This window comes from Roseivirga sp. BDSF3-8 (genome assembly GCF_041449215.1).
Lineage (GTDB): Bacteria > Bacteroidota > Bacteroidia > Cytophagales > Cyclobacteriaceae > JBGNFV01.
The window spans coordinates 2,633,801-2,740,000 of the sequence record NZ_JBGNFV010000001.1 but is presented as its reverse complement, the minus strand read 5'-3'; the positions used below and the strand labels follow the sequence as shown (position 1 = coordinate 2,740,000).

61 protein-coding genes, 2 tRNA genes, 1 other RNA gene and 2 pseudogenes (1 of these 66 running past the window's edge) are annotated in these 106,200 nt (G+C 46.1%); 16 read left to right on the top strand and 50 right to left on the bottom strand.

The genetic code is table 11. The features are described 5' to 3' along the window. Nucleotides 1–25: 25 nt before the first annotated feature. The 5 genes from tsaB to rpmH are packed head-to-tail and all read right to left on the bottom strand — an operon-like array spanning nucleotide 26 to nucleotide 3,812. Nucleotides 26–721 (bottom strand): tRNA (adenosine(37)-N6)-threonylcarbamoyltransferase complex dimerization subunit type 1 TsaB, encoded by a 696-nt coding sequence (gene tsaB, locus AB9P05_RS11250; protein WP_371908924.1) that lies wholly within the window; start codon nucleotides 719–721, stop codon nucleotides 26–28. Beyond that, entirely contained in the window at nucleotides 714–1,532 is an 819-nt protein-coding gene (locus AB9P05_RS11245) for a sulfite exporter TauE/SafE family protein (protein WP_371908923.1), read from the bottom strand. The genes tsaB and AB9P05_RS11245 overlap by 8 nt, the downstream gene beginning before the upstream one ends. A gap of 9 nt (nucleotides 1,533–1,541) precedes the next feature. Then, nucleotides 1,542–3,200 (bottom strand): S41 family peptidase, encoded by a 1,659-nt coding sequence (locus tag AB9P05_RS11240; RefSeq protein ID WP_371908922.1) that lies wholly within the window; start codon nucleotides 3,198–3,200, stop codon nucleotides 1,542–1,544. Beyond that, nucleotides 3,190–3,615 carry a ribonuclease P protein component gene (locus AB9P05_RS11235; protein WP_371908921.1) on the bottom strand — a complete coding sequence of 142 codons (426 nt, stop codon included), beginning with the start codon at nucleotides 3,613–3,615 and terminating at the stop codon, nucleotides 3,190–3,192. Before AB9P05_RS11235 ends, AB9P05_RS11240 begins: the two co-directional genes overlap by 11 nt. 38 nt (nucleotides 3,616–3,653) lie before the next feature. Continuing rightward, nucleotides 3,654–3,812: a 50S ribosomal protein L34 gene (gene rpmH, locus AB9P05_RS11230; RefSeq protein WP_371908920.1), complete on the bottom strand. Its 159-nt coding sequence runs from the start codon at nucleotides 3,810–3,812 to the stop codon at nucleotides 3,654–3,656. Nucleotides 3,813–3,922: 110 nt separating this feature from the next. On the opposite strand from rpmH, the gene AB9P05_RS11225 reads away from it, so the two are divergent. Continuing rightward, a complete protein-coding gene (locus AB9P05_RS11225; protein WP_371908919.1) occupies nucleotides 3,923–5,644 on the top strand; it encodes a M61 family metallopeptidase in 1,722 nt (573 codons plus the stop codon). 53 nt (nucleotides 5,645–5,697) lie between these two features. On the opposite strand, the gene AB9P05_RS11220 is transcribed toward AB9P05_RS11225, so the two are convergent. The 6 genes from AB9P05_RS11220 to AB9P05_RS11195 all read right to left on the bottom strand — a co-directional run bounded on the left by AB9P05_RS11220 (nucleotide 5,698) and on the right by AB9P05_RS11195 (nucleotide 13,123). Then, nucleotides 5,698–7,788, bottom strand: a complete 2,091-nt coding sequence (locus AB9P05_RS11220) for an insulinase family protein (RefSeq protein WP_371908918.1) — start codon at nucleotides 7,786–7,788, stop codon at nucleotides 5,698–5,700. A 12-nt stretch (nucleotides 7,789–7,800) separates the two neighbouring features. Then, a complete protein-coding gene (locus tag AB9P05_RS11215; protein ID WP_371908917.1) occupies nucleotides 7,801–9,141 on the bottom strand; it encodes a M16 family metallopeptidase in 1,341 nt (446 codons plus the stop codon). Nucleotides 9,142–9,315: 174 nt separating this feature from the next. Continuing rightward, complete coding sequence (locus tag AB9P05_RS11210) at nucleotides 9,316–10,317, bottom strand: adenosine kinase (protein ID WP_371908916.1); 1,002 nt, start codon at nucleotides 10,315–10,317, stop codon at nucleotides 9,316–9,318. A 19-nt stretch (nucleotides 10,318–10,336) separates the two neighbouring features. Continuing rightward, the gene (locus AB9P05_RS11205; protein WP_371908915.1) at nucleotides 10,337–11,509 is read right to left on the bottom strand and encodes a hypothetical protein; all 1,173 of its coding nucleotides are present in this window, start codon (nucleotides 11,507–11,509) and stop codon (nucleotides 10,337–10,339) included. A 53-nt stretch (nucleotides 11,510–11,562) separates the two neighbouring features. Continuing rightward, the gene (locus tag AB9P05_RS11200; protein WP_371908914.1) at nucleotides 11,563–12,495 is read right to left on the bottom strand and encodes a glycerophosphodiester phosphodiesterase family protein; all 933 of its coding nucleotides are present in this window, start codon (nucleotides 12,493–12,495) and stop codon (nucleotides 11,563–11,565) included. A gap of 190 nt (nucleotides 12,496–12,685) precedes the next feature. Continuing rightward, entirely contained in the window at nucleotides 12,686–13,123 is a 438-nt protein-coding gene (locus tag AB9P05_RS11195; RefSeq protein ID WP_371908913.1) for a hypothetical protein, read from the bottom strand. Between the two features lie 524 nt (nucleotides 13,124–13,647). Here AB9P05_RS11195 and map point away from each other — a divergent pair. Continuing rightward, a pseudogene (gene map, locus AB9P05_RS11190) lies at nucleotides 13,648–14,427 on the top strand (type I methionyl aminopeptidase). Nucleotides 14,428–14,966: 539 nt separating this feature from the next. Here the strand turns inward: map and AB9P05_RS11185 are convergent. After that, a tRNA-Val gene (locus tag AB9P05_RS11185) sits at nucleotides 14,967–15,041 on the bottom strand. 50 nt (nucleotides 15,042–15,091) lie between these two features. Next, nucleotides 15,092–15,166, bottom strand: a tRNA-Val gene (locus AB9P05_RS11180). Between the two features lie 284 nt (nucleotides 15,167–15,450). On the opposite strand from AB9P05_RS11180, the gene AB9P05_RS11175 reads away from it, so the two are divergent. The 3 genes from AB9P05_RS11175 to AB9P05_RS11165 all read left to right on the top strand — a co-directional run bounded on the left by AB9P05_RS11175 (nucleotide 15,451) and on the right by AB9P05_RS11165 (nucleotide 19,185). After that, nucleotides 15,451–17,085 (top strand): hypothetical protein, encoded by a 1,635-nt coding sequence (locus AB9P05_RS11175; RefSeq protein WP_371908912.1) that lies wholly within the window; start codon nucleotides 15,451–15,453, stop codon nucleotides 17,083–17,085. A gap of 223 nt (nucleotides 17,086–17,308) precedes the next feature. Next, nucleotides 17,309–17,518: a pinensin family lanthipeptide gene (locus tag AB9P05_RS11170; protein ID WP_371908911.1), complete on the top strand. Its 210-nt coding sequence runs from the start codon at nucleotides 17,309–17,311 to the stop codon at nucleotides 17,516–17,518. Between the two features lie 59 nt (nucleotides 17,519–17,577). Continuing rightward, nucleotides 17,578–19,185: a nucleotidyltransferase domain-containing protein gene (locus tag AB9P05_RS11165; RefSeq protein WP_371908910.1), complete on the top strand. Its 1,608-nt coding sequence runs from the start codon at nucleotides 17,578–17,580 to the stop codon at nucleotides 19,183–19,185. On the opposite strand, the gene rlmB is transcribed toward AB9P05_RS11165, so the two are convergent. Together rlmB and AB9P05_RS11155 are read right to left on the bottom strand one after the other, a co-directional pair. Next, the gene (gene rlmB, locus AB9P05_RS11160) at nucleotides 19,176–19,982 is read right to left on the bottom strand and encodes a 23S rRNA (guanosine(2251)-2'-O)-methyltransferase RlmB (RefSeq protein WP_371908909.1); all 807 of its coding nucleotides are present in this window, start codon (nucleotides 19,980–19,982) and stop codon (nucleotides 19,176–19,178) included. The two genes, AB9P05_RS11165 and rlmB, sit on opposite strands and share 10 nt — an antisense overlap. Further along, a complete protein-coding gene (locus AB9P05_RS11155; protein ID WP_371908908.1) occupies nucleotides 19,955–21,163 on the bottom strand; it encodes a GWxTD domain-containing protein in 1,209 nt (402 codons plus the stop codon). The genes rlmB and AB9P05_RS11155 overlap by 28 nt, the downstream gene beginning before the upstream one ends. Nucleotides 21,164–21,274: 111 nt before the next feature. Here AB9P05_RS11155 and AB9P05_RS11150 point away from each other — a divergent pair, with 111 nt between their 5' ends. Continuing rightward, nucleotides 21,275–22,051, top strand: coding sequence for a class I SAM-dependent methyltransferase (locus AB9P05_RS11150; protein ID WP_371908907.1), 777 nt, complete (start codon nucleotides 21,275–21,277; stop codon nucleotides 22,049–22,051). A gap of 105 nt (nucleotides 22,052–22,156) precedes the next feature. On the opposite strand, the gene AB9P05_RS11145 is transcribed toward AB9P05_RS11150, so the two are convergent. Together AB9P05_RS11145 and AB9P05_RS11140 are read right to left on the bottom strand one after the other, a co-directional pair. Continuing rightward, nucleotides 22,157–25,120, bottom strand: coding sequence for a protein O-mannosyl-transferase family (locus tag AB9P05_RS11145; protein ID WP_371908906.1), 2,964 nt, complete (start codon nucleotides 25,118–25,120; stop codon nucleotides 22,157–22,159). Between the two features lie 148 nt (nucleotides 25,121–25,268). Next, the gene (locus AB9P05_RS11140) at nucleotides 25,269–26,075 is read right to left on the bottom strand and encodes a DUF481 domain-containing protein (protein ID WP_371908905.1); all 807 of its coding nucleotides are present in this window, start codon (nucleotides 26,073–26,075) and stop codon (nucleotides 25,269–25,271) included. A 98-nt stretch (nucleotides 26,076–26,173) separates the two neighbouring features. Between AB9P05_RS11140 and ssrA the strand changes: the two genes are divergently transcribed. Next, nucleotides 26,174–26,580, top strand: a transfer-messenger RNA (tmRNA) gene (gene ssrA, locus AB9P05_RS11135). A 1,028-nt stretch (nucleotides 26,581–27,608) separates the two neighbouring features. Here the strand turns inward: ssrA and AB9P05_RS11130 are convergent. Genes AB9P05_RS11130 through AB9P05_RS11085 form a run of 10 tightly spaced genes read right to left on the bottom strand, consistent with a single transcriptional unit; the run spans nucleotide 27,609 to nucleotide 72,387 of the window. Further along, on the bottom strand, nucleotides 27,609–31,730 hold the full coding sequence (locus AB9P05_RS11130) for a cyclic peptide export ABC transporter (RefSeq protein WP_371908904.1): 4,122 nt from the start codon (nucleotides 31,728–31,730) through the stop codon (nucleotides 27,609–27,611). A gap of 29 nt (nucleotides 31,731–31,759) precedes the next feature. Further along, the gene (gene sbnB, locus AB9P05_RS11125) at nucleotides 31,760–32,731 is read right to left on the bottom strand and encodes a 2,3-diaminopropionate biosynthesis protein SbnB (protein WP_371908903.1); all 972 of its coding nucleotides are present in this window, start codon (nucleotides 32,729–32,731) and stop codon (nucleotides 31,760–31,762) included. A 29-nt stretch (nucleotides 32,732–32,760) separates the two neighbouring features. Further along, nucleotides 32,761–33,726 carry a pyridoxal-phosphate dependent enzyme gene (locus AB9P05_RS11120; RefSeq protein WP_371908902.1) on the bottom strand — a complete coding sequence of 322 codons (966 nt, stop codon included), beginning with the start codon at nucleotides 33,724–33,726 and terminating at the stop codon, nucleotides 32,761–32,763. Between the two features lie 10 nt (nucleotides 33,727–33,736). Continuing rightward, nucleotides 33,737–34,606, bottom strand: coding sequence for a sulfotransferase family 2 domain-containing protein (locus AB9P05_RS11115; RefSeq protein WP_371908901.1), 870 nt, complete (start codon nucleotides 34,604–34,606; stop codon nucleotides 33,737–33,739). A gap of 11 nt (nucleotides 34,607–34,617) precedes the next feature. Further along, nucleotides 34,618–38,604: an amino acid adenylation domain-containing protein gene (locus tag AB9P05_RS11110; protein WP_371908900.1), complete on the bottom strand. Its 3,987-nt coding sequence runs from the start codon at nucleotides 38,602–38,604 to the stop codon at nucleotides 34,618–34,620. Between the two features lie 20 nt (nucleotides 38,605–38,624). Next, entirely contained in the window at nucleotides 38,625–41,549 is a 2,925-nt protein-coding gene (locus AB9P05_RS11105; RefSeq protein WP_371908899.1) for an amino acid adenylation domain-containing protein, read from the bottom strand. A gap of 2 nt (nucleotides 41,550–41,551) precedes the next feature. Then, nucleotides 41,552–50,173 (bottom strand): amino acid adenylation domain-containing protein, encoded by an 8,622-nt coding sequence (locus AB9P05_RS11100; RefSeq protein ID WP_371908898.1) that lies wholly within the window; start codon nucleotides 50,171–50,173, stop codon nucleotides 41,552–41,554. A gap of 34 nt (nucleotides 50,174–50,207) precedes the next feature. Next, on the bottom strand, nucleotides 50,208–52,070 hold the full coding sequence (locus AB9P05_RS11095) for a class II aldolase/adducin family protein (RefSeq protein WP_371908897.1): 1,863 nt from the start codon (nucleotides 52,068–52,070) through the stop codon (nucleotides 50,208–50,210). Nucleotides 52,071–52,077: 7 nt separating this feature from the next. Then, the gene (locus AB9P05_RS11090; RefSeq protein ID WP_371908896.1) at nucleotides 52,078–62,970 is read right to left on the bottom strand and encodes an amino acid adenylation domain-containing protein; all 10,893 of its coding nucleotides are present in this window, start codon (nucleotides 62,968–62,970) and stop codon (nucleotides 52,078–52,080) included. A gap of 12 nt (nucleotides 62,971–62,982) precedes the next feature. After that, the gene (locus AB9P05_RS11085; RefSeq protein WP_371908895.1) at nucleotides 62,983–72,387 is read right to left on the bottom strand and encodes an amino acid adenylation domain-containing protein; all 9,405 of its coding nucleotides are present in this window, start codon (nucleotides 72,385–72,387) and stop codon (nucleotides 62,983–62,985) included. Nucleotides 72,388–72,662: 275 nt separating this feature from the next. Between AB9P05_RS11085 and AB9P05_RS11080 the strand changes: the two genes are divergently transcribed. Genes AB9P05_RS11080 through AB9P05_RS11070 form a run of 3 tightly spaced genes read left to right on the top strand, consistent with a single transcriptional unit; the run spans nucleotide 72,663 to nucleotide 76,433 of the window. Continuing rightward, the gene (locus tag AB9P05_RS11080; protein WP_371908894.1) at nucleotides 72,663–75,059 is read left to right on the top strand and encodes an ABC transporter permease; all 2,397 of its coding nucleotides are present in this window, start codon (nucleotides 72,663–72,665) and stop codon (nucleotides 75,057–75,059) included. A 5-nt stretch (nucleotides 75,060–75,064) separates the two neighbouring features. Beyond that, complete coding sequence (locus AB9P05_RS11075) at nucleotides 75,065–75,895, top strand: penicillin-binding transpeptidase domain-containing protein (RefSeq protein WP_371908893.1); 831 nt, start codon at nucleotides 75,065–75,067, stop codon at nucleotides 75,893–75,895. Between the two features lies 1 nt (nucleotide 75,896). Then, nucleotides 75,897–76,433: an N-acetyltransferase family protein gene (locus AB9P05_RS11070; RefSeq protein WP_371908892.1), complete on the top strand. Its 537-nt coding sequence runs from the start codon at nucleotides 75,897–75,899 to the stop codon at nucleotides 76,431–76,433. A gap of 434 nt (nucleotides 76,434–76,867) precedes the next feature. Here AB9P05_RS11070 and AB9P05_RS11065 read toward each other — a convergent pair whose 3' ends face one another. The 11 genes from AB9P05_RS11065 to AB9P05_RS11015 form a co-directional block, all read right to left on the bottom strand. Next, a complete protein-coding gene (locus AB9P05_RS11065; RefSeq protein ID WP_371908891.1) occupies nucleotides 76,868–77,455 on the bottom strand; it encodes an SMI1/KNR4 family protein in 588 nt (195 codons plus the stop codon). A 154-nt stretch (nucleotides 77,456–77,609) separates the two neighbouring features. Then, nucleotides 77,610–78,257, bottom strand: a complete 648-nt coding sequence (locus AB9P05_RS11060) for a lysostaphin resistance A-like protein (RefSeq protein ID WP_371908890.1) — start codon at nucleotides 78,255–78,257, stop codon at nucleotides 77,610–77,612. 112 nt (nucleotides 78,258–78,369) lie between these two features. Beyond that, nucleotides 78,370–79,008 (bottom strand): LytR/AlgR family response regulator transcription factor, encoded by a 639-nt coding sequence (locus AB9P05_RS11055; protein WP_371908889.1) that lies wholly within the window; start codon nucleotides 79,006–79,008, stop codon nucleotides 78,370–78,372. A gap of 963 nt (nucleotides 79,009–79,971) precedes the next feature. Next, nucleotides 79,972–81,096 carry an ATP-binding protein gene (locus AB9P05_RS11050; RefSeq protein ID WP_371908888.1) on the bottom strand — a complete coding sequence of 375 codons (1,125 nt, stop codon included), beginning with the start codon at nucleotides 81,094–81,096 and terminating at the stop codon, nucleotides 79,972–79,974. Nucleotides 81,097–81,319: 223 nt separating this feature from the next. After that, nucleotides 81,320–82,651 (bottom strand): S41 family peptidase, encoded by a 1,332-nt coding sequence (locus AB9P05_RS11045; RefSeq protein ID WP_371908887.1) that lies wholly within the window; start codon nucleotides 82,649–82,651, stop codon nucleotides 81,320–81,322. A gap of 337 nt (nucleotides 82,652–82,988) precedes the next feature. After that, nucleotides 82,989–83,132 (bottom strand): pinensin family lanthipeptide, encoded by a 144-nt coding sequence (locus tag AB9P05_RS11040; RefSeq protein ID WP_371908886.1) that lies wholly within the window; start codon nucleotides 83,130–83,132, stop codon nucleotides 82,989–82,991. A gap of 87 nt (nucleotides 83,133–83,219) precedes the next feature. Continuing rightward, entirely contained in the window at nucleotides 83,220–83,948 is a 729-nt protein-coding gene (locus AB9P05_RS11035) for a two-component regulator propeller domain-containing protein (RefSeq protein WP_371908885.1), read from the bottom strand. After that, a complete protein-coding gene (locus AB9P05_RS11030; protein ID WP_371908884.1) occupies nucleotides 83,902–84,324 on the bottom strand; it encodes a two-component regulator propeller domain-containing protein in 423 nt (140 codons plus the stop codon). The genes AB9P05_RS11035 and AB9P05_RS11030 overlap by 47 nt, the downstream gene beginning before the upstream one ends. Nucleotides 84,325–84,445: 121 nt before the next feature. After that, nucleotides 84,446–84,601, bottom strand: a complete 156-nt coding sequence (locus AB9P05_RS11025; protein ID WP_371908883.1) for a hypothetical protein — start codon at nucleotides 84,599–84,601, stop codon at nucleotides 84,446–84,448. 78 nt (nucleotides 84,602–84,679) lie between these two features. Next, nucleotides 84,680–84,943, bottom strand: coding sequence for a hypothetical protein (locus AB9P05_RS11020; RefSeq protein ID WP_371908882.1), 264 nt, complete (start codon nucleotides 84,941–84,943; stop codon nucleotides 84,680–84,682). Nucleotides 84,944–85,033: 90 nt separating this feature from the next. Further along, nucleotides 85,034–86,281 (bottom strand): DEAD/DEAH box helicase, encoded by a 1,248-nt coding sequence (locus AB9P05_RS11015; RefSeq protein ID WP_371908881.1) that lies wholly within the window; start codon nucleotides 86,279–86,281, stop codon nucleotides 85,034–85,036. Nucleotides 86,282–86,628: 347 nt separating this feature from the next. Between AB9P05_RS11015 and AB9P05_RS11010 the strand changes: the two genes are divergently transcribed. Then, entirely contained in the window at nucleotides 86,629–87,063 is a 435-nt protein-coding gene (locus AB9P05_RS11010; RefSeq protein ID WP_371908880.1) for an OsmC family protein, read from the top strand. A gap of 56 nt (nucleotides 87,064–87,119) precedes the next feature. Here the strand turns inward: AB9P05_RS11010 and AB9P05_RS11005 are convergent, their stop codons facing one another. The 7 genes from AB9P05_RS11005 to AB9P05_RS10975 form a co-directional block, all read right to left on the bottom strand. Next, nucleotides 87,120–87,968, bottom strand: a complete 849-nt coding sequence (locus AB9P05_RS11005) for an acetolactate decarboxylase (protein WP_371908879.1) — start codon at nucleotides 87,966–87,968, stop codon at nucleotides 87,120–87,122. Between the two features lie 40 nt (nucleotides 87,969–88,008). Next, nucleotides 88,009–89,070, bottom strand: coding sequence for an NAD(P)-dependent alcohol dehydrogenase (locus AB9P05_RS11000; protein WP_371908878.1), 1,062 nt, complete (start codon nucleotides 89,068–89,070; stop codon nucleotides 88,009–88,011). Between the two features lie 284 nt (nucleotides 89,071–89,354). Beyond that, nucleotides 89,355–89,861 carry a hypothetical protein gene (locus AB9P05_RS10995; RefSeq protein ID WP_371908877.1) on the bottom strand — a complete coding sequence of 169 codons (507 nt, stop codon included), beginning with the start codon at nucleotides 89,859–89,861 and terminating at the stop codon, nucleotides 89,355–89,357. Between the two features lie 33 nt (nucleotides 89,862–89,894). Then, nucleotides 89,895–90,686, bottom strand: a complete 792-nt coding sequence (locus AB9P05_RS10990; protein ID WP_371908876.1) for a class I SAM-dependent methyltransferase — start codon at nucleotides 90,684–90,686, stop codon at nucleotides 89,895–89,897. 294 nt (nucleotides 90,687–90,980) lie between these two features. After that, nucleotides 90,981–92,180, bottom strand: a complete 1,200-nt coding sequence (locus AB9P05_RS10985; RefSeq protein ID WP_371908875.1) for a hypothetical protein — start codon at nucleotides 92,178–92,180, stop codon at nucleotides 90,981–90,983. 138 nt (nucleotides 92,181–92,318) lie between these two features. Beyond that, nucleotides 92,319–93,500, bottom strand: coding sequence for a hypothetical protein (locus tag AB9P05_RS10980; RefSeq protein WP_371908874.1), 1,182 nt, complete (start codon nucleotides 93,498–93,500; stop codon nucleotides 92,319–92,321). 249 nt (nucleotides 93,501–93,749) lie between these two features. Continuing rightward, the gene (locus tag AB9P05_RS10975; RefSeq protein WP_371908873.1) at nucleotides 93,750–94,889 is read right to left on the bottom strand and encodes a toxin-antitoxin system YwqK family antitoxin; all 1,140 of its coding nucleotides are present in this window, start codon (nucleotides 94,887–94,889) and stop codon (nucleotides 93,750–93,752) included. Nucleotides 94,890–94,951: 62 nt separating this feature from the next. Between AB9P05_RS10975 and AB9P05_RS10970 the strand changes: the two genes are divergently transcribed. Continuing rightward, on the top strand, nucleotides 94,952–95,272 hold the full coding sequence (locus tag AB9P05_RS10970) for a pentapeptide repeat-containing protein (protein WP_371908872.1): 321 nt from the start codon (nucleotides 94,952–94,954) through the stop codon (nucleotides 95,270–95,272). Further along, nucleotides 95,164–95,445: pseudogene (locus AB9P05_RS10965) on the top strand (pentapeptide repeat-containing protein); the annotation flags it as partial. The gene AB9P05_RS10970 and the pseudogene AB9P05_RS10965, both read left to right, overlap by 109 nt. Before the next feature lie 251 nt (nucleotides 95,446–95,696). Here the strand turns inward: AB9P05_RS10965 and AB9P05_RS10960 are convergent. The 4 genes from AB9P05_RS10960 to AB9P05_RS10945 form a co-directional block, all read right to left on the bottom strand. Then, nucleotides 95,697–96,182, bottom strand: coding sequence for a hypothetical protein (locus AB9P05_RS10960; protein WP_371908871.1), 486 nt, complete (start codon nucleotides 96,180–96,182; stop codon nucleotides 95,697–95,699). Nucleotides 96,183–96,229: 47 nt separating this feature from the next. Beyond that, the gene (locus tag AB9P05_RS10955) at nucleotides 96,230–96,352 is read right to left on the bottom strand and encodes a hypothetical protein (RefSeq protein WP_371908870.1); all 123 of its coding nucleotides are present in this window, start codon (nucleotides 96,350–96,352) and stop codon (nucleotides 96,230–96,232) included. A 112-nt stretch (nucleotides 96,353–96,464) separates the two neighbouring features. After that, entirely contained in the window at nucleotides 96,465–98,339 is a 1,875-nt protein-coding gene (locus AB9P05_RS10950) for a hypothetical protein (protein ID WP_371908869.1), read from the bottom strand. Nucleotides 98,340–98,756: 417 nt separating this feature from the next. Further along, entirely contained in the window at nucleotides 98,757–99,890 is a 1,134-nt protein-coding gene (locus AB9P05_RS10945) for a P1 family peptidase (protein ID WP_371908868.1), read from the bottom strand. A gap of 361 nt (nucleotides 99,891–100,251) precedes the next feature. Here AB9P05_RS10945 and AB9P05_RS10940 point away from each other — a divergent pair, with 361 nt between their 5' ends. Beyond that, the gene (locus AB9P05_RS10940; protein WP_371908867.1) at nucleotides 100,252–100,422 is read left to right on the top strand and encodes a pinensin family lanthipeptide; all 171 of its coding nucleotides are present in this window, start codon (nucleotides 100,252–100,254) and stop codon (nucleotides 100,420–100,422) included. Nucleotides 100,423–101,332: 910 nt separating this feature from the next. On the opposite strand, the gene AB9P05_RS10935 is transcribed toward AB9P05_RS10940, so the two are convergent. After that, nucleotides 101,333–101,851: a hypothetical protein gene (locus AB9P05_RS10935; protein ID WP_371908866.1), complete on the bottom strand. Its 519-nt coding sequence runs from the start codon at nucleotides 101,849–101,851 to the stop codon at nucleotides 101,333–101,335. Between the two features lie 2,111 nt (nucleotides 101,852–103,962). Here AB9P05_RS10935 and AB9P05_RS10930 point away from each other — a divergent pair. Together AB9P05_RS10930 and AB9P05_RS10925 are read left to right on the top strand one after the other, a co-directional pair. Further along, complete coding sequence (locus AB9P05_RS10930) at nucleotides 103,963–105,831, top strand: 7TM diverse intracellular signaling domain-containing protein (protein WP_371908865.1); 1,869 nt, start codon at nucleotides 103,963–103,965, stop codon at nucleotides 105,829–105,831. A gap of 254 nt (nucleotides 105,832–106,085) precedes the next feature. Continuing rightward, nucleotides 106,086–106,200, top strand: the start of a protein-coding gene (locus AB9P05_RS10925; RefSeq protein WP_371908864.1) for a SusC/RagA family TonB-linked outer membrane protein. It continues 2,903 nt past the right edge of the window; only the first 115 of its 3,018 coding nucleotides appear in the window; the start codon lies at nucleotides 106,086–106,088; the stop codon falls past the right edge of the window.

Genomic DNA, 106,200 nt, shown 5'->3' with positions numbered 1-106,200 from the left:
GAGGGTTTAGGAGAGTGAGCTGGTATCAGACCTGCTTTTTAGGAATGCCTGCTCTAAACTCTTTCAGGTAGAAGGGTTCATAATAGGCTACATCTTTAAAGATTTCGTCCTGATAAGCTTTCCAGGCCAGCCTTCCCAAGGGAATGGCGGAGGGTGAAACTCCCGGAACGTACCGGAAGTTGGGGTGGGTACGCAATAACTCTACGGATTTACCTGCCCCATCACCAAAAAAAAGAACAGGATGCTCTTTAAGGTGGGCAGCATAGCTATCCTGATCAAGTATTACCGGTTGTACTTCTTCCAGAATTTCCAATTGGCTATTAGCCACCAAACTATATACTTCCATCCTTCGGGCATCGATCATGGGGCACAGTAATGCCCCGAAGGCAACTGTGGAGAGACCTTCTGCCATGGCAAGTAATGTGGAAATGGCTATTAAAGGGATATCTAATGAATAGCATAGCCCCTTGGCGGTAGAAGTACCTATCCGGAGACCGGTATAACTGCCGGGCCCTTCACTTACTGCTATTGCGGTAAGATCGTGGAGCGTAAGCTGACATTGACCTAGAAGCTGATCGATCATAACGCTGAGAAATGCGCTATGGCTTTTGGCTAAATGAAGCTCCTGGGCGCCCAACAATTCTCCGTTTTCGTGAAGGGCTACGGAGCAAACCGGGGTGGCTGTTTCGATGCTTAATATTCGTGCAGGACGATCAGGCATTATAAAGTTCCAGGGCTTTTTTAATAATTACAACAAGGAGAAAAGCCGAAAATATGAAGCTAATCGTTCGGGATGAAATTTTGCGGCCGACTTTTACCCCGATGGGAGAACCTATAACCACTCCAGCAGAAAGGGCGAGAGCTATAGGCCAGACGATGTATCCCCAATTATAGTATTGAAAGGGATATCTGGTTTGTTCGAAGGAGTTATAAATAGTCATGCCCAGAGAGGACATGCTGATAACACCAAGCGATATACTCTTAGCTTGTTTGATATCCATTTTTAACCCCAGATTGAGAATAGGTACCATAATGGCTCCTCCCCCTAATCCGCTGAGGCTGGCAATGAGCCCCCCGGAACTACCGGCTACCGCTAATAATGAAAATCTTGTTTTTGGCTCTTCATCATCAGGTCTTTTTCTGGTATTGAGCCAGATGGTCCTAAACAAAATGAAAAGCAAGAGGGCAATAACCAGCACATTAAAAGCTGTGCGATCGTACCAGGGGGTGTTAACTATGAGGTAAAGGGAGCCTAGGGAAAAAATAACAGCAAATACACCTACATTAAGCGTTTCGGAAAAATAGAATTCATTTTTCCGCATGTGGGCTATATTTCCGGAAAGCGAGGCAAAGAAGGTACCGAGAATTGAGTTTGCAATGGTGTATTGGACAATTTCTTCACTTGGTACACCTACGTGAGATAAGGCATAGGGGAGAATGATAATGTATATAACGCCTCCGCCTATACCTAAAAGTCCTGCTAAAAATCCGCCTGCCAGTCCACTGACCAACAGCAGAAGAATTTCGATCATTATGATAAGTTAGTTCCTGCCGAGCAACCTATTATATTCTGAGGGATTATCCAATACCTCTACCGCCTGAACAATATCCTGATCATAATCAAAAGAAGCCTCGAGCATACCATCTTCAAGGAAGTAACGGCTTACTATCTCTTCTTTGAGCAAGCGCTTAACTTCGTCTTTAAATTTCTGCAGGTCACTTTCTTTATTGTGCTCGACTTTTTGTCTGAGATCCATGATCTGCGACTCAATGTCATCGTAGTATTTTTCTTTCTTGGCAGAGGCTATCAGCTCGTCAATCTTATTCTCAACCTTGGTGGTATAATCGTAATCCTTATCGCCAAGCCATTTTATAAACTGATCATATAGCTGATCATTGACCTGAAATGACCTGGAGTCTTTAACAGGATCATTATTGTAGTAATACTCGGTAGCAAAATCAAAGATTAGTCCTTTGCTGATTAGGCTAAGTGAAATAGGACTATAGTTGGCATCCTCAACCTCTACGTCGGGATCTATTCCTCCCCCATCATAAACCACACGATTGTTGGTGGTTTTAAATTCCATTTTCAAGCTATCAGGCACTTTGCCTACACTGCCATCCTCATTGCGATGACTGTAATCTATAGCCTGAATACATCTGCCGCTTGGGGTGTAATATTTCGCAGTGGTGACTTTCAGTTGGCTATTGTATGTTAAAGGTCTGGTGGCTTGTACAAGCCCTTTACCAAATGTTTTCTGCCCAACCAGTACACCACGGTCATAATCCTGCATCACTCCGGATACAATCTCGGCTGCGGAAGCACTGCGTGAACTTGTAAGTACGACCAGTGGTATTTCCTGATCAACAGGGTTGTCATTGGCCTTATAGGATTTATTCCAGTCGCTTACCTTACCCTTTGTGCTTACAATCTCAGACCCCTTAGAGACAAATACATTTGAGACATTAATGGCTTCACTGAGAAGACCACCCGGGTTGCCCCTCAGGTCAAGAATGACTTTTTTAGCACCTTTCTCTTTTAGTTCGCTTAGCGCATCTTTCACTTCCTTACCGGCACCTGTAGTAAAGTCTGATAGCTTGATATAACCGATGTCGTCTTTTACCAGACCGTAGTAGGGTACATTATCAATAGTTATTTTTTCACGCTTAAGCTCAAGCACGAGGGGATCCTGCTTGCCAAATCGGTTGATTGTAAGTTCAACATCTGTATTGGCCTGGCCTTTGAGCAACTTGCTTATATCCGAGGTATTCTTGTCGGTAACATCGATCCCGTCAACTTTAACCAGTTCATCACCAATTCGCAGCCCGCTGGAATAGGCGGGAAAGCCCTCGTATGGCATGATGATGATGTTCTTACCATTTTTTCGACCTATGACTGCTCCAATGCCGCCGTATTGTCCGGTGGTCATGGTACGATAGTCTTCAATTGCGTCTTCAGGAATATAGTTGGTATAAGGATCGAGGGTTTCGAGCATACCATCTATTCCGGCTTTGATCAGCTGGTTAGGGTTTACTTCATCCACGTAATAGGTGTTGACCTCTTTGAAAAGAGTAGCAAAGATGTCTAGGTTCTTGGCTATCTCGAAGTATCGTTCACCTGGTGAAGTAAAAGAAAACAGGGTAATAATAAGGACAGGTAATAAAGCTCCTGCGGACCATTTCCACAATCTATTTCTCATGCTCGGCGTGTTTTAACTCGTTTCTTATCTTCCCTAAACGCTTCATTACGATTTTTAGTTTGTCCTGAAGCTGACTATGGGGAAGTTCTTCCTTTGCTACATAAATAAAAGCAATTAACAAGCCAAAATCACGCGATTTCTCTGGATTGGGAAAATATTTATTACACCGGTATGCCTCTCTCATCCGCCTTTTCAAAAGATTGCGGGTGACAGCTTTTCGAAAGCGCTTTTTGGGCACAGTGAAGACTACCCGGTCATAGGGTATATCCGGGTCTGGGGAAGGGAGGTAGATTACCTTGTAGGGGTAGATAAAAAAAGAGGAACCTTTTGAGAAAAGTCCCTGCAGTAGGATTCGGCTAGATAGCCGCTCCTTTTTTGAAAAAGAAAAGGATGGGGTAATTCCGCCTTCTGTCATACGAGGGATGTGAATACAGACGACGGAATTGCCACTACTTATTTTTTGCCTTTGCTTTCGCCTGATACAGTCAGTTTCTTTCTACCTTTAGCCCTTCTTCTGGCAAGGACCGCTCTACCGTTAGCTGTTTCCATTCTCGAACGAAAGCCGTGCTTATTTTTACGCTTTCTTACAGAAGGTTGGTATGTCCGTTTCATTACTTATTATTATCTTCTCCGACAAGAAACTTTTCAATTTGGCCTGCAAAGTTAAATATCTTTTTTAAAATATCAAACAGCTAGCATGATTGTGCGCTTGAGAAATAATTATGAAATACACACTAAGCTATAAGGAGCCTCTCACTCATTTTTTGACAATCAACATAGAGCTTGAAGCCACCGAAGATGAAGAAGTTATAGACTTACAATTACCTGCATGGCGCCCCGGCAGATATCAGGTCGCAAATTTCGCAAAAAATATCCGGGATATTAGTGCAAAGGATGAGTATGGTGCTTCATTACCAATAAATAAAGTATCGAAAGACCGCTGGCAGATTCATTCAAAATCGCGGGGGAAGGTACTACTGGAGTACGAATATTTCGCGCATAAAATGGACGCTGGTAATAGCTGGCTTGATGACCATCAGGTTTACGTGAATTTTGTGAACTGTATGCTTTATGTACCCAAAAATGAGCCGGATCCACATGTACTTGAGGTGATAGTCCCGGATGACTATAAAATTATTTGTGCGCTCCCGGGGAGGGGAAGGGGGGGCTATCATGCGAGAGACTTTCAGGAACTGGCAGACAGTCCGGTAATGGCCAGCCGTACTTTGCGGGAATGGTCATACGAGGTTGGCGATACAGTTTTTCATCTTTGGTTTGAGGGAGAGCACCTTCCGGATAAAGAACGAACGATCAAAGCTTTCACAGATTTTACCGTGTCTCAGGTGGAGGCGATGGGCCCCCTGCCCTTGCAACACTATCATTTTATGTTCCAGTTGCTGCCTTACAAGCATTATCATGGCGTAGAACATAAGGCTTGTACGGTGATAACGCTCGGTCCTGACACGAAGATCAACGAAGAGGTTTTTTACAATCAATTTATGGGGGTAAGCTCTCATGAACTCTTTCATGCGTGGAATGTATGCCGCTTAAGACCAAAAGAACTCCTCCCCTATGATTTTTCAAGGGAGGTGGTCTTTGAAACAGGGTTTGTAGCAGAGGGAGTTACTACGTACTACGGTGATTTATTTTTGGCCCGAAGTGGATTTTTTAGGGCTAGTGAGTATTTCGAGGAGCTCAACAACACCCTCGCCCGGTTTGGAATGCACGATGCCGACCATCATACTACGCTCGCTAAAAGCAGTTATGATCTATGGTTAGATGGCTATGAAGCGGGTGTTCCGGACCGAAAGGTGAGTATATATAATGAAGGGGCTATCTCAGCCCTAATTCTTGACCTGATGATCAGAAAAATATCCAGCGACGAGCGGTCTCTGGATGACGTCATGCGAACGCTGTATAATCGGTTTCTGGACACTGGATATACGGCGGATGATTACAGGCAGGTAGCGGAAGAGGTAGCCGGGGAACCTTTGGACGAGTTCTTCAGTGACTTTATTTACGGCGGGATGCCTGTAAAAAAATACCTGCCGGAATTACTGGGTCGAATGGGTCTGGCGCTTGAGTGGGTTCCCGGGGAAGAAACAGCATATATACACCGGTTTGGATTCAGGCTAGGGAAAAAAGAAAAGGAGATGAAGGTGGCTCATACGGCACCCGGATCTGAGGCAGAAAGGGTGCTTAGCCTGGAAGATGAATTAATTGCCGTTAATGGCCGAAAACTGGAATCAGACGAAGACCTTAACTTTTATACCGGTGAAATATCACTTACACTATTCCGGAATGATGTTTTGCATACAGTAGTGCTTTCGGAAGACAGTGAAAAGTTTTATACCTATGGAAAAATAGTCCCTAAAGAGGAGGCAAGCTCCGAAGAATTGAGCAGAATGAGGCTCTGGCTTCGGGGTAAAAGCGACAAAGCATAAAAAAAGCCTGTCTGCTAAAATGCAGACAGGCTTTTGTCTATCAGAGTTATATCTTATTGATTAAAAAGGCTCTGGTCTATATCTGTATTTATTTTGATCTCATTGACCTTTACATCAAAATTCTGGGGTCCCGATGAGATGGTCATAGTATAGGGGAAGCTGATGCCGTCTACTTCCCGGTAATCGTCATAGAGTACATTGGTAACAATGTCTCCGTTAGGACCTTCGGTTAACTTTTCGGACTTGATCTTAAGGCCAGTTTCTACGTCGAAAAACATGGTCACGCTACCTCCCTGAGGGTATGTGGCCTTAACGGCATAAGCTTTTTTACCTTCCACATTCTGAACCCCGGTGAGTTCGGTAGACACATTTAACTTATCGTAATGGCTTTCGGGTACAATTAGCCCATCTATCATGATTTCCTCCTTCGTTTTTTCGTCAAGAGGGATCGTGTTGCCTTGCTGAACGAGGACTATATTGTCTCCATTTACCACTTTTCTGGTAAGTGGATTGCCTTGCATTTTAAGCTCTTCAAAATACTTACCGTCATCCTGCTTAACGAGGTTAAGGTTAAGATCCATTCCCATGGCGTTAAAAGTCATATCCATACTCAGGTTTTCCATAGACTGAATGGCCTCTTCCCCTCCTATTGCCTGAAGGTAAGAATCCAGTACCTGGGTAGCTGTGAGGCCTTCGGGTAATTCACTTGTTTCAGGGGTGTATTCCTCCCCATAAATAGTGTAGTAGTCTACTTCACCAAATTGGGAAAGCTTATGAGCGACTTCGGCCCCGTTACCTACCACCAGGATGTATCCATTCTCTGGCTTAATGTATTCCTCAGCCACGCCTTTAACATCTTCCTGAGATACATCCGCTAGTTTTTTAAGGTAGCTGCTGTAGTAGTCTTCGGGGAGATTGTATCTGGCAGTGTTAATAGCAAAATTAGCGATTGTCTGTGGACTCTCCAGTGAACGGGCAAAAGAACCTGTGATACTGGCAATAGCCAGATCGAGCTCGTCTTCACTCACTTCTTCGGACTTTATTTTATTAAGCTCGTAAAGAAACTCCGTGACGGCACTGTCAGTTACTTCGTTTCTAACGCTGGCGGCCGATCTGAACTCTCCGATAAGGGGGTCAGAGGAAATAGAAGAATAGGCACCGTAGGTAAAACCATGGGTTTCACGCAGGTTTACGAAGAGCCTCGCTGTGCCTCCACCACCAAGTATCTGGTTCATTACCCGTGACTTGATCACATCAGGATGGCCGGGCTCAAGCTCCACTGTATTGACTACCCGAATTACTGACTGTACGGCACTACTTCTGTCGACTAATGCCACCTGCATATTATCCGGTGATTTGGGGCTTTGGTACTGGTGGGTGGGTACATCAGCTTTTTCCCATTCGCCAAGGTGTTTCTTTACCAGTTTTTTGGCTTCTCTTTTACTTATATCTCCTACTATAGCGAGGTAGGCGACATTGGGCCGGTAGTAGGTATGGTAATAATCTTTGGCATCCTGTAAAGTGACTGTGTTTACGGTTTCTTCAGTGGTAAGCTCTCCATAAGGATGGTCATTACCAAATAGCAGGACATTCTCCACATTACCTGCGATAGCGCCGGGATCATTTTTACTTGCCTGAAGGCCAGAAAGAATTTGGTTCCTTATTTTCTCAAACTCATCTTCGGGAAATGAGGGGTTAAGGATAACATCAGAAAACAGTTCCATGATCTTGTCAGAGTGTCTTCCAAGACCAGAGGCATATACACCTGTAGCCCCTGTGGTAAGGCTGGCACCAAGAAAATCGATCTCTTCATCGAGTTGATCCTTGGTACGGCTGGTGGTACCTCTTCTGATCAGGTCACCGGCTATACTTACGTAGCCTGCTTTTTCACCTTCAACTATCGGGTCTCTGTCAAGCACCAAATTAAATGCGATACGTGGTGTCTTGTCATTTTCCACGACAAATACTTTAAGCCCGTTTTTCAGGGTAAAACTCTCGTAGTCGGCAATATTTATTTCCGGGGCAGGGCCTGGCTCGGGTAGCTTGGAGCGGTCTACCTGGGCGTAGGCAGAGCCTGCTGCTACGGTAAGGGCCATCGCGAATAGTCCAGCCCTAACGAATGTATATAGTGATGATACGTTCATTTTTCTCAGGTATTAATTACTTTGGGTCTGGTTATTTTCACTTTTAGGAAGGTAATAGAGCACTACCCTGTTCTCTTTGGTGAGGTATTTGTTAGCCACTCTTTTGAGGTCTTCACGCGTTACATCCATGAATTTCTCAATTTCTGTATTGATAAGGTTGGCATCTCCAAAATACATGTGGTAATCTGCAAGGCTCTCTGCCACACCAGCCACACGGCTATTTTGAGACACAAAGTCTACCTCTATCTGGTTTCTGATCTTTTGGAACTCACGCTCGGTAATAAGTTCCTCCTGTACGCTTTCAAACTCTGCGTCTATGGCACTTTCCAGTTCTTCAGGCGTAATACCAATATTGGTGATACCGAGGGTGATGAAAAGCCCTGGGTTCTCCAGTGCATAAGGGAAAGCAAAAACCTGTAAGGCTTTCTGTTGCTTATCAACAAGCTGCTTGTTCAGCCTGGCACTAGGCCCGCCACTAAGTACCTGGGTGAGCATACTAAGGGCATAGTAGTCGTCAGTACCCTGGGCTGGCATGTGATAGGCATGGAATACGGCGGGTAGCTGTATATCATCATAAATCACGTCACGTATTTCCTCTGCCTGAGCAGGCTCTACCACGTCCGGCCTGGGAATTTCCATTGTACCGCGGGGAATTTCAGAAAAGTATTTTTCCACAAGTTCCCTGGTATCGTCGATATCCAGATCTCCGGCAATAGAAAGCACGGCGTTATTGGGGACATAAAACTTTTTATAGAAATCCATAAACTCTTCCATGGTGGCCGCATCTAGGTCTTCCATGCTTCCTATGGGTGTCCAGCGGTATGGGTGCTCAGTATAAGCCCTTTTAAAAATCTCCTGGGCGAAGGTCATATAGGGCTGATTGTCATAACGCTGGCGCTTTTCTTCCTTCACTACCTCACGCTGGGTTTCTACTCCCGTTGAGTCAATTTTTGCATGAAGAAGGCGCTCACTTTCCAGATAAAGGCCAAGTTCCAGGCGGTTACTGGGGAGCACTTCATAATAGAAGGTACGGTCCTGAGAGGTATTGGCATTCCACTGACCGCCGGCACGCTCAACGATTTTAGCGTATTCGCCGCGATCTATGTTTTTGCTACCTTCAAAAAGCAGATGCTCAAAAAAGTGGGCGAACCCTGTTCTTTGAGGGTCTTCATTCTTAGAGCCTACATGATACATCATGGTTACGGCTACGATAGGGGTGCTATTGTCCTGGTGCAGGATGACATGCAATCCGTTGTCGAGATCGTATTCGACAAAATCGATTTCTTTCTGGTCCTGCGCCTGTGCTGCTATCGTTACCAACAGGCACATTACCAGATACCCTAGTTTCTTCATATCTGTTTTACAATTTTTCAGCCGGTTCAAATACAACCTGCTGCTTACTAAAATGATCCGGAAGGATCAACATACAAACGACGTAAGATTTAACGTAAAAATGAAAAAGATTTATATGAGCGGCTGAGAGGTGAGGTAGATAAAAAAAGCAGGTCTCTGACCTGCCTTTATTGCTTAATTCTCAAAAAGATGGTTCATAACCTCTTTGGCCTGATGCCATTCAAGACGCGGGCCAAACTTAGCCACAACCCTGGAGGAAGCAAGGCTGGCTATCTTCCCGGCCTGGGCAAAGCTATGCCCGTGGGTAATGCCGTATAGAAAGGCTCCTGCAAACATGTCGCCGGCTCCATTAGAGTCAATGGCTTTAACGGTATAGGGCTCTATGTCAATGAATGTTTCCCCATCAAAGATCATAGCACCATTAGAGCCCTGGGTGATGCAGAATGTCTTAGCGATTTTTTTCAGTTCTTCGCGGGCCTGGAGTATGTCTTCCTTGCCGGTATAAAGGCGGGCTTCTTCTTCATTGCAAAAAAGAAGGTCCACACCCTCTCCTACTACCTGAGCGAGGCCGTCCTTGAAGTACTTAACCATACTGGGATCAGAGAAGGTTAAGGCGGTTTTAACCCCGTGTTTGTTGGCAAGTTCTTTTGCTCTGAGCATTGCCTCTCGGCCGTTATCAGAAGGAATAAGGTAGCCTTCTATATAGATGTATGAGCTGTCCTTAAGGGCATTTTCATCAATCTCCTTTACGGAAAAGTCAGAGGTAATGCCGAGGAAGGTATTCATGGTACGCTCAGCATCAGGAGTTACCATCACAAGGCACTTACCCGTAATCCCCTCAGGCAGGTGATCAGGATGGAGGTTGCTATCTACTCCAGCATCTTCAAGGTCTTTGTGATAGAATTTCCCCAGCTCGTCGTTACCCACTTTGCAGGAGTAATAGGAACTTCCTCCAAATTGATTTACGGCAATAATGGTATTCGCTGCGGACCCGCCACTTTGCTTTTTCACCTGGTGGCCTGTAATAGCAGCCATCAGGGAGGTTTGACGCTCCTCATCCACGAGGGTCATCATTCCTTTTTCTATGTCGTTTTCGGTGAAAAAGTTATCTGTAACCTCAAATTCAAGGTCGACAAGGGCGTTACCTATTCCGTAAACGTCGTATTTCTTAGCCATTTATTCAGAGTTTGAAAAATTAATCAATAATGGGCATACGCTTGTACTCTATGGATTCGTCAAAGAGCTTGCGATATGTGATATGTGTTTTGATGATTTTAGCCCCTATTTGTTCGCACACGCGCATCATCTTGGGGTTGAAGTCACCTATCCAGTTCATTTCTATATCTTCATAAGGGAAGCTGGCCTTCCATGCCAGTCCCGTATAGGATTTGATCATGGCCGCATCCACTCCCTTGCCCTGGTGCTCGGGGGATACACCGAATACCAAACCGAATATTTTCTTATTCTTACCGAGGTATTTGTAGTAAAGAAACTTAAGCTTACCTATCAGATTCAGCTTACCATTTACGTGCTTAAATACCTGGTTAAGCTCGGGCAGGCTTAAGAAAAAGCTGACTGGTTCGCCTTTATAGAACCCGAAGTAGATCAGTTTAGGATCAATAACAGGCTTTAGTTGCTTCATGATGCTCTTTGCCTGCAGTTCCGACATCTCCTTCACACCGCTGTGCCTGGCCCATGCGGCATTATATACGGTGCGAAAATAATGCGCAGCGTCGTCCAGTTTACTCTTTTTTATATACCGGAACTGATAATCGGGGTCGGCAATAATCTTATCTGCCCTCGCTTCGAGCTTATCCCCCAGGGGTAGGTTCTTTACAGGCCGGTGATAGGTGTATTGCTTGAAATATAATTTGAAGCCATAGTTCTCAAGTAGGTCTTTATAGTAAAGGAAGTTATAGGGCATACAGTAGTTGGGCTCAGTAAAGCCCTCTACCAGCAGCCCCCACCAGCGATCCCGGTCACCAAAATTGATGGGGCCGTCCATTGCTTCCAGCCCCCTTTCCTTCAGCCACTCCTTGCAGGCATCGAAAAGGATATTAGCAGCGGCCTGGTCATTGATACATTCAAAAAAGCCCATCCCCCCTGTAGGCTGATCATTGCCTTTATTTTTTGATTTCTTGTCAAAAAATGCAGCTACACGGCCAATCGTTCTGCCCTGGGCATCGCGCAGTATCCAGCGGGTAGCCTCTCCCCTGCGGAAGTTTTTATTTTTAGCGGGGTCGAAGACAGCCTCGATATCATTATCAAGGGGCCTGATCCAGTTTTTTTCGTCTTTGTACAGTCTAACAGGCAGCATCAAAAACTCTTTGATAAGGTTTTTCTGGCCTTTGATTTCAACTAGCTCCATGGGCATCGCTTAGTTCAGGCCCAAAAATAGGGGTTTATTCTTTTGAATGAAATTTAAGAGGCTGGAGAAGGAGGCGGGAAGCGATCGGGGTAATCGGTGATGAGCCCGTCGACTCCTTGTTGCATCAGATTCTTCATGTCAGCAGATTCATTAACTGTCCAGGGAATTACTTTCATCCCTTCCTGCTGATAGGCGCGGATAGATTCGGGGCTCAGGAGTGAGTAGTGAGGGCTATATATTGCGGGGGTAAAACCGAGTTCTTTTATTAGGGCGTCCGGACCAGGGGCTGAGCCGGCCTCGCCTTCTACCAGAGCAGCCAGCTTTATACCAGGATAGGTTTGATGCCAATAACGAAGAGCGCGAAAGTCAAAGCTCTGGATGACCATGCGCTGGTTGTTTATTCCAGACCTGGCTATAGTCTGGTATACTAAGTCACTAAAGGGGCCGGGAGCAGGGTGATAAAGGTCATCCCCACGGACCGAACTTTTGATCTCAATGTTATACGATACTTCACCCAGGTCATTAGCACTTATATACTCTTCTATGACTTTAAAAACTTCGCTGAGCAAGGGCTTGGAAACGTTCATCTTTTGCTGACCGGGAAAGCGAGGGTTGCCTGATGAGCCACAATCAAACCGGGCAATGCTATCGTAGCTCATCCGGTAGAGGTTGTAGTTACGTGCTGAGGAGCTGTTTAGCTCGACTGTATCAGAAAAGCTGCAAATTTCGGGGTTTATCCATGGCTCATGAGACACGACAACCTGGCTATCAGCAGAAATAACCACATCAAGTTCCAGGGTCGAAACTCCAAACTCTAGCGCTTTTTTAAATGCGGGTATGGTATTTTCAGGCATTAGTCCCCTGGCTCCGCGATGTCCCTGCAGATCAAACTTTTCACCTGATGACTGGCAGGATGTGGCTATCATGGCCGCCATGAGAATAACGGCCAGCAGATTGTGGGCTTTTCTAATACAAATAATGTACATCTGTCATGAGTGAGGGACGCTAGATTTACTTTCAGCCGGGTTAGAAATGCACGCGGGGCGGCATTAAGATAGGTATAATGCAGGATGCAAAAAATCACTACAAGAGGTATTCTCACTGGTTGTAGAAACCTTAACAATTCGGTAAAAGCAACCGGGACTAATGCCGGACCACCATTTAAACAACTGCCACTCAGGAACCGGAAAGTTGCTGTTTTTCTGTACTGAGTTGAAGATCTTCGGCATTAAGACCGAAGGCATAACGGAGATTTTCTTCCAGGGTTTTCAGGCTATCGAAAAGGTTGTAAAAGCTTTCAAGGAAAAAATATCCGGTCTGGAGTCTGGCGTGGTTATAAGGGGTTCTGAGCACTTTCCTGATGTTAAAGAGGTGCTTAGTGGTGTGTTGGCTTTTGGCATTGTCTATTATGGAGCGGGAGGTAAGGATAGCACCGCTGTGGGGCCGGGGCTCACCGTTTTTTCTAATAATCCCCATTTCGAAAGTAAACCAGAACAATGTGCCAAGATGCTCCCCAGCCTCATCGTTGTCTACATACTTGAGGGTAATATTGCGGAACTCGGAGAGAAAGCTGTGAAAGCGCTCATGGGTGAGTAATGGAATATGGCCATACACATCGTGAAAGAGGTCGGACTAATCACTAAAATCAATCTCTGAAGCTTTACGCACTCTTACGGTTACGCTGCAGTATACGCAACATAATCTTGCGAAGTGAGCATGTCAATTCGCGATGTTTAGTTTTTCATAGGTTTTTAGAAAGCAGAGATATTCCCGAGGCGGACTTTTTAGGCTGGTGGCCCTATTCACAATCCGCTATTCTTCCAGGGTCAGTTTGAATGTCGTGATAATTTAATACACGGCAAGAATGGAGGTAAAAAATACTGGCCGGCAGGCCAACTTGTATAAGGTAACAAACGAGGCTAATCCAGTAAGTGCGTGTTTATACCTCTACTGGAATTAGGGGTGGGTATTCTCATCTTATGTCTATGAAATCTGCGGCCAGGAAAATTAGAGCCAGGAAATCCATAAGGAAGAGGTCAGTTATTTACTGGTAATTTCCAGCTTTAGCAAATAGTGACATACTGGGTGTTATAGGGTTAGCACGTATCTGATTGTTTTAACCGCGCAAAAAAAGTGATATGACAATAAAGAAAGAATATGAACTGGTGGGAATGAAAAATGTCAGTGAGGTGGTGGCTTCCACTCTCAGGCTTATTGGGGAGCATGCCACGGTGGGCAAGTCTGCTAAAGAGCTGGACGAATACAGTGGGGAAATACTGTCGAGCTACGGAGCTAAGTCGGCACCATATTTAGCTTATGGTTTTCCCGGGTATACCTGCATCAGCATACATAAGGAAGCGGCTCAGGGAATCCCTTCTGCGAAAAAAATATTGCAGGAAGGTGACCTGATCAATATAGATGTCTCTGCAGAGCTGAATGGTTTCCGGGCGGACAATGGAGGCTCTTCTGTAATAGGTAAAGACGTGCACAATCATCTACCGCCGGTAAATGCTTCCAAACGAATCCTGCATAAAGCCATTCACCACATTAAAGGAGGCATCAAGGTGTCTGAAATCAGGCACCTGATAGAAAAGGAAGGAAAAAAGCAGGTTTCGGAGTAATAATAAAATCTGGCAGGCCATGGGGTGGGCAGAAGCTTGCACGAAAAGCCGGAGAATATTTTGAATTGCCGGGTTAAAGCTAACCAGGAACGATTCAAGCAAAATACTACGGTAGCTATCGAGCCCTTCATCTCCACAAAATCAACTCTGGCGGTAACCTTAAATGATGGCTGTACCCTGATAGGTAATAGGGGTGGGTATGTGACTCAGCGTGAGCATACTATACTGATTATGGATGGCAGACCTGTAATCCTGACGGCTTCTAATGGCATCAGGAATAGGCCAGCTACAATTTGAAGTGACGATTAGGTCTCAGGCTGTATGAAAGAGTAGCCTATAGGGGCTTTGTAACTAAACACGATACTCATACTTTAATCTATAAGGGGTGAGGCAGTAATCAACAATATCATCATAATACAATTTCGACGATTCTTAAAGCTTAAATCGAATACGGGTAAAAGGATGAGTATAGGGCAGGTACAGGATAAGCGAAGGAGTAGCGTAGAATAAGCGAGAGAGACACGAAGATTTGTAAAGGAATTTTTAGGGAAGACACGAACAAAATAGTCTTGCCTTCATAAAAGCAATATTGTGATAATGCAATATACAATCAAGTATTCCGGTAAATAAATCCAGTGGATTTACAGCAGCCTTTTTGCTGCACCGTTACGCTGGTAGTTTGTTCCAAGAACTGGGCCTCTCCCCCTATTGCACTGGTGCACATCCAAATAAATGCACTCATAGGTGAAAGTTCTGCGATTAGATGGGGACCCCGTCATTCGACGGGGTTTGGCATAAAAAAAGCCGATCCCCTTGAGAGAATCGGCTTTAGTATGTGGGCCCTGCTGGATTCGAACCAGCGACCCCCTGCTTGTAAGGCAGGTGCTCTGAACCAACTGAGCTAAGAGCCCCAATAAATTGGGTACCACTAGAGTGGTATTAAGAAAATGAAACAATAAAGTGGGCCCTGCTGGATTCGAACCAGCGACCCCCTGCTTGTAAGGCAGGTGCTCTGAACCAACTGAGCTAAGAGCCCTTAATCGCACCTATTATGCAATTGGGAATGCAAAGGTAGTAGAAGATTAATTGGTTCCAAATAATTGCTCTGAAAATTTTCCAGTCTTCTAATGACCGACTTTCAGTTTAATGGCTTGTAAGCCACTCACCATCAATATATCCGGCTCGGATTTTGCTACAATTTACTTTATTCTCCATACGTTCTCAGGTTATGCCAGTCCATATAATAAAGGCTAATATATTACAGGATAGCAAGAGGAGTAGGCGTATCGAGTTACATTGCATAAATAAAAATCATCACCTATGAAGGAATTTGTAGTAGCTGTGCTTCTGAGTACGCTGACCTTGCAGGCAACAGCACAGAGGTCAATGAGCGAAAATGTAGAAATATCCTGGAGTCCGAAATTGGAGGAAAGGGGCACAAACACCCTTGAGGACATTGTGGGCTACGACGAAACAGGCTTTTATGTATTGAAGAGGCAGGAAAGGGGTGCCGGACTTACATTTTTACTTGGCTCTAATATGGGTATGAGGCCTCATTACTTAATCGAGCATTTTGATAATGACATGAAGCCTACCAAAAGTAAAATGCTTGAAATGAAGCATGAGGGTAACAAGCTGGATATGGAAGGAGTGCTGTATTTTCAGGACCGCCTTTTACTTTTTACTACCTATACAGATAAAGACGCACGGGTAAAGCAGCTTTTTCTTGAGGAGCTGGATAAGAAAAGCCTAATGGTGACCAGTGAAAGGATACCTCTGGGAGAGATTGACTTTGAAGGCCACTCGAAACGTAACAGCGGACTCTTTGACTATGTGATCTCATTTAATGAAAATAAGCTTTTCATATATCAGTCTATGCCTTATGACAGGAGGGATTATGAGAAGTTTGCCTTTTCGGTATTTGACGAAAACCTGAATAAGCTGTGGTCTAAAGAGGTGACACTGCCATATAGCGATAAGGAGTTTGATGTTATGCGCTACCGGGTAGACGATGCAGGTAATGTTTATCTCTTGGGCCGGAAGTTTGAACAAGGCAGGAGGCTTTCCCGTGGGGGTGAAGCAAACTACAAATATCACATACTAAGCTACCGAAACGGGGGCACTGATGTACAGGAGTATAAAGTGGGCATAGAGGGAAAATTTCTCAATGATATGCAACTGGCGGTAAGCGAAAACAGTGACCTCATACTGGCCGGCTTCTATTCAGAAGACTCACCTACCTCAATATCAGGGAGCTTTTACATGACGATAGATGACAGATCCGGCGAGGTAATCAAGCAGAGCCTGAAAGCATTTGATACGGGCTTCCTTACAGAAAACATGCGCAACAGACAGGCGCGCCGGGTGGAGAAACGGGTAGAAAAAGGAAAAAACGTAGAGTTACCAAACTTTGACCTGAGAGACCTGATCCGGCGGGCAGACGGTGGTGTGGTACTGGTAGGCGAACAATACTTTGTTACGGTGACCACCACCCCAACAGTTAACGGTGGGATGAGAACCATACACCATTACAACTATCATGATATAATGGTGGTGAATATTGATCCGCAAGGCAATATTGAATGGGCGCACAAGATACCCAAGGAGCAAACGACAACGGATGACGGAGGCTACTTCAGCAGTTATGCATTGACGATAGCGGGTGATAAACTGTACTTTGTTTTTAATGACCACCGGGATAACCTGGATGCGGAACCAGGTAGATTGAAAACGTTCCATAACCAACGTAAATCGGTAGTGGTGCTGGGTGTTATGGACACAAACGGCAACCTCGAAAAGAAGCCACTCTTCATTAATAAAGAAGCGGGCGTACTTATACGGCCTAAGGTTTGTGAGCAAACGGGCGATTACGAGATGGTGGTGTTTGGCGAGCGTGGCAAACACCAGCGTTTTGCGAGGTTACGCTTCGGTGCAGATGGTGAAGCTAGAAAGTAATAGGCTCTGCGTGGAACGTATAAATGGAGGCCGCGGCCTCCATTTTTTTTAATTATGAAATGCCCGGCAGGAGTGACAATTTATTTTTGTGGTCAGCCAACATCAACTATGACTGTACATTGAATGGTCAAACACCTATCTTTTTTCCATAAAAAATGAATTAAGCTTTTTATTCCATCGGATGGCTTATAATTTGCCTTCTTCAAATAACTAATAATTTTTTATGAAAAAGCTTAAGCTAAAAAATCTGGAGTTGAAGAGTTTTGTAACTAACTCTAAAGATAAATTAGGAAAGACTATCCGCGGCGGTGGAGGCATTAGTGGCTTCGATTATGACTATAGCCGCGAATGCGGTGCAAGCTCTGACTGCTATGTACCCTACACGGATGATTGCCCTACAATCAACTGTTCAGATAGGTCTAATTGCTGTTAATCCGGCGATAGAAAATATAGAAATAGAGCGGCCGGGAGTCGCTCTTTTCGTTTGAACCTATGAAATCAGACTCTATGCAACCCTTTATCCCGTCACTGATCGAAAAGCATTTTGCGGGCCTGCCTGTGCTGCTGGCCGGTAGCTATGCCACCAATACGCAAACGAGCGATTCGGATATCGACCTGATGGTCTTTACGGAGCGGGTGAACGTCCCTGAAATATCGGGTAGAAAGATAGAGGGGCATACGGTGGAACTGATCGAAATGCCCTATCACAAGCCTGCCTATTTCCTGGAAAAGACCATGTTTAACAGCGGAGCTTACATTACGATGTTGCACTCCGGTATAATCCTGCAGGATAAGGATCACTACCTGAAGCACATTAAGGAATGGGCGGAGGCTGTATACCTGTCGGGCCCGCCGCAAGAGGGGCAGCGAAGAAGGCTTTATCGCTACCTGATAGAAATAACCCACCTGCTGGAAGACCTGGAAGGAGATAAACCTGCACCAGAGAAATTTTTTACAGCCAATCAGGTCATTATCAGCCTGAACAACCTGTTGTTTCTGGGGCACAACCTGTGGCCTATGGGGGGCAAATGGGCTACCCGTACGCTGGATGCTGTCTATCCGGACTACACTAAAAAGCTTTCTGAGGCACTCAAATCAGGAATCGAAAGAGGCGATTTCAGCGACCTGGTGAGGCTTGCGGAGGCGCATACGAATGAATTCGGTGGCAGGGTTAAGTCATACCATACGATGCTAAAGGGGCACGAGCCGCCGGATGAGCAGGATACAATTCAGTCCGAGGCAATTCAATTAGTAGCTCCCGGCGTATACTTTTCCGACACAGGGCAAAAATCTGTTGCGAAAATTATGACTATCAGGGAGAAGTACCCGGATATGTACCTGAAGGCTTTTGAAGAGGGACAAGGGTCGCTGGGGGTTGTAATACCGAAACCGGAAGCGAATGATACCAGGCCTTCAGATATTTTTAAAGCTGCCTTGCCGGATAAGCCTGTGATATACAGCACAGAACCTCATATGTACCTGATATATGGAGGCAGTGAAGCGAAAAGCGTGGCAGACAAGTATTTTGGGCTTGTGACTGACATTGCCGCCATGCTTAAGCAGCAAATGGATGCGGGAGCTAAGTGGCATGAAAAGGCATTGAGCCAGGCGGCCTATCTTTTTCCGGTCTTCTGTGTGCAAATGGGCATAGGCTCTGAGCAGGTTGATGATTTTACTACCTTCTTGTTTAGCAGTTGGTACCCGGAGGCAATAAACCCGGATGGTTACCTGGGGCCGCAGGACTGGGGCTATGAAAAAAAGAAACTGCAGAAGGAATTGGTGGGTAATGTGAATGAAGCCGATCCGGACCTGTTCGCGCTTACGCAGGCAATTATAAGCGATAAGGAAATCCGCTTCGATAATACATTGTTCGACCACTGGGCAGATGGCCTGGCGGCTATCTCTGATGAACTATCTGCGCTGGATGGGAGCGATAAGTTATTTACCTACACTGTGAAAGGGGCGGATGAAGCGGGCATTTGGCCTGTATTAAAAAACTACCTGGACTACATGTACACTATTTTGGAAATACCGGTAAAGGACCGCCTGTACCTTGTGGGTGTGCTCAGGAGGTCCTTCGGCCTTCAGGCTTACTCGTAGCCTCCGCGCTGCCTTACTACCTCAAAGAGGCTGACGGCAGTGGCTACAGATACATTAAGCGAGCCGATCTGCCCGGAAAGCGGAATTTTGACATGATCAGAAGACTGCTGTATAAGCTCGGGAGCTATCCCGTCTTCCTCGGACCCCATAAGGATAGCCGCAGGCTCTGTAAAGTCGACATCGTAAAGCATGTGATCGGCCTTTTCAGTACAGGCAACTACTTTAATGCCGGTATCCTGCAGGTACATGAGCGTACGACGCAGGTTATCTACCCTGCATACGGGTATGTGATTGAGGGCGCCGGCACTGGTCTTAACAGCATCACTGTTGACCGCTGCGCTACCCTTAGCAGGGATAACAAGGGCATGGGCTCCCGCACACTCTGCAGAGCGGGCAATGGCACCAAAATTACGTATGTCAGTCACGCGATCTAGTACTACCAGCAGAGGCATATCCCCACGGGCATAGGCTTTGTCGATTACGTTATCAAGTGAGGCATAGGTGATGGCGGACAAAAAGGCCACCACTCCCTGGTGGTTCTTGCGGGTGAAGCGGTTCAGCTTCTCTACAGGCACCTTACTTACGGGTATATGGAAGCGCCTGGCCGTCTGGATCAGTTCTTTGATAAGGTCATTGCTGAGATTTTTCTGCACAAAGAGCTTATCCACCTCCTTACCCGCCTCTATAGACTCCATCACGGCGCGGGTACCGAACACCATATTTTCAGGCTCTTTGTACTTTTTTCTGCGATTGCCTTCCTCGCCGTATTTTACAGGTCCTTTCTGGCCTTCCTCCATAAGTCAACATTTGTAAACCAGGGCCTTTCGTAACTTTTGCTTCTCAGCAGCACAAAGTGCCGGTTTGTGTAGGGGTTTTTAATTCGGGCAAAGTTAAAACGGATTTTTGACATCTCCTCAGTTTTCTCATATACCCATTCTTCGCCCTTTTCAGTACGGTATACAGCATCCGGCAGGCCATAAAGGGTGTATACCATCCCCTGGTCTGTCTTCCAGCCTTCTTTGTAGGTGGTGAAAAGCGCATTCGCCTCCGCCACCTGGCGAAAATAGTATTTCATGAGCCACTTACCCCTTTCCGGCGAACGGGTGGCATCCATAAGAAAATTATCCAGGGCCTGTTTCTTGTCAAGAGACCCTACCAGAGCAGTACGTTCCATAGCGGTGCTTATGTAGATAAGCGGGCCAATGATAGCCTCTATGGTACGGGCCCTGGGGAAGTAAGGATCCTGCACGAGCAGGGAGGCCCCCATAGCCCCACTGTCTTTTTTCCGGAAATAATAAAGGCCCTCTGTATCGAGAGTGTGAGTGCTACTCACATCAAGGGAAAATGTAGAGTCTATCTGCATGGTCGCACTCACTTCGTCCTGTTCTGTTTTCATGGGCGGGTCGGCCGGGGGGGAATCAAACGCATAACGCGTACTCAGAAGGGCCGATGTGTCTGCCCCGATCACCCCGAATGGCTGGCCACTTGATACCCATGAGGAAAACAGAGGAATGCCCTGCTCATCGGAAACGGCATAGGGGGGCAGGATTACGTAGCGTTCATCCAGCAGTATATCGTGATAGTAGTTCGTTTCCCGGCTCTTATGGTCAAATATGAAAAAGAGCAGCGCCGGGGCATCGGCTTTTGGTACAGACCACCGCAGCACGTGGCGGTTTTCGGTGGCGGTGTGAGTAATGGTACTGATATCAACTGTATCAGTAAAAGTGATATTTTGAGAATAGTCACTGAGTTCCTCCTGCATCAGAGTATAGTAGCTGAGGTCCTCCCCTCTGCGGTGGAGTAATACCTCCATCCATATCTCAAGACTATCCCCATTGTCCAGTACGCGGTGGCTAATGCTGATATGCCTGTCGGGATTGTACCGTTCCTTCAGATTGATCTGTGATGGCTGAACGCCCAGGGCGGCCACTGAAGTGATACAGACTAATAAAAAACAGGAAATTGACCTGGTAATCATAAATAAGGTAAAAATGAACGGCTATTAAAATATGGATTTCGGCTCACTAGGAAAACGATATTTGAAATTTTCCCGTACTTTTGATATTCATTTTCAGGAAAAAAGGCGCTAATGGCAATTTATACAACTGAAATAACGTCTGACAAGCTACCTGCTGACAACCCCATCCACCAGCGATTGTTAAAAGCATACTATGTGGCAGAGGACCGCGTAGCGGGTGACCTGCTGGAAGTAGGCTGTGGTGAAGGCCGCGGCGTGGAGCTGCTCTCCCCAAAGGTGCGTACCTATACGGCACTGGACAAGATCACGACGCTGATCGAGCGGCTTAGCAAAAAATATGACAACGTATCCTTTCGGCAGGCGGTGGTGCCCCCCTTCACAGGCATTGAAGATAACGCTTACGACCGCGTCGTGAGCTTCCAGGTGATTGAGCATATCAAAGACGATCGTCGTTTTCTGGAAGAAATATACCGTGTGTTGAAACCGGGGGGCTTTGCTATTATTTCCACCCCCAACATCCGCCAGACACTCACCCGTAACCCATGGCATGAGCGCGAGTATACACCGGAGCAGCTTAAAGCCCTTGCAAACGGCATTTTTGACAAAGTGGAGGCCATGGGCATTGCAGGAAATAATAAAGTGATGCAATACCATGAGCTAAACCGCCGCAGTGTACGCAAAATTACCCGCTGGGATGTGTTTAACCTGCAATACCGCCTACCGGCCCCCTTTCTGCGGGTACCTTATGAGATATTGAACCGAATGAACCGTAACAAGCTCAAGTCTTCTGATGACAGCCTGGTGATGAGCATTACACACAAGGATTATTACCTGACGGAAAAACCGGATAAGGCACTCGATCTCTTTTACATTTTACATAAGAGCTGATTCACCTCATAGGAGGGAGTCCTGTAAAGGCAGGTGTAGAAATAAAACAGAAAAGGGCTGGCAGTTACGAAAACTACCAGCCCTTTTTATATGTACAAAGCCTTTTTAGCGGCGTGTATTCTGAAACTTGCCGTAAATGCGGTCCATTTCTTCGCTGTAGCTCTTTACCAGCTCATCATTACCACTGGCAGCCAGAGACCTTATAAGCCTGTCGAAGTAGTACAGGTAGCTCTGAGTTACCATTCCCAGGTCTCCGTTGTCCAGGTTGTATTCCAGCATGTCTATGAGGCGGTCACCATAGGTACGAGCGATCTCATTGGCCATCTCATTTTCTCCCAGTCTGAAAAGAAGTCTTACCGTCTCAACAGTAGAGAGATCATAGTGTACCGCCTTATCAGGCATCACCTCGAGGCTGTAGTTCAGCACCTCTTTTGCCCTGGCTGAGTCACCCTCATTGATCAGCGCGGCCGCCAGTTCATTGAAGCTTGTCCGGTTATTGGCAACCGACTTCATGTAGTCGTCATTATAGTAGGCACCGGGGTCGTTCAGATTGCGGAAGGCAAACTTGTTCATCATGTTATCATACATGCGCTCTGTATCCACCATATCCGTATTAGGCCTGTCATTCTTCACCGGTAGCAGGCGGTAGGCATTACCTTCCTGTACCAGGTAATCCTCCAGCGTATAGGAAAGTCCCATACGTGAGGTATTGGTAAAGTAGATAGGGCGCGTCCAGCCTTGTGCATTATTAGTTACAATAAGATCCAGCAGGGCCAGGTCTTTTTTGTATAGCGCCCCGCCTTTGGCTTCAAATTCAATACGGTCTACTATCTTATCGCGAAGTTTAGGCGACACAATACCGTTCTCTATGAGCTTATCTTTATTTACGTTGATGTAAAGTTTACGGCTCGGCAGGATGGTGTATTCGCCTTGCCCGGGTGCACGCTGCTTGATAAAGTCACTACCCTCTTTTACAAGCTTAAGGTACTGCTCTGCATTGATACCGGCTGCCAGCTTGGGATTTTCCCTTACCAGCACGAAGTCGTTTACCCCCGGTGCATAGTGTTCATAGCTTAGCGTATAGGGGAACGGAGGGCTGTCCTGCATCTGCTGCATGGTCTGCTGGATGTACCAGTCAGTATTATAGTAGGTACCCACTATCACACGCGCATCCGTACGGTAGCCTTCCACATCCTGCATGTACCAGAGAGGGAAGGTGTCATTATCACCACCTGTAAAGAGGATCGCCTGATCAGCCGTAGAGGCCAGGTAGTTTTTAGCCTGGTCCACTGAGAAGAAGCGGCCACTGCGGTCGTGATCGTTCCAGTTTTCCGTGGCCATGATCACCGGCACCACTAAACACACAGCCGTAGCACCGATGGCAGCAGGTTTCTCTCCTGTCTTGCGGATCAGGTTCCAGATAGCCAGCACGCCAAAGCCTATCCATATGGCAAATACGTAGAAGCTACCTGCGTAAATATAGTCACGTTCCCGCGGTTCAATTGGGGGCGAGTTCAGGTACAGCACCAGCGCCACACCTGTAAGGAAGAAGAGCATGGCTACAACCGCAAAGCTTTTCTCGTCCCTTTTCAGGTGAAAGAAAAGTCCCACCAGCCCCAGTATCAGGGGCAGCATGAAGTAGTTATTGCGCGCCTTGTTTTCAGCCAGTTCGTCAGGCACATCCTCAAAGGCCGCTGCAGGGCTTAGCCAGCCTGCATCCTGCTGGTCGCTTGCCCTTCCGGCAAAGTTCCACATAAAGTAGCGCAGGTACATGTGCCCTATCTGGTGCTTGAACATGAAGCGCAGGTTGTCCCCGAAGCCGGGAACCTCCCCATCTCTGAGGCCAAGCGTAGACTGGTATGCCTGCACGTGGTTCTCAGCATCGCTGTATATACGAGGCAGGATTGTGCTTTGCTTAGGGTCATACTTATATTCAGGGCGCGAGTAAGCTACTTCGTACTTCTCTTCGCCTTTTACATACACATCGCGTCCCTCTTCACGCTCCACAATCTCCGCCGTATAGTAGGGGCCGAAAAAGAGCGGCCTGTCACCATATTGCTCACGGCGCAGGTAAGACAGGTAGCTGATAATGTTTTCAGGGTTATTCTGATCAATCGGCGGATTCAGGTTACTGCGGATCACGGCCATGGCATAACTCATGTCGCCAATAAGGATAAAGGCAAAGCCAAGCAGCAGGGTGTTCCAGGTAACCAGGCCTTTTGCCTGGGTGATGTAAATACCGTAAACCAATGCCCCTACCAGCAGGAGTATAAATAAGATTACTCCGGAGCCAAACGGCAGGCCAAGGCTGTTCACAAAGAATATCTCCATGTCACCAGCCAGGCCAGGCAGGCCGGTAATGATGCCGGACATGATAAAGATAACCATGGCACCGCTGATGGCCAGCGCGGCAATAAGACCGGGCCAGCTAAACGTGTGGCGCTTAAAGTAGTAGATCATCGCCAGGGCAGGCAGCGTCACCAGGTTTAGCAGGTGTACCCCCACACTAAGGCCGATCATATAAGCAATAAGGATAAGCCACTTGTTTGCCTGGCTTTCATTTTCCACTACTTCCCAGCGGAGAATCGCCCAGAACACAAAAGCAGTGAAGAATGAAGACATCGCGTATACTTCCGCCTCTACGGCAGAGAACCAGAAAGTATCTGAGAAAGTATAGGCAAGGGCACCAATGACACCGGCTCCCATAAGCGCGTAGGTCTGACCGGTAGTGGCCTGGGCAAAATCTTTAATCCCTACCAGTTTGCGGCCGATCAGAGTGATGGACCAGAACAGGAAAAGAATGGTAAAGCCACTGGCGAGTACCGACATCATGTTGATCATGAGCGCCACCGAGTCCAGATCAGGGGCGAACAGGGAGAACATACGGCCCATCATCAGAAAGAAGGGAGCCCCCGGAGGGTGTGGCACCTGCAGCTTAAAGGCGCAGGCAATAAACTCGCCGCAATCCCAGTAACTGGCGGTAGGTTCTACAGATAAAGTATAAACAATCGTGGCAATAGCGAATACGATCCACCCCGTAAGGTTATTGATCTGCCGGTATTTTGACATGTTATTGGTACGTTATTCCTGGCGAAATTAGTAAATCCTGAAGGATTCCCCCTCTTAATTTATGTTAAAAAAGCCTTAAACGGCTTTATCCGGACTACATCACTCCTTATAAGTAGAAATGGAGCCGGCATAGCCCCGCAAACCTGTGTTATAGCCTGAACTGTATGCCGTTAGTAAGCTCGTATACAAACTTGCGGATGTCTACCACCGGATTCTGATCGTAGCCACAGGTAAAGGAAGTAGTAAAGTTTAGCTTTTCAGATATCTTCAGGATCAGGTTAGCCTCACCGCTCACGCGGTTACGGTAAATATTATCTTCAGGATCATAGCCCACCTGGTAGTAGGTGATCATGTTAAAGTCGGTGGTCTTGCTGATTTTTTGTCTGTAGCTGAGATAGTTGCTGCTCTTCAGCAGGTTTTTGGTAATAGTAAAGCGCGGCTCACTCTCAGGTACCTCCCACCGCTCATATTCATACATGCCTCCCACTCCCAGGTGCAAACTGGTATTTTTATTATCCACCAGGCTCAGCCTTACGCCGCCCCCTACCAGGTAGCGAAGCTCAAGCCCCCGCCCTTGGTCATACTGAAACTGGGTAAAGGTCTCGTAGCTTAACGTATGCTTCTTCAGCCAGTGCACCCGGTAGTGGCCGTAGCCGGTACTGATAAGGGGACCATCCGTCACTGTGTTATAATCCAGGTCACCCAGCAATATGTAGTCATGGTTATCCCCGATATACGCAGCGTTAGCCGCCACTTTAAATTGGGTAAACACGATCTCCTTCTCAGGCGTAGAGGCCCGGTTGTTCAGATTCAGTTGCAGGCCTACGGCACCCAGAAAGTAGTCTGTACTGTCCCCTTCCAGGCGGTCCTTTTCCACATTAAGTATCTGTGCGGTAGCCGGAATAGCGATAAAGAGGCAAACGCCCCACGTAAGTAGATAAAACAGGGTTTTCATATTCGGGGCAAATATAAAAGAAATAGAATGAACGTGAAGCCCTTAACACTTGCAGGTGAACTTAAAACCCCCTTACTTTGTAGATTCTACTGAGACCTGGGGTCGACCGGTTTTGACGGTAAGTGCAGGTCGCATGTAAGCATGCCGGATGTTGTGAGTATTATCCGTATCAAAAACTCTCAAACCATAATTGGCGAATCTAATTACGCCATGGCTGCCTAATCTTAGCTTTATAGCAAGATTACAGGCTTAAACGGTCGAGCGTAACAACGCTCCCGGGCCACATCCCGCCAGACGCTGATCTGTCCGTCTGGATCCTGGGGTGTCGAATCGACGGATCTAGTCACAGGCAATGCTGCTAGTCTGTGGCGAAAACTCAGCAGATAAGGGAACGGTAGACCGGTTGCCAGTCAGCCCTCCCCGACAATTTAAAGGCAACTAAGCATGTAGAAAGCATAGTGGTTTCCTTATCCGGACGCGGGTTCGATTCCCGCCGACTCCACTAACAATAAAAGCCGATTCTCGAAAGAGGGTCGGCTTTTTTCATGCACCAGCCCCCGTCGCATGACGGGGACCATGGCGAAGGGTAGATGACACAAGCCTTTGGTAAGAGTATTTATCTGCTCCGGTGCGGAATGACGCTCTAAGGAGCGAGGTGCCAGCGAGGCGCTGGCACTAATGGTGGTCTGTGTTTTTAAACTCTATTATAGTACTAATTTTTTCAGAGTGATTGACCTAGCATAAGATGCACTTAGGCTATGAGCCTTTGGCTTAACGCATCTAATTAATTCTTTTTCTTAGTTTGGCCCCACCCTGTTTATTACGAGTTTCCTGTGATACAATTGAAGACCTGCGACATCGGGGCGAAAGGACGAAATTTCCGGATTGTGTTACAATTCTACATCTAGCTGATTGCACTAAACGCAATCTGAATCCTATTGAAAAGTGAAAGTTTTGAGTTTGGGAAGGTGGACTTTGAATTTTCAGTACATTTTTTTCTACGGCTTTCAGGTGCATGATAGATACACGCGTTTTTTTAATAGAGAACCCCCTAACCTTTAGGGCCAGGCAAATTTTTGCCTATTAGGAATATAATTACGTAATAGGATTGATAATAATACTCGTCAGTTCAAAATTCCTAATAAACTTTCATCAAATTGGGCTATTTGAGCTACAAAGCTCTTTCTTTTCTGAATAACCGGATAGCTGACACTCCAAGGTACATGCATAGGAAAGCATGGATAATATTGAACAGTATAATACCTAAATGACCGCTAAATACAGGCAATCTTAAATTGCTCATGACATCTCGGACATATAAGAGATCATTGTATACGAACATAAAATGATACACTACAACAGAAAAGCAAACAGTTAAAAAGAGCTTAAAACTACTCCCTTTGTGCAGTCCTGTAACTGTGAGCAGTAACCCAACCCCTACAAAAGCGATAGTAGAAAGAAGGTGAGTAGGTGCCAGTACAAATATGGCTAGTGTTATCAGTGCTAAACCAATATATGTATAATGATATTTTTTCATTTGGGAAGTATTTTTATCGTCTGGGTTATGCCCCTGAGCTGGCTTTCCCGGTTGGAAAACTGGGTTTTTCGCATGTCGTTATCTTTCCAGTTGCCCAACTGGTCTCTATAGTTTGCATTATTCCATTTACCACTCTGTCCGCCGGCCAGTACCATGTAGGACTGTACAGGCTCACTCATAATTACCATAGACCTGAATGCGGCATGAACATTAGAATGGACGTTCACAGTATTTTTATTTCCTCCAAAAGCAGGCACCCTTGCCCCCAGGCCGGGAATACCACTAATATTACTTATAAGCACTTCAGAGTCAGTACCGTAATCTGCCTTTTTCCTCCAGTCATCTCCGTATTTATTATGCAAAGCAGAATCAGTTTTCTGAAGAGCTACCGTTAATATACCTCTGCCCATAAGGAAGGTATGGTCGAGAGTAAGGGTATCATTCTCTATAAAGTACTCTCCTATTTGTTTGAATGAGGGGGTCCATACCGGGGACTCCTCAGGCAGTCCATAGGCCGCAATTACGCTGCCTGTCACTTCCTCTACTATATGCTTGCGTATAAGCTCTGATACTACAGGCAAATACCCATTTGCTTCCATGGTACCATTCCAATTCATGAATTCATCATTTACGGGACTGGCAGCATCCAGCCGGTACTTCATGAGCAGTTGCTGCAATAAGGCTACGGAAAGATCCTTCTGGTCTTCGAAAAGGTCTTTAAGGTCCTGAACCTCTATTTTCTCGGTGCTGCTCAGCACCTGGTTTATCCTTTTAGCCCTGAAATTGTCCTTGGCCCAGTGAAAGTTATAGTAGGTGCCGTTATTGACAGGCTCCTGATTAGCGGAAGACACGAAATTCCTACTAGGGTTATAAACCTGCGGCAGGCTGTCGATAGGTATATACTCCCAGTTTACGGACTGAGTACCATCCAGCAGCCCGCCTGCATAACCGGCAGGTTTTAAGGGCATTTTTCCGGCGCACAACATTCCTATATTATTTTCCTTATCCGCATATACAAAGTTCTGAGGGGGATAGCTGTAATAAGAAAGTGCTTCACGGAAATTATCCCAGTTTTTTGCTTTGCCGAGGCCGTAAAAGGCTTTAAAAGAATAATTCTTCTGTCCGGGGTGCCACATAAAAGCATAGGTGCTGCTGTCGGTTTCAATCACCTGGCCAAAATCCGTGTATTTAATATGGAGTGTGGTGTCCTTACCATTCGGGTATTGTAGCACAAAGTCTTTTCTTTCCATATTTTTCCATGCGCCATCTACCTCATACTGGTTTGGGTTTTCAGGATTTACCTTTAGCAAGTACCTTTCGGAAACGTCCCATTCTGCATTGGTAATACCCCAGGCAATATTTTCATTGTGCCCGCTGATTACAAAAGGAGCTGCAGGCAGGGAAAAACCATAGGCATGAAACTCAGGGCAGGCCAGCTGAACTTCGTAAAAAGGAGTAGGTAGTGAAAGAGCAAGGTGAGGGTCATTACACAGCACGGCCTCATTCATTGCAGACTTTTCATCTGAAATGGCCCAGTTATTACTTCCTTTTCCATCATAATACTGCAGCATATCAAATTCATGAATGGAAGTGAGGGCTGGGTTAGCCTTAAGCTGTGCAATTACCCTGGGCTCGACAGTCTTACTATCCGGTGAAGGAATAATGTATTCCTGGTTATCGGGATGCAGAGGAAACAAGATCTGAAGCACATCTGCAGGAAGCTTTTCGAGCATGATCTGCCGCTGTACGTGCACATCGGTAAATGACAATACGAAGCTCATGTACCATGATACCATTAAAGAATGGTGGTCTTCCCACTCCATAGGTTGTTTGCCAAGCACAGCATACTCCGGAAAGGTTTTCGCCTGCCTGGATTGGAGGTATTCACGTACCCCTTCGCCGTAGGCGTGTATGTATGTGTACAACTCCGGGTCTGAGGATTTGAAATCCTGCAGAACCTGGCGTGCTTTACTGTCCACTTCCTTTGACACCCAGAAACGGTCCAAATTGACTGCTTTCTTTCCAAGGCTTTCAGACAAACGGCCCTGCACCATTTGGCACATCATTTCCATTTGAAAGTAACGGTCTTTTGCGTGCATATACCCCAGCCCATAAGCTACGGATGGTGCATCTTTACCGAAAATGTGGGGTATACCAAGGGTGTCTATGGATATGCTTACGCTGCCGTTAAAATTGGTTTGCAGTACCAGGTCTTCCTTAGACTCGATAGGTACTGAAGCTATGCCCTGAGAGTAGCCAAGCAGATAGCCTGCGGGCGCCACTCCCGGAAGTTTATAAAAAGTGCCTGCTATCCACAATGTACACAGGGCCATAAGGGCTATAACTCTCACAAGCTTTTTCCTTTTTCGTGGTCCGGGGACCTCACCTGTTTCCTTATGAAATATGGCTCTGTCTTGAGGCTTACCTGAGCAATGTGCAAAAGGAAGCATACCTTTATTTTCTGCTACATAAGGAGCAGCAGTAGTCCTATAAGAATCATCTTCGGTTATTTTTCCATACTCCATTTTATACAGCCTATCTGAAATATGGAAATACCTGTCGTCGTGGGTGATGGCTATTACGGTAATGCCCTGTTGCTTTAAAAGGGGTAAAATTTCTTCGTAGAACTTCTTTCTAAACTGCGGGTCCTGATCTGAAGCCCACTCATCCAGTACAATGAGGGGCCTTTCTTCCATTAAACTGGCTATTAGGGCTAGCCTCTTACGCTGCCCCGTAGATAGTTCTGTGGTACTGAAGCCGCCTTCTGTCCAGCTTACCTTATGATCGATCTCAAATAGCTCCAGGTAGGTTCGTACTCTTTCAGCATCAGGGTTATTTATGCCATATAATCTATCGAAAAGGTGAAAATCACTGAATACTGTAGTAAAATGGCTGCGGTATGCAGCAAGGTCTTCTTCTGTTACAGGAATACCATTTACTAATATCTCCCCGGCGGTAGGCCTGTAAAGTCCTAGCAGGTTTTTTATAAAAGTGGTTTTACCACTGCCGTTTCCTCCATGTATGAATATCATCTCACCGGCCCTAACCTTCCAGTTTACCGGACCTAGGGCAAATGAATCACCGCTTTCAGATTTATACTCATATACGAGGTCTTGCATCTCAAGTGATTCTACTTCTATATCGTAGAACTGCGAAGATGTATTATCAGCATTACCATAACTTTCTTTTGCCAGTTTTTCTTTTAGCTCGATTATGCGTTTTGCAGAAATATTGGCTACTGTTATGGGCGGAAGTATATTGATAATAACCTCTATAGGCCTTATAACATAAAGCAGAATAAAGGCAAAGTTGATAAGGAGGGGTATCAGGTTGGGGTACTGCCCGGGTACTACTAACAGGATAACGGCTATGTAGGATAGTAGCATCAGCTGCCCTATTACCCTGGCATTTACGAGGCCGGAAAAACCACTGCTAAAGCGGTCTTTGGCTTCGCCCAGTACGGGTGTGAGGTAGTTGTTGTATATATCAGCACCTTTACGAGGGTTTATTTTGATCTCCTTAGACCCATTAAGTACCTGGTTAAGGTATTTCATAAAACCTTCTGCTTTCCCGCGGCCTTCTCTCAGGTCAATATTGATACTTTTAAGCATAAGCATATATACGCCTACGCCCAGTAACAATACGCCCATGGTGATTAACAGCATGGTGAGAGACAGAACCCCAAGGTATATGAAGCAGCAAAGGATGGTGATTAGGGCGGATAACACCTGTGTGATATAAAAGAATGAATCTGCTACCAGGTTTATATCTCTTGTAAGGCTTACGTATATTTCATCCCTGGACTTTCTGAGGTTTTCCACATCAGTCCCGAAGAGGTTTCTGATAATCTCGAGCCTCATACCAAACAATGACTGGTGAGTAAACCGTATAAGCCTGCCGGAGAGCATACGGTTAAACATTACAAATACGAGAATGGCTATTCCGTATCCTATAGCATACCACAAGACCGGCACTTCCTGATCTTTTGTCAACAGGACAAGGTGGCGGTTGAGAAGGACGAGTACAGCAGTATTTGCCAGTCCGGAAATAAGTCCGAAGATAGTAAAGTAAAGCAGCTTCCGTGAGTTAACACGGAAGACCAGTTTTAGCAGATTCATTCTTTAAAATTTAGATAGCCAGTGAAGGATTAATCAGCAAGTGATACTCCGGCGTTCTTTTCCATTGCTTTGTTATAGAACATTTTTCCAATAGCCATATCAAACACTGCCATACCCATGGGGTTAAACATAAGGGTCTGGTCACGGCGCAGGTCTTTCAACCCTTCTCCTACCAGTGCCTGGCTTATGTCTATTGTATCTTCTTTCTGCAGACCGTGCTTAAGATGCATGTTCTCCACATCGGTATTTTCGCGGCATATTTCTTCCCAGTTGTCCACCACCATTCTGTCTATATGATGCATTATCTCCGGCTGGTAGTCGCGGAGGGAAACATTGAGTTGCAATGAACCTTTGGGCGGGGCCTTATCTATATAAGGGCTGGATGAAACTGTACAGGTCATAAATACATCAGAATGAGTATAAACCTCCTCCCAGCTCCGGGCTACTTCTACCTTTGAAGCAATGTCTGCAGGAATAGCTTCCTGGTTAAGGGGCCTTAGGTCGTATATCAGAACCCTATCAATATAATCTCCAAAAAGGGACATTACCATCTGCAGGTGTAGCTGACCTATAGGTCCGAATCCGATAATGCCAAAATTTATCTTCTTCTCAGGAGGATTAACCGAGAAGACTTCACGGATAAGTGCTCCTGTAACAGCTGCTGTACGAATACCACTGACTATAGGGGTATTGATTACAGAAATCGGCCGTCCGGTACTTTCTTCATTTAATATGATGACGGAATGAGCACGCTTAATATTATTATGAATATTATCAGGAAAACTTGAAATCCATTTTATACCAGCTACCTCAAAATCACCCCCTATGTATGCAGGCATAGCAATAATGCGGTTTTTCGGATTCTTATACCGCAAATAAGGCTTTACTGGCTGGCTAAATGATTTTTTATCCAGGGCATCAGCGGCTTTTACAATAGCATCGACTGCATCAGTCCAATTGATGCCCACTGTTAAGATGGTTTCTTCGTTAATGTATAACATGAAGTGTTCTCAATAAAATGAGTGAATGGTTATATAACTGCGTGTTCCGAATGATACTTTTCCTCTATCCAGGCAGGGTTGTATATGGTATTTATGTAATCATTTCCCCTGTCAGGGCAAATGATAAGGCCTTTTTCGCCGGCCCTGGCATGGGCAGTAAGGTATTCCCTGGCCGCATAGTATACTGCGCCACTGGATCCTCCAGCAAAAAGGTTTTGCTCTTTCAGAAGGCTCTGGCACCCTTCTACTATCTTCTCTTCATGAAGAATCATGCATTCTTCGAGGTCTACTTCATCAAGAAAAATACACCTTTTGCCAGACCCAAGGCCGGGAATATGGCGAATACCGGGCATGCTGGAAAATATAAGTGAGCCGCTAACGTCTACCGGTACGATCTTTACTGACGGATAGTGCTGCTTGAGCCTTTTTGCAAGGCCTACAATGGTACCTCCACTGCTTACACTTACAAACAGATAGTCCAGACGGGGAAAATCCCGTATGATTTCTTCAGCTAAGGATAGTGAGTAACTGCCGTAGTTATTAGGGTTTTCGTACTGGTTAGGATGAAAGGTGTTTGCGTTTTTTGCTTTAAACTCTTCTACCGCCTTGATCCTGTTCAGCAAAAATCCGCCTGTTTCGTCTCTCTCAGTCACATGAATAATGCGGTGAGAAAGAAGCTTTAGCATCTTTTCCTTTTCAGGAGATGTATTTGGATCAAGGACGGGAATAAACCGTACGCCTATAGACTTACATACGGTGGCCAGGGCAATACCAAAGTTTCCTGAAGTAGACTCTACAACATATGTATCCTTGTTAATAAGCCCGTTTTCTACTGCCTTGCCCATAATGTGTACAGCAGGGCGGTCTTTTACGCTACCGGTAAGGTTGTAATACTCCAATTTAGCGTACAGGGAAGCTTCGGACTCCGGCAGGTTCAGTTTTTTGACCGGTGTATTGCCGATAAATCTTTTTATTTCCGCAATCTGGGTAATCATTGTTTCTTTTTCAAGGGGTTCCTAATAGCTGTTGATAAGTGTTCCAGAAGTAAAGCCCGTAGTTTCTTTTTTTACTACCTAATTTTGAAATTGTGTGATTCGCTTTCTGAAACCGGATTAACTTTTGGTCGAAATTCTCAATACGCTGGATCATGGTATTAAACCGTTTTGAGGCATACTCATACAGGGCCAGGTCATACTGGTTCAGTCGCAGTATATAGTGCAGGGTATCATTGGCCAGGTCACCCTGGCTTTTATCATAGGAAATGGTATTCAACGGAATGTAATAGGGTGACTTCCATCTGAAATATTCTTTAAACAGGATGAGGCTTTCATCAAACTTCTCTGTTATCCCAAATACCGGGTACCATTTATCCAGGTTGGCTTTAGCTTTTTCCAAAGTACCCTCATTGCACTGACCGAATCTTAGGTGGGTATCGCCGGAAAGCTGTCGTACCTGTATATTATCCAGCTCAGTACTCAGGTTACCCTTCAGAAATTCCTCTAGTGCCATACGGTTACGCAGCAATACCTGGTGCAGGTAATGGCCATCATTTCCCAGAATATAATAGTAATAGGAAATAAGCCTTTTTACGGGGTCACGCAGGAGGGTCAGATAAGTAGGATGTTCATGAATCCCTTCATGTATCCCGAAGCTGGTATGCCCGGTAAGTAGTTTTAACTGCTTCTTATCAGCAGAAGGCAGGTTTTTAAAATCCTGAATTGCTTTCTGAACAGTGCCGCCTTTTTCCTGCACATAGAAGGTGTAGTGTGACTTACCCGGATATATATTTTTCAAAATACTATTCAGCGTAGTCCCTCCGCTTCTGGGCACATGGGTAAATATAATGGGGTAATTTTCTGTTTTCAACTTATCCATAATATTCTCCTTTAATCCAGCAGAGCAGCTTTCACTTTGGTAAAAATGTTATCTGCCTTCCCCGTAATGTTATAGGAGGACTGCTGGTCCGTAGCGATGTCAGCAAAGATTCTCGCCAGGTCTTCGGGTACATCCCGCAAAAGGTAGTGCCCTACCTTCTTTATCTCCATAAGCCCTACATTATCAGCATAATCAAACCACTGCTTGTACCGCTTTTTATAGGGTTTTGTAAGCGGGTCACTATCTCCGGTAATACAGTAGAAGGGTACTCCGAACCTGGGAAATTCCTGAGCAGCTATGGCATTGATAAAACCATTGTAGGCAGTGCCTGCCATAAGTCCATCGTATCTGAAGTTCTGCAGGAACATGGCCTTGTCGGCAGGATCTGCGGGTACTTCAGCGCCAAGTTTCTCTACGAAGTCGGTGATATCATTATTGGTCCTTGCGTCGGTATCCGGTGTAATTTTGAGACGTGGCATAGCCCCGCCAACACATACTGCATGAAGAGGAACCTCTTTTTCCACTAACTTCCGGGCTGCCTTAAGCGCAAGGCCGCTTCCGTTACACTGCCCAAACATGATCACAGGAACGGATATTTTGGTTTTTATCTCCTCTGCCAGCTTCTCGCTAAGCGCCTCCAGCACGTGTGTCATGTCTTCTCCCTCTCCCGGCTCTTCCCGGGGCAGCATGGTTCCGTAGAAGCTTACATCCGGCACCATAGTCTGCAGGTGGGTTACAGTATCAGTAAAACTCAGCGGATCACCGGCAGAGTTAGGCACACCTATTATGGCAAGCCTTTCCTGCTTTATCTCTCCGGTAAGGTTGTAAAGCAAGTCGTTTTCCTTGCCTGCATTCCCTCTGATGAAGTTAGCCAGCATTTCTATAGTTGGGTTCGCATAGATATCCGGTACCAGGAATCCTTTTCCGTATTTAGCTACTACCCGTATAGCTTTAAAGCTGTCGCCACCGAGTTCAAAAAAGTTATCGGTAGTGCTTACTTTGTCCAGTTCCAGTACTTCAGAGAAAATGGCTGCAAGCTTTTGCTCTACTTCTCCTTCCGGGGCCACATAGGCCTCTGCAGAAGTGGTCTGCTGCACTGGCTTTTGGGTTTCCCTGAGTTTATTACGGTCGGTTTTACCATTGGAATTCAAAGGTATAGCCTCTAGTTCAACCAGGTATGCGGGCACCATATATGCCGGCAACTTAGCAGCCAGGTATGTCCGGAGCTCATTGTAGGTTAAGGATGAAGCTGAGGTATAGTAGCCCGCCAGGTATGCCTCTCCGCGATCATTCTTATAGTCTATCACTACGGCCTGGTCCACGGAGGGATGTTCTACCATTGTGATCTCTATTTCTTCCGGCTCTATTCTGAAGCCCTTAATCTTTAGCTGGTAATCTTTTCTACCGTAAAACAGCAGTGTTCCTTCTGTAGTCCAGCTACCAAGATCTCCCGTTTTGTACATGCGAACTTCCCTGTCTGTAATGAAAGGGTCGTTCATAAATACAGCAGCCGTCTTACCGGGATCATGCAGATACCCCTGGCCTACTCCTATGCCTGATACCACCACTTCGCCTTTAATGCCTATGGGACAGGGATTCATATCCTGATCTACCACATAGAGGTTAAAGTTCTGCACCGGCATGCCTATAGGTACTATGCGACCTTCAGGAGGCTGGGTCATGATATGATGAGTTATATCGTCGGAAGCTTCCGTAGGCCCGTAGGCGTTTATCATAGGGATTTGCGGAAACTGCTTAAACCATCTGTTTACGGTTTCCGGCTTTACCGTTTCTCCGGTAGTGACGAGGTTCAGCAGCTTTTCCGGCAGGGGCAGCTTCTTGTTCTCTTCAAACAGTGCAATAAGTACATTTAGATAAGAGGGCACTACTTCCAGAATAGTAACCTGGTCGACTATTACCTGCCGAATAAACCCTTCCGGGTTAAGTATCTGATCTTTAGAATATATAATGGTGGTACCCCCGGTGACTATAGCAGAGAATAACTGCCAGATAGAAATATCAAAACACTGGGAAGCATTCTGGGCCACTATTGACTCACCTGACAGCGACAGGTCATTTACCTTGGCCCACATGTGGTTCATCATACCTACATGCTCTACCATAGCTCCTTTAGGTTTTCCGGTAGACCCGCTGGTATAGATGACGTAAGCAAGCTGGTTAAAATCAAATCCTGTATGCGTAAACGCTTTATGCTTACTTTCCTCAATAAGAGAAGTATGAATAATGCTACTTCCTTCACTAAGGTGAGCGGGCAGTGCCTCTTCAAGCTCTGCATTGTCCACTATAGTCAATACTGCACCGCTGTCATTTACTATGCCGGCTATCCTTTCTACAGGGTATTCCGGATCTATAGGTATATAGACGGCATTGCACAGCCAGATAGAAAGGATACTGAAAAATAACTGAGGGGAGCGCTCAGTAACCACGGCCACCATCTGCCCGGGTTTAACACCACAGGAGATGCTCAGGTAAGAAGCATACTGCTGCATTTTCTCATCTGCAGCGCGGTAGCTGAAGGTTTCCCCTTTGCAGATAAGGGCTGCTTTGTCGGGAGTAGCTTGGCTGTGATTCTGCAGGTAACCGGTTATGCTGATGTCTTGCGGAAACTCTCTTTCTGTTTTATTGAAAGTGGCTATAAGGTTACGGTCAGCTTCCGAAATATACGTTAGCCGGTTTACCGGTAATGCAGGGTTATGAAGTACCTGCTCAGTGATAAGGCGGAAAATGTTTTGCACATTTTCTATAAATGCCGGATCATATACCAGGCTATTATAGTTAAAAAGCAGGCCGATATTCTGCTTTACCGAGCAGTCTATGCAAAGATTGTAATTCGTTTGCTCAAATTTGTCTAGGTTGCTCACATGACCGGCGGAAGCGCTGTTTTCCATTTGGTCTCCGGCTATAAAATCTCCGAATACCAGCACATGGTCTATAAGCTTTTCTTTAAGTACAGAATGCCCTTGAATATCTACCAGGGACATGTACTGGTAGCGCAAAGAATCTATGAAAGTATCTGATGCTGACCTTAGAATATCACCTACTGAGTCTGACCGGTCGAAATTTACCCTGGCGGGTATGGTATTGATGAAAAGACCGATCATAGAAAGCACACCAGGCAGAGAGTTAGGCCTACCGGCTACTATCATACCAAAAATCACATCGTTACGGCCCGTAAGCTTCGCAAGGAGCAAGCCCCAAATACCCTGAATGAGCTGGTTGGTAGTCATTTTTAACTGCCGTGCCATGGCTTTGATGCTGTCAGAAGTGGCAGTATCAAATTCCAGCAGGGACCTCTTTAGTGCGTAGGCTCCTTCCACTGGCAGCAGATGCTGCGCAGGAAGCCCGGTAGTCTCTGTGTAACCGTCCAGAAACTGCTTCCAGAATGCAGAGGATTCTGTCTTGTCCTGGCTTTCGATCCACTTTATAAACCGGCTGAAAGGCGGAGGGGCAGGCATTTCCAGCTTATTTCCCTGAATTAGTGATTGGTAAATAGTAAAATATTCCTTCTGAAGGATGCTCATACACCACCCATCCAGTATAATATGGTGATAACTCCACAACCACCCGTACTTTTCGGGCCCATAACATACTATGGAAAGCCGGATAGGCACTTCATTTCCAAGGTCAAAGAGGTTTTTTCTGTCCTGCTTACAAAATTCTTTAAAATGCTGATCTGTATCTTCAATATCTTCACCCTGAAGGTCTACAAAGCGGTATGAGGGCTCCCATTTCTTTAATACAACCTGCAATGGTCTGTCCAGATTCTGATATCTGAATACTGTACGGAGAACATCATGCCTGGATACAAGTATCTCAAAAGCTTCACGGGCAGCCTCTACAGGTACTGCTGCATTATAGGTATAATGCCACTGCTGAAAGTAGCCCTCAGACTCCGGAAAGCGAAGGTGGTGAAAAAGAATTCCTTCCTGTTGAGATGATAAAGGATAGAGGTCCTTTACGTTTTCTTTATTAAGCATTATTTAAGATGGATAGCCGGTTAAAATAATTTGTCTAAGTCTGCCTTATCAAAGCCATCGTAAGAAAACTCCCCGGTAGCTTCTTCCGTCACTGTTTCCTGTTCTGCAGGTCTCATCTTCTGGCTTAGTTCCTTCACTGTAGCACTCAGGAATATTTCATTTACATCTATCTGATAGCCCTTGTTAAGTAGCTCTGAAGCAATATGTATAGCCCTGATAGAGTCCAGCCCAAGTTGAAAGAGGTCTTTGGTAATACTGAACTCCTCCAGTTTTAGGGTATTCCTGATGATTTCGTAAACAAGCTTTTCTTCTGCGGTGGAAGGCTTTTCGATTTCGCCACTACCAGCAATATCAAATACGGGATCAGGTAGCCTCTTATAATCAACCTTTCCATTAGTATTAAGGGGTATTTCAGGTATATGAATAATATAGTTAGGCACCATATATTCTGGCAGGTTTTTACGCAGATGACTTTTAATAATCGTTGCCGGAATACGTGATTTGCCTGCTACATAACCTGCCAGGTAGGAATGTCCGTCTTTGTCTTCCTTTTTAACTACTACGGCATCATCTACTTTCTGCTCCAGGTACCCTATTTTTTGCAGCACATTATTTACATGTGTGTGACTGGGAGCAAAAGTAACTTCATGCATGCCATCTTCACGTGTAATGAGGCCCATACGAATGTCCCAGCTCGTAGGCGCATCATAGTTATGGTAGCTCCTTTCACGTGAGTGTATGCAAATTCCTATATCATTGATCATACAGTTAGAAGAGCAAAAGCCCGTGTCTTTGGGATTTCGCCAGTACTCATCTCTTTCTTTCAGAAAATCTCTGATCTCAGGTGCAGCCGTATGATCATATCTGAAGAAATCCAGGAAGTACATTTCTTCAAAAGGGGCATCGTCCAGTGAAACATCGAGCAGGTCGTTTATACGATCCTTTTTGCTATGATACATTTTTCTGAACATCAAAAGCTTATCTTCAATCTCGGCAGGATCTACGATGCCTTGTTTGAGCAAGCCTTCAAGTTTGGTTTCGAATATCTGACCACGGCTAAGGCCTGTAAAGATCATTTTTATGCCTTTATCTGCGGCAATACGGGTACTGACTGCGGTAAGGGACTGAAAGCAGCCGGAGCATACGGTATGATCTGAATTAAGGCTTTCCACAAAGATCTCGTTCATATTCTCTGCGGTGCTGATGATGCTGTCCACTCCCAGACTATCGGTCATTCGCTTAATATTCTCGAATGCACCCTGGGAAATAAAGCCATTGTCAAAGGTGAAGGCCAATACTTTCAGACCCATCTCCACCAGCCTGTAGAGGACGTAAGAACTATCTTTGCCACCACTGTAAAGCAGCATACAGTCATATCCTCCTGTGGCTGAATTGTTTATGGAAATGATCTCAGCAAGTGACTCCATATTACTGAAGTATGCCTTGGCCGTATCTTCATACTGCCCGAATGTCTCACATATATTGCATACTCCTTCTGCATTAAATGAGATGCCGGGATAATTGTGGGTAAGGAGGCATTTACTGCAACGCTGTACGCCTATTTTTTCCTGCCTTATTCCTTCAATTTCTTTCTTTTCAAAAGGCTGCTTGTTAACCCTGACCGCTTTAATATGCTCTTCAATCTCGCCAAGCTCAACCCTGTATCCCCTGATTTTAACCTGGTTATCTTTTCTGCTGATGTAATGGATGTTTCCATCTTCATCATACATGCCTAAGTCTCCGGTACGGTATATGGTAACACCCTCTATAAAGGGATGATCAACAAATTTCCGGGCGGTAAGTTCAGGTCTGTTAAGGTATCCTTTTGAGAGTCCGGCGCCTCCTATACATATCTCTCCTTCTTCTCCTATACCAACAAGGTCCAGATTATCATCTACGAGGAAAACCTGTGTATTGGGTATAGGCTTACCTATAATATTAGGCTCACGTGTCTCCGGCTCTACTTCATGAAAAGTAGAGTCTACTGCGGACTCCGTTACGCCATATACATTTATAAGCTTTGCCTGAGCAAATACCTTATAGAAGTCCTTTATAAGAGAAGTGCTCAGGGCCTCACCTCCTATAATCAAAAATTTAAGGGACGGGGTTAGCTGAGACTTATCCGCTGCGGCCAGTACGACTTTCAGGTAAGATGGGGTAATGTCAGCCACTTTAACCTTGTAAGTAATCATAAGGTCAAGGAACCGGTTTACGTCTTCCTTATCCTTTTTAGATACCACTACCAGCGGTGACCCATGTCTGAAAGGTGCAAACAGTTGCTGCACAGAGGCATCAAATACCACAGAGGCAGTAAGCATACCAGGCATAGGCTGATCATAAGGCTTATAGAAGCTTTCATACATCCATGTGGAAAGGTTTTCTGCAGCATTATGTGTAATAAGGGTTCCTTTAGGTTGCCCTGTAGTGCCTGAGGTGTAAATAATATAGGCCAGGTCTTCGCCCTCTATATTATTATTGAAGTTTTCTACCGGTTGCTCTTCCAGATGTATCTTTCCAAACACCCTGATCATCTCCGGTATGTTTCCGGGTATTTTATCATCCAGGAATACAATGGTCTTCAGGGATGTGATCTCACCATTTTCCAGTGAGGCCACCGGAAAAGCAGATGTTGTGATCAACCCTTTACACCCGGCATCCTTAAGCATAAAAGCAATTCGCTCCGAAGGGTGAGCAGGATCTACCGGCAAGTAAGCAGCGCCAGCCTTCAGTATGCCATATATAGCCAATACTGTCTCTATAGAATTCTCTATGGCTACGGCAACTACATCGCCTTTGGTTACTCCTGCACTGTTCAGCAAACACCCTATTTGGTTAGCCTCATTATTGAACTGTGTATAAGTCAGGGATCTGTGTCCGTTAGTAAGCGCTGTAACGTCGGGGGTGACAGGAACCTGTAGTTCCAGAAATTTATGAAGAAGTCCCATGTTTAGTTTCCTTTAGCGAATTGCATAATCATATTTTGTTCAGCCTCGGTAAGGTGCTGTATTTTACCTATGGCTTTATCAGGATCGGCAAAGCCTTTAATTACCTGTTCTAAATGGGTGATAAGGCGTGTAATCCTGGATTCTTTGAACAGAGATGTATTATATTCTACATCCATGTATATTTCCGTTTCATACATATGGAAGGTGAACCTCAACTCGAAGAGGCTGGTATTACGTTTCGGATACTCGTAAGTCTCTATTTTCAGTCCTTCCATGCTACGCTGGCTGTCTCTTACATTGGAGAAGTCAAGCATCTGCACCATTACATTGAACAGGGGCATCTGCCGCTCTTCCCTGCTTAGGTCCAGATCGTTTACAAGCATATCAAAAGGATACTCCTGGTGGTCAAGTGAAGTGGAGAGTTCAGTCTTTACCTCTTCCAGCAGGGAAGACACTGATAGGTCTCTCTTTATATTGAAGCGAAGGGCCAGTGTATTGACAAAGAAGCCGATCAACGGCTCAAGATCCCGGTGTACACGGCCTGCAGAAGGAATGCCAATTACCATATTTTCCTGCTTAGCATACTTATGGAACAGCACTGCCACTGCAGATAATAGGAAGGTATAAGCACTTACACCATGTTTCAGGCTCTCTTTACGGATGATATCTATAACCTCCTCAGAGAAAGAAGTTCGTATAGTATTACCTTCAAACGATCTGATTTCCGGTCTGGCGAAGTCTGTTTTTATATTTAGTTTTTCCGGAACGGTAGCATACTTATTCATCCAGAAGCTACGTGCATCATCCAGTTTACCGCTACTTAGCCTGTTATTGCTCCAACTTGCAAAATCCTTATACTGAGCATGTAAAGTGGCTAGTACTTCTGGTTTCACCTGGTCCGGGCTGTTATAAATAGCCATGACCTCATTAAACATTACCTGTAAAGACCACCCGTCAGAAATGATATGATGTATGACATACAGGAGTATATACTTTTCATCACCTGTCTTTACTAACTCTACCCTGAATAGTGGCGCAGTGGAAAGGTCAAACGGTGTATCTACGCATTGCTGCAGATAAGCATGAACCTCTTCGGTTTCATGCCCGGTCATGTCCGTTTCCATTACTTTAAAGCCCACAGCAGTATGGTCAGCAATTACCTGGCGAAGCTCACCTTCGACATTTTTCTTAAAGGCAGTTCTAAGAGGTTCATGGCGAGCAATAACCTTTTCAATTGCTTTTTCCAGTCTGCGCGTATCCGGAGTTCCTGTAAGCTCATAGCTGCTGTAAAGATTATAGGCAGTATTGACCGGATTCATCTGCTGAATTACCCAAAGCCGCTTCTGAGCATGGGAAGCTTCATAATCCACAGCTACAGGAAGGACAGGAATAGAGGTGACTTTACTTGCAGGCTGTCTGGAAGAGACAAGCTCTGCCAGCTTCCTGATTGTGTCATGTCTGAAGAATTCGGTAAGGCCTATCTCTACGCCAAACTCGCGATATATACGAGCCAGAACCTGGGTAGCCCGAAGAGAATGTCCTCCGAGACTTGCGAACTCAGAGGTGACACCAACGTCTTCCTGTTTCAGGACTTCCCCCCATATAGCCTGAAGCCTTTGTTCAGTATCACCTTCTGCAGACTCGTATGTACCCCTGACAGAATGTGTAGTATTCCTTGTTTGCAACAATTGATTTACAGCAGTATGGTCGCTGTAGTACAATCCCTTATACTGCATAAAATGCAGCAGGAGTTTACCTTTATAAAGCGCTTCGTCAAACTGATAGTCAACTGAATTACTCTCCTCTAACCATTGGATATACGCCGGAGCAGCTTCATCACCGTGAGGAACGGGCCTGGAAGTAAAAGAAAATATTTGCTGTATGCGAGTTTTGCCATCATTATTCTCTGAAAGCAAAATGGTGCTGTATTTATTACTTACTGCCCTGGCCATACCATAGCTATCAGTATAATAGCCAAGGGGCTGAAGGGAGGCTAAGGTTTTAGAGATATCCGGGGTGCTGAGTTTTACAAATGGCTTACCGGCAAGCAATCCGTTTTGCCTCATACCAGGATCCTGTAGTAACTCTATCAGACCTGTATTTTGATGATAAATAAACATTACCTCCAATCCGTGAAAAAGGATAGCTGCGGTAGGTTTCAGTATTATATCATAACCGGGGTTAGCCTTTTCAAAAGCGGCTAAGGCTTCATTAAAGTTCTTTACCCTGTAACATAGGTGATAGGGCCCTTCACCATCTGTATCAAGTATATTATAAAGCGGCCCCTCATTTTCTCCAGCAGGTGAAACCAGTTCTATATTAACATGACCTGGAAGCTCACACATTGCCAGCATAACCTTCTGTAGGGGGTCAAATACCGGTTCGGACACAGTATATCCTAAGCTGCGGTACTGTTTTACAGCTTCCTGCATATTCCGGACGGCTACACCGGTATGGTCGGGGTAAAACAATACCTCACCCGCAGTATCTTCATTTTGCTGCTTATCCCGAGCGGGTAATTCCTCACAGAAATAAAGATCTATATGAAGCGGGCGCGTAACCTCTAAAGGGTCCAGCCTGAACAGCTTACCTGCGACGGTGTCTTCGGTAAGCTCCCACCTGGCCGCCGTTAGATAATTATATGCCGGAGTGTTCTTAGCTGTAGGAATAAAGGAAGTCTTAATCTCTTTTAGCCCATTTTCATGGCATATTCTGCTCAGTAGCCAGGTTATTCCCTGCTCTACATTTCTGCCCAGTACACGGCAACTAAGAAGGAAGGTGTCTACTAAGAGAACTTCTCCCTGTATTTTAGTAATTACCAGGCCGGTTATGCCATAGTCACCAAAGCGGTCTCTTACATGTACTTTATAGCAATCTGTACCGGTCTTGTGTATCAGGCTTCGTACTTCTTCTTCAGTTCTCCGGATCGTACTCAGGTTAAACTGGTTGGTTCTCTGAGTAAGCTGGCTAATTCTGGATACATGCTCCTCTCCTACGCTGTTAAAGCTGATTTCCAGCTTAAGGTCTGCGAGGTATTCATTAAGCTCTTCTTTCTCTGACTTTAGACTGCGCCGTGCTTTTTCGGCACGGTACATTTCACTCCTCTGGCTATCCTCTTCTGTAATATCAAACTTGTCCAGCCCCCAGATACGATTAAGGAATACTTCCAGGTATCGCTCTTCAGGCACCTGCAAGCTGAATACTTCCTGCCTGCGAGCCAGCATTTCCTTTACTTCCACCGGATTATCATCCAGGAAAACAAAACTGTCAACTCCAATATTGAGATCTTCTGCCAGTGAAGATATATTTACGGCCTTGCTCTCCCAGTTTATACGGTAATCTGTAATATCTGCCTCTGTAAGTACCATATCAGGATTTTGCCTGAACACATTCCAGACATCCTCTTCATGGTTTTTGCTGAGAAGCAGGATCAGAAAACCTTCCTTTTTCTTTTGTAGCAGGAATTGCTGCATGTACCTGTGACCAGGAGTGATAACCATTGCCTCAGGCTTGTCTTCTCCGCAGACCCCCTTCCACAATGTATTATCGCAGTCTACGGCAATGGCCTTGATAGCGCTTGTTCTGCGGCCGTAAAGTTGCCTTGTGATATTGCCGGCAAGTGCTATATAATACTCTTCTGTAAAAGGTATATGCCCTATTTTGTCCTGGCTAACATCCTCTATAAGCAATCCAGGGTTTGAGGTATTAATCTCTTCCGCCCGGACTATACTTACATAAGGCAGGCTTGCTAAATCAGAAGCCAGTGCATTATTCAGTGTAACAATAGTATTTCTTACCTCCTGGCTATGGGGGGCTCCTGATGAAACGGGGAACAGGTACAACAGTATATCAGTGCTGTGAGTTGATATCAGCTTACATAGCTGATCTTTAATACCCTGAAGTATCTCAATTTTAGCTTTATCCCCATCTTCGTTTTCGCGAATGTAGTCTTCAAGTCTGACTAGTAATACGTGCTTTCCATCATGAGCATGGAGGCCGCTTGCAAGATCTGAAAGCTCTCTTATCACCTGATGGTAAGGAGCGAACTCAGGGTATAGTGGCAACTGAAACTCTTCTAAAAGGACTGCCAGCGCATCTTGTAAAGGTTCGGCGGTGAAAGAAGCAGTTATGCGAAGCGGACTTTTTGCCTCGGGAAACTGATAGCTTCCCTTTTTCTTCCAGACAAGTTTATCTGTTGCAGAGGAAGGCATATTGGTGGTAATGGCTTCCGGCCCCTGATCAGCAAGGTTATTTATAAGGCTTACATACCTATTTAATATATCCTGTGCCGTTGCATCTTCAAGAAGCATGGTATTATATTCAAGCTGTATACTCAGCCTGTCATCCCCAACACCTATATCAACTTTAAAATCAAGTTTGGTACCCCGCTCTTTCATATCCAGGGATACAGGGTTGATCTCTATTCCGCCGGGCAGGCTCTTTTTCAGCTCATTTATACTATCCTCGTGCAGCTCCTGCTCATTATGAAAGATGAGCATGGTATCAAAAAGCGGGTTTCTGTTTGCCGGTAGTGTCTCGCTTTTTTGCTCAACCATCAGATCATAAGGGTAGCTGTCATGAAGTAGAACTTCCTGAAAATCCACAGAAAACTGGCTCAAATAATCCCTGTACGCTATACCACCAGGCACAGAGATATTAAGGGGCAGGTAGTTTATAAACAGCCCTGGAGTATTTAATATCTGACTGTGATTCCTGCCAGAACTTATTACCCCAACAGGTATATTTTCCTCTCCTGTGTATCCTCTCAGCAGCAACCCGTAAAGCGATAGGAATATATTATTTACGGTAGTGCCTTCCTTCTGAGCCAGATCCTGAATAGCCTTATACTCTGCACGATCAAGCGTAGTATGTATTGCTTTACCTTTAAACGTAATTTTCTCTGGTCTGGCATGATCTATAGGGAAAGAGAGCGGAGCGGGCCAGGTGGCCAGGTACTTCTTCCAAAAGCTCTCATTATCCTTTATAGCCTGATTCTGAACAGGTATATAATCTTTGAATTGAACAGATGTCCCCGTGGCAACTGAAGTAGTTCCGGAGAGCATACCTGCGAGAATTTCCAGGAAATCTTTACTTAACAGTGCCCTGGACCACCCATCGGAAAGGATATGGTGTATATTTAGTATTATAACATTTCTGTCCTCGCTGATTTTTAACATACTGAGCCTTACCGGTGGTACTTCGTCCATCTCAAAGTGATGGCTGTACTCGGCAAGTATGCTTTGTTTGATGGCCTCTCCGGGCTGGCTATTATCTTCCAGGTTTACGAAAGACCACATTTCTTCAGCAGGTGCTTCAGACAATACTTTCTGTACAGGCTCTCCTTTTACTTCCAGAAATATGGTACGGAGAATCTCATACCTTTGCACAAGCACTATGAAAGCATTTTTTATGTTTTCAGGAGTGACTTTTCCGCTAACCTCAAATGCAGATGGAACATTATAGGCCACAGACCCCTGCTCCTGCTGGCTCACCAGCCATATCCTCTTTTGGGCATGGCTCAGGGCATAATATTCCTGTAGCGGAAGTGGCTCAATAATGGTTTCTTTACCTACGGAGCCATCATGTGTTTGGTCAATATGGCCAGCCAGGGTTTCTACACTGTCATATGTAAATATTTCCCGCAGGTCAACAGTAATGCCCATTTTCTCACTAATGAGACTAGCCATCTGAATGGCGCGCAGGCTATGCCCCCCCAGATCGAAGAAACCATCTTTAATGCCAATATTTTCATTGGCAAATATTTCTTTCCAGATCGCAAGAAGGCTGGCTTGCGTAGACGTTTCAGCAGAAGTAACAGGCCCGCCTGTGCTTACATCTTCAGGTTGTGGCAGGCGTTTTTTATCTACCTTTCCATTAGCAGTGAGAGGCATGCTTTCCAGTCCTACAATGTGAGAAGGCACCATATAGTCCGGAACCTTTGCCTGAAGTTCAGTACGAAGCTGTTGCGTATCATAGGCCCGATCACCAACCAGGTAGGCCACGATTTCATTCCCAAAATCGCCTGACTGGCGGCTTACCACTGCTGCTTCAGCAATGCCCTCCAGTTCCAGCAGTCGTGATTTTACACCATCAAGCTCTACCCTGTACCCTCTGATTTTTACCTGGTCATCTTTCCTGCCTAGAAAACCTATGAGGCCCTCTTCAGTAAAATATCCTAAATCTCCGGTCAGGTACATTTTATGCCCCTGTTCAAAGGGGTTATCTATAAATTTCTCAAGTGTAAGTGCCTCCCTGTTCAGATACCCCTTTGAAAGTCCCCTGCCTGAAATGGCAATCTGTCCCTGCTGGCCAGGCATTACAGGCTTAAGCGTCTCATTTAAAATATATACATGGTTATTAGTCACAGGACGTCCTATTACCGGCCTGGTTTCATAAGTCCTCAAATCCTGTGAAGGGATGGGATAAAATATAGTACCTATGGTGGTCTCTGAAGGGCCGTAGTGGTTCACTAACTGAATATCAGGTACCAGGTCGCTCATTCTGATAAGGTCACCTGTATGAATGGCCTCTCCTCCTATAAGCCAAAGACGCAGCTTAGACTGTCCCAGTTCATTGGAGTTTCCGGCCATCAGAAAAATGTGTAACAGAGACGGGGTGGTCTTCAGGAAAGTAATGCCCTTGCCGAGCACAAAAGATGTAAGGCCTTCTGGGTTTTTTATAAGTTCTGTATCTGCCAGGTATACCGTACTACCGGAAAGTATACCACCCCACAGGCTCGTATATCCAAGGTCAAAGGCAAATGAAGATAATAGCGCTGTAACGTCATCTGCCCCAATGGAAAACTCTTCCCTAAACCATGATATATAGTTCATCAGGGAAGCATCACTGATTCGTGTGCCTTTAGGCTTACCCGTTGTACCTGAGGTATATATACAATACGCCTCGGCGTCCCAAGGCCTTACCGGAAGTGTAAACTCAAGGTCTTCTTCTTCAGAAATATTGTCCACATAGCACACTTCTGCCTGAATGATGGCATCCGAGGCTATATCTGATGTGGTAAGAATAAGTCTGCAGGCTGCATCATTCACAATGAAGCTCAGATGTGAATAGGGAGCTCCGGCATCTACAGGTACATAAGTAGCTCCTGCTTTTAATACTGCCAGCATGGACTGCACCATATGGCAGTTGCCTTGCATGAATATAATGACCTTATCACCCCTGCCTATATTATATTGACTTATCAGCGTTTGCGCAGTAAGGTTGGCCAGCCTGTCTATTTCACTATATGTGAAAGCACTCTTCTTATCTTCAATTGCCAGATTATCAGGATATTGGGCAGCAATGTGATCCCAACTTTCCAATAATGTCTGGGACACATCTGTATGGGCATTAGTCTTTCCCGAGAAACTGTTCAGTACTGTAGTTTCCATATCCGGCCCAAGGCAAGACACCTCTCCTACGGTATGTACAGTAGTCAGAGATTGAAGTGTACCAGTAATGGAGCTGGCAATAATCTGAGCGGCAGTTTCGCTCACTACCTTCCGGTCATAAGATAAAACTATGTCTGCTCTATTTTCTTCAGTATACCGGATATGTACCTGTATAATATGGAAACCACCACCCCTGGATGTGTGCTCAAGAGTAAAAGGATTTTCTACCCCGGGAAGGCTAACTTTCAGGGCATACTGCAGGTAATCAGCATGCTCTGCCAGCGTGTCGGTCAGGGGGAATACTTCTTTATATGTATCCAGCTCCTCAGTCCTTGTGAAAGCAGTAGACAGCAATTTCTGAACGGTGTCGTTTTCATTCACCTCCATGTAGAATGGCAGAGGCTTTTCCATCAGGCCAATCGTATGGTTCAGCTCATCAAAGCTCCTGCCGCTATCAAGGCTGGCAATAGAAAATGGCCTTCCGTCATTCAAACGACTGAAGGCTAAATACAGCGCCGAAGTCCAAACACTTGCAATACCGGTTTCCGATTTAGCAGCCAGGTTCCGGGCAATTTCGAGTAACTCAGAGCCTAAACTAAGGCTAATCTCAGTATAATCTTTTTCACTTGTATTCAGAGAAGTAACCAACCTGTTTTGCGGTGCACCAGGCAGGCCGAAGGTGTAAGATTGCCACCATTGCAAACTATCCCGGCTATCATCATCAGACAGCAAACCACGCTGCCACTCACTATACTGCAGATAGCTTATAATATCATACTCACCTGCCTTTCCTGTAACTGTATCAATAGCCATCCTGCACATAGTAAGCAGGCTTTCCTCATCACAACAGAGCGCGAGAGTAGTAAGACTAATATCCGTATGAGATTCTGACGGACAAACAGTAATAACCAGTAAAGGCCCTTCTTCCGTACCGGGCTTTGTACCTTGGCTCTCAAAAGGATATTTTGGCAATTCTGTTCTTTCCTCAAATTCCACCCTAAGGTCGTCTATTGGAATTTGGAGATATTCATTACTATCGCTTTCCAGTACATATTTCACCTTAAAAGTACTTTCCTGGTCACATACTGACCTGAAGCTCTCTTTTAATACGGTGGTGGCAACTGGTCTTAACGTCTTCACGCGGACCTGGATAATGGTATCATCCCCCATCAAACCTGATGAAGCATACATCTGCTGCTGCGGAGATAAGGAATAGCCGATTAGTTCTTCCATTACTAGCTTAAGTTTTTCCTATTGGGTGGTTATATTAATTGGAAGGTCTGTATTCCTTTAGGTCAGGAAACATTCTCTCTGCCTTCCGCAGAAGGGCATCAAACTCGATGCGAAAGCCAAGTGGATTAGCTATCCACATTTTTGTTTCCCTGGCCACTTTGGGGTCTATTAGTTTTGGCTCACCATACTGAGCTGCCAGGGCATTCAAACGGTATGCTCTTTCCATAGCCACCATATACATTACGGCAGTCTCAATATTGGTTCCGCATGTAATAGTGCCATGGTTTCTAAGGATAATGGCACTTTTTCCGGCTATGGTTTCTGCTATGCGGCTGGCATCTTCACTGTCGTTTACAGGACCGTTAAAGGAATCATATACTGCATGATTCTCATAAAACATACAGCAGTTTTGGTCTATCGGGAGAAGTGGTTTTCCATAACTGCCAAACACAGTTCCCCAGGGAGAGTGGGTATGTGCCACAGCATGAACATCAGGGTAAGCTGTGTGAATAGCAGCATGAATACAGAAGCCGGCCGTATTAATGGGCGGATTACCTTCTACAATATTGCCGCTGCGGTCCACCATTACAAGGTTATCAGGAGTTACCTCTTCTGCCAGTTTTCCAAAGGGATTCACCCAGAAGTAATCCTTCTCTCCTGGTACTTTAAGACTAATATGCCCGCTTATACCACCCTCATCAAGGTTTTCGGCTACCATAATACGATAAGCGGCAGCCAGCTTATATTTAAGCCATTCTCTTGTATCCGTTTTCGTATTGCGAATGAAGTGATCTGCTGTCTGTCTTCTCGTCTGGTTTACAGCCTGCTGACCTTCAGGCTTAGGGGTTTCTGTTTGAGGAATAAATGTATGGTGAAAGGGCTCTGCCATACACACCAATACACGGCGCTGTCCTTCAAAAGGGAACCTGGCATGGGCAAATTGCATATTGTCCAGAAGCAAAACATCATCCTTTTCCCAGTCAAACACAATCCTCACCTGCTCAAATGCCGTTCTGATTATTTGCAGCGTTTCTTCCTCAATAGCACTGCCATCACCATAATAGGCGTTACGCGGCAGGTTATTTTCGCCATAGCGATCTGTGAGAAACTTCCGTACATACTCGGGCAGGTTGGTATAATGGAACAGATGTGCCTGATTAAACCAAAGCTTTTTGCCTGACTCAGGATGAGCCAATACCCCCTGACATACTTGCTCGGTACGCAATGTACCATCTTCTTTCCAGATAGTTTTTATACCTTTTTTGCGACAAAATTCGTCTACCTCATTTTTGTCAGAGGTTCCGTAAACCTCCTCCCATTTAAGGTCCATGTCCTTTCCGAAGTTACGGACATACATTACCCCAAGTTTTTCAAACTTTTCTCTTATTTCTGCAGGAAGAACCTGGTACATGCCCTCGCTATCACATACGGGAGTCTGACCGCCTTTCTCTGCCGGAATTTCGCAGGTAAACCAGATTTTTCGGGGCCAGTTATCTGTATAGGAATGCTCATTATGTAGCGGAATATGCTGATCTTCAGGATATTCCGTAGAGGTATAAATGTTATTGTCTACCTGGGTTCTGGGCGTGGATGGCTCTTTATAGTCCAGCAGATCAGAGTCCGCCATAGACCTGGAAATGGTGTGGAACTTCCCTCCCACATCAAACCCACGAAATAATACAGCTTTAAACTCACCGTATGCTGCATTCACCTCTTTCAGGTTTTCATCAACCCATGACTGCAGAGAGTTACCAGGCCTTGTATTTCTGAAAACGCGAATTTTACCATGCTCATTTTCTATGAATTCCTTTCTGATATCTATAGAAGAGGCAGATAATGCAGTGCCCTTCGGTTTTGTATTCTTCAGGCTACTTAAAAGGGTTTGCTTCGTATTCATAGGGTTGTTACCTCAGGTTTACTTTTAGATTTTTTAGTTTAGATAGTGCAGCAGAGGCTTTTTTCTCTTTCGCAGCTACCATATCCCCGCGTCTTTTATCCGTATAAGTGTCCAGGTCATTCAGAGATAGCCCGGGGTTATCTGCTATCTTCTTCAGCAATTCACTAAAGGCTGCCCAAAGAGTAGAGATTGTATCTTCCCGGAATAGTCTGCTGCGGTATTCAAAGGTGACATTCAGTCCATCAGGCACCAGGAATAGCATCAGGCTCAGGTCAAATTTTGCCTGGACCATTGACAGATTTATCTGACTGATTTTGAGATCAGTCAGGGAAGAAACAGCTAACCTGTCCGTAGTGTCATAGTTGTTAAATACAAACCGGGACTGAAACACTGGTGAGGTTCCTGGCTCACGAGAGATATTCAGGTTATTCAGAATTTGATCAAAAGGCATGGCCTGATGTTTCAAATCCTGCGTTAATGCTTGCTGGGTTTGCTGGGCAAAAGCACCGAATGAAATATCCTTTGGAATTGTAGCTTTAAATGGTAGTGTGTTTACAAAAAAGCCTATCAGTGGCTGTAATTCTTCCTGCTCCCTTCCTGCTACGGATATGCCAGTTAGTATGGTATCCTGTCCGGAAGCTTTTTGCAACAATACATTATAGGCTGACAGCAGTAGGGCATACAGGCTTATACTTGCATTTGCGGCTACCTGATTCAATCGAGCCAATATTTCATTGTCTAGAATACCATGAAAAAGTTTTCCAGTATTGTCACCGTCTGCAATCAGCCGGGAAGTATCTAGCGGCAGGTTTAGTACAGGGAGGTTTCCTTTAAGCCTGTTTTTCCAATAAGCGGATAGTACTTCCTGCCCTCCTAATTCCATTTTACCATTTTGCCATGCTGCGAAGTCATAGTATTGGACAGGTAGCGGAGTATGACCCGGACTTTTTTGATCTGCATAAGCCAGGTAGGCCTCTACTAGTTCTTTTTCAAATATGGCATTACTTATTCCATCAGTAACTATATGATGGAGGGTATATATAAGACCAGTTTCAAACTCGCCAATCTTTACAATTTTTAACCTTAAAAGCGACCCTTCATACAAGTCAAATGGCTCATTCTGGCTCTCGTCAATTATTCTTTTTACAGAATCATAGCTATTTTCATCCTGGCCAACCTCGATATGTCCGACTGGAATAAAAAAATCATCGGAAGGGACCACTATAGCCACAGGTGCGTTATCTACAGTCACAAAGCGGGATCTTACTACTTCATGTCTGGTTGTAACATAGCGAAGCGCCTTTATTAGAATTTCTGCATTAAAAACGCCTTCTATGATAATTCCCTGAGTAATGTTATATGCCGCACCGGAACCCTGCATCATTTCTGTTATCCAGAGACGCTTCTGATTGTTAGATAGGGCATAATGCGTAGCTTTACCGAGAGTTTGAATAGCATCCGATCCTGCTACAGGCAGGGTTTCGATATGCGCTGCCAGAGAGTCTATCTGCGGATATGTAAATACTTCAGAAAGTGATATTTCTTTTCCATTTAACTTTTTAAGCCTTGCCGCCAGCTTCATTGCTTTTATAGAGTTTCCTCCTATGGCAAAGAAATTGTCAGTAACACTTACTTTCTCCAGGCCAAGCACCTCCTGCCACAGAGTCTGCAGTACAGCCTCTGTTTCACTGGCCGCGGCCACATACGCTCTTTCCTGTAACACAGGATCCGGCAGGGCTTTCTTATCTATCTTCCCGTTGGGTGTTAGCGGTAAGCTTTCCAGTACCATTACCACGGAGGGCACCATATAGTCTGGCAGGAAGCCTGCTGCAACCTGACGGTAGTCTGCCGACAAATCTGCCCCCGGCTCTATGGCTATATAGGCCACCAGCATCGCATCTTCGCCACTGCCCTTCACCACGGCCACAGCTTCTTTCACTTCACTGCGGGACATCAGTACCTTCTCTATCTCTCCAAGCTCTATGCGGAAGCCTCGCAACTTTACCTGCTCGTCTATACGGCCATGGTAGTGCAACTGCCCTTCTCCGTCCCAGCTCGCAAGGTCACCCGTGCGGTAGAGGTGTCCTTCACCATATGGGTTGACAAGAAAGCGCTGTGCAGTAAGTTCTGCCGAATGAAGGTAACCTTCAGATACACCACTGCCGCCTATGTATAGCTCTGCAAATACACCCGGAGGAACAAGGTTCATGCCCCTGTCCATCATGTACACCTGCGTGTTGGCCAGCGGTTTACCTATAGTCACACGCACTTCTTTTCCGCGCTCCATACGGTGGTGGGTAGAGTAGGTCGTAGTCTCCGACGGGCCATATAGGTTATTTACCTGTTGTACTTGCGTATTTTCAAATACCCGGCGTACTAGGGCATCTTTCAGCGGCTCACCCGCTACGTTTAGCACTTTTACCTGAGGGCCTATCGCACCCTGATCCAGCAGCAGTTTCACTGCGGAGGGAACCGTATTCACCAGCCTCACCTGCTCTGCCACTGCAAGATGGGGCAGGTCGGTCACTGTCTTTGCCAGTATCACCGTACCACCTGCCGAAAGGGGATAAAACAGCTCATAGATGCTCAGGTCAAAACACACTGAGGTACTGAATAGTACACCCTCCAGGCAGGAGGAGTCAAAAGTCTCCGTTGCCCACTGTAACAGGTTGCTCACATTTCCATGGGTAATACTGATACCCTTTGGGTTGCCCGTAGAACCGGAGGTGTAGATCACATAGGCACGGTCTGTCGACTGAAGGCTGATAGAAAGACCTTCTGCTTCACTAAATTCTTCTGTATTATACGAGCATACCAGAAGCGCATTCTCTCCTTTAGGCTTATCCGTCACCAGCAATCTGGGCCGGGCGTGTTCCAGAATGTAGGACTGCCTGCCTGCAGGGTAGCCAGGGTCTACTGGTACATAAGCAGCTCCCGTTTTCATTATCGCTATAAGCGCAATCACCAGGGCTGCTGAGCGCTCCATTCTCACCGCTACAAGGTCGCCATGTGCTACTCCGTAGTTAGTGATAAGCCTGTGGGCCAGCCCGCTGCTCAGCCTGTCAAGCTGGCCATAGCTGTAGGAGGTTTCTCCATCTATCAGGGCAATGGCCTCCGGCTGACGAACAGTTTGCTCCCTGAAAAGGGAAATAAGGTCTTTGTCCAGGTCGTACGCTCTTTCCGTCTGGTTAAACCCATACAGGACCTGCGCTCTTTCCTCTGCCTGAAGAATATCAACTTCTGAAGGTTTTATGCCTGGGTTCTCAAGCACTGCTTCGCAAAGGCTGACCAGGTGCCGGCCCATCCGCTCAATCGTGACAGGGCCGTAAAGGTCGGTAGCATATTCAATGGTACAGTCTAGCCTGTCCCCCTGATGCCTGAAGGCAAAGGAGAGGTCAAATTTGCTGGTATGGAATGGAAGGGCTTCAGCTACTATCTCAACTCCTGCAATAGCCGGAAGCTGCGAGCTGCTCTGCTCCTGGTAGTTTACCATCACATTGAACAGCGGAGGCCTGCCTGTACTGCGAGGAATGTTAAGCTCATCTACCAGCCTGTCAAAAGGATAGCTGCTGTGAGACAGCGCCCCCAGAAGCGTTGACTTTACCTTCTCCAGCTGGGAGGAAAATGTGTCTTCACCAACTATCTCAGTACGCAGAGCAAGGGTATTTACGTAAAACCCAATCTGGTCTTTAAGCTGGGGCAGGTCTCTGCCTGCTACCGGTGTACCCACGATGATGTCTTCCTGCCCGCTGTAGCGTGACAGAAGATTGTTTACCAGGGCCAGAAGGACCATAAAGGGGCTCGCTCCCTGGCTGGCAGCCACGGAGCGGAGTTTTTCCGTAAGTGCTGCATGAAGGGTAAAACTATGCTGAGCTCCCTTAAAAGACTGTACTCCCGGGCGGGGCTTATCTGTCGGCAACTGCAATACAGGAAGCTCACCACTGAAGTGCTCCAACCAGTAGTCTCTCGCTGCCTGGTAGGCGTCGCCGGACAGCCGGGCCTGCTCCCATACCGCATAGTCCTTATACTGGATGGAAAGAGGAGCCACAAACCACTCCCTACCCGATACAAGCGCCGAATAGCAGGCAAACAACTCACGGATGAATACTTCCATTGACCAGCCATCACTGATGATATGGTGCATGCTAAATATCATCAGGTAATCATCCTCTGCCCTTTTTAGGAACCGAAGACTCAGCAGGTTTCCACTTTCCAAGGCAGGTACATTCTTTAATAAGTCTGCAAGTGATTCATCACCAGGCTCTATAAGTGTTATTTTCCCGGATACATTCTTATCAATGACCTGGTACACTTCTTCCTCCTGCTGAACAAAGCGTGTCCTGAGTATCTCGTGCCTGCCTATGACAAGGGTTAACGCTTCTTCCAGCAGACTAAAATTAACCTGTCCCTTTACGTTATGAAGAGATACAATATTATAAGCCTGAGCACTTTTATCAATCCCTGACAACATCCACATTCTGAACTGACTGGAAGAAAGCGGGTAGCGCTCGCGGATATCCGCATAAGGAATTATGGTTACTTCTTCCTTCCCTTCCTCCAAAAGTCCTGCCACCCCGGCGATGGTATTGTGTACAAACAGGTCAGAAAGGTTGAAGTGAACACCTGTCTTTTCGGCAAGAGCCGAGGCAAGCTTGTATAGTTTGATAGACTGCCCGCCCAGTGCAAAAAAGCTATCATATATGCTCAGTTCCTCTACATCCAGCACCTCTCTGAATGTATCACGCACTACCATCTCAAGGTCATTACGCGGGGCAATAATTTCCCTATTTCCGAAATCAGGGCTTGGGAGTGCTTTTCTATCCACTTTACCGTTAGCGGTTAGTGGAATAGTATCTACCACCACAACCAGATCAGGAATCATGTAGGATGGAAGTGCTTTAGACAGTAAGTTTCTTATTTCCGGAACCTCACCATCAACCTTCACGTAGGATACTAACCTTTTGTGGTCTTTCGTATCAGTAAGTAATAAGGTAACAGCCTCCGATACACAAGGTATTTGCTTCAACTGGTAATCTATACCACTAAGCTCAATCCGATACCCTCTGAGTTTAACCTGCTCGTCTTTCCGTCCCTCGAACAGCAGATTTCCATCTGGTAGCCAACGGCCCTTATCCCCGGAATTATACATCTGATGACCTGGGTTGAAAGGATCGGCCACAAAAACCTTCTCTGTTAGGTCGTCCTGTCCATGATAACCTAAAGAAACACTACGACCGCCGATAAATATGCTACCGCTAAGCCCCTCGCCCACCAGTTTATGGTTTTCATCTAATAGGTAGATGTGGGTATTAGGCAGAGGTCTACCGATAGGGATATAACTGTTTTCTTTATCCCGGAAACGGTAGCTTGTTGCCACCACAGTTGTTTCTGTAGGACCGTAGTTATTATGGAGTATTATTTTCTCATTACTACATAGCATACCGGGGTCCTCTCCCCCGGTAAGCAGGTGAACAGGGTTATCAGGTTTAAACTCTGAGGAAAGAAGTTGCCTTGCAATAACTACCGGCAGGTAGGTATGGGTAATACCTTTTTCCTGCATAAACACACCAAGCTTACCGGTATCATAACGCAGGTTTGCCGCCACGGGATACAGTGTGCCGCCAGTAAGCAGATAAGGAAATATCTCCCACACCGAGGCATCAAATCCAATGCCGGCAAAAAGGGTGGCACGGGATCTTTCGCTCGTTTGATAATGGGTAATGTGCCATTCGCACAGGTTAGCCAGGTTAAAGGAAGAAACGGTAACTCCTTTGGGCTTACCGGTAGTTCCGGAAGTATAAATCCGGTATACAGGCAGGTCCGTTTCCGGCTGCTTCGGGGGAAGGTTGTCCCATACATCAGGCTCTGCTGATAATGCTTCATATGACTCCACCACACAGTCGGACAGGGTATCTGCTGCGGCAACCATTAGTACAGGACGGCTATCGCTGATGATATAAGATTTCCTCGCATGCGGGTCATCCATATCTATAGGCAAATAAATCGCCTTACATCTCAGGATGGCCAGAATAGTAGTCACAAGAGCTGCAGACCTGTCCATAGATACGGCAACGACCACCCCGGCCTTTACTCCGTACTTTCCGGCCATCGTCTGAGCCAGCTTGCAGGAATTTTCACGCAACCTGCTATAGGTCACCACCTCATCTTCCACAATGGCTGTATGATCAGGCAGTTTTTCCGCTATTAGATCAAACCTGCTTATAATATTACCATAAGGTAGATTGAGCACTTCTCCCCTTCCCAGGTCTCTTAACGTATGGGCTTCTTCTTTTGAAAGGTAGGTATGCTCTTTCAGAGAAGTCTCCTTGTTTTCCACAGCAACCCGGACCAACTTCTCAAAATGGTGTATTAAGCGCTCAATCTTTCCCCTGCTGTATAGGTTTTTGTTATAGTCAGCCAATATTTTTAAACGGCCGTCTGTATTGGCAAAGGTTATACTAATATCGAACTTACTAGGGGCATACTGACTGTCAATTTGCTTAAGTGTAAAAGGTATATCCTTAATAAAATCAGTTTCACCAGTTTGGTCTTCATAGTTGACCATGATGGCGAACAAAGGACTTTTGTCTGCCGGAACCTGAAGGTCTTCCAATATAGCACTGAAGGGGTATTCCTGGTGTTCAAGAGAAAGCGATAGCTGTTCTCCATTTGCTTTGCATAATTCAGCAAATGATGTCTCCTCTTTAACCTCCGCTCTCAGAAGTATTGTATTAATATACAACCCCACCTGGTCTACAGTATAAGGATGAACCCTCCCGCTTACAGGGATACCCAGAACAATGTCACTCTCTGAGGTATACTTTGACAACAGTGCCTGGAGGGTGGAGTATAATACCGTAAAAGGCGTGCACCCGAGTGAAAGGGCAAATCTCACTACCTTATCAGACACATTTGTATCTATTGAGTGGATTACCCTATCTCCGTCAGAGCTTTCTTTCTCATCCGGGAGATAGTCATAGGGAAGAGTGGTGTAAGCCAGTTCACCTGAAAGGAGTTCACCCCAATAAGCTGCTGCCTCCTTAAATTCTCCGTGTAGTAATGCTTTACGTTGCCATTCACTGTAATCACGGTATTGAACAGGCAAAGGCTGAAGGTCTGGCTTCTCATCCCTCCCAAAAGCCATACAGGCTTTCATCAGGTCCCTGAAGAATACAGGCATGGACCAGCCGTCCGCTATAATATGGTGAAAGGTCAGCCCAAAGAAATAATGATTAGCACCGACACAAACAACTCTTAGTTTCCATAATGGCCCTGCTCCAAGGTCGAATATCCGCTTGCTTTCTTCTGCAGCCAATTCTCCCAATAAAGGAGCACCAACTTGGTACTCATATACAAAAACATCCTCTGCGTCCAAGCGGGGCTTTACCTCCTGCAAAAGCTGGCCTTTTTCTTCACGAAATACAGTACGCAGTGATTCATGACGTTCAATCAGGTATTGAACCGCATCATGAAGGACCTCCTCTTTAAGGCTTCCCCGAAGTTCAAGATAAAACGGTATATTATAAGCTGCCTCACCTCCCTGCAGACGGTGAGCCCAGTAAATTCTTCTCTGAGCAAGGGAAGCAGGAACCTCTCCTGTGGCTTCTGTAAGGGGTATGGGAGCCAGTGCCACGGAGCAATTCTTTAGTGCCGGGGCAAGCTCTCTGATTGTAGGAAAAAGGAATATGTCTTTTATCTTGACGGATGTACCTGTCTTATGAAAAATCCTGGCTGCCAGCTTCATCGCTTTAATGGAGTTGCCCCCTATGGCAAAGAAATTGTCAGTGACACCTACTTTCTCCAGGCCAAGCACCTCCTGCCACAGAGTCTGCAGTACTGCCTCGGTTTCACTGGCCGCGGCCACATACGCTCTTTCCTGCAACACAGGATCCGGTAGGGCTTTCTTATCTATCTTCCCGTTAGGGGTTAGCGGTAAGTTTTCCAGTACCACTACTACGGAGGGCACCATATAGTCTGGCAGAAAGCCTGCAGCCACCTTCCGGTAGTCTTCTGCCTGCTCCGCACCCTGCTCTACCGTCATATAGGCCACCAGCATCGCATCCTCACCGCTACCCTTCACCACAGCCACAGCTTCTTTCACTTCACTGCGGGACATCAGTACCTTTTCTATCTCTCCAAGCTCTATACGGAAGCCTCGCAACTTCACCTGCTCGTCTATTCGACCATGGTAGTGCAGCTGCCCGGTTCCGTCCCAGCTCGCAAGGTCTCCCGTGCGGTAGAGTTGTCCTGCCCCATATGGGTTGGCAAGGAAGCGCTGTGCAGTAAGGTCTTCCGAATGAAGGTAACCTTCCGATACACCACTGCCGCCTATGTAAAGCTCTGCAAATACACCGGGAGGAACAAGGTTCATGCCCCTGTCCAAAAGGTACACCTGCGTGTTGGCCAGCGGTTTTCCTATTGTCACACGCACTTCCTCTCCGCGCTCCATTCGGTGATGAGTGGAGTAGGTCGTCGTCTCAGAAGGACCATACAGGTTATTTACCTGCTCTACATTAGTTTTCTCAAATACCCGCTGTACAAGCGCATCTTTCAAAGGCTCCCCAGCGACATTCAATACCTTCACCCGGGGGCCTATAGCATCCTGTTCAAGCAAAAGCTTTACCGCAGAAGGCACCGTGTTCACCAGCCGTACTTTCAGTGCGGCTGCAAGACCGGCAAGGTCGGTAACTGTTTTTGCCAGGATCACCGTACCACCTGCCGAAAGGGGATAAAACAGCTCATAGATGCTCAGGTCAAAGCACACTGAGGTGCTGAACAAAACACCCTCCAGGCAGGAGGAGTCAAACGTCTCCGCTGCCCACTGTAACAGGTTACTCACATTGCCATGGGTGATGCTGATGCCTTTAGGGGTACCCGTAGAGCCGGAGGTATAGATTACATAGGCGCGGTCTGCTGCCCGAAGGCTGGTAGCAAAACCGGCTGCCTGCTCACTAAACGCTTTTTCATGATAGATGCATACCGGAAGCGTTTCTGCTCCGGAAGGCGCATCGGTAACCAGAAGCCTGGGGCGGGCATGCTCCATAATGTAAGACTGCCTGCCTGCTGGGTAGGCAGGGTCTACCGGTACGTAAGCCGCTCCGGTTTTCATCACGGCCAGAAGGGCGATCACAAGGGCTGCCGAACGGTCCATCCTCACCCCTACCAGGTCACCATACCCTACACCATAGCTGGTAGTCAGCCTCTCGGCCAGTCCGTTGCTTAGCCTGTCAAGCTGTGTATAGCTATAAGTAGTCTCGCCGTCTATCAAAGCAACCGCTTCGGGTTGCAGGCTGACCTGATTTCCGAAAAAGGTGATAATGTCTTTATCCAGGTCATAAGCTTTTGCCGTCTGGTTGAAGCTATGGAGTACCTGCTCTCTTTCTTCTGGCTGTAGTATGTTTACTTCTGCGGGTTTTAGACCGGGGTTTTCGAGCACGGCTTCTGCAAGGGTACACAGGTGCCCGTCCATCCTTTCAATAGTAGATGGCAGGTACAGGTCAGTAGCATATTCAATGGTACAGTCTAGCCTGTCCCCCTGATGCCTGAAGGCAAAGGAGAGGTCAAATTTGCTGGTATGGAACGGAAGGGCTTCGGCTGATATCTCAACTCCTGCGATAGCCGGAAGCTGGGAGCTGCTCTGCTCCTGGTAGTTTACCATCACATTGAACAGCGGAGGCCTGCCTGTACTGCGCGGAATGTTAAGCTCATCTACCAGCCTGTCAAAAGGATAGCTGCTGTGAGACAGTGCCCCCAGAAGCGTTGACTTTACCTTCTCCAACTGGGAGGAAAATGTGTCTTCACCAACTATCTCAGTACGCAGAGCAAGGGTATTTACGTAAAATCCGATCTGGTCTTTAAGCTGGGGCAGGTCTCTGCCTGCAACAGGCGTACCTACAATTATATCTTCCTGGCCGCTGTAGCGTGACAGAAGATTGTTTACCAGGGCCAGAAGGACCATAAAGGGGCTCGCTCCCTGGCTGGCAGCGACGGAGCGGAGTTTTTCCGTAAGTGCTGCATGAAGGGTAAAACTATGCTGAGCTCCCTTAAAAGACTGTACTCCCGGGCGGGGCTTATCTGTCGGCAACTGCAATACAGGAAGCTCACCGCTGAAATGTTCCAGCCAGTAGTCTCTCGCTGCCTGGTAAGCGTCGCCGGACAGCCGGACCTGCTCCCATACCGCATAGTCCTTATACTGGATGGAAAGCGGAGCCACAGACCACTCCGCACCCGATACAAGCGCCGAATAGCAGGCAAACAACTCACGGATGAATACTTCCATTGACCAGCCATCACTGATGATATGGTGCATGTCGAGCGCAAAAACAAAATCGGTCTGTTTTAAGCCTATAAGTACAGCTCTGAGAAGAGGTGCCTTTTCTAAATCAAAAGGAGCGCTTATTACAGATTTTATTATACCCGAAGCTTCGTCCACAGTGTCGGCACTGCCTGTCCGCAGGGTGAAGTACACGTCTTTTTGCGAAGCCACTTCCTGGTAAGGCTCAAAATTCCTGAGCCCAAACTGAGTTCTCAGAATTTCATGCCTGGCGATGAGGGCATTAAATGCTGCTTCAAGGAATGGAGCATTTACGGCACCCTTTACCCTGAAAACAGAAGGGATGTTATAAGCCACTGCGCTTTCTTCCATTTTGTGCAGCAAAAACAAGCGCTGTTGTGCACTGGATAAAGCATAGGTACTACCTGGTTTCTGCGCAGGTATAGTTTCTGTGCCGGCAGAGGTTTCCCTAAGAAAAGCTATGAGCGCTTCTTTATTGGCTTTAATCTGCTCTACTACCGCAGGTGTCAAAGCAGATTTTGCCCCTTTAAGTACAAGTTGTCCATCCTCCAGTTTGAGCTTAATGCCCATTCCGGCTAGATCCCTAATCAGGTAGCTGGCTTTCATCCTTATTCCTTCTTACAGCTTTATTTCAGTAACCTCATCTTCTTCCAGCAGCTCATTATCATCCCTTACTAAAAGGTGTGCTTCAATTTCAGCTGCCAGGTCCTTCACCGTTCTTGTTCCAAAAAGGCTATTCACTTTCAGGTTAAGATTAAATCTCTCGTTTATGGAATGTGTGATTTTGATTCCTGTAATACTGGTACCTCCCAGCTCGAAGTAATCGTCATCCCTGCCAATCTGATCGGTTTGTAAATATTCAGCAAACATACCTGCTACGGTCACTTCCATTTCCGTTTCCGGTGCTCTGTAAGGGCGGGTATTGTCTTCAATATGCAGGTCCATTTGCTGTAGTACGTCAGCGTCTATTTTCCCACTGGAGTTGACCGGGAAACTATCCAACCGGACGAAGGCACTTGGCACCATGTAATCAGGTACAAAATTTCGCAGGTAGCTCTTTAATTCTGTGCTATCTACAGCCTCCTCTTTATAAATGATAAAAGCTGCTAATAACGGCTCCCTGCTATCTTTTTTGTGTAATATCACATGAGACTGCTCTATTGCCGGATGCTGTAAGATGTGATGATTAATCTCACCTGGTTCTATCCTGTATCCTCTTACTTTTAGCTGGTGGTCAGCTCTTCCACGGAAATATATATTTCCATCAGCATCCCATATTCCAAGATCGCCCGTGCGGTACATGGTCCTGTCTGAATAGAAAGGGTCTGAAGTAAACCTTTCCCCGGTTAAGGCTTCATTTTTCCAATACCCGGCGGTAATATTTACTCCTGAGCAGAACAGCTCTCCTTTTACCCCTCTTGGCTGCAGGTTACCAAAGATATTTAATATATATACCAGGTTATTCTTAAGCGGTTTTCCGATCGGAATCTCTTTTACCAGATGTTCCGGCACACGATAGGAGGTGGAAATTATTGTAAATTCAGTTGGTCCGTAATTATTATATATAGTGATACCCGCATTGCTGGTCACATTCTGCAATACATCGCCACCTGCATATATAATCAGCTTATGATCAAAATCGGCAGAGGTAGCCATGAACTGCTCGCATAGTAGCGGAGGCATAAAAGCATGAGTTACCTTTTTAGACCTGATGATGGCTTTTAGTGCAGAGGTCTCTATCCTGTCCTGGTCTGATACCGGAATCAGGCAGCATCCTGTTATCAAAGCCGGCATAAACTCCCAAACGGAAGCATCGAACCCAATGCTGGCCAGCATGGTAGACACACTATTTTCATCCATTCTGAAGTTGTCTGCATGCCATTCGCACAGATTTAGCAAACCCTCCTGCCTTACAGCGACTCCTTTAGGAACCCCGGTGGACCCGGAGGTGTAAATCAGGTAAAGAATATCATCAGGACCGAAGGTAACCTCTGGCAAATCAGAGCGATTACCAGCAGATGCTGTATGATCCAGTTGCAGTCGGTTGGTTACTTTTGAAGATACAAGGTGGTCATATTCCCTGCGGGTGATCATAAGTGAAAGTCCGCTATCAGATATGATAAGCCCTATCCGTTCGGCAGGATAGTTAGTATCTATGGGCGTATATACAGCTCCAAGACGGAAGCATGCCAGTGCAGATACCAGCAAATCACTGCCCCTGCTCAACAGTACGCCAACCACGTCACCTTTACTTATTCCATATTGCGTATGAAGATGTGAAGCCAGTTCTTCGACTTTATCTTTCAACTGCGCGAAAGTCAGAATTTCTCCCTTATCGTCTACGGCTGGCCTGTCTCCAAACCTGGCTACAGCGTGTATAAACCTTTCGTAGTAGCCGGAAAAGTTTACATTTCTTAGTTCAGGAATCACCGGTGGCTTAAGTGCCGGAGGTAAATCTGCTACCTGCACCAGTTCCGGCTGTCCTATCCTGAGCGTTGTATCCTGGCAGAATGCCTCTGCGAGAAGTGTAAGGTGGAGCATTATGTCTCCGGCAGTTTTGGAGTTAAACAGGTCAGTATTATACTCCACTTCACAGGAAACTTCCCCGGCCACACTCCTGAATGTAAAGGACAGATCAAATTTGCTGGTTTCTACAGGAAGCTTAACCGGCCTAACCGTAATGCCTTTACTAAGTTCTCCCTCCTGTATGCCATGATCCTTTTGATAAGACATCATCACATCGAACACAGGGTTTCTGGACGGATCTCTGGTTACCTCCAGTTTATCCAATAAGAGATCAAAGGGATACTCCTGGTGGTCATACCCTTCCAGCACCAGTTTTCTAACCTGCAATAGCAGGTCGTCGAAAGCAGTGTTACCGTCAAAGCGGCTTCTGATAGCAAGTGTATTTACAAAAAGCCCTACAATATCTTCCGTTTGCGCATGGTCTCTTCCTGCCACCGGTGTACCAATGATCATATCATTCTGCTCACTGTAGCGGTACATCACAGACTTTGTCAGAGCCATCAGCACCATATACAGGCTAGTTCCCTTTGCCTGGCTCAGAGCCTCAAGCTTCTCAGACAGCGCTTTGCCAAAGTGATGAGTCAGAGCTGCGCCCTTATTAGTCATCAACGCAGGTCTTGGCGCATCATAAGGGAGTTCCATTACCGGAAGGATGCCGCCCAGTTGTTTTGTCCAGTAGCTAAGGCCTGCATCAAGATCCCCCTTATGCACCTTTGCTGCTTGCCATACGCTGTAATCTTTATACTGAATGCTAAGTTCAGGTTGCTCCTCACCTTGCTTATAGTAGTGAAGTACATCTCTTATGATCAGCGACAGAGACCATCCATCACTAATAATGTGATGCATGTCTATAGCCATATAGGCAACAGAACCGGTTCTGATGAACAGTACTCTGAACAAGGGGCCTGTGGTAAGGTCGTAAGGTTCCGAGAACCTTTGGCGGCCTATTTCAATGGCTTGTTCCTCAGTTGCTGCACTTACAGACTGATAATATTTAGCAAGAGGTAAAGAGGAAAGTATTTTCTGGAAAGGCTCCCCTTTTTGATCAATAAATACTGTTCTCAGTGATTCATGCCTGTTTACAAGGTATGAGAATGCACTTAGTAGGCGATTTTCATCCACATCACCTTTCAATTCATAAAGTGATGGCAGGTTATATCCGCTGTTGTCAGTATTCATCTGCTCCATAACCCACATTCTTCTCTGGGAAGGTGAGCATGGATAAAGTGCAGCTTCAGAGGCGTACCGGATATTCTCCGTAATATCATGTTTCAGAGAATCAATATGCTCCGCCAGCTCTGCAATTGTTGGATACAGGAACAGGCTTCTTAGCAGAAGTTTCACCCCCTTTTCCTTATAAATTCGGCTTATTACCCTGGCAGCCATAAGGGAGTGCCCACCCATTTTAAAGAAGTTCTGGTCAGTACCTACCTTTTCCCGCCTCAACAAAGAGGCAAAGACTTCTTCCAGAAATATCTCAGTTCCGGTTACTGGCGCTACATAAACTTCAGAAACAGAATACTCCCCGGTAATTTCCACTTTCTCAAGGGCTCTTATGTCCACCTTTCCATTAGGAGTAAGAGGTAGTTCATCTATAGCATTGAAAGATTCAGGAACCATATAGTCAGGCAGTATATTCTGAAGCCCGGTTCTTGAACTGCTGATTATTTCCTCATCGGCCCCTTCCAGGAATGCCACCAGTATATTATTATCTGTCAGGTCTTTACGTGCTATTACGACTGTTTCACAGCCGGACAGCTGTCGTAGATTGTAGGCTATTTCACCCAATTCTATACGATGTCCGCGTATCTTTACCTGGTTGTCTGCCCTGCCTATGAACTGCACCTCACCATTTGCAAGTCGTTTGGCCAGGTCTCCTGTTTTGTAAATGCGCTCTCCGGTCTGGGGGAAAGTGATAAACCGTTCTTTTGTTAGCTCAGGGCGGTTAAGGTACCCTTCTGCAAGGCCTTCGCCCCCTATGTATAATTCTCCTGTAACGCCTTTGGGGACAACTTTCAGCTGATCGTCAAGGATAAACACCCTATTATTGTGAAGGGGATGACCTATAGTTATTAGCTCTTTTCCGCTCTCTATCCTTTTGGCCATAGACCAGATAGTCGTTTCCGTAGGGCCGTATACGTTCCATAGCGCTGCAACTTTTCCGCTCAGTTGGTCTGCCAGAGAACGGCTCAGAGCCTCGCCACCACATAACGCAACCAGGGTTTCCTGTGCACCTTCCCAGCCTGCCTCTAGGAGCATCTTCCAGGTACTGGGAGTTGCCTGCATCATATCCGGCCTGTATTGTTCCAGGCTTTCGCTTAGCATGAAGGGGTCCTTAACTATGCCGGATGAAGGCAAGATCAGGCAGCCGCCTGATATTAAGGGAACAAAAAACTCAAGTACGGAAATATCAAAGGAGAAAGTAGTTACAGACAACAGACTGTGGCCCGCTTTAAAACCAGTGGTTTTAATAATACTGTCCAGCAGGTTTACTACAGATGAGTGCTTTATACAAACGCCTTTTGGCTGGCCGGTAGAACCGGACGTGTATATGGCGTATGCGATACCCTCAGCATGGCTAAAGTCTTGAGTTTCTGAATAGCTTTCCGCTTGTTGTATTTCCGAATACGGATGATATTCTACCTCTCCGGAGGCAGTTACATAGGCATCATCACACACAACGAATTTTGCGTTGCAATCTGAGAGGATATAAGTAATGCGGTCAGAAGGAAAAGCCGGGTCTACAGGTACATAGGCCGACCCGTTCTTCATTATGGCCAGCAGCGAGATGAGCATATTAGCGCTTCGGTCCATAACCACGGCTACCCTCTCGCCTGGTTTAAGTCCCAGATGCTTATTCAAATAAGTTGCCGCTTTGTTAACCTCCTGTTGCAGCTCCCTGTAAGTCAGCCTTATATCACAACTGATTAGTGCAGGCTCATTGGCATGCCTCTCCATTATTTCAGTTATCAGGCTATTTATAGATTTAGCCGGATATGCTGAAGGTGCAGGGTTATACCTATCCACTTCAGCCAGCATTTCATCTTCAGCCAGCAGTGGAATATCAGCAATAGGGGTTTTGTCCTGCGCTACAATGTAGGAGAGGAGTGCCTTATAATGGCTTAGCATTTGATGCATGGTGGGCCGGCTGAATATATCCGAATTAAACTCCCACTCTATCTGTATGGTAGCCGCCGCTGCATCACCGGAACCACGAAGCTGTTCCTGGGGTGTCACCACTACCACGTTGATATCAAATTTGGCAGACCGGTTGTGTGATTCTAATAATTCCAGGTCTAGCTCCGGAAGGTTCATCCTCCGGCTGGGGGTATCCATGAAGCTAAAGTTGACCTGGAACAGAGGATTATAGCTCAGACTTCGAACAGGATTCACAACTTCTACGATCTTTCCGAAAGGCGTATCCTCGTGGTCATACATCTCCACGCATGAATTTTTCACCCTGTCAAGGAATGTATCAAAAGAGTCCTGTTTGCTGAATAAGGTTCTAAGAGGAAGGGTATTAATGATCATTCCCAGCATACCCTCTGTTTGTTTTAGCTTACGGTTAGCAAGCCACGTACCTATACAGATATCCTCCTGGTTGGTATAATGGTGAAGCAGGCATTTAAAGGCCGCTACCATCGTAATAAACAAGGTATTTCCCTTTCTTTTGGAATATGCCCTGATGGCGGATGCAAGTTCTTCGTCCAGCTCCAGTTCCACCACATCACCCATCCCACTGATAGCAGGAGGCCTGGGGAAATCATAAGGCAGGTCCGGCACAGGGTTTACGCCTTGTAGCTTTTCTTTCCAGTAGCTCAGGTGATCTTCCAGTACCTTACCCTGTAAGTGGTTTTTCTGCCAGTAGGTAAAGTCACCATACTGTAGCTCCGGCTCAGCTAGGCCATGCTCCTGCTCTTGGGCAAGTGCGGTGTATATATCTATAAACTCATTAAGTAGCACACCCTGTGTCCAGCCATCGTGTACCAGGTGGTGCTCACAGAATACCATCAGTGATTCATCATTGCTCAGATGCAGAAGTTGAACTCTGATAAGGCGGCCGGACTCAAGATCAAATAGCTTTCGACCTTCACCTAAAACAAACTGATGGATCCAGTTATCCTGCTCTTCTTTACTAAATGATTTCAGGTCAAATTCAGGAATGTCAAAGTGGTAAGGAGCTTTGACTTCCATATAAGGGACACCGTCTATGGTAATAAAGGCAGACCTTAAAACTTCATGCCGTCTGACAATCTCGGTATAAGTAGCCTCCAGTATATCATGTCTGACACGGCCTTTCATCTGGATCACCCTGGGCACGTTGTACGACATGTTATCAGGGTTGAGCTGGTAGAGGAACCAAAGCCTTTCCTGTGCAAAGGAAAGCGGAATACGGGCACCTTCCGGCGCTTTTTCCAGCCTGAGCTCTCCTTTTTCAGCATTGTCAATAAAGTCAGCAAGCTGAAGCAGTCTGGGGTTTTCAAAGAAATTTTTCAGTGAAATCTCGATAGAAAACCGGGTCCTGATAAGCGCAAGCAACTGGTTTGCCAGGATACTGTGGCCTCCTAGTTCAAAGAAATTATCTTCCCTGCTGATATTTACTATCTGCAGGTGCTCTTTCCAGATATTTGCCAGTTCAATTTCTGTTTCCGTAACCGGAACCTCGCTCTCTGAGGCCTGTCGGTTAGTAAAGGGATCCGGCAAGGCCTTTTTATCTGTTTTTCCTTGTGCCGTAAGAGGAAACGCCTCTATTTGAATAAAAATATCCGGCACCATGTGAGCAGGCAGGACCTGCTTCATCTCACCTTTCAGGTCTTCACTATCTACCTGGTTCTGAATAGCTGGTATAAAATAGGCAACAAGGCTCTGTCCGCCACTATGAGAGGTACGGGCCATGACTACACCATCCTGTACGACTTTAATGTTTTTTAGAGCAGCCTCTACTTCGCCAGGTTCTATTCTGTATCCGCGAATCTTTATTTGATCATCAGTTCTTCCGGCAAATTCTATAGTACCATCAGGCAGCCATCGGCCTTTATCCCCTGTGCGATATAGTTTGCCCTTATTTTCAAAAGGATCGTCTATAAAACGTTCAGCAGTAAGGGATACACGATTCAGGTATTCTCTGGCTATTCCTTTACCACCCAGATACAGCTCTCCGTATACCCCTACAGGCACAAGGGCTTTATCCTGGCTAAGAATGTAAATACGCCGGTTTTTAATGGGTTTACCTATCGGTAGAGGATCTGTAAGGGTTTCTACCGGGTAATAGCTCGCACAAACTGTACTCTCAGTGGGACCATATGTGTTATAAATGTGCGTTTTCGTATAAAGCCTGTCTACATATGAAGGCTTGAGCACATCTCCTCCGCTTATCAGGACCCTGAGGCTTTGGGGGATATTATCCTTTTCATTAAGGTAGCTCACCACATTTGGAGAGACACTGAGTAGTGTTATATTATGCTTATATAGGTTCTGCTCCAGGGATTCCAGATCCTTCGCATCCTCCTGAATAATCATTTTGCCACCGCTTACCAGCACAGGAAACATCTCTTCAATAGAAGTATCAAAAGAAGGTGAAGCCTGGTGAAGCACTACATCTTCTGATGACACTTTAAAGTACTCTGAAAAGGTAAGTACATAATCAGCAACAGAAGCATGACTAACAGAGACCCCTTTGGGCTTCCCTGTAGAGCCTGAAGTATAAATGATATATGCTTGGTCTTCTGGCTCAAAAGTTACATAATCTGCCTGTGCCGGAAATCCATCCTGTAACTCCTCAAAACTTATTATCGCAGCGCTTGAATCAATAGCCAGATCCTGATTAGTAACTACCGCATCACACCTACTGTCATCCAGCATATAAGCCACCCTGGAGGTAGGGTATGATGGGTCTACGGGCATGTAAGAGGCTCCTGCACGCAGGGTACCGATCATAGAAACTATCAGTTCTGCACTGCGGGGAATATGTAAAGCCACTAGATTACCCTTACCAATATTTCTATTATTCAGATTAGTAGAAAATAGCCCTGAACGCTCATCAAGCTCACGGTAAGTAATTACCTCTGTACCCTGAATGATGGCCACATTGTCAGGGTATCTCTTAAAGCTATCCTGTAACAGGTCAACCAGAGAATGTATGCTCCTCTCTTCTTCTTCTCCCTGGAATGTGGTGGTTACCAGTTCCTTCTCTCCTGGCAGGAAAAGATTAACTTCGTTTACCTTTTTCAGCAGGTTATCTTCAAAACTCTCCAGAAGCAAACAGAACCTTTCTGCGATAGCTTTTACTTCCCACTCCTGCAGATATTCTTCCCTGTAATCAAACCTGACCTCTACATCTTTCCCATCCTGGTATTCCATAATATGGATAGAAAGAGGATCTTCTTCCTCTTCATTAGACATAGCAACTATTTCACAGGCACAATCGCGGAAAAGGGCGTTATAATTGTGCTGCTCAAAGGATACCCTGAGGTCATAAATGCCTTTGGAGCCGGACTGAAGGTTAAGTTCTTTCAGGAGGTGACCAAGCTGAAATTTTTGATGCCTGTAGGTTTGTAGCAGCTCTTTTTTAACTCCTTTAATGAGGTCCAGAAGGGTAAGCGCATGGTCCGTCTCTATTCTTACAGGAAGAATATTCATAAACGGCCCCATCGTCTCTTTGAAGTACCTGTTACTCCTGTTTAAAAGTGGAACAGCTATAGAAATCCCATCTCTGTCTGTGCCTTGGCAGAATAGCAGAGAGTTAATACCAAGTATAGCCTGAAAAGAGGTAACATTATTCTTTTTACAAATATTCTTAAATGAAATATATGAATGGGATGAAATATTCAAAGAAAATATTTTCCCTTTTTTGTTTTCATTATCACCCGGCTTCAGGGGGAATAAAACCTGGCTGTTATACCGATATTTGTTCAACCAGTAATCCCTGTCCTCGCTATAGCTTTGTGACTTCAGATATTCAATATCATTGTATATGAAATTGGAAAATTTTCTTTCCTGAATATTTAGTTTATCAAGTTTTGTTAAACTATTATACAACTCCGAAACCCTTTGGAATAATAAGGATATACCCCACCCATCAGACAGTATGTGATGAACCTTTGCGTACCATATCCAACGTGATTCATCAAGCTTAATAATTTCAAATTTGAATAAACTTTCAGTAGAAACGGAAAATGGAATTACAAAATCATTCTTTATATAATCCAAAAAACCTTTTTCTCCATCTACTCTCTCACTAAGATCTATAAAGGCAACCCCTTCATACTCTTTCTGGCTTTGCTTCCACATAGGACCATTCACTGTATCTACCAGACACAAGCCAAACAGTTCCTGTTCAGAAACAAAAAGAGTTACCGCCTGCTTAAAAATGGAATAGTTTAACACTCCATTAATTCTACAATATCCACCAATAATATACTTTCCTGATTGAGGGCTCAGATTTTGATCTACCCAAATATATTTTTGGGTAGACGAAAGGGGAATAAGATTCAGCATGAAATGGCTGGTTGATTAAGTACTAATTCTGGTTCAAATCTATAACATAATTTCAGTAACTGTATTGCCTTCGAATAAATAAATACTCCAAACAATTTTTTAACTTTTTATTAACATTAACTCTTTCAGAGAATGTGATATTATTTATAGGTTAAGTATAAATCAAACAAATTGTACTATATAATTATAGTACATCTTTTTAAGTTGAAAGGCTTTTGCAATATAAATTTTACTTGCATCTTGCCTGCAATAATTGCTAAGCTATGTTTAAAAACATGATGAAAACCTCTGTCCGGGGTTTGCTTAAGAGAGGAAAATTTACTGTTATTAATCTCATAGGGATCATTACAGGCTTCACGACTTTCTTTCTGATCATTCTATTCGTCTATTCTGAAAATCTATTCGACAAGTACAATCAGAATTTTGACAGGATCTATCGTATCAATAATGAGGTGAAACTCAACACCGGGGCTATACATTACCCTACCACAGCTCCGGGTATAGCAGAGATACTGGATGACGAACTTACCAAAGTAGAGGAAACGGGCCGCTTTTACAGATTCCACACTGAGCTCATTGTACAGCGCGGAGAAGAAGTACTTAGCGAAGAAAACATCCTTGCCGCCGACCCTTCTGTTTTTAGAATATTTACATTTAACTTTATAGAAGGCTCCCCGGCAAAAGCCTTGTCAGCACCTGAAACCATTGTACTGACTAGGTCAGCTGCCAAAAAGTACTTTAATAAGGACCATGACCTTGTAGGGCAGTCTATTATTTTTATATCTCCGCGTGGAGAGCGCCCCTTTCTTATTACTGGTATTGTAGAAGATGTGCCGGCAAACAGTCATATCAACTTTGATATGCTGACAGCCCTCTCGAGTTACAAACAGAATAATAACGGAACCTTTCTTACCTCACTTGACACTGACGGGTTCTACACCTATATGCTTGCCTCACCAGGCACCAGCGGTGAGGAACTGAAGGAAGGAATTACCAGCACCCTCAGGAAATATATAAATGAAAACAACAGGCAGTTACTCAACCCCTACCCTGTTGCGCTTGAGCAAATCCATCTGCATTCTAATCTTCGGAATGAACTAGAGGCAAACGGCAGCACTATGGTTGTTTACCTGTTCATGATCTGTGCCTTCTCTATTCTGGTACTTTCCGGTATGAATTATGTAAACCTCGCTACAGCCCAGGCCATCAAGCGTGCCAAAGAAGTAGGAGTTAGAAAAACACTTGGTGCTGAAAAGAAAAACCTGATTATTCAGTTTCTGATAGAAAGCCTCATTCTTACCTTCACCGCAGCCCTCGTTTCTATCGTGGCTGTTTATTTTCTGGTGCCGGTCTTTAGTGATATTATGGGCCGTACCATGTCCTTTATGTATTTCTTCCGGTTTCCCCTCATACTCGTAGTTATACTTGCTGCTCTTTTATTCGGTTTGGCCGCAGGAGCATACCCTGCCTTTATTTTATCATCGTATGATGCGCTGAAGTCACTTAAAGAAAAAGCTACCGGGGTGAGCCGGGGAGCAAAAATGATCAGGTATGGACTGGTAACACTACAGCTATTCATAACACTGGTACTGCTGGTAAACAATGATGTCATCTTCCGGCAGATTAACTATGTGCTTAATAAAGACCTCGGCTTCGACCATACGGATGTAGTGGTAGTAAATAACTTCGCCAACTCTATCACACAAAAGCTGGACTATTTTAAGTCAGAGCTACAACAGGAAGCCAATATCAACACTATATCTGCCACTTCCAGCATACCCGGAGGCCTAAGGCCTATCGTAATGGTTAAGACACCTGCCATTACGGAAAAAGAAAACCTGGATATGGCCCTGGTAAACGTTGACTTTGACTTTCTTGAAACTATGGATATTCCCGTCATAGAAGGCCGTCAGTTTAGTAACCGAAATATGGTGGATAGTATCTCTTCTATAATCATAAACAAGGAAGCTGCCAGCATTCTGGGCCTTGGAGAAAACCCCGTAGGCGAAACCATAATGGTAAACTGGGGGGTAGATTATGAACAAAAAAGAGTAATTGGGCTGGTGGATGATATAAACTTCGAACCCCTTAATCGTAAAACAGAGGGTGTTATCTATGGTAAAATACTTCCCTTCTACCGATATATTCTTTTTGAGCTGAATGGTGAAGACAATGCAGCCACACTGGCACGTGTGGAAAATGTCTGGCATGAGTTAGCCCCCGACAAACCTTTTGAATACTTCTATTTGTCTGACATTTTAAAAAAGCAGTACCAGGAACAAGAGCAGTTAAGTAATATACTTACTTACTTTACGGTTATATCCATATTGCTTTCCTGCCTTGGGCTTTATAGTCTCGCAGCGTTTTCTACAGAGCAGCGGACAAAAGAAATAGGTGTCAGAAAAGTATTGGGAGCGACTAAAGCCCAGATACTTTGGCTCGTAGTTAAGAATTTTCTAATCCTGCTCGCCGGAGCCTTTATACTCGCGCTTCCTGTATCCTTTTTATTCTCCTCCAAATGGCTCGAAGAGTTTGTGTACAGGATTAACATTCCGGCCATCAGTTTTACACTCGCTTTGCTAATAACTCTTAGTGTAATATTAATTTCTATCAGTTATTCAGTACTTTTGGCAGCATCACGAAACCCTGTTAAGTCCTTAAAATACGAGTAGGATATATGCGCCATTCAGCTATAGTTAATATTATCGCTACTATTGTTATTTCATCCACTATTTTTACCTGTGCTTCCTATCCGGATGATATTTTTACTTATCCTGAACTGGAAGAAGTCTTCCGCAAGGAAGAGGTAGAAGGCTCATTCTTAGTATATGATGAAGAGGAGGACAAATACAAAGCCATAAACTACGAGCGATGCCTGCAAGGGTTTTTGCCGGCATCTACCTATAAGATCATGCACACCATGATCATCCATGATGCAGGTGTAATAACAGAGCCTCAGTCAGTTATAAAGTGGGATAGCGTGTCACGCTGGAAAGCATCATGGAACCAGGATCTGAGCTTTATGTCCGCCTTTCGGGAGTCATGTGTCCCTTGCTACCAGAGAATGGCCACCCGGGTGGGAGCTACGCGAATGAGAAACTACCTGGATAATGTAAGGTATGGCAATATGGTGTTTGACTCTTCCACAGTGAATAACTTTTGGCTGGAAGGCCCCTCACGCATCACCCAGTTAGAGCAAGTAGAATTTTTAAGAGATCTATACCATAAAGAGCTACCTTTTAGCAAGAAAGCGATGGATATGGCACTGGAGTTTATGATAGTAAAAAGTCCTGGAGAAGGCTATACCATGAGAGCCAAAGCCGGCCGTGCCATGCAGGATGGGAATGACATTGGCTGGTATGTGGGTATACTCAGCGTGGAAGGTCGTAACTATTACTTTGCACTTAATATAGAAAAGTATGGTGCCGGCGATTACTTCAGTGAACAACGAGAGCTTATAGCATACAAACTACTACAGAAAATGGAAATACTTCCCGGAAACTTCTGATATGGGAAAGGTTGTAAATATTCCGGATTACCTTATAAGAAAAGCCTGCACTGATGATATTCAGGAGCTTAACACTATATATAACAACATAATAAGAGAAGGGGGCGCTACAGGAAACCAGCAGCCTGTATCTACAGCTTCTTTCACTAATTGGTATCATTCTCATCAAGAGCCACCTTATTACATCTTTGTAATAGAAATAGCCGGTAAACCCGTTGGTTACTTCTATTTCAGTCCATGGCGACCAGGACGGGAAGCTTTTGCCCATACCAGCGAACTATCATTCTATCTCTCAACGAAACACCGCGGGTATGGGCTGGGTGATATAATGGTTAAACAGGGTATAACATTTGCCGCCGATGCTGGCTTAAAAGTATTGCTTTCGATAGTCTTGGAGGAAAACAACAGAAGCATATCCTTACTTAAAAAGCACGGATTTAAGGAAGGAGGCTATTTTCCTGGTGTTGCGAAAATAGGATCTAAAATATCCGGACAATTCATTCTTTATTATTCTTTAGAAAAAGATTTTTCAATATAAGTTTTTCAGGCTTTGCTTATGGTGAACAAGAACAAGCTGAAGTTTTACCAGATATAAATTTAAGTAGCGTATTCGCCAACTCACGTACCAACCTCGATTTCAGAAACCCATCTCTTTTTAGATTTCAGTTATTCTGAAAATCCTCCTCAAACCGGTTCGATTCCCGCCGACTCCACTAACAATAAAAGCCGATCCTCTTTGGAGGATCGGCTTTTTTCATGCACCAACCCCCGTCGCATGACGGGGTCCCCTGGATGAATGCAGATGAGATGGGGACAATAAAATCTATTCTTGGCAAGGTTTAAACCTGCTCCGGTGCGGAATGGCGCTCTAAGAAGCGAGGTACCAGCGAGGCGTTGGTGCCAGGCAAGCTATTGCTTTAGTCCAGTCCTCTGGTTCACTCCCAAACTTCACACGCCAGTAATTAGGCCTCATCACAGATCATCCTTATTTATTATCCCGCTCCAATCTTCTGAGTACACGTACCTTCCCCTTTCCAGGCCCCTCACATAACCGGATATCCACTCCTGGAATGAATCAGCTATAAGCTCCCTTTCGGCTGAATCATGCCACACCCTAATTACTTGCCCCCTCCTGCCGCCCGTCGCAGGGTCAAGGTCCAGGCAATAATGATTCCCACTCCCATCATATGTAATAGGAATCCACTTAACGTTCCACCAGCTTGCCTTTACCCCCGCGTCTGGTGCCGCCTGGGTTCCATTGAAATCACCTTTGTCTAACAACTCCTTCCATACTGTCCATTCTTCTAATATCCGTAGCAATTCTTCTGCATCAATTAACCCCTCTCCATCCCGGTCCTGCCCGTTGTGTATCTTTAAAAAGCCTGCATATGCCATTGGAAGACTTTCACCAAGTATTTTCTCAAGCGCGTTAATGTCCTCTTCTGAGGCAGGGGCGTTCAATGTTCCTGTTAAGTGAGGGGCGTTTTTAGCTAACCAATTTTCGAAACGATTCCAGATTGAGGGGATATCGTCAGCTTTCGTAGGTAAGAATGAAAACATGGTGAATGAAATGATTAATACTTTGTAAACTTGCTTACAGTACCGGGGCACACCAGGCAACCAGCCTCACCTTCGCACATCCAGGTAAAACCCTGCGAATTTTGGCTCCGGCACATACTCACGCCAGTGGAGTCTCCCAGCCATTTTTTTGACCTTAACTGAAATATACCAGAACCAGCGCAATCGTATCCACAAAACCATGTACCGCGATATTGAACCATAAATCATACTTACGGACATAGAAGATAGTGGCAAACAGCACACCTATGATACCTGTCACAATCTGACCACTTAGGCCTTGATACATGTGTATCCAACCGAACAGAACGCCGAAGAGTAAAATGTTGAGGACTATGCTTGCTTTACTGCTTCCAAAAAACTTGATAAACTGCCTCATCAAATACCCTCTGAATACAATTTCTTCACCAAATGCAGCGGATATCCAAATAAGAGGAAACAGACTCAACACCCCCCTAAGATCACCTTTGTAGGATTCGAAAAAAGAAAAATCCATCGGCTGTCCGGTAAGATGAGTCACCACGGGGATGAGTACAAACCAATATAGCGTAAACATCATTCCTGCAACCAAAGGGGCTACAACCAGTAGCCGTATGGCCTTCAAATTGCTGCGTTGAAACCCCAGCGATTTAAAGGCGCCTCTTCCGTATTCAATCCAACTGGCCAGGAGTACGATCAAGGCTGCAAATATGATTTGAAAGTATCCGGACAGATAAAGCACAACACATAGAATTACGGCAATTACAGGTATTGCGATAGATTTTAAAGAGCGTTCTTTCATCATTACAAGCGTTTAATTTCTTCACAATAAAAAGACTCAAAAGCACTCGTAACGAATCAGAATTCACGATTCTGACTGAATGGTAGCAAAGAAATAACTGAATGGTCAGTCTATTTTAGGATCTGTTTTTAAACCAATCCAAAAACCCATGTTTTTTGTATCGGCTAATGATAAGTTGAGAGACATTCCTGTTCGCCAGGGCAGGTTTGAGTTGCACAGATAGCTTTCCATTTTCTATAGACTGTACTTGCTCCACAGAAGATGCATGCAGGATCGTTTGCCTATTGGCCCGGTAAAAACTATGTGCCTTTATTTTTTCTTCTATCTCATTTAAGGTGAAATCACTGGCGACTGAAGTGCCATTTGTTTTTACGATGTAAGCGATTTTATTCTGACTGTAAGCAAATGCTATGTCATCATAGTCGATCAGTGTGATTTTGCCCCTGTTCTCTATTTTCAGCTTTCCCTCAATATGTAAAGACCGGTAAAGCTTATATATCGTCTTAGCATAACCAATGGTGACGCCAAGCCCTGTGAGTAATGCAGTGATGGGGAGTCCTGACAGTAGATAATAAACATTGTGGATTTTCAGTCCATTCACCGAATAATAAAGTAGAACATACAAAAGGGAGATATAGCCTAAGGAAGTCAATAAAAACCTGGACACGCTGTGCACATCCACTTTTTCAATGAAATATCTCCTTTTGAAGTACTGGAAATTAATATCGACGATCGCCATGAACACGCTCCCCACCAGAATCGAAACGATGATCGGTATTAAGGGAAATCGATACGATTCATTCAGCGGAAAATATTTCGGCTGAGAAAGATGGTTTACAATGATATTAACAAGTACCATCACCAGCCAGGCCCTGAACCAAAATTTTGAAAACTTAACGTGTTTATTGAATGAGCTTATAAATGCATTCATTGAATAATGGAATCACCCTTAGTTGCTGGCTTGTAAATAACGCCCGGGGCAGCCCTCAGGACGACTGGTTGGCTTTTTCACTACCTAATATCGTGATTTTGACTTGGAGCAACAAACTCGCCAGCTCATCTTCAGTTGGTTTTTAATTTGAACAGTCGCGTGTCGGTTGCTATCAATACCACTCTCTATAACCTGCCTGGTAGCAATATAGGGCTAGCCTTCGGCCGGTCTTGTTTGTATTTGTTTACTAAATCACAACTTTCATTCTTAGCTCGATGAACATAATAGCTCACTGATACAAGGTTGCTGCACGTCCGCTTGCATAATTTATATCGACTCTAGCCCAAAAAACCACCTCATCACAAAGCAAGCCCCGGCTACCCTGTAGCTTTGATGCTGCCACTCACCCCTGGGCCAAATAATCTGAGAGCCCCCGGCAGTACTATCGGTAGACGGCCCGGTCACGCTGTTCTGTGACTTTTCGTTATGGCAGGAAAAAAGACCTAAAAAGAGTAGGCTAACGACCCAAGATTTCATAGCAAAGTTTCATTATAAAGGCAGCAAACGTACTAACGAAACCCATCACTATCATCTCAATAATCTCCAGAGATATCACATTCCCGGAACAATGAATAGCGAAGGGCTCGATAGTCGCACTAATCTATTATGCTTCAATGAGGCAAATAATGCAGCCCTCTTCTCACCCTTCCGCCTAGTCAAAAATAAATATCATGGTATAAGGCCACGCTCTCTCGTAAATATTTACTTATGAATAATAATACCCCATTAATACCTTGGCAGGATCACCTTAAAATCAGTACCGTCCTCTTTGCTACTTGACACCTCAACCTTACCCCTGTGAGCTTTCACTATTTCATGTACCACATACAACCCAATACCATAGCTACTTTCCTTACAAGCTCCGTTTTCTCCACTATCCTTAAATAAGCCATTGAAAATAAGCTCCTTCCTGCTCTCTGGAATCGGGTTCCCCTCATTATGGACAGAGAGGGATATTTCCTGGTCACTGGCCTTCACACTTATAGTAACGGGGCCACCCGTACGACCATAACGCAGCGCATTGGCTACTAAATTAGATATCACCTGCTCCATCCGGATGGAATCCCATTGCCCTTGTATCGGGCCGGAAGATTCAAAATGTAAATTGGCTTTAGGATAGGCTAATTTAAACTCCTGAATGATTCGCTCGCAATGCAGTGTTAGATCACACGATGTTTTTTTTACAGTGATACCGTTACCCAACCGAAGATTAGTCAGTTCAAGCAAATTCTCAATCAGTTCCTTTATTCGTTTGATGCTCGCGTCTGTCTGCTGGAGCAATAATTTCTCCTCACGGGAAATATTTTCTGACAATGACAAAAGCTGTTGGACAGATTGGATAGCTGATAGTGGGTTGCGTAGATCATGGCCCAATATTCCCAGAAACCAGTTTTTGCTGTTATCCATTTTATGATGGTAATGACTTACCGAATGCATCCATGCCTCGTCAATAGCTTCATTAAAACGGATCATTTCCTCAAATCTATCATCTGAAACATCCTCTTCAAAAGATTCTTCCCAGAGGCGTAATACACTGGCTCTGAGAGCACGAAACTCTGAACTCACCTGTACGATATCAAAACCGGATTCCACACGGTGAATACCATGATTTTTCGCTGGCTGATCGTCAATAAGCCGGGGCTCCTTTAAGCCTCTCGATTTATACTTTTGCTCAGACTTCGTTTGACTTGTTTCCATGTCATTCGATATCTGATTGAGCATTTCCAGCAAGTGGTCTTTAACCTCTTCTCTGCTCATTTTTTCGGTAGAATCAATATAATTACTGGCATATTCTACCCATTCATGTGTAATCTCTTCTTTGTGCTCCTTTATAAAATATGCTAAGTTCATGCTATACATTAAATAATTTAAATCGCTAAAAAAACCACCAAACCCTCCAAAATGGCGGATAATAAAGCATCATTTAAGGCATTATACCAATCACCATGATAATTCACATTAAGTAACTATTTCATCTCATACTAATATATGCATGCTTAAATATTCGATGGTTTCACTTCCACGGTGGTTATAACCCGGTAATAGAGGTAAGACCTTTCAGCTTCACATCAACTCAGTCGTTTTTCAGAATAGTGAGAGCTTGCCCCAGCCACTCATAGTCGTAGTCCAGCCTTATGTCCGGGGCGATTCCGATTACTTCGTATGCCCATTGCGTCCTATATCTGGTGGTAGAGCAGGAAAGCCCAAACCCATAGCAGGGAGTATAAGTGGTAAAGACATTCCCATAACCCACAAATCCGCCTGAGTTATCCCCCAACAAAAGCGTCTTATCTGAATGCTTCGCTATGAAAAGCAGATCTTCACAAGCACTCGCGCACCCCCTGTTATATATTATTCCTACCTTCTGCGGCAAAGGCTTAGCGCTAAGCACTAGCGTATCAGCCACTCCCTCCCCCACAAAAGAGTTAGGCTCCGCCCCCTCCATTTTATCTATTGCTTCCCTGAATGCCTCAATAGTTTCTGCATTTACCTGGGCGGAGTCCTGCATGATTAAATCAAATGCCTCCGCATACAATCTGATATTATCTTCCGTGGCATAAAATTCGACTGTTTCAGTATCAATAATAGGCTTGGTGTAGAGGTAGGGGATAAGATCACTGAAATTTGAAGAGTTTCCTCCTCCATTGTTTCTAACATCAATCAGTAAATACCGATGCGCTTCTATGGCAGGTTTAGCAGCAGTATATAAAGAGTCAATAGTGTGCGTATATTGCTCCATAAACGAAGGAATACGTAAAATAACCGCACTGTCCATCACAGAATAATAAAACTCCTGATCGAAGTTCAGACTATGATTTGTTTTATTGCTTTTGGACTCCTTTATCCACCAGTTTCCTAGAAATCCATCATCGAAAGCAACAGAGGTTTCATAGGTAGCCTGGTGATAACGATTATAGAAGAAGCCCTCATATATATTCCCCTTTTTACGTTTAATTTCAAATTTCACCTGTCCCTTTTTCCATAGCCTTGTCTTAGAGTCCACAATCACCGCCACATAGTCCCTGAAGTCAGTCCTGCTTTCTATAAGAGCCACAGTATAGGTATCATCTGAAGACACATATACCCCCCGGATATCATCAACTGCATATCCCTTCACTTTTTGCTTGCTCGAAAGAGCCACCATTTCAGTTTGCAGAAATTCCTCACTCGAAAGAAAATGATTGATGCTTTCAGCAGAAGACTCATCTATACGCTCTCCCGGCTCGGTTTGCATCTTTGTATGATTATCTTCAAAAAACTCAACATAATAAGTCAGGTACCTCAGGCATTCATTTGCAGAGTTTGCTCCCACAGCCTTTTCAGCAAGCAAATCTTTAAAAGAAAGGTAATCCTCCCTATTGTCCATCGTCACATCTTTATCGAACCCCGGAAAGTTTGATTCCATAAAGGTGACTACATAATCAAAATCCCGTTTGCAGTTACAATCCTGTGCTTTCCCAACCTGTACAAAGCACAAGCATAAAATCAGGGTAATATAAGGCCTCATGATTCGGCTGAGCAAGTAATAAATGCCGTACAAAAAACTGTAAGAAGTTCGTGTCACTACTCCCCAAAACAGGACAGTTGATAACACTCCAACATACTGTTTAATCCATTAAAATCAAATAGCCGGAATAAACAGATCAAACCTCCTGACACACCAGGCTTTACTATATAAAAAAAGAGGCTTATTCAAAGCCCCTTGTATTCTGTAAGCAAGATAAGTCCTGCCACACCAGCAGTTAAGCAAATTCATCAATATCAGGGCAGAAAGGGCATACCGTATTGAACTCGCTCTCGCCAGCCACAGCAAATACACCACCTTTTACATTTACCTTAGTAACGAAGCTCTTTACTTCAAGCTGCTTAAGATTCACTTTTTTCATAAGTATAACGTTTTAGTTAGGTAGCATAATATAATGCAATTTCACCAGGTCCTCAAGGAGACCGGCAAATTCCACCTGCCATTATAGTTAAAACACCCTCTCGAAGCCCTCTCCATTATACTTATATACCCCGCTGGGGTTAGCCGTTCCAAACCACATTCCGCCGTTTTTACTTTGGTAGATCGTCCAGACGTGAGCTGCGTCCATCCCGTCCTCTACGCTGTAGTTCGTCATCGTATCACCATCATACTGCCATACACCCGAGTCCGCAGTCCCAAACCAGATATTACCAGAAGCATCCTCAGCCATAGAAAACACCCTGTCCAGGTGATTGCCTTCAGCCTCCTCTTTCCTCAGCTTCACCTCTTTGGTAAAAAAGCTGGCTTCACCCCCGCTATATTTGATCACCCCCATCCCGTTATTTCCTATCCAGAGATTCCCCTTACTATCTTCCATCAGGCTACGTATATGCAAAAATCCCGAGGCATCCGTTAGTCCCAGCGCCTCATTACCCAATACAGTAAACCTCTCCCCATCATATCCTATAGCCGCTCCGTACGTGCCCACCCAGATACTGCCGTCGCCGCGCCTGATATATGGCGTAGTGATAGAATAGTAATTGTCCTCACCGGGTTTATTTTTTATAGGAAAGGGATGGTACACCAGCCTTTGCCCGTCATACCCATACATTCCCGGGCCTCCTTCCTGCTTCGTATAGCTATAAAGCCCATCAGACTTAAACCAGGGACCATTCTTTATCAGGGCCCACTCAGCCGTTGCCGGAGGATACACCTTTGCATACTGCCTGCCCATCATACCGGCTCACTCCCTTGGCTCCTTCAAACCAGATGAGGCCATCACTACCTTCATAGATGGCACTAACCATGTTGTCACCCAGGCCATTCGTCTCATCAAAGTAAGTAAACCTCTCCCCATCATACATGGCCCCTCCTTCCTGCATGCTTCCGAACCATACATTCCCCCTGCTGTCTTCCATAATTGCCCGTACACCACTCGTAAAGTTCAGTAGCGACGCAGTATCCGTTCGGCCTGCAATGGCGCCGTAGACAGCTTCGGGGAGCTCCCTCTCCGCTTGCGCTTTCTTGTCTTCGTCACTGCATGCGGTAGGTACACCCGTGAGGATAGCGATAGGCAGAAATAACAGGTGCCGGAGCTTTAAAGGATTTATCATGCCATATAGATAGGTTATTCAGATAGGGGTTTTGGAAGAACGTCCCAGTCTCCCCCTTTTCATCTCAATGCACAAACCAATGTGCAGAGAAGAAGGGAAGATAAATAAAGTGATTTTCCACTCAGGGCTGCTCCCGCAGTTCCACAATTTCTGCCATCTGCGGAGTCTTCACCGAGTATAGGATAGTAATCGTATCGCCAACACTGAGCGTGCGGGAGTCATCCGTTTTAGGAGAGGGCTGGTAATATGCACCTTCCACCCGGTAGCGGGCCTGCACAGACCACTCCGGGGGGCTCCCCCTGCGGGTGGCCTCCCATGCCCTTACGATTACCCCTTTCGTATACGCCCCCTTCTCTTACTGTTCCCTTTCCTCTACATCAGAAAGCCAAAACACAAAGGGTATACCTGGAAAAACAGATGATAGACTGATCCCTTTAGCCACTTTACCCGGAAGGCCCGTATAAGCCAGTGACCTGCTCAGAAAATAGGGGAGCAAAAGAAAGATCAAAGCAAATACCCCCCACCCCGTCAGGTTAGTATTAGCACGGGAGTAATATACCTCCCGGGGAATAATAAAAAGAATGATGAGCCAGGTGCTTACATACAGCACCGGAAACATCAGTCGGTTTATTTTATTTTTTCCCCGCTTGGTCACTTCCCGGAAACAGGAAAGTCTGCATTTTATTCACAGCCAATATGGCCCCATCACTTACCTTTTACGGCCCGGCCCTTTTCCACCACTGCCACCACGTCCGCGGGGACTTTTCCCACGTGGTCTCGAGGAGCGTCCTCTCGGTTTTTTTGCCTCTTTTGGATCGGGTTCGTCCACCGGCTCAAAGCCATCCAACTCCTCAGAGTCAAGCTTCAGGCCGATCAGTTTTTCTATATCACGCAGGTATTCCAGCTCGTCTACCGACACCAGGGAGAGCGCTTCGCCGCTCGCTCCCGCCCTGCCTGTACGGCCTATCCGGTGCACATAGTCCTCGGGCACATTCGGCAGTTCAAAGTTGATCACGTGAGGCAGCAGCGGAATATCCAGCCCCCTGGCCGCAATGTCCGTCGCCACCAGTACACGGATGCTTCCGTCTTTAAAACCCGCCAGCGCCTTCGTACGCGCACCCTGGCTCTTATTTCCATGGATAGGGGCAGCCGTAATGCCGGACTTATTCATCTTTTCAGCCAGCCGGTTGGCACCATGTTTCGTTCGCGTAAACACCAGCACCTGCTGCCAGTCCCCTTCGCTTATCAGCTTAACAGTCAGTCCAGGCTTTTTGCCCTTGTCTACACGTATCACCCGCTGGTCTATTTTCTCAACGGTAGTGTTCTCCGGGTTTACCTCTACCAGCTTCGGCTTGTGCATAAAGCCGCCCGCCAAAGCCTTTATTTCCTTTGAGAATGTCGCAGAAAAAAGCAGGTTCTGCCTTTTATCAGGCAATAGAGCAAGCACCTTCCGGATATCCCGCAGAAAGCCCATGTCCAGCATCCTGTCCGCTTCGTCCAGCACCAGTATTTCCACCTGGTCCAGTTTCAAAAAGCCCTGGTTCACCAGGTCAAGCAGGCGGCCAGGTGTCGCCGTCAGTACATCCACACCGCTTCTCAGCGCTTTTATCTGAGGGTTTTGGTTCACCCCACCAAATATCACCGCCGAACTCAGGTGAAGAAACTGGCTGTATTTATCCACATTTTCCTGTATCTGCGCAGCAAGTTCGCGGGTAGGCGTAAGGATCAGCGCACGTACAGGTCTTCTTCTCAGTTGTTTCCCCTGAGAGAGTATTTGCAATAAAGGCAGTGTGAAACCTGCCGTTTTACCCGTTCCGGTCTGAGCAGAAGCGAGCATATCGTGTCCTTCCAGTATGAGGGGAATTGTTTTTTCCTGTATGGGAGAGGGACTATTATATCCAGCCTTTTCGATGGCATGGAGTAGTGGCTTAGATAAGCCCAGGGAGTCAAATGACATAAAGTAATATTAGAAAATGGCTCTTAAGGCAGCCACTTATTTTAAAGCTGTAAAGCTACACTATTTTTTACCTATCGCCTCAAACCGGCGGTGCATTCACAAAATTTTGCAGCAGAAAGACGATCAGTCCCTCGTTGCTGTCATTTTTTTACAGGTAGTAAAATCTAAACGTGCGGCCTAATTCAATAAAACCCACCACCTCTGCCAAAGGTTCCTCCACACAATTTCACGAGAAAACACTCATTGTTCTCCCATTATATTTCACCCCCTATATAGCCAAAGCCCGCAACAAATCATGCCCCCCGCTGTTTCCTCAGGGTACAATTCACTAACAAAAACTCATACTCATGAAGAGAAATGCAAAAGCCGTATGGCAGGGTTCCGGTATGGAAGGAAAAGGCAGTCTCACCACACCCAGCGGAGCTTTCAAAGATCACCCCTACAGCTTCAAGGCCCGCTTTAAGAACGAGGACGGCACAGCAGGCACCAATCCTGAAGAACTCATCGCCGTCGCTCATGCCGGCTGCTTTAACATGGCCCTCAGCTTTAAGCTCGGAGAGAAAGGCTATACCCCCGACAGCCTGGAGACCAAGGCCGTCCTGACCATGGACACCGAAGGAGATGACTTTAAAATCACAGACATTGAGCTTAATCTCGAAGCCAAAATCCCCGATATCGAGGACAGCGAATTTCAGGAAATCGCCAAAAAGGCCAAAGAAGGCTGCCCCGTTTCAGTAGCCCTCGGCTCTGTAAACATCACCCTCAATGCAAAATTAAAGTAGCCACAAGCTACTGACATATATTCTATAGACAGGCCCCAGTGATGAGGCCTGTTTTTTTATATCCCCGGCAAGTAAAGAGTCATCTCCCCCATCATCATCTCATCCAGGTGACCCATCGTACCCTTATCGTTAGTGATCAGGTGCATATGTACGAAAGAGTCATGGTGCGTAAACACCCCCTTGTGCTCCGTTGAGAAAAACCCCACTATATCAACCGTTTCATCATTCAGCGCATAATTTACCTGCCCCCGGTGAGCCTGCTCAGGCGAAGACACCTCAGACCCTTCCGGCAGATTTTGCACGTGAATTTTCGCCATGGACACCTCCCCCCTTAGCCTGAAGACAAAAGGACGTTTCCTGTCCGCCCTACGTTCCTCAATGAATTTTTCCAGATTTTCCATCGACCTTACCTCTGCCGGCAATTTCACCTCTTCCCATTCAGTCATATGAGTATGCACAAAGAAAGGCGCCGAAGCCTCAAATCCCCTTTCCACCGTCATGGTTGTATCAGAAGTCACCCGTGACACATAGGCATCCCCATCCATCACCATTATTTCCCCGCGCAGGTAGCTCAGCGGCCCCAGGCCATACAGCCCCTTTTTATCAGAGATAGTATCCAGCGCAATAGCAGGTCCCAGCTCACCCTTCCACATCACATTTCTCATGGCTCCGGAAATTTGCACATCCCCGTAGGCCATATCCTTATCACCTTCCCCCCCGGCAGGGCCACAGCCTATCATTGCCAGACACAATACCACTCCGGTTTTTTTTACACTCATCATATCATTTATCCGGTTCACCACCTTTAATCCTAAAAGTAATGCCATCAGCCGTACCAAACCAGTACCTGCCTCGTAAGAGCCCTGAAGCAAAAAAAGAAGCAGACCTTGCAGCCTGCTTCCCATTATCCATTCAGTCAGGAGTATTTACTTCTCCCCGCCCTGTTCAGTTATCTTTAAAAGACGCCATATCTATCACAAACCGGTAGCGTACGTCACTTTTAAGCATACGCTCATACGCATCATTTATCTCCTTCATGTCTATCACCTCTATCTCCGAGGTTATGTTATGCTCTCCGCAAAAGTCCAGCAGCTCCTGCGTTTCCGCTATTCCGCCTATCACAGACCCCGCCACCGAGCGGCGCCCCATGATCATCGGCACAGAGTTCAGCATCTCATCCATATTACCCAGGTAGCCCACCAGCACCAGCGTCCCATTCACATTCAGCGTATTCACATACGGTGTCAGGTCATGCTCATACGGCACCGTGTCTATAATCACATCAAAGGTGCTCTTCGCCCCCTTCATCTCCTCCTCATTAGTAGAGATGATCACATCGTGTGCCCCCAGGTCGTGAGCGTCCTGCTTTTTGCCCGGTGAGCGGGAGAAAAGCGACACCTCAGCACCCAGCGCCGCCGCCAGTTTTATCGCCATATGGCCCAGGCCACCCAGGCCCACCACAGCCACCTTGCTCCCCTTACCCACCTTCCAGTGGCGCAGCGGTGACCATGTCGTTATCCCCGCGCAGAGCAAGGGAGCCGTACCCGCCAGGTCCAGGTTCTCAGGCACCTTCAGTACAAAGTGGCGGTCCTCCACCACCTTCTCAGAGTAGCCGCCAAAGGTATGGCCCCCAAGGTGCTTATCCTTTCCGTTATACGTACCCGTAAAGCCCCGTACACAGTACTGCTCCAGGTCATTCTTACAATTCTCGCATTCCCCGCATGAGTCCACCATGCAGCCCACTGCCACCGTGTCCCCCACCTTCAGATCCCTTACATCATCGCCCAGGCCTGTCACCTTACCCACTATCTCGTGGCCCGGCACTGCAGGGTATTTTGTACCGCCCCAGTCATTGCGGGCCGTGTGCAGGTCAGAGTGGCACACCCCACAGTATTGTATAGCTATCTCCACATCCCGGCTTGTAGGTTCCCGGCGGGCTATCGTCATCGCATCCAGTGGCGCATCGGCAGCTTCCGTACCATACGCCCTTACATTCGTTTTACTCATTGATCAGTCTTGGTTCCAGTTCAAAAAAACTATGGCTTTCTTCACACGTGGCAGGCAGATTGAATTATTTTATACTGAATGAAGCGAAAAAGGTTGTAGGAATTGAGGTTTGGGTATCGCCCCCGGGATTTCCTTAAGAGCCTGACCCGCAAGTTAGGGTTCAAAACATAATCGCTACGGCAGAGCCTTAACCCATAACTTTTTTTCTGTCTGTTTTATTAGGCATGTTGGATTTTACCTGCAGACCGGAATGTTGAACAATAGCACAGTCACTGAGCCCAACCCTATTCCTTCCCTGAGATATACCTCCCCGCCAGGTCAAGCAACCTCGTATAATCATTTAATGCCAAAGGTGTGCTCAACCTCCGCTCCCCCCATTCCTCCACATAGGGCCTGGTATCATTAGGGATAAAACTCACCTTCCTGTACATCAGGGCCAGTTCGCTATAGTCCCATCCGGAGTCCCCTTCATCCCATACGTAGTTTTCTTCCGTTTCCACCGCTACACCAGGCGCTCCATCCTGCGGGTACATCGTCAGCACTATCCGGCCATACGACACCCCCAGGCTACGGACCACTTTCCTTATCACACCATTTTCATGATATATAGTAATCGCCCCACCCCCGTCTAAAGCCACGTCATAAACCTCCACAGCATCCAGTACAGTAACAGACAGCGTCGTGTCACTGTCAACTTCTTTTATCAGCTCTTTAAGCTCATCTACTCCGGATTGTGCATACCCCCCGGTAGTAGCAAAGAACAAACTCAGCAAGGTACAGACTAACCTCACACCAGCATATCCCATTAGTAGTATCCTATCCATTCACCTCTCCCCCACTATAGCATATACCATCGGCAGTTTGTCCCCCATGTGCCGGATTCGGTACTTACCGGGGCTGAACGCTACCGTATGGCGAAAGCAATTATAAGGCGAGTAATCATATTCTGTCAGTGAATGGATCCTGATACCCTTACCCGTCAGGCTGCTTACCACCTCCCCCATTCCATGGTTCCACATCACATAGCTTTGATTAATAGCCGCCTCACGGTCTGCATACGTACCTTCCTCTGCCTCCACTATCGCCCCCCTGTTAAAGTACGGGTAGCCCACCTTCTCAAAATCATCGTCAAACATCCACACCACAGGATGAAACTCCACAAACACAAAACGCCCGCCCGGCTTCAGAAAATGTGCCACCACCCCGGCCCATTTCTCCATATCAGGAAGCCAGCCTATCGTACCATAGCTTGTGAACACGATATCAAATGCCTTATCCAGGTACGCAGGCAGGTCATAAACATCACAGCAGATAAACTCCGCAGCCACCCCCGTCTGCTCCGACAGCGCACGCGCCTTATCTATCGCCTTATCAGACAAGTCCACCCCCGTTACGTCAGCTCCCATGCGGCCCAGCGAGAGCGTATCCTGTCCGAAGTGGCACTGCAGGTGCAGGATGCGTTTACCCGACACATCCCCCAACAGCCCCAGCTCTATCTCATTCAGCGAAGTCTTACCCTTCAGGAAGCCCGCCACGTCATAAAAATCAGAAGAAAGGTGAGCATCCAGCCGGTTATTCCATGAAGCACGGTTGATGTCCAGATAATTATTTTCCATGTTGTATGACAATAAGCAGGTTCAATATCTCACCGTAAATATAAGATACCCCTCCCTATGGCCCATAAAAAAAGCCCGCCGTATAGCGGGCTTTTCTCTTTATCCATTTATTGGCTAAAATACAGTAACTACCACGGGGTTGCACCCCCTGGTTGCCATTTCCGCGAAGTTGGTACCGGGTCGCGTTCGACTTCGCTATGCAGAATTTTGGAGGTTGTTTTCAAAATATTGTTTGGCAGAAAAAGAGGCCTCGATACTTTTGAGACAGTCCCTTTCTCTTTATCCATTCATTGGCTAAAATACTCTGAAACCCACTATCACAGACACCCCCTCATACGAAGAGCTCCATGAAAGGTAATCTGTCACCAGGCCACGGCTTGTAGAGTATCTACCCTCCACATTAAACCGGCCGTAGTTAAATCCCGCACCAAAGGCAAAGTTAGTCGCCGTCGACACCTTCATATCCGGAGAGTTACTAAACTCTACTATAGACTCACTATTCACAAAGTCTATCACATACTGCGCATTAACAAACACGCGGGCCTTCTCATTAATGAAAAAGTAATGGCGGAGCCCCAGAGGCACTTCAAACGAGCGGTAGTCAACCGTAATACGCTCATTTCTCGAATTAGACGTTTCTGATGAGTAAGACTGGGAAGCCACCTCCACCAGTATCGCCCATTTACCTTTATTATAAGGCAGTACAAATTCAGCCTCCACACCCAAGCGCGCATTGACCTCATTCTCAAAATCCACTGGCGGAATCACGTCATACACCGCACTTTCCATATTCGCCTGGTATAAATTCACCCCCGGACGCAGGTACAGGTTAAATACATCACGCTTTTCACGCTTCGCCAGGTAGTTCGTTACCGGTGCATTAACACACTCATTATAGTTTACAAAAAACTTAGTCAGCGACTTACGGCCATAGCCAAGGCTACCTACCGAACGCTGGCTTACAGATGAGCAATTCAGTTTATTAAGCAACTGCTGCTTGTAGCCATAATTCTTTGCCACATCATTATTAGACGTAAGGTAGCTCTTGAATATAAGCTGCTCAGGAGTGTCCCCCTGTTGCATGAAGAAGCGGCGCGTATTGCCACTTTCATACTGATAGAGTGAGGCCTGTCCTTCCACCAGTAGCCGTAAGAACGTAGTCACCCTCTCATACTCCGGGTTCATAGACTTAGACATCTTCTCCACCTCGTCACTACTCATGTCCACATCTACCGTAAAGCGGCGGAATACCTCCGACTCCCCGATGCCAAACTCCTTTACCTCCTGCAGTGTGGCCGTTTGCGTTTCACCGTTTTCAGTCTCCCGGTAGGTAAACCGGTCAGGGTTATCCTTCCAGTCCGCATTACGAATCAGCACCTCCTTACGGGTACCCTCTTCCGTTATTAAATAACCCGGTTCAAAGGTAATCTGTCCAAATACAGAAGGGGAAAACAACAACATGAAGCATGTTGCCAGCAGGTTAATTTTTTTCATGTTCATTAAATAAAATTAAATGTATGTGCTTAATGATTTCCCCGTAAATCTAAGATTGTAGAGGCTGACATTCAGCAGGATGTAATAAAGCAGGTAAAGTTACAGTTTATAAACCTGCTCTGTATAATTCATATCTATTTAAAAAAGACGGTACCCCAGAATAAGCGATAAGGTATTATAATCAGAGTTCCAGTAGACATAATTTGTCAGCACATTGTGGCTAAAGGCATACCGTAGCTCCCCACTGAATCTACCATGGCTAAAACCGCCTCCCAGAGCCACATAAGCCCCCGTTTTCATTTCCACGTCAGCGCCTGATGTCTCTATCGCTGAGCCCAGGTCCAGGGCACTACCCACCACAGCATTGGCAAATACCTTCTGCTCATCCGTCAGGAAAAAGTAATGCCTCACCCCTACAGACATATCTATCACCTTATAGTCTACCCCCACCACTTCCTCAGAGACCTCCTTTTTCGTAGAATAAGTATGGTAAGCAGGTTCCACCACTACACGCCATTTAGCCTTATTAAAAGGAAGTACATACTCTACCAGTAAGCCCGCGCCAATAGCCGTTTCCCGGTCAAAATCTGTATCAGGCAGCCGGCCCGACGTTATTGACAAGCCGCTGTTATGTATCGCAGGGCGCACCCATAGGTGTAATAGCCGTCTTTTTTTCGTAGCGTATGTATTACTATAGCCCGGGTCTTTACAGGTATTATAGGTAACAAAAAGCCTCGTTAGTGGCCCTTCATTATACCTCAGCTCCTTCACCCTGTCCGCAGAGATATTATCACAAGCCATATCCAGCAGTAGCTGCTGCCGGAAGCGGTTATTATAGGAAACCCTCCCGTCCGAAGTCTTAAACGGCTTATAAATCAGTTGCTTTACCACACTGTTACCTACCTGATAGAAGAAGCGCTCAAGTCCACCACGCTCATACCCGTACAAGGTAGCCTCACCATCACCCACCAGCACATGCAGCAGCAGACGCTCTTCCGTAAATTCAGCCGCCCGGCTATCACTCAGGTTACTCAGCACCGAGCTCGACCGGTCTATCTCCACATCATACCGCCGATACACCGTATTTTCCCCTACCCCAAACTCAGTAATATCATCTATAGTAGCCTCCTGCTCCTCTCCCCTGGCTGAAGTCTTATATGTAAGGGCCGTCGGATTATTCTTCCACTCCAGGTTTTTTATCAATACCTCCGTACGGCTACCATTATTATCTATAATGTAGCCCGGCTCGAATGCGATCTGCCCAAAGGCATAGCCTGTACATAGTATCAGGAAGGAGAATAGGAGTAGAGTATGCTTCATGTTGATTTAGTTCAGCCTTAAAATTAGGGCTGAACTGTCAATTTTCCGAAAAGCAAAGCCCGGGAGCGGGTTGGCTTTTAAACCTAATTACCGCTTAATACTCTGTTAATTAAGGATTTACACTCCTTATCTGTCAAGCAGAAAAACACATCTTATGGAGGGGGGGGAAACGAGCCATTGAGCCTTTCAAATGCCAGGCATACACCTCTTGCCACAGAGTAGCTGTAAACCGCCCTGTATTACTTCCGCTTAGCCCTCTTTCGAGACCCGCGCCACGTAAGCCTCCAGTTCTTCCCTGCTGAAAAAGATAAACGCATATGGAGATTTTCCCTTTTCATACCGGTAGTATAGGAAAAATTCCAGCCCAGGACGGAAGTTATAGTCACTGCGCACCAGTGGCGGCGCATTACGGATCACCTCAGCCAGGCCTTTTTCGACAGAAGGGACGGATCCCCGTGAGTACTCAGGCTCCGGTATCATATCCATAGATCTGTTTACACCTACCTTCATCACCCCCTCGTATTCCGCATTTGGATTATCCGTCAGGCCATTAAGCCGGCCGTTCACATACGCGTGAAGATCCAGCGTGATCAGCAGAGAGTCAGGGAAAGCGTACGACGGGGCAGAGCCTTCATTTGTGGCTTCTTTAAGCACAGACTCCAGAGCAGGGTAGTGGCGCGCCGCATACATCGTGACAGCAAATTTGCCCGCTTTCTGAAGCGGACCAAACGCAAACAGCCGGTCATCTATCGTCGAAAAGAGACTATCCTTAGTCTTTTTCACATACCGGTCATTCGTGTTTTTGAGCTCACCCTCTTTATATTTTTCTACGTGATACGAGTGGCCATACTTAGATTTGAACACCCACCTCCCTTCACGCTTCCCATTTTTAAATTCAGTTTTTAAAATATAATCCGGCCTCGGATTAGTCTCCATTAATTTAGTCCACTTGCCCGTTCCCTTTGTCACCGTTTGTCTGCCATCAGCATCAAAGGCTGTCCAGATCACGAACAGTCCGCTACTATCAAACTCCACCACCTCCATTGGCTTCCCGTCAGTAAAGTAATAGCGCCAAATCCCATACTTTCGGCCATTCAGGTACCTCCCGTTTGCATAGGGCACACCATTAGGATAATACGCCGTCAGAGCCCCGTTTAACTCACCATTTTTATACGCCCCCTCGATTATTTTACGGCCATCCGGATATTCATCCTTAAAGCTGCCGCTGAAGTGACCAGCCACCGTATCTACAGCGCTATAGCGCACAATAGCATGATTGCCCGGCATAGTGATCAGCCGGTCATTTGTATAATATAAGGTCACCGGCACCACCTGGGCCAGGGTAAAATCAACAGTAAGGATGAAGAAAAGACTCAATAGTATACGCATGCCGGACCAGGTTCAGATTCAAACAGGCTTTTGAACCGTCAAAATACATACTTTTTCTAAATTTGCAGGGCTGCCCCACACGCCTACCCTATCAAACCCTATTACTTCATCTAAGGTCACTCCTCACAATAGACTACAGGCTACATCCCCATTCGAGGTACATAGCCGTCAAGCTAAGCACCGATTCCCCTCTTATCAGGCAAGGGGACAGGTTAGAAAACGCGAAAGCGTACTTCTTACCAAGGAGGTCCGACTTTCGGAGGCCCGACTTTCGGAGGTCCGACTTTCGGAGGTCCGACTTTCGGAGGCCCGACTTTCGGAGGTCCGACTTTCGGAGGCCCGACTTTCGGAGGTCCGACTTTCGGAGGCCCGACTGTCAGTGAGCCGACTATCGGCGGGCCGCTCAGATTGGTCCACCCGGCTATTTTTTTTTAAACCTCATTATCCATCCACGACCCAGAGGTTCCTTTTGCCGGAAAGGAGCCTTCAACGCCCTTATCGCCTGATCCTCAAAATAGGCCAGTCCCAGCGGGACGTCGGCTTTGTAGCCCAATAAAGCCAAAGCAATCCTGAGTGCCATAGGCACGCAACTTCCCGTACCCAGCTGGCCGTATAAACCGAGGCCAGATCACTAGTATATCCGGCCAAAGCATAAGAACACCCCCTTCACCAGCTCATTTTACTAACCATTCCTTCCGTACACTATAATGGCCATACTGGTAGAGACCTCAGTGTAATGGTAATTACATTACATGAATACAAATAATCAAGGCTAGATGCTTCTTTACCAATTAAATATATCTAAACCTACCAATCGATTTCTGAATCCATATAAGTAGAATATATACTTTCTTTTATCTTCTCTTTTAACTGTACGGAGTCTATTGGACAAACCCCATTTATCAGGGTGAATGCCTCATCATTTTCGACCACAAGCATTTGATTCGAAATCCATATACCAGCCCCATATTGTTCTATATCAAAGAAAAATCCCTTAAAGCCTGAAACATGTATATCTGTTCGGGAATTTATTTTAAAAGAAGGGTGTCCCGACATTTCGGAAAGGCTCTTTAACATCTCTGACGCTGAGGATTCAGGAGATTTTTCCACCATTATAAATGACCCACTTTCTGCGTTTCTGAAGCCCTTAGGTTCATCAGATGATTCAAAAGAAGGTGGTGGAATCATAAACACATTAGTCCCGCTTACGAGAATATGATTTTCAGACTTTTCAGAAGGAAAGGTTTGTATTAACCCAAAGATAATCACCAGAAGTGTACATATAATTTTCATCCTCTAAGGGTTTTTGATTCAAAATTCCTGTAAAAAAGTCTATTCTGCTACCTCACCCTGTTATACTTCTTCATTAACCCCATCACCTCTTCCACCGGTAGCGCCTTCACCGTGTTGCCGTCGCGGCCCCTCATGGTTTCAGCGGCAAACATACTGTTCAGTAGCGCCACTTCTGTCGCTTCGATGGTGCGAGCAAGGGCGGCGTCATGGGCCCGTTATTCAGCGTTTTCATGTAGCGTACGGCGTGTCACGTACGGCGTGTCACACACCGCCATGGATTCATCACCCGGCTGTAAACTGGATGTTTTTGGACGTCCATTTCACTACAGACTTATTTTCGCTACCGTTTATCTTAAAAGGGATAGGATCTATTCTCAGGTTCATTTCCTCCATTTTATATTCCCCCTTAGCTTTACCGAAAAGTATTAACTCTTCCTCCGGCTTCAACTTAATCACCCCCGATAGTGATCCTGCCGCAATAGATGGCCCTATAATACCGGAAAAGAAGCTACATCCCCCCAGGAAAGCCGGGTCCTTATACATCTCGTGCAATGGACTGGAGCTGATAGTGGCACTATATTTAATAGGAGATAAATGTGTCTTGATCAATAAATTCTCCCCCTCTGATTCAGCCAAAACCGACAATCTTGATTGTTGAGTTGGCACGCCCACATTAATTACGCTATTCGTAGTTTTGCTATACTCAACCTGGCATAAAAATATATACCCCAAATCCATGGGCTGAATATTAATTTCAGATTTCAGTTTGTATTCAATATTACCTGAATACATCAGATCAATTGCCGTCAGGTCATCGGAGAAAATGAATTTATTAAATTCAATGGTAGCACCACCATTACCCTCAGTATAGCCACTAAATTTACCCAAAGCCGCAAAGTTGGTTGCTTCCCGCCAGACATTACAAGCAGCCACTTCTGACTCCTGTAGCACATTATGAGCAGCCTTTTCAGCTTCATACCTTATATTATCCGCTGCCACCCTTGCCTCCTCTTTCGTATTGCACGCAGCCCGGCTGGCTAAACATACCGGATCATCAAATGACCCTAAAGGTGTATTAACCCGGCAGCTCCAATTACACCTCTCCCTCTCATACCGGTCATAGTGAAACGGTTTACGAACTTTCTGGCAGTCTACCTTACTATTTTCTACTTCTACCTTTGCACTGAAGGGCTGTTTGTCAGAGTTGATTTTACTCCTGATCGTAATCACCTGAGCAAGTGATTCATTTAAAATGCTGGCAATTTCACTTTTCTTAATATTGACAACCATTTTTTGGGACGGCTCAATTTTATCAAATGAGCTAAGCCATTTCTCCTCAAATTTCTCCTTAAACGATTTAAAAGCCGATCTCACATTTGCTTCTGAGGAAGCAGACATCACAGCCACCTCCTCCTGAGCAGCCCCCGGCTTCTCTATTTCTATTAGCAGCCAAATACCGCTATCATCGATCAGAATCGAGCTGCTTTTCAGCTTTCGGTCAATAACCGCTACCTCTGACAGTACTTCAGTTGAAGGACTTTTAAATAGCTCTTTAGGGTCCATTTGCAAAGGTTCCTTCCATCCCAGGTGAATGGATGAAGGCTTATTCAGCAGTACGCCGTTCAGGTTATTTAAAAAATTAGAAACGACTGGCTTTATTAATTTTGAAAGTGCCCTGTTTTTTAAGTTTGGCTTCTCAGTAAAATCAATAGCTGAAATATCCAGCGTTTGGAAGGCACTTCTGAGATATAAAGAATCATTTGAGGTTGAAACCGATGTTACACCCAGCAAATCACCCTTCAACACAGCATTATACTCATTTAGTTTAATCGCGAATTTAGCTTTCGTTATAATGGATTGGCTTCCCAAGCTCAATTCAGGTTCAAAGGAGATAATACTTACCGTGCTATCTGAAAACGCCTCAGCCGCTTTTTTCACCTCACCCGGTAAGTAAGTATCCAGAGTTTCCCGGCTGATATACACCCCCACCTGTGGTGTTATAGTATTTGCGGAAAGGAGATTTTGCCTAATCGACGTAAGCTGTTGATCACGTGTGGTTAAAGGCGGAAAATATTTGTTAACAACCTTAACTAAAGGTTTACATCCTGAACATGTTCCTAGAACAATCAGCACCAAAATTTGAATAGCTCTTTTCATAGTTTATCCTCGGCAGCATACCAGCATTAAGCTGAGTGGTTCACCGGCTACGAAAGATAAGCGGAAGCGATGGCTTTAAATACAGCCCTACATCGGATTTTTTTACTCCAAAAACTCACCCTCTGATACTCAGCCTACTATAATTTTTAGAGGGGACATTTACATACGTGGATATAGTGGCTTCGCTTTCCGGATTGATCTGCGATAATACTTGTTAAGATCAGGCACAATGTAAATCCCCGCCTGGGCTGGGGTCGCAAACGACGGGCGACGCAGGAAGTAGGGAAACGCACTAAAAACAGTGTCAGGGCGGGTGCTGCCGCAAGGCAGGTGCAAACTGTAACGGTTGTGATACAGTTGGTAATCAGCTCGGCTGTTGCCCCTTCCGTCCGCGAAGGAGCCGTACGGGGAGCATATTCACTTCACCCTCCCATACTTCCTCATCAACTCCATCACCTTTTCCACCGGTAGCGCCTTCAGCGTATGGCCATCACGGCCCGTCATCTCTTCAGCAGCAAACATACTGTTCAGTATAGCCTCTTCCGTGGCTTCGATGGTGGCGAGGAAGAGCGGCGTCATATGCTCGTTGTTCAGCGTTTTCGTATCGCGCACGGCGATAGACTCATCATAAGGCACCCGGTTCTCTTCCGCGGTGGACACCGCGATCACATAATCCCCGCTGCCATTAGAGGCAATACCACCCGTTTTTCCCAGGCCCAGCAGCGCACGCTCCGCCAGGCGCTCCAGGTTACGCGCATCCAGCGGCGCATCCGTCAGCACCACAATCATACACGAGCCGTCCGCCTCGTAGCTATTATAATAAGGGTAATTCTTAAACTCTTTCGCCACCGGCACACCCGCTATCTCCAGCACCCCGCCAAAGTTGCTCTGCACCAGTACCCCCACCGTGTAGCCGCCCTCCTTTGCAGGCAGAACGCGGCTCGCCGTACCGATACCACCTTTGTAGCCAAAAGCACTCGTACCCGTGCCCGCCCCCACATTGCCCTCCTGCACCGGGCCGCTTTTCGCTTTTTCGATCGTCTCCACCACCTGCTCCGGCTTTACGTGCCGCCCTCGGATGTCATTCAGGTAGCCATCATTCGTTTCGCCCACTACCGAATTTACCGAGCGCACCTCCTCGTTACCTTCCATCTGCAGCGTGTAGCTTATCAGGCCTTCCGTAGCCGCTGCCACGCTCAGCGTATTAGTCAGTACAATCGGCGTTTCGATATTACCCAACTCCTTCACCTGGCTGTAGCCCGCCAGCTTGCCGAAGCCATTACCGATAAATATAGCAGCAGGGACCTTTTGCTGAAAGATATTCCCCTGGTGAGGCAGTATGGCCGTCACACCCGTACGGATGCTATCCCCTTCCACCAGCGTAGTGTGCCCTACCGTCACGCCGGGCACATCCGTGATCGCATTGTGCTCGCCCGTGCGCAGCACGCCTATCTCGATACCATAGTCTCGTACACGTTTCTTCTCAGTTTGGGCGTGGGCCAGGGTCGTCATAAAGATCAGCAGGGATAGTAACACGTTCAGTTTTTTCATAAGGCTAAGCGTAGTAAGCGCTTCCGTTAAGTTTTTTCCGCCCTAATGTACTAAACAATTTCAAGTAGGGTAAATCGCGGACCCGTAACCATCTCTGGTTTAGCTGGCGCTAAACCGGTCCCCAGCCTGGATCAGGCAGGGAATTTTGGGAACGGCTGAGTTCAGAGGCAGGGTGGCGCCTAAGTCGGTCATCAAAGCCCCCGCTGACTTTTGGACTTTCCAAATGACATGGAAGTCAAATAAAATCAAACAATTAGGCGCTATACCTATTCTTATAATATAATGACTTGTTGAAAGAATACATTCCATAAGGCATTTACTACCACAAAACGCATTTTTTTTAATCACTAAAAACAATATAATGAAGAAAGAAAAATTAAACCTAGACCAGATCAAAGTAGACAGTTTTGTAACCGAAGCTAAGCACCTGAAAGGTGGTGCCGCACCTGTATCCGAAACAGTAGGGGGTCCTACCGAATTATATGGCCCCAAAGGTGGCTGCATATACAGTTGCGTAGTAGTCGAAGGCTAAACAGCAATAACAAGCTAACATATATAAGGCTGATCCATCCGGGTCAGCCTTTTTTCGTATGCATCGGCTGCCGTTTCACCTCATTTTGCGGGTTCAGTGCCATAGGCACGCAACCTTAGCCCCCGGAAGTCAATTAACATCACAGCAATTCTTACCTCTACAGCCAAAATGGAGTGTTTCCCACCCAACCTCATTCCCCTCCACCGGAGGGGCAGGCGCAGAAATTTACTTTGGAATGGCAATAGCTCACGCCGGGGTGGGTCTAAAGCTGGAGCAATAATCCATTATTTCAGCTTATACCTACAGTCTAACCCAGTCGCCTGCGTACTCGGTCTGAAAGACCCCAGCTCCGGAATCTTTATTTGAGTTCTAAATGGCCATTTGAGGCCGAGTCGGTCCCGACCCCGGCTCCCAGGAGGGTAATTTACATTGGATCAACGCTTAGCTTGACGGCTATGCGCCCCCAGGGAGAGGGCCGACTTTCGGGGCCCGGCTTCCGGAGGCCCGACTCTCGGTGGGTCTTGCAGAATCTTTATAGCAGTCAGTAAAGGAAAATCCCAACCCCATTCCCATCAGGACGTCGCATTTGTAGCCTAATAAAGCCAAAGCAATCCTCAGGACCATAAGCACGCTGCCTAAGCCCTCAGAATGGTATTAACATCACAACAATTCTTAGCTCTACAGCCAAAACGGAGTGTTTCCCACCCAACCTCATTCCCCTCCCTCTGGGAGAGGTCCGACTTTCGGGAACAGATGAAAAAACGTTCCAGCGTTTTCTCATTAGGTTGGGCGGCACACCGCTGCGCCGGCATTCCGGGGAGACAAAAAAGGTGCCACTCCCTTTTTTTGGCAGGGTCCTTTAGCAGCCGTTCCTATTCAGAACAGAGTCCCATCCACACCCCAAATCACCCTACCGGCTCTCAGTTCGATTCACTACCTTATAAAAGACCTCGCGGCTATATACAGAGTCGCCTATGATAAATTCCAGCCTATCCTCATCATAGGTATAAATGCTTCGGTATTCATTTCCCAAAGAGTCCCGGCCAAAGTAATCCACTTCCCTTTCCTCCCCAAAGCCAGTCAGGATAATCTCTTTAGCATAGTGCCCGACCCCTTCCTCACCCTCGGGAGCAAAATATTTTATGTGCGAATCTTCCCGAAGCACCCTTTTTCCCCACCCCCCTTCTATTAGGGGAATTCCTTTCTCTGCTCGCCACGAATTATATTCTGGCCCAGGCTTCCTTAGAGAACCCGTGTTATCCATAATTTTATATGCCAGGCTGGAAATCACAAAAAGCCCCATGAGTATCAGTATTACCTTGATACCACTTTTGAAATACGCCGGATTCCGCTTGTAGTCCTTATAATACCCTGCTGCTATTAAAATAATAGGCAGAAGAATGACGATCACGCCGATAATTATTCCCATGACAATTCAGGTTTCAATGCAAAAGTAAGGCCCTGCCTTTATAAAGCCATACCATTTTGGCTCCAAACAAAAAACTCCATAAAGCCTACTAGCTCAGACCGCTTATCGTGACTTACTCACCAGTCCGGTACATTGGACTAACCATGCAGACTGCAGCGCACACCAGCACCAAACCCTTTTCTCTCAGGACAAATATTCCCACCTTCCCGAGCCCCCCAAAACCACGTAACGCCCTAATTCCCCTCCCCCCGGCCATAGCCATCAAGTTAAGAATGCAAAATCCTATCATTCAGGCAGCTATGTCATTCCCCTCCACCGGAAGGGCAGGCGCAGAAACGTTACTATAAAACTCAAAAATCCATGCCAGGGTGGGTCCTGTTTTGCTGATTATGAATCATTGGTTTTTAAAAATGTGACACACTGCAGCAATAGGCGCGAATAATTCCCCGCCCCCAGTATAGCCGTCAAGTTAAGCACACAAATTACTGTAAATCAATTAATAAGAAGTTATTCCCCTTTGGGACTGGGGACGCACACGTCGGGCAGGCGCAGAAATTTATTTTGGAATGGCAATAGCTCACGCCGGGGTGGGAATAAAGCTGGAGCAATAATCCATTATTTCAGCTTGTACCTACAGTCTAACCCAGTCGCCTGCGTACTCGGTCTGAAAGACCCCAGCTCCGGAATCTTTATTTGAGTTCTAAATGGCCATTTGAGGGCCGAGTCGGTCCCGACCCCGGCTCCCAGGAGGGTAATTTACATTGGATCAACGCTTAGCTTGACGGCTATGCGCCCCCACGGAGAGGTCCGACTTTCGGGGTCCGACTCTCGGTGGTCCGACTCTCGCTGGTCCGGCTTCCGGTGGTCCGACTTTCGGGGTCCGACTCTCGCTGGGCGGCATTCCGCTGGGCGGCATTCCGCTGGGCGGCATTCCGCTGGGCCGGCTTTCGGAGGCCCAACTCTCCTTGTCCGGTATTTCGCTGGGCCTTGCAGCAAATAGCAAGCGAGTAATCATTTCAGTGTACTACTACTTTTAACTTGACGGCTATGCTTCCATAACGCACCATCCATATGCCAAAAATAGCCATTACCCCCGCCAATCAGACACTTTTACATTTTCTTATTTTTTGTACTTTTACCACATCGGGTATTTGGCCTCCAGCCTATTTTACACCTACCTTTCACCCTATCCATCTCTCTTCTCCTTCGCTTCTACGACGGTTCTGCTTCGCTACTCCTTCGCTATGAGTATAGCTTGAGTCCATCCTCGCTAGGGGGCAGGCCTACTCAGCATATACCATACAAAGATATTGCATTTTTCTAATCGTGGCACAGCCACTTCATCTCACCCTACAGAGCATAGCCGTCAAGCTAAGCACCAATTCCCCTCCTTTGGTAATAGGAGTGGCCCGGCATTCCGGAGGTCCGACTTTCGGGGTTCGACTATCGGGGTTCGACTTTCGAGGTTCGACTTTCGAGATCCGACTATCGGGTGATAGAGTATGTGCCCTCTCTTCCGCAAAATTCCTTTCCCCAAGAGAAGCCGAATGAAATACAAGGCTCTTAGGGAAAGGTGGCCGCCGTGGTAAGCATAAGTACTGCAGGAAGCATATCGAAGAGATGTAGTTACCTTCCCTCAAAAATTGATTCGCGGACGGAAAGGGAATCCACCCCAGTCGCCTGCCAGCCCAGCTCCCACCAGGGTAATATGCTATTGTGCCATGCTAGCTTGACGGCTATGCTCCCCCAGGGAGAGGTTCGACTTTCGAGGTCCGACTTTCGTGGTCCGACTTTCGTGGTCCGACTTTCGAGGTCCGACTTTCGAGGTCCGACTTTCGAGGTCCGACTTTCGAGGTCCGACTTTCGGGGACACATGAAAAAACCTTCCAGCGTTTTCTCATGAGGTGGTCTGACTCTCGCTGGGCCGGCTTCCGGTGATCCGGCAGTCCGCTGGGCGGCATTCCGCTGGGCCGGCATGCCGGGGAGACAAAAAAAGGCGCCACTCCCTTTTTTTTGGCGGGGTCATTTGGCAGCGTTTTTTCACCAGGCCCCCACCCACAAAACCGAAATACCTAAAATTGATTACCTTATGCCGGAATCCGCTTTTTAACGTGACAGCAAAGCCCCTACATATCCTTTCCCTCATCATCTCGCTTACCTGCCTCATGGCAGAGGTCGCTACCGCAGCCACCCCCGCCCCATTCTATTTAAGACCCGGACAGGAAGAAATGATCATCCCCTTCAGCCGCATGGCCTATGTAGAAGACACCGCCGACACCCTCACCTTCCGCCACGTCACCCGGCACCCCGAACTCTTCAGCGTAAACCCCCGCTTCCGGCCACCCGACTACAATGCACCCTCAACCTATTGGGTAAAGCTCGATATTCGCCTGCCCGAAAAAGGCCAGAGCGGCCAGCTACTCGAGTTCTACGATCAGACCATCGACGAGATCACCTTCTACTCCCCTCGTGAAGACGGCACCTACCAAACCATAAGAATGGGCGACGCACTCCCCTTTCACGAGAAGCTCTTTCTACACAAAAACTTTGAGGTACTCCTGCCCCCCGATCTGCAGGGCGTGCACACCTTCTACTTTAAAGTAAAGTCCCACAGCTACGCCGACATTCGCGTCGCCCTGCGTACCCTGCCACGTTTTGTCCACTACGCACTCAATGAGTACTTCCTCTACGGCATCTTTTACGGGATGATCGTCATCATCACCCTTTACAACCTACTCATCTACTCCGCCATTAAGGAGATCAAGTACCTCTACTACACCTTTTACATCCTTAGCGTAGGCATATACGCCATGTGCGTCGACGGCATCGCCTACCAGTACCTCTGGCCCGGAAGCCCCCAGTGGAACCAGATAGCCTACGGCACCGCCCTCTTCGCCGTTATCTTCTGGATTCTCCTTTTCTCCATGAAGTTCCTCAACACCAGCGTGCGTGCCCCCTGGCTGCACAAAGCCCTGCTTGTCGTGCTGGGCGCCAGGTGCTTATATTTCCTTACCGGCATCATGGTCGATAACCGCCTGTTCGACTACCAATACCTGGAGATCATCCCCCTCTCCCTCATCTTCCTCGCCAGTATCGCCGTCCTTATCCGAGGCTACAAGCCCGCCCGCTTCTTCGTCGTTGCATACGGCTTCCTCTTTCTCGGTTTTTTGGTAAAAGGCCTCGTATACCTTTCCATCATCCCCTTTAGCATCCTCAGTTACTACAGCCTGCACGTCTCCTTTTTGCTCGAAATGCTCTTCCTCACCTTTGCCCTCAGCGACCGCGTGCGTATCCTTAAGAGCAACCGCGACCGCGCCCTGCGCCGCATCATCCGCCAGCAGGAAGTAAATGCGGAGCTGAAAGACGAAGTAAACCGTGAGCTCGAAAAAAACGTGAAGCAGCGCACCCGCGAGCTCCAAGCCAAAAACCTCGAGCTCGAAGAGCTAAACCAGAAGCTATTTGAGCAAACCCGTGAGATCGGCCGGATAAACAGCCTGCTCGACCTCGATAACTGGAAGCTCAAGAACAATATGAAGCAGATACTGCAGGACAGGTTCATAAACAAGAACCTCACCCCCGAGCAGTTTCGCAACATCTTTCCCGACCAGCTAAGCTGCTACCGCTTTCTCGAAAAAATGAAGTGGGAGAAAGGATTCTACTGCATCAAGTGCAACCATGACAACTACACCGACGGCACCGCCAAGTTCTCACGCCGCTGCACCCGCTGCGGCTACGTCGAGTCCGTCACCAGCAACACCGTTTTCCACGGTATCCGCTTCCCTATTGAGAAGGCATTCTACATCCTCTATGTCACCAATAACCGGCAGACCGATTACACCCTCGATGAGCTATCCGAAGTACTCGACCTGCGGCGAAATACCGTGTGGCGCTTCCGCAAAAAGATAGAAAAATTATACGCCTCTGGTAATAAAGATGACTCCACACTCCTTATCTACAACCTCTTTTCCGGTCATCTATAAACCATACCTTACATACCCTTCAGACCATATTTTTGTCTCCATCCGGTCACTTGTTACCAAAGCGTGATACGCAAACGTTTTCTGTGTTGAAATATACGCATAGGCGCACAAAATGGTGTTTTTAAGGCGCAACAGCACCACCTGTTTTTAGGTAGTGAAAACCCTGTTTTTCAATTGATTTTTACGAAAAAAATTGGGGATCATTAGGCGAAACCGTACAATGCCAACAGGTTACACAACATAACACCATTTTTATGAGAGAAATCTACGGGCAACTACGGGCGACAGGTGCATCGCTCCTTCTATTGCTGCTTTTTACGACTATCGCAATCCCGCTTAGCGCACAGGACACCTCACTCATCAGGGGTA

What these genes read in the sequence shown, in the direction of transcription:
- tsaB (WP_371908924.1), bottom strand. Translation starts at nt 721, where the DNA reads ATGCCTGATCGTCCTGCACGAATATTAAGCATCGAAACAGCCACCCCG.
- AB9P05_RS11245 (WP_371908923.1), bottom strand. Translation starts at nt 1,532, where the DNA reads ATGATCGAAATTCTTCTGCTGTTGGTCAGTGGACTGGCAGGCGGATTT.
- AB9P05_RS11240 (WP_371908922.1), bottom strand. Translation starts at nt 3,200, where the DNA reads ATGAGAAATAGATTGTGGAAATGGTCCGCAGGAGCTTTATTACCTGTC.
- AB9P05_RS11235 (WP_371908921.1), bottom strand. Translation starts at nt 3,615, where the DNA reads ATGACAGAAGGCGGAATTACCCCATCCTTTTCTTTTTCAAAAAAGGAG.
- rpmH (WP_371908920.1), bottom strand. Translation starts at nt 3,812, where the DNA reads ATGAAACGGACATACCAACCTTCTGTAAGAAAGCGTAAAAATAAGCAC.
- AB9P05_RS11225 (WP_371908919.1), top strand. Translation starts at nt 3,923, where the DNA reads ATGAAATACACACTAAGCTATAAGGAGCCTCTCACTCATTTTTTGACA.
- AB9P05_RS11220 (WP_371908918.1), bottom strand. Translation starts at nt 7,788, where the DNA reads ATGAACGTATCATCACTATATACATTCGTTAGGGCTGGACTATTCGCG.
- AB9P05_RS11215 (WP_371908917.1), bottom strand. Translation starts at nt 9,141, where the DNA reads ATGAAGAAACTAGGGTATCTGGTAATGTGCCTGTTGGTAACGATAGCA.
- AB9P05_RS11210 (WP_371908916.1), bottom strand. Translation starts at nt 10,317, where the DNA reads ATGGCTAAGAAATACGACGTTTACGGAATAGGTAACGCCCTTGTCGAC.
- AB9P05_RS11205 (WP_371908915.1), bottom strand. Translation starts at nt 11,509, where the DNA reads ATGGAGCTAGTTGAAATCAAAGGCCAGAAAAACCTTATCAAAGAGTTT.
- AB9P05_RS11200 (WP_371908914.1), bottom strand. Translation starts at nt 12,495, where the DNA reads ATGTACATTATTTGTATTAGAAAAGCCCACAATCTGCTGGCCGTTATT.
- AB9P05_RS11175 (WP_371908912.1), top strand. Translation starts at nt 15,451, where the DNA reads ATGAAGGAATTTGTAGTAGCTGTGCTTCTGAGTACGCTGACCTTGCAG.
- AB9P05_RS11170 (WP_371908911.1), top strand. Translation starts at nt 17,309, where the DNA reads ATGAAAAAGCTTAAGCTAAAAAATCTGGAGTTGAAGAGTTTTGTAACT.
- AB9P05_RS11165 (WP_371908910.1), top strand. Translation starts at nt 17,578, where the DNA reads ATGAAATCAGACTCTATGCAACCCTTTATCCCGTCACTGATCGAAAAG.
- rlmB (WP_371908909.1), bottom strand. Translation starts at nt 19,982, where the DNA reads ATGGAGGAAGGCCAGAAAGGACCTGTAAAATACGGCGAGGAAGGCAAT.
- AB9P05_RS11155 (WP_371908908.1), bottom strand. Translation starts at nt 21,163, where the DNA reads ATGATTACCAGGTCAATTTCCTGTTTTTTATTAGTCTGTATCACTTCA.
- AB9P05_RS11150 (WP_371908907.1), top strand. Translation starts at nt 21,275, where the DNA reads ATGGCAATTTATACAACTGAAATAACGTCTGACAAGCTACCTGCTGAC.
- AB9P05_RS11145 (WP_371908906.1), bottom strand. Translation starts at nt 25,120, where the DNA reads ATGTCAAAATACCGGCAGATCAATAACCTTACGGGGTGGATCGTATTC.
- AB9P05_RS11140 (WP_371908905.1), bottom strand. Translation starts at nt 26,075, where the DNA reads ATGAAAACCCTGTTTTATCTACTTACGTGGGGCGTTTGCCTCTTTATC.
- AB9P05_RS11130 (WP_371908904.1), bottom strand. Translation starts at nt 31,730, where the DNA reads ATGAATCTGCTAAAACTGGTCTTCCGTGTTAACTCACGGAAGCTGCTT.
- sbnB (WP_371908903.1), bottom strand. Translation starts at nt 32,731, where the DNA reads ATGTTATACATTAACGAAGAAACCATCTTAACAGTGGGCATCAATTGG.
- AB9P05_RS11120 (WP_371908902.1), bottom strand. Translation starts at nt 33,726, where the DNA reads ATGATTACCCAGATTGCGGAAATAAAAAGATTTATCGGCAATACACCG.
- AB9P05_RS11115 (WP_371908901.1), bottom strand. Translation starts at nt 34,606, where the DNA reads ATGGATAAGTTGAAAACAGAAAATTACCCCATTATATTTACCCATGTG.
- AB9P05_RS11110 (WP_371908900.1), bottom strand. Translation starts at nt 38,604, where the DNA reads ATGCTTAATAAAGAAAACGTAAAGGACCTCTATCCTTTATCATCTCAA.
- AB9P05_RS11105 (WP_371908899.1), bottom strand. Translation starts at nt 41,549, where the DNA reads ATGGGACTTCTTCATAAATTTCTGGAACTACAGGTTCCTGTCACCCCC.
- AB9P05_RS11100 (WP_371908898.1), bottom strand. Translation starts at nt 50,173, where the DNA reads ATGGAAGAACTAATCGGCTATTCCTTATCTCCGCAGCAGCAGATGTAT.
- AB9P05_RS11095 (WP_371908897.1), bottom strand. Translation starts at nt 52,070, where the DNA reads ATGAATACGAAGCAAACCCTTTTAAGTAGCCTGAAGAATACAAAACCG.
- AB9P05_RS11090 (WP_371908896.1), bottom strand. Translation starts at nt 62,970, where the DNA reads ATGAAAGCCAGCTACCTGATTAGGGATCTAGCCGGAATGGGCATTAAG.
- AB9P05_RS11085 (WP_371908895.1), bottom strand. Translation starts at nt 72,387, where the DNA reads ATGCTGAATCTTATTCCCCTTTCGTCTACCCAAAAATATATTTGGGTA.
- AB9P05_RS11080 (WP_371908894.1), top strand. Translation starts at nt 72,663, where the DNA reads ATGATGAAAACCTCTGTCCGGGGTTTGCTTAAGAGAGGAAAATTTACT.
- AB9P05_RS11075 (WP_371908893.1), top strand. Translation starts at nt 75,065, where the DNA reads ATGCGCCATTCAGCTATAGTTAATATTATCGCTACTATTGTTATTTCA.
- AB9P05_RS11070 (WP_371908892.1), top strand. Translation starts at nt 75,897, where the DNA reads ATGGGAAAGGTTGTAAATATTCCGGATTACCTTATAAGAAAAGCCTGC.
- AB9P05_RS11065 (WP_371908891.1), bottom strand. Translation starts at nt 77,455, where the DNA reads ATGTTTTCATTCTTACCTACGAAAGCTGACGATATCCCCTCAATCTGG.
- AB9P05_RS11060 (WP_371908890.1), bottom strand. Translation starts at nt 78,257, where the DNA reads ATGATGAAAGAACGCTCTTTAAAATCTATCGCAATACCTGTAATTGCC.
- AB9P05_RS11050 (WP_371908888.1), bottom strand. Translation starts at nt 81,096, where the DNA reads ATGAACTTAGCATATTTTATAAAGGAGCACAAAGAAGAGATTACACAT.
- AB9P05_RS11045 (WP_371908887.1), bottom strand. Translation starts at nt 82,651, where the DNA reads ATGGAATCAAACTTTCCGGGGTTCGATAAAGATGTGACGATGGACAAT.
- AB9P05_RS11040 (WP_371908886.1), bottom strand. Translation starts at nt 83,132, where the DNA reads ATGAAAAAAGTGAATCTTAAGCAGCTTGAAGTAAAGAGCTTCGTTACT.
- AB9P05_RS11035 (WP_371908885.1), bottom strand. Translation starts at nt 83,948, where the DNA reads ATGATGGGCAGGCAGTATGCAAAGGTGTATCCTCCGGCAACGGCTGAG.
- AB9P05_RS11030 (WP_371908884.1), bottom strand. Translation starts at nt 84,324, where the DNA reads ATGATAAATCCTTTAAAGCTCCGGCACCTGTTATTTCTGCCTATCGCT.
- AB9P05_RS11020 (WP_371908882.1), bottom strand. Translation starts at nt 84,943, where the DNA reads ATGTTTCCGGTGCTGTATGTAAGCACCTGGCTCATCATTCTTTTTATT.
- AB9P05_RS11015 (WP_371908881.1), bottom strand. Translation starts at nt 86,281, where the DNA reads ATGTCATTTGACTCCCTGGGCTTATCTAAGCCACTACTCCATGCCATC.
- AB9P05_RS11010 (WP_371908880.1), top strand. Translation starts at nt 86,629, where the DNA reads ATGAAGAGAAATGCAAAAGCCGTATGGCAGGGTTCCGGTATGGAAGGA.
- AB9P05_RS11005 (WP_371908879.1), bottom strand. Translation starts at nt 87,968, where the DNA reads ATGGGAAGCAGGCTGCAAGGTCTGCTTCTTTTTTTGCTTCAGGGCTCT.
- AB9P05_RS11000 (WP_371908878.1), bottom strand. Translation starts at nt 89,070, where the DNA reads ATGAGTAAAACGAATGTAAGGGCGTATGGTACGGAAGCTGCCGATGCG.
- AB9P05_RS10990 (WP_371908876.1), bottom strand. Translation starts at nt 90,686, where the DNA reads ATGGAAAATAATTATCTGGACATCAACCGTGCTTCATGGAATAACCGG.
- AB9P05_RS10985 (WP_371908875.1), bottom strand. Translation starts at nt 92,180, where the DNA reads ATGAAAAAAATTAACCTGCTGGCAACATGCTTCATGTTGTTGTTTTCC.
- AB9P05_RS10980 (WP_371908874.1), bottom strand. Translation starts at nt 93,500, where the DNA reads ATGAAGCATACTCTACTCCTATTCTCCTTCCTGATACTATGTACAGGC.
- AB9P05_RS10975 (WP_371908873.1), bottom strand. Translation starts at nt 94,889, where the DNA reads ATGCGTATACTATTGAGTCTTTTCTTCATCCTTACTGTTGATTTTACC.
- AB9P05_RS10960 (WP_371908871.1), bottom strand. Translation starts at nt 96,182, where the DNA reads ATGAAAATTATATGTACACTTCTGGTGATTATCTTTGGGTTAATACAA.
- AB9P05_RS10950 (WP_371908869.1), bottom strand. Translation starts at nt 98,339, where the DNA reads ATGAAAAGAGCTATTCAAATTTTGGTGCTGATTGTTCTAGGAACATGT.
- AB9P05_RS10945 (WP_371908868.1), bottom strand. Translation starts at nt 99,890, where the DNA reads ATGAAAAAACTGAACGTGTTACTATCCCTGCTGATCTTTATGACGACC.
- AB9P05_RS10940 (WP_371908867.1), top strand. Translation starts at nt 100,252, where the DNA reads ATGAAGAAAGAAAAATTAAACCTAGACCAGATCAAAGTAGACAGTTTT.
- AB9P05_RS10935 (WP_371908866.1), bottom strand. Translation starts at nt 101,851, where the DNA reads ATGGGAATAATTATCGGCGTGATCGTCATTCTTCTGCCTATTATTTTA.